The 109,863-nt window shown below is 64.5% G+C and carries 113 protein-coding genes, 1 tRNA gene and 4 pseudogenes (2 of these 118 only partly in view); 41 read left to right on the forward strand and 77 right to left on the reverse strand.

Annotation, left to right across the window (positions count from 1 at the left end; translation table 11 throughout):
- Positions 1–848 carry the 3' portion of an MBL fold metallo-hydrolase gene (locus ABLE71_RS00535; protein ID WP_348781435.1) on the forward strand. It extends 52 nt beyond the left edge of the window, so only the last 848 of its 900 coding nucleotides appear in the window; the start codon falls outside the window, past its left edge; it ends in the stop codon at positions 846–848.
- Here the strand turns inward: ABLE71_RS00535 and ABLE71_RS00540 are convergent.
- Positions 819–1,709, reverse strand: a complete 891-nt coding sequence (locus tag ABLE71_RS00540; protein WP_348781436.1) for a DUF1499 domain-containing protein — start codon at positions 1,707–1,709, stop codon at positions 819–821. The two genes, ABLE71_RS00535 and ABLE71_RS00540, sit on opposite strands and share 30 nt — an antisense overlap.
- 215 nt (positions 1,710–1,924) lie before the next feature.
- On the opposite strand from ABLE71_RS00540, the gene ABLE71_RS00545 reads away from it, so the two are divergent.
- Together ABLE71_RS00545 and ABLE71_RS00550 are read left to right on the forward strand one after the other, a co-directional pair.
- Positions 1,925–2,308: a hypothetical protein gene (locus ABLE71_RS00545; protein WP_348781437.1), complete on the forward strand. Its 384-nt coding sequence runs from the start codon at positions 1,925–1,927 to the stop codon at positions 2,306–2,308.
- A gap of 76 nt (positions 2,309–2,384) precedes the next feature.
- Complete coding sequence (locus ABLE71_RS00550; RefSeq protein WP_348781438.1) at positions 2,385–2,798, forward strand: DUF427 domain-containing protein; 414 nt, start codon at positions 2,385–2,387, stop codon at positions 2,796–2,798.
- 27 nt (positions 2,799–2,825) lie between these two features.
- On the opposite strand, the gene ppdK is transcribed toward ABLE71_RS00550, so the two are convergent.
- Entirely contained in the window at positions 2,826–5,507 is a 2,682-nt protein-coding gene (gene ppdK / locus ABLE71_RS00555) for a pyruvate, phosphate dikinase (protein ID WP_348781439.1), read from the reverse strand.
- 280 nt (positions 5,508–5,787) lie between these two features.
- Between ppdK and ABLE71_RS00560 the strand changes: the two genes are divergently transcribed.
- Together ABLE71_RS00560 and ABLE71_RS00565 are read left to right on the forward strand one after the other, a co-directional pair.
- Complete coding sequence (locus ABLE71_RS00560) at positions 5,788–6,132, forward strand: VOC family protein (RefSeq protein ID WP_348781440.1); 345 nt, start codon at positions 5,788–5,790, stop codon at positions 6,130–6,132.
- Positions 6,133–6,243: 111 nt separating this feature from the next.
- Positions 6,244–6,318 (forward strand) — tRNA-Gln (locus tag ABLE71_RS00565).
- A 274-nt stretch (positions 6,319–6,592) separates the two neighbouring features.
- On the opposite strand, the gene ABLE71_RS00570 is transcribed toward ABLE71_RS00565, so the two are convergent.
- The 10 genes from ABLE71_RS00570 to ABLE71_RS00615 all read right to left on the reverse strand — a co-directional run bounded on the left by ABLE71_RS00570 (position 6,593) and on the right by ABLE71_RS00615 (position 15,393).
- Positions 6,593–7,531, reverse strand: coding sequence for a 3-keto-5-aminohexanoate cleavage protein (locus ABLE71_RS00570; RefSeq protein ID WP_348781441.1), 939 nt, complete (start codon positions 7,529–7,531; stop codon positions 6,593–6,595).
- Positions 7,532–7,545: 14 nt separating this feature from the next.
- The gene (locus ABLE71_RS00575; RefSeq protein WP_348781442.1) at positions 7,546–8,556 is read right to left on the reverse strand and encodes a branched-chain amino acid ABC transporter permease; all 1,011 of its coding nucleotides are present in this window, start codon (positions 8,554–8,556) and stop codon (positions 7,546–7,548) included.
- On the reverse strand, positions 8,556–9,419 hold the full coding sequence (locus tag ABLE71_RS00580) for a branched-chain amino acid ABC transporter permease (RefSeq protein WP_348781443.1): 864 nt from the start codon (positions 9,417–9,419) through the stop codon (positions 8,556–8,558). Before ABLE71_RS00580 ends, ABLE71_RS00575 begins: the two co-directional genes overlap by 1 nt.
- The gene (locus tag ABLE71_RS00585; protein WP_348781444.1) at positions 9,419–10,144 is read right to left on the reverse strand and encodes an ABC transporter ATP-binding protein; all 726 of its coding nucleotides are present in this window, start codon (positions 10,142–10,144) and stop codon (positions 9,419–9,421) included. The genes ABLE71_RS00580 and ABLE71_RS00585 overlap by 1 nt, the downstream gene beginning before the upstream one ends.
- Positions 10,137–10,871, reverse strand: coding sequence for an ABC transporter ATP-binding protein (locus ABLE71_RS00590; RefSeq protein ID WP_348781445.1), 735 nt, complete (start codon positions 10,869–10,871; stop codon positions 10,137–10,139). The genes ABLE71_RS00585 and ABLE71_RS00590 overlap by 8 nt, the downstream gene beginning before the upstream one ends.
- Before the next feature lie 59 nt (positions 10,872–10,930).
- The gene (locus ABLE71_RS00595) at positions 10,931–12,220 is read right to left on the reverse strand and encodes an ABC transporter substrate-binding protein (RefSeq protein ID WP_348781446.1); all 1,290 of its coding nucleotides are present in this window, start codon (positions 12,218–12,220) and stop codon (positions 10,931–10,933) included.
- 248 nt (positions 12,221–12,468) lie between these two features.
- On the reverse strand, positions 12,469–13,413 hold the full coding sequence (locus ABLE71_RS00600) for a 3-hydroxyacyl-CoA dehydrogenase family protein (protein ID WP_348781447.1): 945 nt from the start codon (positions 13,411–13,413) through the stop codon (positions 12,469–12,471).
- A gap of 2 nt (positions 13,414–13,415) precedes the next feature.
- Positions 13,416–14,207 (reverse strand): SDR family oxidoreductase, encoded by a 792-nt coding sequence (locus ABLE71_RS00605; RefSeq protein WP_348781448.1) that lies wholly within the window; start codon positions 14,205–14,207, stop codon positions 13,416–13,418.
- Positions 14,204–14,554, reverse strand: a complete 351-nt coding sequence (locus tag ABLE71_RS00610) for a cupin domain-containing protein (protein ID WP_348781449.1) — start codon at positions 14,552–14,554, stop codon at positions 14,204–14,206. The genes ABLE71_RS00605 and ABLE71_RS00610 overlap by 4 nt, the downstream gene beginning before the upstream one ends.
- The gene (locus tag ABLE71_RS00615) at positions 14,554–15,393 is read right to left on the reverse strand and encodes a cyclase family protein (RefSeq protein WP_348781450.1); all 840 of its coding nucleotides are present in this window, start codon (positions 15,391–15,393) and stop codon (positions 14,554–14,556) included. The genes ABLE71_RS00610 and ABLE71_RS00615 overlap by 1 nt, the downstream gene beginning before the upstream one ends.
- A 451-nt stretch (positions 15,394–15,844) precedes the next feature.
- Here ABLE71_RS00615 and ABLE71_RS00620 point away from each other — a divergent pair, with 451 nt between their 5' ends.
- The 5 genes from ABLE71_RS00620 to ABLE71_RS00640 all read left to right on the forward strand — a co-directional run bounded on the left by ABLE71_RS00620 (position 15,845) and on the right by ABLE71_RS00640 (position 19,336).
- Positions 15,845–16,606, forward strand: a complete 762-nt coding sequence (locus tag ABLE71_RS00620; protein WP_348781451.1) for an IclR family transcriptional regulator — start codon at positions 15,845–15,847, stop codon at positions 16,604–16,606.
- Between the two features lie 909 nt (positions 16,607–17,515).
- Positions 17,516–18,034, forward strand: a complete 519-nt coding sequence (locus ABLE71_RS00625) for a Spy/CpxP family protein refolding chaperone (protein WP_348781452.1) — start codon at positions 17,516–17,518, stop codon at positions 18,032–18,034.
- Between the two features lie 48 nt (positions 18,035–18,082).
- Positions 18,083–18,469, forward strand: a complete 387-nt coding sequence (locus ABLE71_RS00630) for a DUF302 domain-containing protein (RefSeq protein WP_348781453.1) — start codon at positions 18,083–18,085, stop codon at positions 18,467–18,469.
- Positions 18,470–18,555: 86 nt separating this feature from the next.
- Positions 18,556–18,960, forward strand: coding sequence for an OsmC family protein (locus ABLE71_RS00635; protein WP_348781454.1), 405 nt, complete (start codon positions 18,556–18,558; stop codon positions 18,958–18,960).
- Positions 18,961–19,075: 115 nt separating this feature from the next.
- On the forward strand, positions 19,076–19,336 hold the full coding sequence (locus ABLE71_RS00640) for a glycine zipper domain-containing protein (RefSeq protein ID WP_348781455.1): 261 nt from the start codon (positions 19,076–19,078) through the stop codon (positions 19,334–19,336).
- A 52-nt stretch (positions 19,337–19,388) separates the two neighbouring features.
- Here the strand turns inward: ABLE71_RS00640 and ABLE71_RS00645 are convergent, their stop codons facing one another.
- The 3 genes from ABLE71_RS00645 to ABLE71_RS00655 form a co-directional block, all read right to left on the reverse strand.
- Positions 19,389–22,847 carry a chromosome segregation SMC family protein gene (locus tag ABLE71_RS00645; RefSeq protein ID WP_348781456.1) on the reverse strand — a complete coding sequence of 1,153 codons (3,459 nt, stop codon included), beginning with the start codon at positions 22,845–22,847 and terminating at the stop codon, positions 19,389–19,391.
- Between the two features lie 54 nt (positions 22,848–22,901).
- Complete coding sequence (locus ABLE71_RS00650) at positions 22,902–23,651, reverse strand: DsbA family protein (RefSeq protein ID WP_348781457.1); 750 nt, start codon at positions 23,649–23,651, stop codon at positions 22,902–22,904.
- Positions 23,652–23,787: 136 nt separating this feature from the next.
- Complete coding sequence (locus ABLE71_RS00655) at positions 23,788–24,294, reverse strand: DUF721 domain-containing protein (RefSeq protein WP_348781458.1); 507 nt, start codon at positions 24,292–24,294, stop codon at positions 23,788–23,790.
- A 146-nt stretch (positions 24,295–24,440) separates the two neighbouring features.
- Here ABLE71_RS00655 and mutY point away from each other — a divergent pair, with 146 nt between their 5' ends.
- A complete protein-coding gene (gene mutY / locus ABLE71_RS00660; RefSeq protein WP_348781459.1) occupies positions 24,441–25,553 on the forward strand; it encodes an A/G-specific adenine glycosylase in 1,113 nt (370 codons plus the stop codon).
- 10 nt (positions 25,554–25,563) lie between these two features.
- On the forward strand, positions 25,564–26,175 hold the full coding sequence (locus tag ABLE71_RS00665) for an HAD family phosphatase (protein WP_348781460.1): 612 nt from the start codon (positions 25,564–25,566) through the stop codon (positions 26,173–26,175).
- Here the strand turns inward: ABLE71_RS00665 and ABLE71_RS00670 are convergent.
- Positions 26,172–27,305: a site-specific DNA-methyltransferase gene (locus tag ABLE71_RS00670; protein WP_348781461.1), complete on the reverse strand. Its 1,134-nt coding sequence runs from the start codon at positions 27,303–27,305 to the stop codon at positions 26,172–26,174. The genes ABLE71_RS00665 and ABLE71_RS00670 overlap by 4 nt on opposite strands.
- Before the next feature lie 158 nt (positions 27,306–27,463).
- Here ABLE71_RS00670 and ABLE71_RS00675 point away from each other — a divergent pair, with 158 nt between their 5' ends.
- Positions 27,464–28,150 carry an HAD family phosphatase gene (locus ABLE71_RS00675; RefSeq protein ID WP_348781462.1) on the forward strand — a complete coding sequence of 229 codons (687 nt, stop codon included), beginning with the start codon at positions 27,464–27,466 and terminating at the stop codon, positions 28,148–28,150.
- Between the two features lie 6 nt (positions 28,151–28,156).
- Here the strand turns inward: ABLE71_RS00675 and ABLE71_RS00680 are convergent, their stop codons facing one another.
- Complete coding sequence (locus ABLE71_RS00680; protein ID WP_348781463.1) at positions 28,157–28,741, reverse strand: hypothetical protein; 585 nt, start codon at positions 28,739–28,741, stop codon at positions 28,157–28,159.
- Between the two features lie 138 nt (positions 28,742–28,879).
- On the opposite strand from ABLE71_RS00680, the gene thrC reads away from it, so the two are divergent.
- From thrC to ABLE71_RS00700, 4 genes are read left to right on the forward strand one after another with little or no spacing between them, the layout of a single operon-like run.
- Complete coding sequence (thrC, locus tag ABLE71_RS00685; RefSeq protein ID WP_348781464.1) at positions 28,880–30,283, forward strand: threonine synthase; 1,404 nt, start codon at positions 28,880–28,882, stop codon at positions 30,281–30,283.
- A gap of 6 nt (positions 30,284–30,289) precedes the next feature.
- Positions 30,290–31,582 (forward strand): pitrilysin family protein, encoded by a 1,293-nt coding sequence (locus ABLE71_RS00690; protein WP_348781465.1) that lies wholly within the window; start codon positions 30,290–30,292, stop codon positions 31,580–31,582.
- A gap of 15 nt (positions 31,583–31,597) precedes the next feature.
- Positions 31,598–32,194 carry a GNAT family protein gene (locus ABLE71_RS00695; protein WP_348781466.1) on the forward strand — a complete coding sequence of 199 codons (597 nt, stop codon included), beginning with the start codon at positions 31,598–31,600 and terminating at the stop codon, positions 32,192–32,194.
- A gap of 2 nt (positions 32,195–32,196) precedes the next feature.
- Entirely contained in the window at positions 32,197–35,085 is a 2,889-nt protein-coding gene (locus tag ABLE71_RS00700) for an EAL domain-containing protein (RefSeq protein ID WP_348781467.1), read from the forward strand.
- A 41-nt stretch (positions 35,086–35,126) separates the two neighbouring features.
- On the opposite strand, the gene ABLE71_RS00705 is transcribed toward ABLE71_RS00700, so the two are convergent.
- Positions 35,127–35,732: a YqgE/AlgH family protein gene (locus ABLE71_RS00705; RefSeq protein ID WP_348781468.1), complete on the reverse strand. Its 606-nt coding sequence runs from the start codon at positions 35,730–35,732 to the stop codon at positions 35,127–35,129.
- 138 nt (positions 35,733–35,870) lie between these two features.
- Between ABLE71_RS00705 and ABLE71_RS00710 the strand changes: the two genes are divergently transcribed.
- Entirely contained in the window at positions 35,871–36,665 is a 795-nt protein-coding gene (locus ABLE71_RS00710) for a protein-disulfide reductase DsbD domain-containing protein (protein WP_348781469.1), read from the forward strand.
- Positions 36,666–36,757: 92 nt separating this feature from the next.
- Positions 36,758–37,240 (forward strand): peroxiredoxin, encoded by a 483-nt coding sequence (locus tag ABLE71_RS00715; protein WP_348781470.1) that lies wholly within the window; start codon positions 36,758–36,760, stop codon positions 37,238–37,240.
- A 230-nt stretch (positions 37,241–37,470) separates the two neighbouring features.
- On the opposite strand, the pseudogene rnhA reads toward ABLE71_RS00715, so the two are convergent.
- The 4 genes and pseudogenes from rnhA to ABLE71_RS00735 form a co-directional block, all read right to left on the reverse strand.
- Positions 37,471–37,902 (reverse strand): annotated as a pseudogene (gene rnhA / locus ABLE71_RS00720) (ribonuclease HI); the annotation flags it as partial.
- Between the two features lie 14 nt (positions 37,903–37,916).
- Positions 37,917–38,876 carry a homoserine kinase gene (locus ABLE71_RS00725; RefSeq protein WP_348781471.1) on the reverse strand — a complete coding sequence of 320 codons (960 nt, stop codon included), beginning with the start codon at positions 38,874–38,876 and terminating at the stop codon, positions 37,917–37,919.
- A 4-nt stretch (positions 38,877–38,880) separates the two neighbouring features.
- Positions 38,881–39,885, reverse strand: a complete 1,005-nt coding sequence (ispH, locus tag ABLE71_RS00730) for a 4-hydroxy-3-methylbut-2-enyl diphosphate reductase (RefSeq protein WP_348783614.1) — start codon at positions 39,883–39,885, stop codon at positions 38,881–38,883.
- Between the two features lie 932 nt (positions 39,886–40,817).
- Positions 40,818–41,216: a VOC family protein gene (locus tag ABLE71_RS00735; protein ID WP_348781472.1), complete on the reverse strand. Its 399-nt coding sequence runs from the start codon at positions 41,214–41,216 to the stop codon at positions 40,818–40,820.
- A gap of 104 nt (positions 41,217–41,320) precedes the next feature.
- Here ABLE71_RS00735 and ABLE71_RS00740 point away from each other — a divergent pair.
- A pseudogene (locus tag ABLE71_RS00740) lies at positions 41,321–41,401 on the forward strand (HTH domain-containing protein); the annotation flags it as partial.
- Positions 41,402–41,414: 13 nt separating this feature from the next.
- Here ABLE71_RS00740 and ABLE71_RS00745 read toward each other — a convergent pair.
- The 8 genes from ABLE71_RS00745 to coxB all read right to left on the reverse strand — a co-directional run bounded on the left by ABLE71_RS00745 (position 41,415) and on the right by coxB (position 47,949).
- Positions 41,415–42,179: an SURF1 family protein gene (locus ABLE71_RS00745; protein WP_348781473.1), complete on the reverse strand. Its 765-nt coding sequence runs from the start codon at positions 42,177–42,179 to the stop codon at positions 41,415–41,417.
- On the reverse strand, positions 42,176–42,553 hold the full coding sequence (locus tag ABLE71_RS00750; RefSeq protein WP_348783615.1) for a DUF983 domain-containing protein: 378 nt from the start codon (positions 42,551–42,553) through the stop codon (positions 42,176–42,178). Before ABLE71_RS00750 ends, ABLE71_RS00745 begins: the two co-directional genes overlap by 4 nt.
- Positions 42,554–42,674: 121 nt before the next feature.
- Positions 42,675–43,565 carry a cytochrome c oxidase subunit 3 gene (locus ABLE71_RS00755; protein ID WP_348781474.1) on the reverse strand — a complete coding sequence of 297 codons (891 nt, stop codon included), beginning with the start codon at positions 43,563–43,565 and terminating at the stop codon, positions 42,675–42,677.
- 1 nt (position 43,566) lies between these two features.
- A complete protein-coding gene (locus tag ABLE71_RS00760) occupies positions 43,567–44,193 on the reverse strand; it encodes a cytochrome c oxidase assembly protein (RefSeq protein ID WP_348781475.1) in 627 nt (208 codons plus the stop codon).
- Positions 44,194–44,199: 6 nt separating this feature from the next.
- Positions 44,200–44,355 (reverse strand): hypothetical protein, encoded by a 156-nt coding sequence (locus ABLE71_RS00765; protein WP_348781476.1) that lies wholly within the window; start codon positions 44,353–44,355, stop codon positions 44,200–44,202.
- Positions 44,356–44,359: 4 nt separating this feature from the next.
- Entirely contained in the window at positions 44,360–45,298 is a 939-nt protein-coding gene (locus ABLE71_RS00770; protein WP_348781477.1) for a heme o synthase, read from the reverse strand.
- Positions 45,299–45,392: 94 nt separating this feature from the next.
- Positions 45,393–47,051, reverse strand: a complete 1,659-nt coding sequence (ctaD, locus tag ABLE71_RS00775; RefSeq protein ID WP_348781478.1) for a cytochrome c oxidase subunit I — start codon at positions 47,049–47,051, stop codon at positions 45,393–45,395.
- Positions 47,052–47,082: 31 nt separating this feature from the next.
- Positions 47,083–47,949, reverse strand: a complete 867-nt coding sequence (gene coxB / locus ABLE71_RS00780) for a cytochrome c oxidase subunit II (RefSeq protein WP_348781479.1) — start codon at positions 47,947–47,949, stop codon at positions 47,083–47,085.
- Positions 47,950–48,316: 367 nt separating this feature from the next.
- Here coxB and ABLE71_RS00785 point away from each other — a divergent pair, with 367 nt between their 5' ends.
- The 3 genes from ABLE71_RS00785 (at position 48,317) to ABLE71_RS00795 (ending at position 51,651) form a co-directional block, all read left to right on the forward strand.
- Positions 48,317–48,844, forward strand: coding sequence for an invasion associated locus B family protein (locus ABLE71_RS00785; protein ID WP_348781480.1), 528 nt, complete (start codon positions 48,317–48,319; stop codon positions 48,842–48,844).
- A gap of 267 nt (positions 48,845–49,111) precedes the next feature.
- Entirely contained in the window at positions 49,112–50,527 is a 1,416-nt protein-coding gene (gene tldD, locus ABLE71_RS00790) for a metalloprotease TldD (RefSeq protein WP_348781481.1), read from the forward strand.
- Between the two features lie 125 nt (positions 50,528–50,652).
- Positions 50,653–51,651, forward strand: a complete 999-nt coding sequence (locus ABLE71_RS00795; protein WP_348781482.1) for a GSU2403 family nucleotidyltransferase fold protein — start codon at positions 50,653–50,655, stop codon at positions 51,649–51,651.
- 28 nt (positions 51,652–51,679) lie between these two features.
- Here the strand turns inward: ABLE71_RS00795 and ABLE71_RS00800 are convergent, their stop codons facing one another.
- The 13 genes from ABLE71_RS00800 to aroC form a co-directional block, all read right to left on the reverse strand.
- The gene (locus ABLE71_RS00800; RefSeq protein WP_348781483.1) at positions 51,680–52,921 is read right to left on the reverse strand and encodes a class I SAM-dependent RNA methyltransferase; all 1,242 of its coding nucleotides are present in this window, start codon (positions 52,919–52,921) and stop codon (positions 51,680–51,682) included.
- Positions 52,918–53,679 (reverse strand): TlyA family RNA methyltransferase, encoded by a 762-nt coding sequence (locus ABLE71_RS00805; protein ID WP_348781484.1) that lies wholly within the window; start codon positions 53,677–53,679, stop codon positions 52,918–52,920. The genes ABLE71_RS00800 and ABLE71_RS00805 overlap by 4 nt, the downstream gene beginning before the upstream one ends.
- A gap of 50 nt (positions 53,680–53,729) precedes the next feature.
- Positions 53,730–54,011: a hypothetical protein gene (locus ABLE71_RS00810; RefSeq protein ID WP_348781485.1), complete on the reverse strand. Its 282-nt coding sequence runs from the start codon at positions 54,009–54,011 to the stop codon at positions 53,730–53,732.
- 233 nt (positions 54,012–54,244) lie between these two features.
- Positions 54,245–56,161 (reverse strand): 1-deoxy-D-xylulose-5-phosphate synthase, encoded by a 1,917-nt coding sequence (gene dxs / locus ABLE71_RS00815; protein WP_348781486.1) that lies wholly within the window; start codon positions 56,159–56,161, stop codon positions 54,245–54,247.
- 108 nt (positions 56,162–56,269) lie between these two features.
- Positions 56,270–57,190, reverse strand: coding sequence for a pirin family protein (locus ABLE71_RS00820; RefSeq protein WP_348781487.1), 921 nt, complete (start codon positions 57,188–57,190; stop codon positions 56,270–56,272).
- Between the two features lie 15 nt (positions 57,191–57,205).
- Positions 57,206–57,598, reverse strand: coding sequence for a type II toxin-antitoxin system VapC family toxin (locus ABLE71_RS00825; RefSeq protein WP_348781488.1), 393 nt, complete (start codon positions 57,596–57,598; stop codon positions 57,206–57,208).
- Positions 57,595–57,849 (reverse strand): type II toxin-antitoxin system prevent-host-death family antitoxin, encoded by a 255-nt coding sequence (locus ABLE71_RS00830; protein WP_348781489.1) that lies wholly within the window; start codon positions 57,847–57,849, stop codon positions 57,595–57,597. Before ABLE71_RS00830 ends, ABLE71_RS00825 begins: the two co-directional genes overlap by 4 nt.
- Before the next feature lie 52 nt (positions 57,850–57,901).
- Positions 57,902–58,168 carry a DUF2277 domain-containing protein gene (locus tag ABLE71_RS00835; protein WP_348781490.1) on the reverse strand — a complete coding sequence of 89 codons (267 nt, stop codon included), beginning with the start codon at positions 58,166–58,168 and terminating at the stop codon, positions 57,902–57,904.
- Positions 58,169–58,198: 30 nt separating this feature from the next.
- Positions 58,199–58,450: an exodeoxyribonuclease VII small subunit gene (locus tag ABLE71_RS00840; protein WP_348781491.1), complete on the reverse strand. Its 252-nt coding sequence runs from the start codon at positions 58,448–58,450 to the stop codon at positions 58,199–58,201.
- 3 nt (positions 58,451–58,453) lie between these two features.
- A complete protein-coding gene (locus tag ABLE71_RS00845) occupies positions 58,454–59,380 on the reverse strand; it encodes a histone deacetylase family protein (RefSeq protein ID WP_348781492.1) in 927 nt (308 codons plus the stop codon).
- A gap of 61 nt (positions 59,381–59,441) precedes the next feature.
- Positions 59,442–60,440 carry a hypothetical protein gene (locus ABLE71_RS00850; protein ID WP_348781493.1) on the reverse strand — a complete coding sequence of 333 codons (999 nt, stop codon included), beginning with the start codon at positions 60,438–60,440 and terminating at the stop codon, positions 59,442–59,444.
- A 110-nt stretch (positions 60,441–60,550) separates the two neighbouring features.
- A complete protein-coding gene (gene ribB / locus ABLE71_RS00855) occupies positions 60,551–61,645 on the reverse strand; it encodes a 3,4-dihydroxy-2-butanone-4-phosphate synthase (RefSeq protein ID WP_348781494.1) in 1,095 nt (364 codons plus the stop codon).
- Between the two features lie 110 nt (positions 61,646–61,755).
- Positions 61,756–62,847 (reverse strand): chorismate synthase, encoded by a 1,092-nt coding sequence (aroC, locus tag ABLE71_RS00860; protein WP_348781495.1) that lies wholly within the window; start codon positions 62,845–62,847, stop codon positions 61,756–61,758.
- Between the two features lie 300 nt (positions 62,848–63,147).
- On the opposite strand from aroC, the gene ABLE71_RS00865 reads away from it, so the two are divergent.
- Positions 63,148–63,408, forward strand: a complete 261-nt coding sequence (locus tag ABLE71_RS00865; RefSeq protein WP_348781496.1) for a DUF1344 domain-containing protein — start codon at positions 63,148–63,150, stop codon at positions 63,406–63,408.
- 12 nt (positions 63,409–63,420) lie between these two features.
- Here ABLE71_RS00865 and ABLE71_RS00870 read toward each other — a convergent pair whose 3' ends face one another.
- The 4 genes from ABLE71_RS00870 to ABLE71_RS00885 form a co-directional block, all read right to left on the reverse strand.
- Positions 63,421–64,008, reverse strand: coding sequence for a histidine phosphatase family protein (locus ABLE71_RS00870; protein WP_348781497.1), 588 nt, complete (start codon positions 64,006–64,008; stop codon positions 63,421–63,423).
- Between the two features lie 32 nt (positions 64,009–64,040).
- On the reverse strand, positions 64,041–64,859 hold the full coding sequence (gene fabI / locus ABLE71_RS00875) for an enoyl-ACP reductase FabI (protein ID WP_348781498.1): 819 nt from the start codon (positions 64,857–64,859) through the stop codon (positions 64,041–64,043).
- A 124-nt stretch (positions 64,860–64,983) separates the two neighbouring features.
- On the reverse strand, positions 64,984–65,904 hold the full coding sequence (locus ABLE71_RS00880; RefSeq protein ID WP_348781499.1) for a DnaJ C-terminal domain-containing protein: 921 nt from the start codon (positions 65,902–65,904) through the stop codon (positions 64,984–64,986).
- Positions 65,905–66,020: 116 nt separating this feature from the next.
- Entirely contained in the window at positions 66,021–66,485 is a 465-nt protein-coding gene (locus ABLE71_RS00885; protein ID WP_348781500.1) for an RT0821/Lpp0805 family surface protein, read from the reverse strand.
- Positions 66,486–66,526: 41 nt separating this feature from the next.
- Between ABLE71_RS00885 and pdxH the strand changes: the two genes are divergently transcribed.
- The gene (gene pdxH, locus ABLE71_RS00890; protein ID WP_348781501.1) at positions 66,527–67,144 is read left to right on the forward strand and encodes a pyridoxamine 5'-phosphate oxidase; all 618 of its coding nucleotides are present in this window, start codon (positions 66,527–66,529) and stop codon (positions 67,142–67,144) included.
- A gap of 1 nt (position 67,145) precedes the next feature.
- On the opposite strand, the gene ABLE71_RS00895 is transcribed toward pdxH, so the two are convergent.
- Genes ABLE71_RS00895 through ABLE71_RS00905 form a run of 3 tightly spaced genes read right to left on the reverse strand, consistent with a single transcriptional unit; the run spans position 67,146 to position 70,045 of the window.
- Positions 67,146–67,433, reverse strand: coding sequence for a hypothetical protein (locus tag ABLE71_RS00895; RefSeq protein ID WP_348781502.1), 288 nt, complete (start codon positions 67,431–67,433; stop codon positions 67,146–67,148).
- Positions 67,434–67,493: 60 nt separating this feature from the next.
- Complete coding sequence (locus tag ABLE71_RS00900; protein ID WP_348781503.1) at positions 67,494–68,246, reverse strand: crotonase/enoyl-CoA hydratase family protein; 753 nt, start codon at positions 68,244–68,246, stop codon at positions 67,494–67,496.
- A gap of 20 nt (positions 68,247–68,266) precedes the next feature.
- The gene (locus tag ABLE71_RS00905; protein ID WP_348781504.1) at positions 68,267–70,045 is read right to left on the reverse strand and encodes an acyl-CoA dehydrogenase family protein; all 1,779 of its coding nucleotides are present in this window, start codon (positions 70,043–70,045) and stop codon (positions 68,267–68,269) included.
- Positions 70,046–70,211: 166 nt separating this feature from the next.
- On the opposite strand from ABLE71_RS00905, the gene ABLE71_RS00910 reads away from it, so the two are divergent.
- Positions 70,212–70,454: a hypothetical protein gene (locus ABLE71_RS00910; RefSeq protein WP_348781505.1), complete on the forward strand. Its 243-nt coding sequence runs from the start codon at positions 70,212–70,214 to the stop codon at positions 70,452–70,454.
- A 128-nt stretch (positions 70,455–70,582) separates the two neighbouring features.
- A pseudogene (locus ABLE71_RS00915) lies at positions 70,583–71,476 on the forward strand (GH25 family lysozyme); the annotation flags it as partial.
- Between the two features lie 513 nt (positions 71,477–71,989).
- On the opposite strand, the gene purD reads toward ABLE71_RS00915, so the two are convergent.
- Positions 71,990–73,264, reverse strand: coding sequence for a phosphoribosylamine--glycine ligase (purD, locus tag ABLE71_RS00920; RefSeq protein WP_348781506.1), 1,275 nt, complete (start codon positions 73,262–73,264; stop codon positions 71,990–71,992).
- A 133-nt stretch (positions 73,265–73,397) separates the two neighbouring features.
- On the opposite strand from purD, the gene ubiA reads away from it, so the two are divergent.
- Positions 73,398–74,381: a 4-hydroxybenzoate octaprenyltransferase gene (ubiA, locus tag ABLE71_RS00925; RefSeq protein ID WP_348783616.1), complete on the forward strand. Its 984-nt coding sequence runs from the start codon at positions 73,398–73,400 to the stop codon at positions 74,379–74,381.
- 12 nt (positions 74,382–74,393) lie between these two features.
- Here ubiA and ABLE71_RS00930 read toward each other — a convergent pair whose 3' ends face one another.
- The 3 genes from ABLE71_RS00930 to ABLE71_RS00940 form a co-directional block, all read right to left on the reverse strand.
- Positions 74,394–74,960, reverse strand: coding sequence for a DUF6101 family protein (locus ABLE71_RS00930; protein ID WP_348781507.1), 567 nt, complete (start codon positions 74,958–74,960; stop codon positions 74,394–74,396).
- Positions 74,961–75,225: 265 nt separating this feature from the next.
- Positions 75,226–76,659 (reverse strand): FAD-binding oxidoreductase, encoded by a 1,434-nt coding sequence (locus tag ABLE71_RS00935; RefSeq protein ID WP_348781508.1) that lies wholly within the window; start codon positions 76,657–76,659, stop codon positions 75,226–75,228.
- On the reverse strand, positions 76,656–77,696 hold the full coding sequence (locus ABLE71_RS00940; protein WP_348781509.1) for an L-threonylcarbamoyladenylate synthase: 1,041 nt from the start codon (positions 77,694–77,696) through the stop codon (positions 76,656–76,658). The genes ABLE71_RS00935 and ABLE71_RS00940 overlap by 4 nt, the downstream gene beginning before the upstream one ends.
- A 641-nt stretch (positions 77,697–78,337) precedes the next feature.
- Here ABLE71_RS00940 and ABLE71_RS00945 point away from each other — a divergent pair.
- Positions 78,338–78,853, forward strand: a complete 516-nt coding sequence (locus tag ABLE71_RS00945; RefSeq protein WP_348781510.1) for a hypothetical protein — start codon at positions 78,338–78,340, stop codon at positions 78,851–78,853.
- A gap of 7 nt (positions 78,854–78,860) precedes the next feature.
- Here ABLE71_RS00945 and ABLE71_RS00950 read toward each other — a convergent pair whose 3' ends face one another.
- Positions 78,861–81,458 (reverse strand): glycine--tRNA ligase subunit beta, encoded by a 2,598-nt coding sequence (locus tag ABLE71_RS00950; protein ID WP_348781511.1) that lies wholly within the window; start codon positions 81,456–81,458, stop codon positions 78,861–78,863.
- A 132-nt stretch (positions 81,459–81,590) separates the two neighbouring features.
- On the opposite strand from ABLE71_RS00950, the gene ABLE71_RS00955 reads away from it, so the two are divergent.
- Positions 81,591–81,764 carry a hypothetical protein gene (locus tag ABLE71_RS00955; protein WP_348781512.1) on the forward strand — a complete coding sequence of 58 codons (174 nt, stop codon included), beginning with the start codon at positions 81,591–81,593 and terminating at the stop codon, positions 81,762–81,764.
- A 294-nt stretch (positions 81,765–82,058) separates the two neighbouring features.
- Positions 82,059–82,919 (forward strand): pentapeptide repeat-containing protein, encoded by an 861-nt coding sequence (locus tag ABLE71_RS00960; protein WP_348781513.1) that lies wholly within the window; start codon positions 82,059–82,061, stop codon positions 82,917–82,919.
- On the opposite strand, the gene ABLE71_RS00965 is transcribed toward ABLE71_RS00960, so the two are convergent.
- The 4 genes from ABLE71_RS00965 to ABLE71_RS00980 form a co-directional block, all read right to left on the reverse strand.
- Positions 82,920–83,870 carry a glycine--tRNA ligase subunit alpha gene (locus ABLE71_RS00965; RefSeq protein WP_348781514.1) on the reverse strand — a complete coding sequence of 317 codons (951 nt, stop codon included), beginning with the start codon at positions 83,868–83,870 and terminating at the stop codon, positions 82,920–82,922.
- Positions 83,871–83,972: 102 nt separating this feature from the next.
- Positions 83,973–84,905 (reverse strand): tartrate-resistant acid phosphatase type 5 family protein, encoded by a 933-nt coding sequence (locus tag ABLE71_RS00970; RefSeq protein ID WP_348781515.1) that lies wholly within the window; start codon positions 84,903–84,905, stop codon positions 83,973–83,975.
- A gap of 63 nt (positions 84,906–84,968) precedes the next feature.
- Entirely contained in the window at positions 84,969–86,999 is a 2,031-nt protein-coding gene (locus ABLE71_RS00975; protein WP_348781516.1) for a tetratricopeptide repeat protein, read from the reverse strand.
- A gap of 194 nt (positions 87,000–87,193) precedes the next feature.
- Positions 87,194–88,210, reverse strand: coding sequence for a polyprenyl synthetase family protein (locus ABLE71_RS00980; RefSeq protein ID WP_348781517.1), 1,017 nt, complete (start codon positions 88,208–88,210; stop codon positions 87,194–87,196).
- Between the two features lie 168 nt (positions 88,211–88,378).
- Here ABLE71_RS00980 and ABLE71_RS00985 point away from each other — a divergent pair, with 168 nt between their 5' ends.
- From ABLE71_RS00985 to moaB, 6 genes are all read left to right on the forward strand, one after another.
- Positions 88,379–88,597: a DUF2007 domain-containing protein gene (locus ABLE71_RS00985; RefSeq protein WP_348781518.1), complete on the forward strand. Its 219-nt coding sequence runs from the start codon at positions 88,379–88,381 to the stop codon at positions 88,595–88,597.
- A 12-nt stretch (positions 88,598–88,609) separates the two neighbouring features.
- Positions 88,610–89,389 (forward strand): methyltransferase, encoded by a 780-nt coding sequence (locus ABLE71_RS00990; RefSeq protein WP_348781519.1) that lies wholly within the window; start codon positions 88,610–88,612, stop codon positions 89,387–89,389.
- 76 nt (positions 89,390–89,465) lie between these two features.
- Complete coding sequence (locus ABLE71_RS00995) at positions 89,466–90,326, forward strand: S49 family peptidase (RefSeq protein WP_348781520.1); 861 nt, start codon at positions 89,466–89,468, stop codon at positions 90,324–90,326.
- Between the two features lie 113 nt (positions 90,327–90,439).
- Positions 90,440–90,625 (forward strand): hypothetical protein, encoded by a 186-nt coding sequence (locus ABLE71_RS01000; protein WP_348781521.1) that lies wholly within the window; start codon positions 90,440–90,442, stop codon positions 90,623–90,625.
- Between the two features lie 44 nt (positions 90,626–90,669).
- Complete coding sequence (locus ABLE71_RS01005) at positions 90,670–91,572, forward strand: 4-(cytidine 5'-diphospho)-2-C-methyl-D-erythritol kinase (RefSeq protein WP_348781522.1); 903 nt, start codon at positions 90,670–90,672, stop codon at positions 91,570–91,572.
- Entirely contained in the window at positions 91,569–92,117 is a 549-nt protein-coding gene (gene moaB, locus ABLE71_RS01010; RefSeq protein ID WP_348781523.1) for a molybdenum cofactor biosynthesis protein B, read from the forward strand. Before ABLE71_RS01005 ends, moaB begins: the two co-directional genes overlap by 4 nt.
- An 8-nt stretch (positions 92,118–92,125) precedes the next feature.
- Here the strand turns inward: moaB and ABLE71_RS01015 are convergent, their stop codons facing one another.
- The 4 genes and pseudogenes from ABLE71_RS01015 to ABLE71_RS01030 form a co-directional block, all read right to left on the reverse strand.
- A complete protein-coding gene (locus ABLE71_RS01015) occupies positions 92,126–92,524 on the reverse strand; it encodes a cytochrome c (RefSeq protein ID WP_348783617.1) in 399 nt (132 codons plus the stop codon).
- 131 nt (positions 92,525–92,655) lie between these two features.
- Entirely contained in the window at positions 92,656–93,471 is an 816-nt protein-coding gene (locus ABLE71_RS01020) for a transglutaminase family protein (protein WP_348781524.1), read from the reverse strand.
- Between the two features lie 13 nt (positions 93,472–93,484).
- Positions 93,485–93,583: pseudogene (locus ABLE71_RS01025) on the reverse strand (DUF1488 domain-containing protein); the annotation flags it as partial.
- Entirely contained in the window at positions 93,584–94,096 is a 513-nt protein-coding gene (locus tag ABLE71_RS01030) for a glycosyltransferase (protein WP_348781525.1), read from the reverse strand. It abuts the pseudogene before it with no gap.
- 150 nt (positions 94,097–94,246) lie between these two features.
- Here ABLE71_RS01030 and ABLE71_RS01035 point away from each other — a divergent pair, with 150 nt between their 5' ends.
- Together ABLE71_RS01035 and ABLE71_RS01040 are read left to right on the forward strand one after the other, a co-directional pair.
- A complete protein-coding gene (locus tag ABLE71_RS01035) occupies positions 94,247–95,401 on the forward strand; it encodes a PA0069 family radical SAM protein (protein WP_348783618.1) in 1,155 nt (384 codons plus the stop codon).
- Positions 95,402–95,551: 150 nt separating this feature from the next.
- Complete coding sequence (locus ABLE71_RS01040; RefSeq protein ID WP_348781526.1) at positions 95,552–96,277, forward strand: ribonuclease HII; 726 nt, start codon at positions 95,552–95,554, stop codon at positions 96,275–96,277.
- A gap of 36 nt (positions 96,278–96,313) precedes the next feature.
- On the opposite strand, the gene ABLE71_RS01045 is transcribed toward ABLE71_RS01040, so the two are convergent.
- The 8 genes from ABLE71_RS01045 to ABLE71_RS01080 form a co-directional block, all read right to left on the reverse strand.
- Positions 96,314–96,805 carry a F0F1 ATP synthase subunit B gene (locus ABLE71_RS01045; protein WP_348781527.1) on the reverse strand — a complete coding sequence of 164 codons (492 nt, stop codon included), beginning with the start codon at positions 96,803–96,805 and terminating at the stop codon, positions 96,314–96,316.
- 4 nt (positions 96,806–96,809) lie between these two features.
- Positions 96,810–97,424, reverse strand: a complete 615-nt coding sequence (locus ABLE71_RS01050; RefSeq protein ID WP_348781528.1) for a F0F1 ATP synthase subunit B — start codon at positions 97,422–97,424, stop codon at positions 96,810–96,812.
- 61 nt (positions 97,425–97,485) lie between these two features.
- Positions 97,486–97,710, reverse strand: a complete 225-nt coding sequence (locus tag ABLE71_RS01055; RefSeq protein WP_121583194.1) for a F0F1 ATP synthase subunit C — start codon at positions 97,708–97,710, stop codon at positions 97,486–97,488.
- Positions 97,711–97,780: 70 nt separating this feature from the next.
- Complete coding sequence (locus ABLE71_RS01060) at positions 97,781–98,542, reverse strand: F0F1 ATP synthase subunit A (protein WP_348781529.1); 762 nt, start codon at positions 98,540–98,542, stop codon at positions 97,781–97,783.
- A gap of 64 nt (positions 98,543–98,606) precedes the next feature.
- On the reverse strand, positions 98,607–99,002 hold the full coding sequence (locus ABLE71_RS01065; protein WP_348781530.1) for an AtpZ/AtpI family protein: 396 nt from the start codon (positions 99,000–99,002) through the stop codon (positions 98,607–98,609).
- 240 nt (positions 99,003–99,242) lie between these two features.
- Positions 99,243–100,418: a cell wall hydrolase gene (locus ABLE71_RS01070; protein WP_348781531.1), complete on the reverse strand. Its 1,176-nt coding sequence runs from the start codon at positions 100,416–100,418 to the stop codon at positions 99,243–99,245.
- 221 nt (positions 100,419–100,639) lie between these two features.
- Complete coding sequence (gene der / locus ABLE71_RS01075; protein ID WP_348781532.1) at positions 100,640–102,067, reverse strand: ribosome biogenesis GTPase Der; 1,428 nt, start codon at positions 102,065–102,067, stop codon at positions 100,640–100,642.
- Between the two features lie 3 nt (positions 102,068–102,070).
- Complete coding sequence (locus tag ABLE71_RS01080; protein WP_348783619.1) at positions 102,071–102,736, reverse strand: tetratricopeptide repeat protein; 666 nt, start codon at positions 102,734–102,736, stop codon at positions 102,071–102,073.
- A 182-nt stretch (positions 102,737–102,918) separates the two neighbouring features.
- Between ABLE71_RS01080 and ABLE71_RS01085 the strand changes: the two genes are divergently transcribed.
- On the forward strand, positions 102,919–103,983 hold the full coding sequence (locus ABLE71_RS01085) for a polysaccharide deacetylase (protein ID WP_348781533.1): 1,065 nt from the start codon (positions 102,919–102,921) through the stop codon (positions 103,981–103,983).
- Between the two features lie 21 nt (positions 103,984–104,004).
- On the opposite strand, the gene sbmA is transcribed toward ABLE71_RS01085, so the two are convergent.
- From sbmA to ABLE71_RS01100, 3 genes are all read right to left on the reverse strand, one after another.
- Positions 104,005–105,279, reverse strand: a complete 1,275-nt coding sequence (gene sbmA / locus ABLE71_RS01090) for a peptide antibiotic transporter SbmA (RefSeq protein WP_348781534.1) — start codon at positions 105,277–105,279, stop codon at positions 104,005–104,007.
- 137 nt (positions 105,280–105,416) lie between these two features.
- The gene (locus tag ABLE71_RS01095) at positions 105,417–106,547 is read right to left on the reverse strand and encodes a YbfB/YjiJ family MFS transporter (protein WP_348783620.1); all 1,131 of its coding nucleotides are present in this window, start codon (positions 106,545–106,547) and stop codon (positions 105,417–105,419) included.
- A 142-nt stretch (positions 106,548–106,689) separates the two neighbouring features.
- The gene (locus ABLE71_RS01100; protein ID WP_348781535.1) at positions 106,690–106,896 is read right to left on the reverse strand and encodes a hypothetical protein; all 207 of its coding nucleotides are present in this window, start codon (positions 106,894–106,896) and stop codon (positions 106,690–106,692) included.
- 111 nt (positions 106,897–107,007) lie between these two features.
- Between ABLE71_RS01100 and ABLE71_RS01105 the strand changes: the two genes are divergently transcribed.
- Positions 107,008–107,913 carry a LysR substrate-binding domain-containing protein gene (locus tag ABLE71_RS01105; protein WP_348781536.1) on the forward strand — a complete coding sequence of 302 codons (906 nt, stop codon included), beginning with the start codon at positions 107,008–107,010 and terminating at the stop codon, positions 107,911–107,913.
- A gap of 29 nt (positions 107,914–107,942) precedes the next feature.
- Here ABLE71_RS01105 and ABLE71_RS01110 read toward each other — a convergent pair whose 3' ends face one another.
- The 3 genes in view from ABLE71_RS01110 to mtnK are tightly spaced (at most 49 nt apart) and all read right to left on the reverse strand, a layout consistent with a single transcriptional unit that may run on beyond the window.
- Positions 107,943–108,299 carry an arsenate reductase gene (locus tag ABLE71_RS01110; protein ID WP_348781537.1) on the reverse strand — a complete coding sequence of 119 codons (357 nt, stop codon included), beginning with the start codon at positions 108,297–108,299 and terminating at the stop codon, positions 107,943–107,945.
- Positions 108,300–108,348: 49 nt separating this feature from the next.
- Entirely contained in the window at positions 108,349–109,455 is a 1,107-nt protein-coding gene (gene mtnA, locus ABLE71_RS01115) for an S-methyl-5-thioribose-1-phosphate isomerase (RefSeq protein ID WP_348781538.1), read from the reverse strand.
- A protein-coding gene (mtnK, locus tag ABLE71_RS01120) for an S-methyl-5-thioribose kinase (RefSeq protein ID WP_348781539.1) crosses the window boundary here: on the reverse strand, positions 109,452–109,863 show its final stretch. It continues 863 nt past the right edge of the window; only the last 412 of its 1,275 coding nucleotides appear in the window; its start codon lies off the right edge, out of view; the stop codon is at positions 109,452–109,454. Before mtnK ends, mtnA begins: the two co-directional genes overlap by 4 nt.

The raw sequence follows: 109,863 nt of genomic DNA on the forward strand, positions 1-109,863 counted from the left end.
AAGTGTTTCCGGGCGTTTCCCGGCTGACCGCACGAAATCCTGGCCCTTTCACGTTCCACGGCACCAACAGCTATCTCGTCGGCGAGAACGAACTGGCGGTGATCGATCCCGGACCGGAAAACGACGAACATCTCGATGCGCTGATCCGCGCGATCGGCGGCCGACCCGTCAACCATATCCTCGTCAGCCACACGCACCGCGACCACTCACCGCTCGCCGCGCGGCTGAGCAGTGTCACCGGCGCGCGGACATATGCCCAGGGGCCGCACCGCGCCGCCAGAAACCCGCCGACCGGTACGCCTCTCGACAACGGTTCGGATACCGCTTTCATGCCGGATGTAACCTTGGCAGACGGCGACCTTCTCGCTGGCGAGGGGTGGGCGCTTCGCACGGTCCTGACGCCCGGCCATGCCGCCAATCATGCCGCGTTCGCCCTCGAAGGCGCCGGGCTTCTTTTTTCGGCCGATCACGTCATGGCCTGGTCAACCACGATTGTCGCGCCGCCGGACGGCTCGATGTCCGACTATATGGCTTCGCTCGACAGACTGATCGAGCGCAATGACGAGCAACTGCTTCCGGGTCACGGCGGCCCGGTGAGAAATCCGCGCGACTATCTGCGCGGCCTGAAAGAGCATCGACTGGCGCGCGAGCGGGCTATCGTCGCGCGGCTGCGCCAGGGAGACTGGTCGATCGATCAGCTGGTCAAGGCCATATATCGCGACACCGACCCCAGGATGCATGGGGCCGCAGGGCTTTCGGTGCTCGCGCACCTTGAGGACCTGGTGGACCGCAAACTCGTCGAAACGGATGGCGCGCCATCAATCGGGGGGATCTTCCGACCGGTCTAGCGGCTCGGCGGGTTCCAACGGTTCTGCCGGCGGCGCTTCCGGCTCGACGGGCTTCGGCGCCGGCTCGGCGGGCTCGACTGGCGCAATGACGGTTAGATAGGCAATCTCGATGTCGAGCTCCGCCAGGAAAGACGCGATGCGCGCCGCGTTGTCGCCGAAATCGTGTCGCCCGTACCGCGAGACCGAACGCATATCCACATAGGTCGAGGTGTCCTCGTCGATCAGGCGTATGGCAATGTCGGCCGGAAACCCCAGCAGGAACGAACTCGCCTGCGCTTCGATGGTGATTTCGGTAGCATCGGGCGGAAGCTCGGTGGAACTGACGATCAGCCAGCCGCGATTGTCGAGCACGTCCTGCACCACTTCGGCGACTTGCGTCATCGGCGCCTCGTAGCGCCGTCCGGTCGCAGCGGGATAGCTGTCCTGCTGCAGCTTGCGCCGTTCGGGCGTGAACGGCTCGACGCGGTTCATGTCGGGAGTGCGCCGCTCCGCCGCGATGGAAAGCTCTGGCGGATCGTCCGTATCGGTCGAAACATCGTTGAGGATCGGCAGCGTAACTCCACGATACGCCGTGATGCCGAACGGCGTCAGCACCAGCAACGCCACCAGAATCGCAAAAAGCAGGCTGCCGCCGCCCTTGCCCCCATAGTGCCAGAACAAAAACAGGGCCCGGACCGCAAACAGAAGCGCCAAAAGCGCCACCGCTGCCACGACACCCAGGACAGGAATGAAGTCCGGGGTGCTCAGGAAACCGATGCGATGCCCTGTTCCGGCGGTCAGGAACAGCACAGCGGCAAAGACAGCCAGCCGGCGCGACCACACGGTGGCGTTCGAAACACGCCGTTCCAGATATTCGTCCATGCCGTGGTTGCCGCCCGTTACCGTCCGCGGCGAGCTACTTAGAGCCTTTTCCCCTCGGGTTGAAGGGGAAACGCCAAAGCAATCGACGTCCGCCGTCCACAGGCATGTGGCCCGCTCTCCTTGCGGCAGCCGTCTTCGCCACATTGCGGCCATCGTGACTGTAGACTCTCGGCCGTGGCGGGGTTGCGTATTGCGAAGAACCAAAGAGGTTGCGCATGGACACCCAGAATCCAGTGGATCGCCATCCGGAACCGGTCGCGCAGGCTCCGATATTGCTTGCCGCGCCCAATACCGAGCTTTTGGCCCCCTCCGCGGCGCGCGAGGTTTCCGACGATGATTTCGAGGAGGTCGTTCGCGGCGCGCTGGAAGCGGTCGGCGGCACGCTTCTGTTCAAGATGAAGGTCGGCGCCGACAGCGACGCCCATCACGCCGCCGCTGCGGCTGTCGGCCTCGGCGAAGGCCGCCAGTTCCTGCTGCTCACGCTGCCGACCCATGGCGGCCAGCTCAAGGTCGAGACGACGTCGCACAGCAGCAGCCCATTGGCGCGGATCGCGGAATCATATGCCGGGCTCATGGACGTGCTGAAAGCGGCTGCCTGAACTGGCCGGTTGGCGTTGACAGTTGACGGAACCCGATCGGCCGCCTCACCTTGTGGCCGATCAAGGGAGTACGGCCATGAACATAGCGGCGAACCTCGCCCCCGGATTTCAGCGAAACCCTTCCCGCCGGATAACCGTGGAGCCGTTCGATGGCGCGGTGACGGTCGCTTTTTCGGACGCCATCCTGGCGTCGACGAACGAGGCGCTCGTTCTTCGCGAAGCGGATTACCCGCCGGTGTTCTACATCCCGTTCAAGGACATCTATTTCGAGTTCCTGACGAGCAGCGACACCTCCACCCACTGTCCCTACAAGGGCAATGCCTCATACTGGAACGCCAGCGCGGTCGGCGAAGCTGTCAACGACGTGATGTGGGCCTATGAACGTCCCTATGACGAAATGATGCAGATCAGGGGCCACGGCGCCTTCTATCCGGACAAGGTCAGGATAGAAGCAAACATCAGGTCCGCAGCGCTCGCCGCCGACCTGTAGTCCCCTGCAATGGGGCCGGTTGCTGCGTCAGCCGGCCTCTGCGGTTTCGGCCTGCGCCACCGCCGCCTGCGCGGCGGCCAGACGAGCGATCGGCACCCGATAGGGCGAGCACGAAACGTAATCGAGCCCGACTTCCTCGCAGAAACGTATCGAAGCGGGATCGCCGCCGTGCTCGCCGCATATGCCGAGCTTGATGTCGGGCCTCGTCCCCCTGCCCTTCTCGGCGGCCATCTTCACCAGTTCGCCGACGCCTTCGATGTCGAGCGTGACGAAAGGATCGCGCTCGACGATTCCCTTCTGGCGATAGGTTTCCAGGAATGTCGCGGCATCGTCGCGCGAGATGCCGAATGCCGTCTGGGTGAGGTCGTTGGTGCCGAAGGAGAAGAACTCGGCGGTCTCGGCGATGACATGCGCGCGGACGGCGGCGCGCGGCAGCTCGATCATCGTACCGGTCAGGTAGTCGATGCCGACGCCGCTTTCCTCCATCACGCTCCTGGCCACCGCGTCGATGCGCGCCTTGACGAAGTCGAATTCCTTCTTCAACCCGACCAGCGGCACCATGATCTCCGGCACCACCGGCCGGCCCGTCTTCCGCCCGGCCTCGACGGCCGCTTCGAAGATCGCGCGCGCCTGCATCTCCGCGATCTCGGGATAGGAGATGGCAAGACGGCAGCCCCGATGCCCGAGCATGGGATTGAACTCGTGCAGCGCCTCGGTCCGCTGGCGCAGCCTGTCGGCACTGACATTCATGACCGCCGCGACCTCGTCGATCTCCTTGTCGGATTTAGGCAGGAATTCGTGCAGCGGCGGGTCGAGAAGCCGGATGGTGACCGGCAGGCCGGCCATGATCTCGAACAGTTCGATGAAATCCGAGCGCTGCATCGGCAAGAGCTTGCCCAACGCCGCCCGCCGGTCCTGTTCCGTATCCGCCAGGATCATCTCGCGCATGGCGACGATGCGGTCGCCTTCGAAGAACATGTGCTCGGTGCGGCAAAGCCCGATGCCCTCCGCGCCGAAGGAGCGCGCCATGCGCGCATCGGCCGGCGTTTCGGCATTGGTGCGCACCTTCATGCGGCGGATGCTGTCCGCCCACTCCATCACCGCTGCGAAATCGCCCGACAATTCCGGCTGCAGCATCGGCACGGCGCCCTTCAAGACTTGGCCGTTGCCGCCGTCGATCGTGATAATGTCTCCCTTGCGGAAGGTTACGCCCATCGCCATCAGCGTGCCTGCCCGATAATCGACGCGCAGCGAGCCGGCCCCCGAGACGCAGGGCTTGCCCATGCCGCGGGCAACGACGGCCGCATGGCTCGTCATGCCGCCGCGCGTGGTCAGGATGCCCTCGGCCGCATGCATGCCGTGGATGTCCTCCGGGCTTGTCTCGACACGGACAAGGATCACCTTCTTGCCGATCGCCTTCATCTCCTCGGCGTCATGCGAGGAGAACACGATCTCGCCGGTAGCCGCTCCCGGCGACGCCGGCAGCCCGATGGCGAAAACGTCACGCGCGGCCTTGGGATCGATGGTGGGGTGCAGCAACTGGTCGAGTGAAGCCGGATCGACGCGGGCGACGGCCTCCTTGCGCGCGATCAGCCCTTCTTCGGCCATGTCGACGGCGATCCTCAGCGCGGCTTTGGCGGTGCGCTTGCCCGAACGCGTCTGCAGCATCCACAGCTTGCCGCGCTCGATGGTGAATTCGAGGTCCTGCATGTCGCGGTAGTGTTTCTCGAGCTTGTCCGAGATCGCGACGAAGGACGCAAAGGCGTCCGGCATGATCTTCTGCAGCGACGGCTTGTCGGAGCCAGCCTCGATACGCGCCGTCTCGGTGATGTTCTGCGGCGTGCGGATGCCGGCGACCACGTCCTCGCCCTGGGCATTCACCAGGAACTCGCCATACAGCGCCTTCTCGCCCGTCGACGGATTGCGCGTGAAGGCGACGCCGGTGGCCGACGTCTCGCCCATGTTGCCGAACACCATGGCTTGCACGTTAACGGCCGTGCCCCAGCTTTCCGGGATGTCGTGCAGCCGGCGGTAGGTGACGGCGCGCGGGTTCATCCAGCTCGAAAACACCGCGCCAATGGCGCCCCAAAGCTGTTCCTCGGGATCCTGCGGGAACGGCTTGCCGAGTTCCTCCTCGACCTTTGCCTTGTACAGCCCGATCACCGCGCGCCAGTCGTCGGCGGAAAGCGCGGTGTCGAGATCGTGCCCGCGTTGGGCCTTTTCGTCTTCGAGGATTTCCTCGAAAACCTCGTGATCCAGCCCCAGAACCACGTCGGAATACATCTGGATGAAACGCCGGTAGCTGTCATAGGCGAAGCGGGCATCACCGGAATCGGCAGCTAGGGCCTCGACCGTCTGGTCGTTGAGGCCGAGGTTGAGCACGGTGTCCATCATGCCCGGCATCGACGCGCGCGCACCGGACCGGACGGAAACGAGAAGCAGTTTTTGCGGGTCGCCGAGCCGCCGGCCGGTCAAACCGGCAACATGGTCGAGCGCCGCCGTGACCTGCTCCTTGAGCCGCTCGGGATATGTGCGGCCGTTGGCGTAGTGCCAGTTGCAGAACTCGGTGGTGATGGTGAAGCCGGGCGGGACGGGCAGCCCAAGGCGGCACATCTCCGCCAGGTTTGCGCCCTTGCCGCCGAGCATGTTGCGGTCGCCGGCATGGCCCTCGGCCGCTCCGTCGCCGAAAGTGTAGACCCACTTTGTCATGCTCGTCCCTCGTGTCGTGATTTCGGCGTTCGCTTGACCTCGATGTGGCGCTCCCGGCGACGTCGAAATCGAAACGACACTGAAACTCAAAGAGCCAGCGCCAAAGCCGGCAAACCCGTTCCTCGGGCGAGCGATAGAATGCTGCACTGCGAAAAGCAATTATGCTCAAGAATACAATCGATTAGGCCGGCGGCAAACAGCATCAAAAATTTCCAACGGTCAGAAGGCTTGCGTGATCTTGCCATATCTTCTAGAACATACAGTGAACGAAGGCGATGCGATGAAGCAGACAGGCAAACTCGACTATCTCGAAATGCCGGCGACCGGCGGGACGCTCGACAGCGTCAAGGCTTTCTACAGCGCCGCCTTCGGCTGGACCTTCACCGACTACGGGCCGACCTATTCGGCCTTCGACGAAGGGCTTGAAGGCGGCTTCCAGTCGGATGCGTCGGAAAGCGCGCCCAAGCCCCTGCCCGTCCTCTATTCGGAGGATATCGAAGCGACGCTGGCGGAGGTGGAGTCGGCCGGCGGCAGGATCGTCAAGCCGATCTTCTCCTTTCCAGGCGGCAGGCGATTCCATTTCCTCGATCCCGCTGGCAACGAGCTGGCGGTCTGGGGCACGTGACACCACAGGACTGTTCGGACGCGCGGGCTGTTCGAAACTGGGCAATGCCCCGTCCAGCGCGATTGTGCTTTTCGGGGACGCTGTTATAAGGCCGCCCAGCTTGCACTGCATTGGGGCGTAGCCAAGTGGTAAGGCAGCGGTTTTTGGTACCGCCATTCCCTGGTTCGAATCCAGGCGCCCCAGCCACCAAAACAATAACACGCTGTTTTTCAACGATTTTTTCGTTGTCATTCAGCGTATTCTGGGCCGTTGCTACAATGGCTGCTACAAACGTCCGTTGGGAGACCGCTGATGTCCGCGCGTCTCCACAACGTCATACGCCGCGGCGGGACCTTCCATTTTCGTCGAATCGTTCCCGTGGCGTTGCGTCCTAAGATTGGCCAATCAACGAACGCGAGGCGCTCGCCACATCGGATCACGGCCATTACACGGCCTGCCGCGTATCCGCCTGCCCGGTAGATCAGAACCCGACCATGTCGCCGCCTTTCAGCCCCAGCATTTGCCGCGCCTCGGCGGGGGTTGCGATCTCGTGCCCGAGTTCAGTGAGGATGGTTCTGATCTTGCGCACCTGTTCGGCATTGGACGAGGCCAGCCTGCCGCGGCCAATATGGAGCGAGTCCTCCAGACCCACGCGCACCGACCCGCCGAGCATGGCGGCCTGCGTGGCGAAAGGCATCTGAAAACGACCGGCCGCCAGCACCGACCAGCGGTAGTCGGAGCCGAACAGCTTGTCTGCCTTCTGCTTCATGAAGGTCAGGTTCTCCATATCCGGCCCAATTCCACCGAGGATGCCGAAGATCATCTGGACGAAGAAGGGCGGCTTGACGAGGCCCCGGTCCACGAAATGGGCGAGGTTGTAGAGGTGACCGACATCGTAGCATTCGTGCTCAAAACGTGTGCCGTGCACCTCGCCGAGGAGCATCAGGATGCGCTCGATGTCGCGGAACGTGTTGCGGAAGATGAAGTCGTCGGTGCCACGTAAATAGGGCTCCTCCCATTCGTGCTTCCACGAAGAGTAACGGTCGGCGAGCGGATAGATGCCGAAGTTCATCGAGCCCATATTGAGCGAGCACATCTCGGGCTTCGCGATGAGAGGCGCGGCGAGCCGTTGTTCGACTGTCATGTTTAGACCGCCACCGGTGGTCACGTTGATGACGGCGTCGGTCGCCTGCTTGATGCGTGGCAGGAACTGCATGAATACGGCCGGGTCGGGCGTCGGCCGCCCGTCCTTCGGGTCGCGTGCGTGAAGGTGCAGGATCGAAGCGCCAGCCTCGGCGGCCTCTATCGACTGGCGGGCGATCTCGTCGGGCGTGATCGGCAGCGCATCGGACATGGTCGGCGTATGGATGCCGCCGGTGACGGCGCAGGTGATGATGACTTTCTTGGACAGGTCGGCCATTTCTCTCTCGATTTTCATTCGGGGAAGACGACACGCCGGCGCACGGGCACCAGGGTGATGCCGGTACGCTCAGCGAAATAGCCCCACAGGCCCTTCGGCGCCCGCAGCATGACGAGGATGGCCACGGCGCCCAACACGATCAGATAGGTCGTGCCGAGATCGGCGAGCGTCTCGCGCAGCAGGAAAAACAGGACGGTGCCTATGATCGGACCTTCGATGGTGCCGATGCCGCCGATGACCGCGATGAAAATGACGTAGGCGGTCCAGTCGTTGACGCTGAACGCGGCGTCCGGCGAAATGCGCAGCTTCTGCAGGAAGATGAACGCGCCGGTCATCGACGTGAAGCCGGCGACGGCGACGTAGACGACGAGCTTGGTGCGCCAGATGTCGATGCCGAGGCTTTCGGATGCAACCTCGCTGTCGCGCAGCGCGGTCAGTGCCAGACCCATGCGCGACCGGAGCAGCAGGACGACGAAGGCGATCGAGGCGACGGCAATGGTCAGCGCAGTCCAATAGATCGCCGCCTCGCGCAATGCGCGGTCGGAGGCGATGCCGACGACGATCGCCGCGGGCAGGCTGGTGCCCGAGCCTCCGCCGAGCGAAGAAACCTGCGCGAAGGACAAACGGAAGACCTCCGCCAGAACCCAGGTGCCAATGGCGAAGTAGGCGCCCTGCAGCCGAAACAGCAGCGGCGCGATGGGCAGGGCAATAATGGCGCCTGCAACGCCGGCAATCGCGATGGCCGCGAGGGGATGGACCCCGAGGAACATGGCGAGTGCGAACAACATGTAGCCGCCGAAGCCGACATAGGCCTGCTGGCCGACGGAGACGAGGCCGGCATAGCCGGCCATCAGGTTCCACAGTGTCGCCAGCGCGACGAAGGAATAGACCTCGCCCAGCAGCCTCACGTTGGCGCGGCCGGCCCACCACGGCGCGGCAATGAGCCCGGCCAGCAGCAGGAGCGCGACGATCGCGGTGACGCGGCTCAGTCGGGTCGAGCGCTGGATCGCGAAGGATACGGCCATCAGTCCATCCTCGGAAACAGGCCGCGCGGCCGCACGGCCAAGACCAGGAAGAAGACGAGATGGCCGGCGAGGATCTGCCAGCCGGGAGAAATCTGAGCCCCGATGGCCTGCGCCACGCCGAGCACGATCCCGCCGGCCAGCGTGCCCCACAGATTGCCCAGCCCGCCGATGATGACCGCTTCGAAGCCGAAGATCAGACGTGCAGGTCCGGCAGACGGGTCGAAATTGGTTCGTATGGCAAGGAAAATGCCGGCGATGGCGACGATTGCCGCCGAGAGCGCCATCGCCATGCCGAAAACGTGGTTGCGGTCGAGCTTCATCAACTGCGCGATCTCGGGGTCGTCCGACGTGGCCCGGAAAGCGCGCCCCAGGGAGGTGCGATAGAAGATGAGTTCCAGCCCGAAGATGATCAGCACCGAGGCTGCGAACATGACGAGCGGCAGCACGCCCAGCGCCAAGCCGGGTGCGACCTGGATGTTGGCCGTCTCGATGCTGCCCGCCGCCAGCCGGTGGCTGTCGGCGGTGAAGGCAACGAGCAGTCCGTTCTGCAGGATGACCGAAATGCCGAAGGTGACCAGCAGCGGCGACAGCAGGTCCTTGCCGATCGTGGGATTGAGGAGCAGCCGCTGCATGGCATAGCCGAGCGCGGCCATCAACGGCACGACGATGAATGCCGAGGCGAGCGGATGCAGGCCCGTTGCCTGAACGACGACGAGCGCGACGTAGGCTGCGGCGACGATCATGTCGCCATGCGCGATGTTGACCAGCCGCATGACGCCGAAGATCAGCGACAGTCCGGCGGCGAACAGCGCGTACAGCCCACCGATCAGAATGCCCTGCACGATGGCGTTGACCCACTCCATCAGTGCGCACCCGGTTTCACATCGGTGCCGAAATAGGCCGCGGTGATCGCCGCGCGATCGTGCTCGCCCGGTTTGCCGGCGAGAGAGACGCGGCCTTCCTGGATGCAGGCGAAGCGTTGGGCGACCGATAGCGCACGCGTCACGTCCTGCTCGACGAGAACGACCGACACACCGGTCGCCAAGATAGGGGGTAGCGCAGCGTAGATGTCGCGAATGACGACAGGTGCGAGCCCGAGCGAGATCTCGTCGAACAGGATCAGTCTTGGATTGGCCATCAGGGCCCGGCCGATCGCCACCATCTGCTGCTGACCGCCGGAAAGGGCCATGCCCGGATTCCTTCGCTTCTCGCGCAGGATCGGAAACAGGCTGTAGACCCGTTCCAGCGACCACGGACCGGCGAGTGCACGCTCGCCGCCGATTACGAGGTTTTCCTCGACGCTGAGCGATCGGAACAGGCGGCGGCCTTCGGGCACGAGACCTATGCCCAGCGCTGCGATCCGGTCCGGCCGCATACCGCCGATCGCACGGCCGTCGAAGCACACCATTTCCGGCCTGCATGGAACCAGCCCGGTGACCGTGCGCAGCAAGGTCGACTTGCCGGCGCCGTTTGCTCCGATCAGGGCCAGCGTCTCACCCGCCGGAACATCGAGGTCGATGCCAAACAACGCCTGGAAGTCGCCATAGCCGGCCTTGAGGCCGCGGATGGACAGCAGAGGTTCAGACATGGGCCGCGTCGCCGTCGATGCCCATGTAGATCTCGGCGACCTGAGGGCTGGCCATCACTGAACGTGGCTCGCCCTCGGCGATCTTCCGGCCGAAATCGACAACGGCGATGCGGTCCACCACCGCAAGCAGCGCATGCACCACATGTTCGATCCAGATGATGGAGACGCCGGACGCGCGGACGCCATTGATGGTGGCGACCAGATCGACGCATTCGGGTTCCGTCAGTCCGCCGGCAATCTCGTCGAGCAGCAACAGGCTCGGATCGCTCGCCAGAGCCCGCGCCATTTCCAGCCGCTTGCGCTCGAGCAGGGTCAGGTCGCCGGCCAGCGTGTTGGCCTTGCGCTTCAGGCCGGCTAACTCCAGCACCTCCACGGCGCGGGCCTCGCTTGCTCGTTCGGAAGCGCCGCGCCCGAATGCCGCTCCAACGAGCACGTTCTCGTAGGTTGTCATGCCCGTGAACGGGTGCGGAATCTGGAACGATCGCGCGATGCCGCGATGGCAGCGCGCCCGCGCCGACATGCCTGTGACGTCCGTGCCATCGAAGCGGATGCTGCCTGCGTCGGTCTTCACCGTGCCGGCAATCAAGTTGAACAGCGTCGTCTTGCCGGCGCCGTTCGGGCCGATGATCCCCAGAGCGTCGCCACGCGCGAGCGACAGCGATACCGTGTCGATCACCTGCAACGCGCCGTAGCGCTTGCTTAAACCTTCAGTAGCGAGAATCGACAATGACGAATGTCCTTTTGGCTGATGGTGGGGCGCAGGCCGTGCCCGCGCCTCGTCCCTTGTCAGGATAACAGTTGCAGCTCACCGCCGACCGGAATCTGCGGCGCATTGGCGTTGGTCGTGACCACGAGGTCAACCTTGTCGCCCTGCTTCTGCCACTGGCCGGCAACGAGCGGGGTCTTGGTGACGTTCTTCACCGGACCCTTCGACCAGTCGACCGACCCGACGATCGTGTCGACCGACGTGGCGCGAATGGCTTCGACTAGAGCTTCTGAATCCTCGAGATCTGCCGCGCGCTTCACGACATCGGCGACGACTTCGAACAGCGCATGCTTGAAACCGATCGGCTGTGTCCACGGCCGCCCGGTCGCCGAGGAATAGCCTTCCGCAAGCTGGCGCGCGCTCTCGCCCGTCAGGCTCGACTTGAAGGGATGGTTCGGCGTCCACCATATCTCCGAGGTCAGGCCGACGCCCCGGTCGCCGAGCGAGGCGATGACCGACGGGAACAGCAGCGCCTTGCCGATGGTGACGATCTTCGGTTTGAACCCTTGCTGACCGGCCTGGCTCCAGAAATTGGCAAAATCCGGCGGGATCATGTTGCCGGTCACGATCTCCGCGCCTGCTGCCTTGAAGGCGGAAATCTGGGCGGTGAAGTTGTCGCTGAGCGGCTGGTAGCGACCGGGATCGGTGAGCACAAAGCCGGCCTGCGCCAGCGGCTTGGGGAAGCCACGCTCGGCGTCGCCCCAGGCATTGCCGTCGGCGTCGTTGGGAAACAGACCGCCGACGCTCTTCGCCACGCCATCGTGGTTCCACAGCGCCAGGAAGGAGGCGATGACGTCCTCCAACCCCCAGAAGAAGTGGTAGGTCGATTCAAAACCCTTGTCCGGCACGCCGTTGCGCCCGAAGAAGTAGGGCTGCCATGGGCAATCCGTGGTGATGCAGGGCGTGCCGTTCACCTCGGCCTGATCCGAGACCGGGTTAACCGTGTCCGGCGTCGATGCGGCGACGATGATGTCGACCTCGTCGTTGAGGATGAGTTCGGATGCCACTTCCGCGGCGCGGTTCGGATTGGACTGACTGTCTTTGGAAACAATCTCGATCGTCCACGCCTTGCCGTTGTTCTCGATGCCACCGCCGAACGCCTTCGCGATACCGGAGAGGATATGCTCGTCGGCCTCGGCAAAGCCAGCGAGCGGACCGGTGCGCGGGCTGACATGTCCGATCTTGAGGGTCGGCGCCTGCGCATAGGCACGTGTGCCCCGCAGGATAGCCGGCGTCGCCAGCGCTGCGCCGGTCAGCAGCACGAAGCTGCGCCGGCTGATGGTGCTGTCTGCTCTGCTACGATCCGTCATGGTCTCCTCCCAGAGATTGTTTTGCATATGCTCAGAACGAAGTGTCGCCCGAAATCTGGCGGTGGAGGATGGGCAGGAACTCGGCGAGGTAGCCCATTCCTCGGTGGCGTGCTGGTGGAGTCTGCGCAAGCTTTGGCGCGACGCGTTGCTCGCGCAGTTCGGCTACCCTCTACGACGAGAAGGATGCTGACCCGCAGCACGGCAGGCGCGGCGAGCGCGGCGGCGCCAGGAATAGGCGCCGCGAGATTCTAGGCGTTATTCTCTTCAAGGTGTGCATGCGATCCTCCCTGACACGATGCTGATTGCTTCAGATGCGCAAACACGTTTGCGCGTAGAGCGGCCGCCTCGTCCGGCGTCCATTTTCGGAAACCCTCGCCACTTTTCATGCCGAGCCTTCCGTCCTCGACTAGTTGCTCGAGATAGGCCGACGGTTCCGGCGAGCGGTTCAGATGGCGAAGCACGACTTTGTGGATGTCGAGAGTCAGGTCGGTCCCGACCAGATCGGCGTTCTCGATGGGGCCGAGCACGGCCAGGCGGCGGCCAAAGCTGGCCTTCACCACGGTGTCGACCGTCTCGGCATCCGCAATGCCCTCCGCAACGATCGCGATCGCCTCGCGCCACAGCGCATGCTGCAATCGGTTGCCGACAAAGCCCGGGACGTCCTTCCTGACATGCACCGGCTGCTTGCCGACCGACTTGAGCAGTTCGATCATGCGATCGACGGCGCTGTCGGTGGTCCGATCAGTTCCGACGACTTCGACCAGCGGCACGAGGAAGGGCGGGTTCCACCAGTGCGTGCCGAGGATGCGGTGCGCCGTGTCCAGCCCGTCTGCGATCTGGCCGATGGGGATGACGGATGTATTCGACGCGAGCAGCGCTTCGGGTTTCGACAGCGCCACGAGCGACCTGAAGATCGTGCGCTTCAGGTCCAGGCGTTCCGGCGCGGCTTCGATCACCACATCCGCGTCGGCCACCGCCTGAGCGAGGTCTGCATGACCGGTGACCAGTCCTTCCGCACCCGGCGGCAGATCGAGCTGGAGCAGATTGGCTCGGATGCGGCTGCGCAGGCTGTCCAGCGCCGCCTGCTGCGCGTCGTAGACCCGAACCCGACGGCCGGCGAGCGCGAAGACCTGCGCGATGCCGTGGCCCATGAGGCCGGCGCCCACGATCGCTATGGTTTCGCGCGCTGTCATCGTCACCCAGCCGTATAGCCGCCGTCGGCGTAGAGGATGTGGCCGGTGTAGAAGTCCGAGGCCTTCGACACGAGGAACAGCAGCGGGCCTGCGAGGTCTTCGGGTTCACCCAGCCGACCCTTTGGCAGGCGGGCCATAAACCCCTTGCGGGTGGCCTGCGCGTTCTCGTTGTCCTCGAACATCCACGACGTCAGCGGCGAGCGGAAGACGGTCGGGGCGATCGCGTTGACGGTAATGCCGGTCGGCCCGAGTTCGCAGCCCAACGCCCTGGTGATTCCGTCGATGGCGGCCTTTGAGGCGCAGTAGGCGGTGTAGCCGGCAGGATGTCCGAGCAGTCCGCGCGCAGAGGACATCAGCACGATCTTGCCGCCGTCGCCCTGCGCCAGCATCTGTCTGGTCGCGGCGCGCGCCATCAGCCACGACTGCGTGACATTGACATCCATGACGTCGGAGAAGCGGGCCGGCGCCATATCGTTGATTTTCGCCACGTCATTCTTGCCCGATGCCACGACCAGAATGTCCACGCGCCCGAAGCGCTCGACGGTGTCTGCAACGATCTTCTCGCAGGCAGCCTCATCCGAGGGGCGGGTGTTGATCGACAGGATATCGGCGCTGCCGCAGGCATCCGCCGTTTCGGCAAGGGCCTTTGCATTGCCGGCAACCAGCGCCAGCCGCGCACCCGCGCCGGCCAGCACCTGAGCTGCGACCGCCCCGAAGGCACCTGACGAACCGGTGACGATCGCCACCTTTCCGGCAATGTCGAACAGCGACAGCGGGTTTGCGAGCGCGCTCATGCGGCTGCTCCTGGCGGATAGGGAATCACCACAAGCATCGTGCAGGAATGGTTCGACCGATTGATGATCTCGCGCACTTCGCCAGGCGCGATGGTGCAGGAATCGTAGCGCCCGAGCACGGTCTCCACGCCATCCACGAGCACGGTCATCTCGCCGTCGAGAACGACATAGACCTTCTCGAAGGGCGTGGAGTCCGGCCCGGCGCCGCCGCCGGGGAGGAACTGCGACAGGCCAACCCACTGGTTCGTCGGACCACCATCCTCGAAACCCTGCAGCCGCAGCCCGACGACGCCGCGGTGGTTGGGCGCCTCGTAGGGCTTTGCGTCGGAGAAGCGCCGGGCGAGCATCAGAACGCCTCGCCATTCTCGATGCGATACTGCTGACCCCGGTCGATCATCGCGACGAGGCGGATGATGCAGCCGTCGCCGCGATCCCAGTTGATCGGGAAGAAGGCGAAGGTGCAACGCTTGCCCGTGATGGCGTCGATGTCGCCGCCGACGTTTTCGATGCCGAGTATGCCTGCCTTGAAGATCTTCTGGTGGACAGGCTCCCATTCGGGGAATGCGTCCTTCCAGTCCACTCCGCCGGACCACTCCTTGTACTCTTCCGCAAGATGCGGCAGCAGCGGGCCGTTGCGTTGCGGGCCGATGGCGGTGGCGAGCGGATGGTCGTTGGCCTGCGTGTCGTGGCCGACCACCTTGACGCCCTTTTCGATCATCCAGTCGGCCGCCGATGGCACCAGACCGGGGCAATAGGCGAAGTAGTCGCCGTCCTCGTAGACCTTGTGCCAGCCGGTGTTGATGATCAGCACGTCGCCCTGGCGGATCGCCTTGCCACAGGCCTTTTCGAGATCGTCGCCGGTGATCGGCTCCCACTTTTTCTTGGGGATCGATACGACGATGCCGGTTCCGAAGAAATGCGGCAAGGGCACCTCGTCGATGAACGGCGTGCCCTGCACGACATGCGCCGGCGCATCGATGTGCGTCGTCACATGCATGGTCGTCGTGATGGTCTGCGACAGCACGCCCGACTTGGCCATGTAGTGCATGCGCTCAATGCGGACGTCGCGGAAATAGGGCCAGTTCGGGCACTGGTAGCCGAAGCGATGGGACAGATTGTAGAACTCGATACCCATCGGGTTGTCGAGGTTTGCTTCAAACTCGATGCCGCGCACGGTGACAGTCATACAGATACTCCTCGGCGCCGGGTGGAGCGCCGCCAGTTGATCTTCGGTGGTGTTGGGGCTCCTCCCAGAGCCTGCAATGTCAATACGGTAGGGATGAATTGCATTGCGGTCAATGTGTACCGCATTGTGGGCAGCTCTTCGGCGCAACCTGGCTGGTCTGCACTCCATTGCAACTGCGCCGCGCCGGCAGCGCGAATGGAGCTGGAGCCCTGGAAAGCGTGCGTGTTGCCCGTTGCTGAATGTGGAGCCGAAGTCGAACCCGGCGCACGGCACATGGCTGTTCACAGGCGGGCACTGATCGACGGCCAGTAGCGCGCCCCGCTTCAGGGGTTGCGGCATCACTGTGAAACTCCTCCCCAAGGTGTCTTGCAAATCTGCACGGCTGAATTGTATTACGGTCAATGAGTACCGCATCGTGGGCTATCCGTGGGCATTCGAGGGACAGCAAGACATGGCTAAGGCGACAGGTTCCGGCTTGAAGGTTTCGGATCAAGGCGACCGAACCGGGGTTCAGGTGATTGCACGTGCGGCGGCGGTACTTCGTGCCCTCAAGGGCTCATCGGGCATGAGCCTTGGACAGATCGCGTCGCGCGTCGATCTGCCCCGCTCGACGGTCCAGCGCATCGTCGGCGCCCTGCAGGCGGAACGCCTGGTCATCGCGACAAGTGGCGGCGCAGGCATTCGGCTCGGGCCGGAGCTTCATGCTCTGTCGGAGGCGGCGCGCTTCAACGTCGTCGATCTCATGCGGCCGATGCTGCAGCGTCTGTCGGCGCAGACCGAGGAGACCGTCGACCTGTCGGTGCTGCGCGACGGCAGGATGGTGTTCATCGACCAGGTTCCGGGCTCCCACCGCCTGCGCGCCATTTCCGCCGTCGGTGAGGTCTTTCCGCTGGCCATCACGGCCAATGGACGGGCCTGCCTGGCGTTGCTCGACGACACTGAGGCGAAGCGGTTGCTGGCGGCCGAGGGACTGGATCCCACCGATGACGTCATGACCAAGCTCGCCAATGTGCGGCGCCTGGGATTGGCATTCGACGAAGACGAACACACGCCCGGCATATCCGCCGTAGGCCTCGGGTTCATCGACCCGCGCGGCGACCGCTATGCCGTGTCGGTGCCAATCCCGACGAGCCGCTTCGCGCAACAGCGCGACAGGGTATCCGCCGCGCTAAGGCTGCTCCGGGAACCGATCAACGAGATCATTGGAAGGTGACCGCGAGGTCCTAGCTGCCTGACGCCGGACATCGTCGCGCTTGATCGCCCTGCCGAAGGCCTCGGTCATTCCATTTGAGAACGTTTTTCTTATGCGGTGAAATACAACCTGAGCATCCAGGCGCCCCAGCCAGCATGCCAAAAAAGATAAAGCTGCCAGCATGCGGAGAACGCTGGAAACGGGGATAGAAATATTCCTCGCTTCCCGATTCCAACATCCTGCGCGTCCATCTAAGCCGTTGAATTCTCTAGATCTCTTGCGAGACAAGAAATGAGTCGCCGAGCCGCTCGCAAAAAAGATGACGCCGACTTTCTTCACTCGGATTCGCCATGAGCGATACTCGTCCCATCGCCCTCGCGGGAACCTGGTGCGCACCGGGTATCAGGGAGGGCGGCGGCGCCGGATCGGTCGCGCTAACGGTGGCGCGGCTGGGTGATGAGCCCTGAGGTCCGGGCCCTGACCGAGGTCGCGCGGTGAAAGAATTCGCTGCGTCCCCTCCAGGTGGGGCAAGCACGCCGGCGGGGCGCGGGAGACCGCGCCACGTAACTATAATTGAGAGGCTCGGCCCCGTGCCCCGCTTCCCGACTACTGCTCCCGTGGCGAGCAGCGTTCTTTGAAATGGCCAGACGCTTCGGCGGGCGTGGCAAGGGTGAACTGTACCCTCCGGCCGATGGCCGAGCCCGCGACCGCGGGCCGCCGGGCTCCTGAGCTTGTCGAAGGGCGGCGCTCCCGAGCTTGTCGAAGGGCGCGCAGCCTAAGGCGACGGTACGGCCCGTGAGTGAAAGGAAACCTGGGACACCGCTCGCAGGCGATTTCCCTGCCCGATTGATTGAGATCAACGCGCCGGCGGGAGATGGGCAGACTATGGCCAAAGGCGATCTTGCTTCAACATCGGGAAAGGATAGGTCTATGACCCGGTTTTTGATCTACGCCGCTTTGGCTGTCGCCATGAGCGCGAGTGCAATTTCATCCTCCTCGGCCCAGGGCGGACCAGGCGGGATGATGGGAATGATGGGCGGCGGCTGCGCGACGATGGGAATGATGGGCCGCGGCGGCTGGGGCGAAGGCCCCCAGGGCCACGGCATGATGCGGCGGCAGCCCAGGATGGGCGCCATGGTCGATGGCCGCTTGGCCTACCTGAAGGGTGAACTCGAAATCACCGATGCCCAGGCCGCCGCCTGGGAGGGCTACGCCTCCGCCGTCAAGGCGCGCGTCGACCTCATGAAGGGCATGCACGAGAGCATGTTCGAGATCATGCAGAAGGGCACGGCGACCGAGCGGATGGACGCTCGCATTGCCGGAATGGAGGCCATGCTGGAGGCCATGAAGGCCATGAAGCCCGCGACCGAAGCGCTCTATGCGGTGCTGAGCGACGAGCAGAAGAAGGTTGCCGACGACTTGATCGGAGCCGACTGCGGCGCGATGTGACGCGGCTGCGGCAGACGGGGCTCGGATCCAATACAGGAGGCATTTTCCGTGAGCTACTATTTCAGCAAGACCATTCACATGGGCATGGATGCCGCGATTGCCCATGTGACGGACGCCTTGGCGCAAAAGGGCTTCGGCGTACTGACGACCATCGATGTCCGCGCGACGTTGAAGAAGAAGCTGGACGTCGATTTTCGTCCCTACACCATCCTTGGCGCGTGCAACCCGACATTCGCGCACAAGGCGCTGCTGAGCGAGGACAAGATCGGCACGATGTTGCCCTGCAACGTCATCGTGCAGGAAATAGGTGAAGGCCGGGTGGAGGTCTCGGCGGTCGACCCCGCCGCCTCGATGCAGGCGGTAGACAACCCGCATCTGGCGTCGATTGCCGGAGACGTCCGCGAGATGTTGAAACAGATGGTTGCCGGTCTCTGATACGCCATTGGCGGCCGCATCTGGCGTTCCGGATCAACCTTCTGGTGAGCGGCTGATCGTTTTCTTGGCCAACGCAGGGAGCCGCGATGCTGGAATATGCCATTGAAGCCCGGCGGGCCGATCGGTCCGGCAGCAAGGCCACGGCCAAGGACGCCGAGCTCGTTCTTGACACGTCGTTGGCAGGACGGCGGGATGCGTTCAATCCAGCCGAACTCCTGCTTGCCGCCGTGGCCGCCTGCATGATCAAGAGCATCGAGCGTGTTACCCCTATGCTGAACTTCGATCTGCGAGGTGTTGAGATCAGTCTCCACGCGACCAGGCAGGATAGCCCGCCAAAGATCATCGAGATCGACTACGTTTTGACCGTCGATACGGACGAGAGCGACCAACGGCTCGACCTGCTGCACCGAAACGTACGCAAATATGGAACGATCTCCAATACGGTCGCATCTGCGACGCGGCTGGACGGCTCTGTCAGGCGGAAATCATGAGCGGACTTCCTGCCTAGCGGTCCCGGGCGCCCGCGTTTGTGGGGCGGCGGGCTGGGCGCCCGGAACATTTGCCGGCCTGCGGTGTTGTCGTGCATCGCAATTGCTGGAGGACGGAATGAAAAACCTGATCATTGCCCTGGTTGCAACGCTGGCGATCGCCGGCTGCAGCCGGACCGAACAGGGCGCCGTCGTCGGTGGAGCCACCGGCGCGGTCATAGGCGGCGTCGCCTCGGGCGATGCAGGCGGTGCAATCGTCGGCGGCGCGGTTGGCGCGGTCGCGGGCGCGCTTATCGGGCGGGCGACGGAACCCGGCCGCTGCTATTATCGCGGGCGGGACGGTCGCCGCTACGTGGCGAACTGCCCTGAAGGCTACTGAACTTGACGGGTGTTGATTCAGACCTGTTCCGAACGTGCGGGGCGGGCTGACCTCAGCTCGCCTCGCGCATCTGTTCAGCCGTTTCGAGATTAACGGAAACGAGCTGGCTCACCCCCTGCTCCGCCATCGTCACGCCGAACAGCCTGTTCATGCGGGCCATGGTGATCGGATTGTGGGTGATGATCACGAACCGCGTCTCCGTCGACTTCGCCATCTCGTCCATGAGATTGCAGAACCGCTCGACATTGTGGTCGTCGAGTGGCGCGTCGACCTCGTCGAGGACGCAGATCGGCGCCGGATTGGTCAGGAACACGGCGAAAATCAAGGCCATTGCGGTCAAAGCCTGCTCGCCGCCTGACAGCAGCGTCATGGTCTGCGGCTTCTTGCCGGGCGGACGCGCCAGGATCTCAAGCCCCGCCTCCAGCGGGTCTTCCGATTCGATCAGCTGAAGCTCGGCGGTGCCGCCGCCGAAGAGATGAGTGAACAGCCGCTGGAAGTGGCCGTTCACCACGTCGAAGGCGGCAAGCAGGCGCTCGCGCCCTTCCCGGTTGAGGCTCTGGATCGCCAGACGCAGCTTGCGGATCGCCTCGACCACGTCCTCGCGCTCGGAAACCAGCGTATCCAGACGCTCGGAAAGCTCGCGCTGCTCTTCCTCGGCGCGCAGATTGACCGCGCCAAGACGCTCGCGTTCGACCTTCAGCCGGTCGAGCCGCTTCTCGACTTCTGCCATGTCGGGCAGCGGCGCGTCGGCGTCGAGCTCGGCCTGGCGGATCGCCAGGTGCGGCGGGGTGTTCAGCACCTCCTGGATGCGCGCTTCCGCCTCGCGGCGGCGCTCGTCGGCGGCGTTCAGCCTTTCCTCCGCGCGAGCGCGGCCCTCGCGGGCCTCCGACAATGCGGTGATCGCGGCGGTGGCAGCTTTGTCCAGCGCTGCCTGCCTGGTCTCGGCCTCCTGCAGGCGATCGGCGGCGGCCTTGCGCAGCGTTTCGGCCTCGGAAAGCTGGGAGAGCAGCGCGCGGCGCTTTGCATCTATCTCTTCGGGCGCATCGGCGAGCGACTGAAGCTCGGTCGCAGTCTCGGCGCGGCGCTCTCCGAGCGAAGCGATCTGCGTCTCGGCATTGGCGGCGCGCTGAACCCAGGTCCCGCGGTCGGCGGCGATGGCGGCGAGGCGGCGCATACGCGCCTCCGCTTCGCGCTTCAGCCCCTCGTGCAGTGCGCGCGCGTCGGCCAGCACGCCGCGGTCGCGCGTGACGTCGGCGGCAAGCGTCTCGAGCCGGTCTCGCAGATCGCCAAGATCGGGAGCTTCGGCGAGACGGGCCTCGGCTTCGGCGAAGGCTGCCGACGCTTCGGCAAGATCGTCGCCGATCCGCGAGCGCGACTCCGTCAGCGCCTCGCGCCGGCCTGACAGTTCGCCCGCTGCCTTCTCCGCCCGCGCCAACGACTCGCGCGCATCGCCGAGCGCTCGCTGGCCGTCGCGCCAGGCCTGGCGCGCGGCGCTCTCGCCGGCAACGCGCTCGCGCACCATGTTTTCCGCGGCGGCAAGGGCGGCTTCGGCGGTGCGCACCTTCAACGTCGCAGCCGCCATTTCGGCATCGAGTTCGGCAAGCCGGTTCTTCTGGGCAAGACGCTGGGCCGCTGCAGTCGGAGCATCCGCGCTCGCGGTGAAGCCATCCCAGCGCCAGAGGGCGCCTTCCCTGCTGACAAGGCGCTGGCCGGTTTTCAGCAACAATTGCAGCCGGTGTCCGTTCGCGGCATCGACAATGCCGATCTGGGCGAGGCGCCGCGAGAGTTGACGCGGACCGCGCACCACGCTTGCCAGGCTCGGCACGCCCTCCGGCAGCGTAGGGTCCGCGCCGTCGACAGCGATCTCGGCCCAATGGGCGGGAGCGCCCGGATCGAGCGCGGCGTCGAGATCGTCGCCAAGGGCGGCACCCAGTGCCGCCTCATAGCCGCGGTCGACCGTGATCTGCTCCAGCACCGCCGGAAACAGGTCGCCGGTCACGGCATTGAGAATCTTGGCGAGGGTGCGCGCCTCGGTCTCGATGCGGGCGAGTTCGCCGCGCGCTTCCTGCAAGGGCGGACGCGCAGCGCTTTCGGCAGCGCGCGCCTCGGCAACCGCCTTTTCCGCGACGTTCGCGGCAGCCTCTGCGGCTTCCAGCCCCGCCTGCGCCTCTTCGGCAAGCAGCTTCTTCTCAGCCGGATCGGCAAGCCCGGCGATCCGCTCGGCGATCTCGGCTGCCTCGCGATCGATCGTAGCAAGCTGGCGTTCGAGCCGCTCGCGCCGTTCGCCGGTCTCGCGCAGCGAGCGCTCGATCTGGTTGCGCGCCGCGGCAGCCTCGGCCCGCTCGGCGGTCAGCTTCGCCAGCGCCGCCTCGCTCAAGGTGAGGGCGGACGACGCAGCCTCGAACGTCGCGCGGGTTGATGTCTCCCGTTCCAGCGAGGAGGCGTTCTCCCCGTTCAACGTAGTTTCTTCGGCATCGAGACGCTGCAGCACGTCGGCATTGTCGCGGATCATCTGCTGTTCGCGCGCAATGTCGGCGTCAAGCTGCTCAAGGCGGCGGCCGAGTTCGGCGCGGCGGCGTTCGACGCGCGCCGCCTCTTCCTCGATCTGCGCCCTGGCGATGGACAGCCGTTGGTAGGCCGCCGCCGCCGCAGCCTCCGCGTCTCGCAATTCCGGAAGATGATGGGCGCCGATCGCCTGTTCCTTCGCTGCCTCCATTTGAGCGCCGGCGCGTTCGCCGACGACGGACGTTGCCGACGAAAGCGCGGATTGCGCCTCCGCCTCCTGCGCCTTGGCAAGCGTCCAGCGCACATGCAGCAGCGTCGCCTCGGCCTTGCGGATATCGGCCGACAGGTTCTTGAAACGGGAAGCCTGACGGGCTTGACGTTTGAGATTCTCGATCTGGCCTTCGAGTTCGCCGACCACATCGTCAAGGCGCTCGAGGTTCTGCTCGGCGGCGCGCAGGCGTAGCTCCGCCTCGTGCCGCCTCGTGTGAAGTCCGGAGATTCCGGCCGCTTCTTCGAGCAGTGCGCGGCGCGCCTGGGGCTTGGCCTGGATCAGCTCGCCGATGCGGCCCTGCCCAACCATCGAGGGCGAGCGTGCGCCGGTGGACTGGTCGGCGAAGAGGAGCTGCACGTCCTTGGCGCGCGCCTCCTTGCCGTTGATGCGGTAGATCGAGCCTGCCTCGCGCTCGATGCGGCGCGACACCTGCAACTCATCGGCGTCGTTGAAGGCGGCGGGCGCGGTGCGGTCGGCATTGTCGAGGAAAAGCGTGACTTCCGCGGTGTTTCTGGCCGGCCGCGTGCCGGAGCCCGAGAAGATCACGTCGTCCATGCCGGACGCGCGCATGTTCTTGTACGAGCTTTCGCCCATCACCCAGCGCAGCGCCTCGACAAGGTTAGACTTGCCGCATCCGTTCGGACCGACGATGCCGGTCAGACCGCGCTCGATGACGAACTCGCCAGGCTCGACGAAGGATTTGAATCCGAGAAGACGCAGCCGCGAAAACTTCATGCGCGCCTGCCCAAGGGCGCGCGGAAGCCTGCCCGCCCGCTCGCAAAGCGAGCGTCAGAGCATGCCGTCGATGATCGCCGACATTTCCGCAATCGTCAGGGCCCCTTTGTAGGTATTCCCGTTGATGAAGAAGGTCGGGGTAGAGTCCACCTTGAACTCGTCCGAGCCCCGTTTCTGCACCGCTCTCACATCGTCCAGAAGCTTCTGGTCCGTCAAGCAGGCCTCGAAGGACTCCTGTGAAAAACCGGCAAGTTTGGAAATCTGCAGCAGCGCATCCTTGGCGTTTTCGACGGACGCCCAGTTCTGCTGCTGTTTGAACAGCACGTCGACCATCGGGAAATAGTTGTCGTTCGAGCAGCGGGCAAGCATGAAACCCGCTTCAGCGCGCGGATCGAAGGGAAATTCACGGAAAATCAGGCGAGCCTTGCCGGTGTCGATGTATTTTGTCTTCAGCTCCGGCAAAGTCGTCGCGTGGAATTGGGCACAATGGGGACAGGTCATCGAGGCATATTCGACGATGGTCACCGGAGCGTCGTCGTTGCCGAGCACCTTGTCCGGCAGCGCGCCGGGCTCGAGCAGCTTGGCCATATCGACGCTGCCCTGGGATTCAGGCGCCGCAACGGCGGCAGCAGGTGGCGTTGCCCCGGCGGAGGGCGGTGCTTCAGCCGCCGCCGGCGGCTTGGCTGGATCGGCCGGCGCCTCGGCCTTGGGCGCCTCGCCTGAATCGCTGCAGGCGGCAACGAGCGCCGCCGCGGAGACGGCAAGCAGTGAAAGGACGGTTCTGCGAGGCAGAGAACGGATCATGCGAATCACCTGACAATGGACGTATCTTGCAATGCCGGAGCACCAGAAAGCGAGAGTTGGCGCGAATTAGGGCATCCGGGTCCCCAATCCAATCGGCAAATTTGTCGCCGCGATCACGTTAGCGAGAGACTCGGAGTCAGGCTTTCGGCTTGCGCATGCCGACGATGTTGGCTCCCAGCCGCTCCAGCGACGCTCGTAGGTCATCGTCCTCGATATTGCCGACCGTGCTGGCAAGCCGGGCCTTTTCCCCTTGCGACAGCGCGCGCGGGACCGGTTTCGGCTTGGCCGGTTCGGGCGCCACCGGCTTCTGAACGATCCTGATTCTCCCAACAGCGGAAAATCCAAGAAACGCGTTCACGCGGCCGATGATCTCGCCGGTTTCATGCTGCAGGTGGAGCGCAGCCGCGCCCTCGCAGGCAACCACCAGCACCGCCGGCTCGAACGGATCGTCGTCGTGCATGCGCCGCGGCCATTGGATCTTTTCTGGCCGGGAGCTGCGCGCCAGCCGAGGCCCGACGATTTCCTCCCACGACTGCACGAGCCCGATCGAGATGCCCGCCCGCTTGCGCAGCAAGGGATCGAGTATTGCAGTCGCCAGGTCGCTGACGGCGACGGGATTGCGATTCGGCCCTTTTCCTGCCATGCGCGTCCAGCACCTATACCATTTCAACGCTTCGGTAGAATTGATGAAATGATCTAATTCCTTGTTTGTCGCAATTCCGAACGGAAAACCGGTTCCCACTTTTCCTGGAATTGCTTAGTTCGCCAATCTTGGCAGTTCCAGAAGCAATGGCACTCACCGGCAAAGCCCGCAAGGGAGCGTTTCACAAGGCGGACGGTCTGGCCGGCAGGCTGCTCGCCTGGTACGACGCCCATCATCGCGACCTGCCGTGGCGGGTTCCACCGTCCGCGCTTGCCAAAGGCGTCCGGCCCGACCCCTATCACGTCTGGCTATCGGAGATTATGCTGCAGCAGACGACTGTCGAGGCGGTGAAGCCGTATTTCCGGAAATTCCTCGATAAATGGCCCGAAGTGACGGACCTAGCCGCCGCCGAACCCGAGGACGTCATGAAGGCCTGGGCCGGTCTCGGCTACTATTCCCGCGCCCGCAATCTGAAGAAGTGCGCCGATCTCGTTGCGGCGCTGCCCGGCAGCCGATTTCCCAACGACGAAACCGGGTTGCGCGAACTTCCTGGTATCGGCGCCTATACGGCAGCCGCGATCGCGGCAATCGCCTTCGGGCGCAAGGCCGTCGTGATCGACGGCAATGTCGAGCGCGTCATGTCCCGGCTCTTCGAGATCCGCACGCCGCTGCCGGATTCCAAACCGGAAATACGCGCGCTGCTGGGGGAGTTGGTGCCCGACGAGCGGTCGGGAGATTTCGCGCAGGCGATGATGGATCTCGGTGCGACGGTCTGCACGCCGAAGCGTCCGCGCTGCATGCTTTGCCCAGTGCGGGAGGACTGCCGCGCCGTCCTCGCCGGCGACCCCGAGCTGCTTCCCGTACGCGGCGAAAAAGCGGACAAGCCGCGCAGGCGCGGCGCGGCATACGTCGCCGTCAGAAGCGATGGGGCGATCCTGCTGCGGACAAGACCCGAGAAAGGACTTCTCGGCGGCATGAGCGAGGTGCCGACGACGGGCTGGACCGCCCGCATCGACGGCGAAACGAGCGTGAAAAGTGCGCCCTTCCCGGCCGACTGGCGGCGCGCCGGCAGCATCAGCCATGTCTTCACGCATTTTGAGCTGGAGCTCGACGTCTACCGCGCGGAAGTGAAGGGCGCCACGGCACTTGCAGGGCATTGGTGGTCGCCGATCGCCGCAATCCATGACGAAGCGTTGCCGACCGTCATGAAAAAGGTCATCGAATCCGCCATTCCGGGCGCAACCAAACGCAGGCACTGAAGGGACCAGCATGACTGAAATACGCCACATCGTCTTCGACATCGGCAAGGTGCTGGTGCACTATGATCCCGACCTGCCTTTCAGCCGACTGATCCCCGATGAGGTCGAGCGGAAGTGGTTCTTCGACAATGTCTGCACCTCGGCCTGGAATATCGAACAGGACCGCGGCCGCACATGGGAAGAGGCAGAGGCGGAGCTGCTTGCCATCCATCCCGACCACGCGGAAAACATCCGGAACTTCCGCCGCCACTGGCACGAGATGGTGCCCCACGCCTATGACGACAGCGTCGCGCTGATGGAGCAGTTGATCGACGCCGGCAACGACGTAACGCTGCTCACCAACTGGGCGGCGGACACGTTTACCGAAGCGCGCGCCAGATTCCGCTTCCTCGAAAAGCCCAGGGGCATCACTGTTTCCGGCGAAATCGGGGTTATCAAGCCCGAGCGCGCGATCTTCGACCACCATGCGAGAGCGTTCGACCTGGAGCCGGCGGCAACCATCTTCATCGACGACAGCCAGAAGAACGTCGACGGCGCCAAGGCCGTGGGCTGGCAGGCGGTGCTGTTCACTGGCGCGGATCCGCTCGAAGCCGACCTTCGCCGGCTGGGAGTGGCCTTTTAGGCCCCTGCCCGCTCCATGCCGAGGCGGGCAATGCGGCGAAGCTCGTCGATCTGGGTGAGGCCGCCATTGCGCTCGTAGTGCCAGAAGGTCCAGCCATTGCAGGCGTCGAGACCCTGGACTACCGCACCGACCCGATGGATCGAGCCGGCTACGTCGCCGACGGCGAGCGTTCCGTCGGCGCGGACTTTCGCTGCCCAGCGCTTCTTGGAATCGTAGAGCGTGGCGCCTGGCTTCATGACGCCGGCGTCGATGAGGCTGACGAAGGCCACACGCGGCTCGGCCCGCTTGCTCGCTATCGTCGCAAGGTCTTCGACCGCCATCGGCTGAACGGCGGCGATGCGTTCGTTGGCGGCGTCGATATAGACCTGCTCGCGATCGACGCCGACGAAATTGCGGCCGAGGCGCTTGGCCACCGCGCCGGTGGTGCCGGAACCGAAGAAGGGGTCGAGCACCACGTCGCCGGGCTTGGTTGAGGCCAGCATGATGCGCGCGAGCAACGCTTCCGGCTTCTGCGTGGGATGCAACTTCTCGCCCTTGTCGTCCTTCAGCCGCTCAGCTCCCGTGCAGATCGGAAACAGCCAGTCGGAGCGCATCTGGACGTCGTCGTTGGCGGCCTTCATGGAGTCGTAGTTGAACGTATAGCCCTTTGCCTTGTGGTCGCGCGACGCCCAGATCAGCGTCTCGTGGGCGTTCTGGAAGCGGCGGCCGCGGAAGTTCGGCATCGGGTTGGTCTTGCGCCAGACGACGTCGTTCAGGATCCAGAAGCCGAGATCCTGCAGGGTCGCGCCGACGCGGAAGATGTTGTGGTAGGAGCCGATCACCCAGATCGTGCCGTTCGGCTTCAGCACCCGGCGGGCAGCGAGCAGCCAGGCGCGCGTGAAGGCGTCATAGGCGGCGAAGCTTTCGAACTGGTCCCAGTGATCGTCGACCGCGTCGACCTTGGACTGGTCCGGACGGTGCAGGTCGCCGTCGAGCTGGAGGTTGTAGGGCGGGTCGGCAAAGACCAGGTCGACCGACTTCTCCGGCAGCCGTTCGAGCGCGGCGACACAGTCGCCCTTGAGGATGGTGTTCAGCCATTCGGGCTCAGGGGAAGCCGAAAAAGAGCCGTCGAGAAGCGCCGCTGCGGACATGGTGATACTCGGTACACGCGTTACTGTTCACTCTCCGTTATGGTTACCGTTCTCGGTAAAGATTTAATGAAGCGTCGGCCCCGAATTTGCGATGCACACCGGCTTGGTGTAAGGCGCGCCGCTTGAACGGCCTCCCCAAAACGGTGCTTTCCGAAATCATGTCCCAGACAGACCTCGTCATTTTCGATTTCGACGGCACGCTCGTCGACAGCGAGATCATCGCCGCCCGCGTCGAGGCGGAGCTGATCACGCAGGCCGGTTACGAGATCACGGCCGAGGAGATCTTCGAACTCTATGCCGGGCTCACCTTCAAGGATATCCTGCTCAGGATCGAGGATGTCGCCGCAATCCCGTTCAAGGCCTCGCTGATCGACCAGGCGGAGGAACTGGTCGATCAGCGCCTGAAAAGCGAGGCGCGCATCATCGAAGGAGCGCGCGAAGCCGTGGCTTCCGTGACAGCCAACCGCTGTATTTGCTCCAACTCCCGCATGGAACGGATCGGCTTCATGCTGGACAAGACCGGGCTAGCGCCGTTCTTTGCCGACCGCGTCTTCTCGTCCCTGGAAACACCGTCAGGCAAGCCGAAGCCGGCGCCAGACGTGTTCCTGCATGCCGCCGCGACCCTCGGCGCAAATCCGGCCGGCACCTTCGTCGTCGAGGATTCCGTCCACGGCGTTGCCGGCGCCAGGCTGGCTGGCATGCGCGTCATCGGCTTTACGGGTGCGGCCCACAGCTATCCCGGCCACGCCGACGTGCTGACCGAGGCCGGAGCCGAGACGGTGATCCGCCGGTGGGCCGATTTCCGTGGCGTGATCGCGGCGCTGTCCGAGTGGTCCGACGCTTAAGCCGCCTTATTCGTCTGCCGCGTCACCGGCTTTCTTCTTCGGCGGGCCTGCGTCGAAACCCGCGAACACCTGAAGCCCTTGGTCGGTCGGGTTGGGCACGGTGACGGCGGGATCGTTGAAGACGAATTGCTGGGCCTGCCCGCCGTCCTGCGCGACCTGATGGTTGTGCAGTTGCGAATACTGAACCTCCTCACCGTGCAGCACGACCACCCTGATCGGCAGGGTCACGGCGCCGGAAACCCCAGCCGGGCCGGGAACGACGCGGCCCGCGACAGCGACATTTATCGTCAGCATCCCATTGGCGCGACTGCAGCTTCGCGTCACCGCGGAGATCGAAGCCTGGTAGCTTAGTTTGGCGGGATCTTCCTCGCCGCCCTTCACGTATTTGTTGATGTAGCCGGTGTCTTCCTTCAACCTCACCTTGGGGCAATAGGCCAGCAGCTCGCTCGCCAGGATCTTGCCTTCTTCCGGCTGCGTCTCCTTCTTGCCGCCGCCAAGTCCCAGCACGCCGCCGGCGTCGCCCGACTGACAGCCTGCGGCGGCCAGGATCAAGCCTGCAAGCGCAAAACCCGCCAGAAAACGACCGTTCATCAATCGAAACGCCATAAACTGCACTTCCCTCTCGCAAAGCGGCTGCTCTATAGCAACCGCGAGGCAAAAATGCGACTGACAACGCGCGAAAATTAACGATCAGCCGGTAACACCGGCAGCCGGAATGGACGGAACCGCATGAAATATGTGAGCACGCGGGGGGAAGCCCCGGTCCTCGGTTTTTCGGACGCCGTGCTCGCGGGCCTTGCGCGCGACGGCGGGCTTTACGTGCCGCAAGACTGGCCTCAGTTCAGCGCGGCAGATATCCGCGCCATGCGCGGTCTTGCCTATCCCGACCTCGCGGTGCGGCTGCTGACCCCGTTCCTTGGCGGCGAGATCGCGCCTGTTGTCTTCGAGCGTCTGGCTCGCGAGGCTTACGCCACCTTCAGGCACGAAGCCGTCTGCCCGATCGTGCAATTTGGCCCCAATGCCTTCGTGCTCGAGCTCTTCCACGGCCCGACCCTGGCATTCAAGGACGTGGCGATGCAGTTGCTGGCGCGCCTGATGGACCACGTGCTTGCCGAGCGCGGCCAGCGCGCCACGATCGCCGGAGCCACATCCGGCGACACGGGCGGGGCTGCCATCGAAGCCTTCGCCGGACGCGACCGCACCGACATCTTCATCCTCTTCCCGCATGGGCGCGTGTCGCCCGTGCAGCAGCGTCAGATGACCACCTCGACCGCGCCGAATGTCCATGCGCTCGCCATCGAGGGGAATTTCGACGACTGCCAGGGCCTGGTGAAGGACATGTTCAACGACCACGGCTTTCGGGACCGGGTTTCGCTGTCGGGCGTAAACTCGATCAACTGGGCGCGCATCATGGCTCAGATCGTCTATTACTTCTCGTCGGCGATCTCGCTCGGCAGCCCCGACCGTCCGGTTTCCTTTACCGTGCCGACCGGCAATTTCGGCGACATCTTCGCCGGCTACGCGGCAAAGCGCATGGGTCTGCCGATCGAGCGGCTGGTCATTGCGACCAACGACAACGACATCCTGGCGCGTACGCTCGCGTCCGGCGAGTACCGGACCAAGGGTGTCATTGCGACGACTTCGCCTTCCATGGACATACAGGTCTCATCCAACTTCGAGCGGCTTCTGTTCGAGGCTGGCGACCGGGACGCCCCGGCTGTCCGCCGCAGCATGGACGGGTTGAAGCAATCCGGCGCCTTCACGGTCGAGCCGGCGACGCTTTCCCGCATACGCGCCGAATTCGACGCCGGACGCGCCACCGTCGCGGAAGCGGCGGAGGCTATCCGCTCGATGCTCAAGACGAATGGATACCTGCTCGACCCGCATACCGCGACCGGCGTGCATGTCGCCCGGCAGAAGGCGTCGCCGGAAACACCGATGATCGTGCTGGCAACCGCCCATCCGGCAAAATTCCCAGATGCGGTCGAGGCCGCCAGCGGCGTGCGGCCCGTCCTGCCTGAATGGCTTGCCGGAATGATGGACGCAACGGAAAGATATACGGTACTTCCATCCGATCTAAAAATGGTGGAAGATCATATAAACCGTCGTGCACGAGCGGCGTCAGGGAGTTAAGTCTATATGGGTGTTGAGGTAAGCCGTCTGTCGAACGGCCTGACAGTCGCAACCGAAACCCTTCCAAGCATCGAATCCGTTGCACTAGGCGTCTGGGTCAAGTCGGGCGCGCGAAACGAACGCGACGACGAGCATGGAATGGCGCATCTGCTGGAGCACATGGCGTTCAAGGGAACGTCGCGGCGCAGCGCCTTCGAGATTGCTTCGGAAATCGAGAACGTCGGCGGCGAGATCAACGCTGCGACCAGCGTCGAGACGACCTCCTACTATGCCCGTGTGCTTACCGACGATGTGCCGCTGGCAGTTGATATCCTGGCCGACATCCTGACCGACTCGAATTTCGATGCCGCCGAACTCGAGCGCGAGCAGCACGTGATCCTGCAGGAGATCGGGGCCGCGCACGATACGCCCGACGACATCGTCTTCGACAAGTTCACCGAAACCGCCTACCGGCATCAGACGATCGGCCGCTCGATCCTCGGCACGCCGGAAACGGTGCAGTCCTTCACCTCCGCGCAGATCCACGACTTCATCAACCGGCAGTATGGCGCCGAGCGCATGGTGGTGGTGGCGGCGGGCGACATCAAGCACGACGCCTTCGTGCGCGAGGTCGAGAAGCGCCTCGGTTCCTTCCGCAGCAAGTCCGACGGCCTGGTGCCGAACTACGCCCAGTATATCGGCGGCGACTTTCGCGAGAACCGGGATCTGATGGATGCTCAGATCATCCTCGGCTTCGAGGGCCGCGCCTATCACGTGCGCGACTTCTACGCTTCCCAGGTGCTGTCGATGATCCTGGGCGGTGGCATGTCGTCGAGACTTTTCCAGGAGGTTCGCGAGAAACGCGGCCTTTGCTATTCGGTCTATGCCTTCCATTGGGGCTTTTCGGACACCGGCATATTCGGCGTCCATTCGGCGACCGGGCAAAGCGACATTTCAAAGCTGATACCGGTCATCGTGGATGAGCTCCAGAAAGCCGGCGAAGGCATCTCCCAGGACGAACTCAACAGGGCCCGCGCGCAGTATCGTGCGGGCCTTATCATGTCGGGCGAAAGCGCATCGAGCCGCGCATCGCAGATCGCCCGCCAGCTTCTCCTTTTTGGGCGGCCGATCGCCAAGGAGGAGCTCATGGAGCGGCTCTCGGCCCTCACCGTGGAGCGGCTCAGGGACCTGTCCTCGCGGCTCTTCTCCACCACGCCGACCATCGCCGCGGTTGGTCCCATCGGCAAACTCGCCCCCTATGAGGCGATTCGCGACGCTCTTCCCGGACAAGAGACGAGCCTGCGCCGACGCGCGGTCTGATCCCGGTTCCATAGAATGTTCCCGCTACCGTTCTTCCGGCGCGCTCCTCCGGCGCTGAAAGGCAAACGCGTCACGCTCAGAATGCCGGTCTCCAGCGATTTTCGCGAATGGGCGAAGCTCAGGGGCGAGAGCCGCGCCTTCCTCGAGCCCTGGGAACCAAGCTGGGCGCCGGATGAACTGGAAAAATCGGCCTGGCGCTATCGGCTGAGGCGCTATCGCGAGGACTACGCCCGCGGCACCGCAATCGCATTCTTCATCTTTGAAACCGACACCGGAAAGCTGCTCGGCGGCGTGACGTTGGGGAACATCCGACACGGCGTTTCCCGCTCCGGCCACATCGGCTATTGGATCGGCGAAAAATACGCCGGTCGGGGCTACATGGCGGACGCGCTCGAACTGCTTGCGCAACATGCCTTCCACACGATGCGGTTGCACCGGATCGAGGCTGCCTGTATTCCCGGAAACAAGCGGTCCATCCGTGTGCTTGAAAAAGCCGGATTCACGCGCGAAGGGCTGTTGCGATCCTACCTGAAGATCAACGGAGGCTGGCAGGATCATTATCTTTACGCGCTGATCGCCGACGATCAGCGCGGCGCCGGGGCAAAGGACTGATTTTGGCGATCGACTTCCTCAAAGCGCGGCTTGCCGCATTTGCCCTGGCGGCCGTCGCCGTGCTTTGCCTGGCCACGAGCGCGCTTGCCATCGAGCCGATCAAGATTTCGCGCGACAACGTCGCTCTCGACCTGTCGCGCGCGGTCCAGATCTACCAGAACCAGGGCGAGAATTTCCAGGTCTCCACCGCTCCCGGCCCGGACGGCATCGTCCGCCGCATCGAGGTCGAAGCCAATGACGAACGGTCGACCGGCGACTGGGCGGTCTTTGCGCTCGCCAACACGACCGACGAACAACTCGACCGGCTGATCGTGGCGCCGCATTTCCGCCTCGTGAATTCGGGGCTGTTCTGGCCCGACCTCGGTTCGAACCGCATCGCTGCGATCACGCCCAGCGAGGGCTTTGCGCTCGATCGCCAGGCGAGCCCCAACGCGGACGTGTTCCTGGTTACGCTCAATCCCGGCGCGGTCGTCACCTTCATCGCGGAACTCGCCTCCCCGAACCTGCCGCAGGTCTATCTCTGGGATCCCGAGCCCTACAAGGATTCGGTGAACTCCTACACGCTCTACCGCGGCATCGTGATCGGCATCGCCGGTCTGCTCGCGCTGTTCCTGACCATTCTCTTCGTGGTCAAGGGGACGTCTATGTTCCCTGCGACTGCCGCGCTCTCCTGGGCGGTGCTGGCCTATATCAGCGTCGATTTCGGCTTCCTCAACAAGATCATCGAGATATCGCCCGGCAACGAGCAGATATGGCGCGCAGGAACCGAGGTTGGCCTCGCCGCCACCTTCGTCGTTTTCCTGTTCGCCTATCTCAACCTCAACCGATGGCACGGGCATTTCAGTTACGGCGCCTTCGTCTGGATTTGCGGCCTGGTGCTGATCGCCGGCGTCGCGATCATCGATCCAGCGGTCGCGGCCGGCATTGCGCGGCTCTCGTTCGCCGCGACGGCGATCACCGGCATCGGCCTCATCATCTTCCTCGGCATCCGCGGCTACGACCGCGCGATCATGCTGATCCCGAGCTGGGTCATGGTGCTGATCTGGCTCACCGGCTCGTGGATGGCGATCACCGGCATGATCGACAACGACGTGGTGCAGCCGGCGCTCGGCGGCGGCCTCATCCTCATCATCCTGCTGATCGGTTTTACGATCATGCAGCACGCCTTCGCCGGCGGCGCCCTGCATCAGGGCCTGTTCAGCGACATGGAACGGCAGGCGCTGGCCGTGGTCGGGTCGGGCGACATCGTGTTCGACTGGGACGTGCTGCGCGACCGCGTCGTGACGAAGCCCGACATCAGCCTGCAACTCGGCCTGCCGCCGAACAGCCTGGGCGGCCCTGCCCGTACCTGGCTGCCGGCGCTGCATTCGGACGACCGCGACACGTTCCGCACAACCCTCGATGTCGTCCTGGAGCATCGGCGCGGCAGGGTCGCGCAGAGCTTCCGGCTGCGCGGCGCCGACGGGCACTATCACTGGTTCTCGCTGAGAGCCCGCCCGGTTGTCGGGTCCGACGGCGAAGTCATCCGCTGCGTCGGCACGATGGTCGAGGTCACCGAGCAGAAGAAGGCCGAGGAACGGCTGCTGCACGACGCCGTGCACGACAATCTGACCGGCCTGCCCAACCGTGAGCTTTTCATGAACCGGCTGGAGGCGATCATTTCGGTCTCCAAGTCCGAAGACAAGATCCAGCCGACCGTCTTCGTCATCGACATCGACCGGTTCAAGCAGGTCAATGACGGGCTCGGCATCTCTGCCGGCGACACGATCCTGCTTACCATCGCGCGGCGCCTGCATCGGTTGCTCAAGCCGAAGGATTCGCTGTCGCGCTTCGCCGGCGACCAGTTCGCGCTGATGCTGCTGTCCGAGCAGGACCCTGCCCGCATCGCCGGCGTCGCCGACGCCATCAAGCAGGCGATCCGCGCGCCGATCAATTTCGCCAAGCGCGAGATCGTGCTGACGGCCTCGATCGGGCTGATCACCTGGACGAACTCGCAGAACACGGCCGAGGACATGGTCAAGGACGCCGAACTTGCCATGCATCAGGCAAAACGCTTCGGCGGCGACCGCATCGAGCCGTTCCGTCCAGCCTTCCGCTCGGTCGGCACCGACAGGCTGCAGCTCGAATCCGACCTGCGCCGCGCCGCCGAGCGCAAGGAATTCACCCTAGCCTACCAGCCGATCGTGCGGCTGGAGGACGGCACGGTGGCCGGTTTCGAGGCGCTGCTGCGCTGGGACCACCCCCGCCGCGGCTCCATTCCGCCGTCGGATTTCATCCCCGTCGCCGAGAATTGCGGCTTGATCGTCCAACTCGGCCTCTTCGCCATGCAGCGCGCCGCCGAGGACCTCGCGATGTGGCAGAAGCAGATCGGCGATACGCCGCTTTCCGTTTCGGTGAACCTATCCAGCCGGCAGCTGATCCGGCGCGACCTCGTCAGCGACGTGCGCTCGGTGATCGCCCGGGCGAATCTCAAGCCGCGCTGCTTCCGGCTGGAGCTCACCGAGTCGCTGGTGATGGACAATCCCGAGCAGACCAACCATGTGCTCACCAAGCTTAAGCAGCTCGGCATTGGCCTTTCGCTCGACGATTTCGGCACCGGCTATTCCTCCTTGTCCTACCTGACGCGTTTCCCCTTCGACACGATCAAGATCGACAAGAGCTTCGTCGACGACAACACGCCGAAGCGGGCGGTGCTGCTCAAATCCATGGTCAACATGGCTCATGAGCTCGGCCTGTCGGTCGTCGCCGAGGGCGTTGCGGACGAAAACGATGCGCTGGAACTGAGACAGATGGGCTGCGAATATGTGCAGAGCTACATGTTCGGCGCGCCTATTCCCGGCGACCAGGTGCTCAAGATGCTGAAGGAACAGTATCCGCTCGCCCAAGCGTAAGGGTGGGCAGCCTGGTGCGTTCTTTGAGGCTCGGCTACCCCTCAGGCGTGGCCGGCCGTATTGCTGAGATGGGCGAGGTCGATGCCGATCGAGGCCAGGATGCGGTCGTATTTGCGGTCGATGTCGGCGTCGAACAGCAGATCCGGCGTCGCCGGGCAGGTCAGCCAGCCATTCTCGGCGATCTCGTTTTCCAGTTGCCCGGCGCCCCAGCCCGAATAGCCGAGCGCCATCAGCGCGCGGCGTGGGCCGCGGCCCGAGGAGATGGCGCGCAGGATATCGACGGTCGCGGTCAGGCAGATGTCGTCCGATACGGGCAATGAGGATTCGACTGTATAATCGCCCGAATGCAGGACAAAACCGCGGCTGCGGTCGACCGGGCCGCCGTTGCGGACGACGAAGTCGCGCGCCTTCTGCGGCAGGCGGATCACTTCCTGTTCGTTCATGATGCCGAGTTGGACCAGAAGATCGGGAAACTGCATCTGCTGAGCCTGGTTGATGATCAGGCCCATGGCGCCCTCGTCGCTGTGAGCGCAGACATAGATCACCGCGCGAGCGAAGCGGTCGTCCTTCATGCCCGGCATGGCGATGAGGAACTGGTCGTCGAGAAACCCGCGAACTGCGGATTTTTTCTGCCGCAATAGGTCCATGGCATCAAAATAACGCGTTTCATCCGCGCTTGAAAGACGGCTTTCGCCTTCCGTCGCAGGCAAACTCACGCAAAAATGATGCTTTTCGTCCCTGGGTTCGTTGCGGAGCGCTGCCGCAAGGTTCAAAAGTCACCCGCAATGAAAGCCCTGTCCGCATCCGCCATCCTGTTCGCGCTGCTGATCGCTGCGCCGGCTCGCGCGGCGTCGAGCGACTGGTTCGAGATGGAAGGGGCGCGCGTGAGGCTCGTCACGGCCGGAAAGCCCGACGCCCTGGGCCGGCTCAGAGGCGCCCTCGACATCGAGCTCAAGCCCGGCTGGAAGACCTATTGGCGCGATCCGGGCGACGCGGGGGTGCCGCCGACGATCGATGCGTCCGCAAATCCCAATATCGACACGGTCGCGTTCGATTTTCCGGCGCCGCAGCGGCACGACGAAAGCGACTTCAAATGGGCCGGCTACGACTATCCGGTCGCGCTGCCGGTCACCTTCAAGTTCAAGGATCCGGCAGGGTCCGCGACAATCGACGCCAATGTATTTCTCGGCGTGTGCGAGACGATCTGCGTTCCGGTTCAGGCCAAGCTCGCCGTCGACCCCGGCGCCGACGATCCCGAGGACGTGGCTGCGGTTTCGGCGGCGTTTGCCGACATCCCGCCGCCTGCTCGTCCCGACTTCGGCCTGAAGGTTGCGAGCAAGCCCGGCGACGCGAAAGCGCTTCTGGAAGTCACATCCCCCGGCGATGCCGGGACAGCCGAACTTTTCCTCGCCGGAGAGGACGGCTATGTCTTATCCACGCCCGACAGGGAAATACGTGACGGCACGACCTTCTTCGTCGTCGAAGTGACCCGGCCGGACGAAGCGCCGACAGGACCGGGCCTGCATTATACGCTCGTCACCGAGCACGGCGCGGTCAGCGGTTTCCTGCCCTATCTCTGAGCTGGACCATCCGATGCCTGCGGAGCGGCGGTTGTCCGCGAGGCCATAAGCCGCTACCTGACTGTCCGGCCATATCCCAAGGATCTTTTTTCATGACCATTGCCGCTGGCGAAAAACTGCCTGATGCCAAGTTCAAGACCATGACCGCCGACGGCCCGAGGGATCTCACTACCGCCGACATATTCGCCGGCAAGACGGTCGTGCTGTTCGGCGTGCCGGGCGCGTTCACTCCGACCTGCAGCAACAACCACCTGCCGGGCTATATCGAAAATCATGACGCCATCCTGGCGCGCGGCGTCGACACGATCGCCGTCGTGGCGACCAACGACGTCCATGTGATGGGCGCCTGGGCACGATTCAGCGGCGGCGAAGGCAAAATCCTGTACCTGGCCGACGGAAGCGGTGACTTCGCCCGCGCCGCCGGGCTTGAGGTCGACCTCAGCCAAGCCGGCATGGGGCTGCGCAACAAGCGCTTCTCGATGATCGTCGACGACGGATTGGTCAGGGCGATCAATGTCGAGACTAAACCCGGCGTCAACGAATCCGGCGCGGCGCAGATCCTCGAGCAGCTCTGAACCCTCTTCTTTGCCGCAATTCCGGACGGAAAACCGGTTCCCACTTTTCCTGGAATTGCCTAGTAGCTCTGCGTGGAGCGGCGCGGCTTTGGCTTCGCCGCTCTTACATTGCCGGAAGGCGCGGCGGGTCCAGCCGATGAAGGTTTGGTAGGCCGCGCGCCGCTTTTCCCACTCCCCTCTGTCGGCTTTGCCGACCGCTCCCCGCCAGGCGGACCGGACGGGCGCTTCGTCTTGAACGGGGCCATGCCCATGCGGGCGAGCTCGTCGGCGCGTTCGTTCTCGGCATGGCCGGCATGGCCCTTGACCCAGTGCCACTTGACCTTGTGACGCCGGTTGGCCTCGTCGAGCGCCTGCCAGAGTTCGGCGTTCTTCACGGGCTTCCTGTCGGCGGTCTTCCAGCCGTTGCGCTTCCACCCGTGGATCCAGCCGGAAATACCGTCCATCACGTACTTGCTGTCGGTGTGAAGCAGCACCTCGCAAGGCTCCTTCAGCGCGTTGAGCGCCGAGATCGCCGCCAGCAGTTCCATGCGGTTATTGGTGGTGACCGCCTCGCCGCCGGACAGTTCCTTCGTCGTGCCGTTGAAACGCAGCACCGCGCCCCAGCCGCCCGGGCCGGGATTGCCCGAGCACGCGCCGTCAGTGAATATCTCTACCGTCTTCATGCCGGGCGTATTCATCACAGTCCGTACTCGGTGGGTGACCTGACCGCGCGGTGAAAGCGCAGCCGGCGAATGTATTCGACGGGGTCGCGCTTCTGCACCAGCGCACCGTCGGGGATCGTCAGCCAGTCGTAGAGGCGCGTCAACATGAAGCGTAGCGCCGACCCGCGCGCCAGGAGCGGCAGCGCCTGCTTTTCTGCTTCGCTGAGCGGCCGTACCGCCTGATAGGCGGAAAGCAGCGCCCTGCCCTTGGTCAGATTGAAGGAAAAGTCCTTCTCGAAGCACCATGCATTGAGGCAGGTGGCGACGTCATAGGCGTAAAAATCGTTGCAGGCGAAATAGAAGTCGATCACGCCGGAGAGCTTGTCGCCGAGAAAGAAGACGTTGTCGGGGAAAAGGTCGGCATGGATGACGCCCGACGGCAAGTCCGTCGGCCAGTCCCTGTCGAACAAAGCGAAATCGGCATCGACCTCGGCGGCAAGGCCCGGCTCCACCTCGTCGGCGCGCTCGTGCGAGCCAGCCCAGAGCTTGCGCCAGCCGTCTATAGCCAGCGCGTTCGGTCGCGACAGCGGGAAATCCATGCCGGCGACGTGCATTTCGGCGAGCGCACGGCCGACTTCGCGGCAATGGGCGGCGGTCGGGCGTCGCATCCACATGCCTTCGAGGAAGGTGATGAGCGCCGCCGGACGGCCGGCGAGCGTGCCGAACAGCTTGCCGTCATGGCGCTCCACCGGCAGCGGACAGGAGATTCCCTTGCCGGCAAGGTGATGCATCAGGCCGAGGAAGAACGGCAGGTCGTCTACATCGACCCGCTTTTCGTAAAGGGTGAGGATGAAGGAACCCTCGGAGGTGTGAAGCAAAAAATTCGAGTTCTCCGAGCCCTCGGCGATGCCCTTGTAGGAGAGAAGCCTTCCGGCGGGATATTCCCGCAGGAAAGTCTCGAGTTCGCTTTCGGAAACGTCGGTGTAGACGGCCATGCGTTCAGCCGTTGACGAAGGCCATGTCGGCCCTGGTGAGTTCGACGTCGCGCAGAGCGCGCATGACAGGGAAGTTCTCCGTCTCGGTGGCGGTCACCGCGAGGTCTACAGTCACGTCGAAGCGCGAGCGGAAAGCGTCGATGATTTCGTCGACGATGATCTCGGGCGCCGAGGCGCCTGCCGAAAGGCCTAGCGTCCCGATCGCGCCGATGCGGTCCCAGGGAATCTCAGAGGCGCGCTGGACGAGCAGCGACATTTTTGCGCCGGCACGTTCGGCGACCTCGACAAGCCGCATCGAGTTCGACGAATTGGGCGCACCGACGACAAGGAACAGGTCGGCTCCGGCGGCGGTCTCCTTGACCGCATCCTGGCGGTTGGTGGTGGCGTAGCAGATCGACTCGGCGGCGGCGGCGTGGAGCTCAGGGAATTTTTCCTGCAGCGCTTGGATAACGCCGGCCGTGTCCTCGACCGAGAGCGTGGTCTGGGTGACGAAACCGAGCGCCGCTGGGTCGGCCGGCTCGAAGCGCGCAACATCGGCTTCGTTTTCGATCAGCGTGACAGCGCCTTCCGGCAGTTGTCCCATCGTGCCGATCACCTCGGGGTGCCCGGCATGGCCGATGAGCAGCACATGGCGACCGAGGCGCTGGTGGCGCATCGCCTGCTTGTGGACCTTGGAGACCAGCGGGCAGGTCGCGTCGAGATAGAAGAGGTTACGCGCCTGAGCATCGGCGGGGACGGATTTCGGCACGCCGTGGGCCGAGAAGACGACCGGGCTCGCCTGATGCTCCGGCGGGATTTCGCTGAGTTCCTCGATGAAGACGGCGCCGAGTTTCTGCAGCCCTTCGACCACATAGCGGTTGTGCACGATCTCGTGGCGGACATAGACCGGCGCGCCGTATTTCTTCAGCGCCAGCACAACGATCTGGATCGCGCGGTCGACGCCCGCGCAGAAGCCGCGCGGCTGGCAGAGCCGGATGGTCAGCGGCGGTTTGGTGTGTCGGGCGAGCATGGTGCCGAAATGGCGTCGGGGGATGCGGTGTGTCAAGGGGAAGGCCTGCCTTTCCGCGCGTTTCGCCGTCGCCACGCCCCGTTGCCGGTCTGGCCATTACTTGGAAGGTAGTCGGGAAGCGGGGCGCGATGGCCGAGCCTCTCAGACTAATTCAATGGCGCAGCTTGCCGCGCCCCGCCGGCGTTTTTTGGCCCTCCCATTCCCCAACTCAACACACACCGGCTATGACCTGTCCGAAAATACGAACGCCTCGGAAGATCATGTGCAGCCGGCAGTTTCAAAGTACGGCCAGCGCCAGGGACATACCCACGCCTGGTCCCCGTCGCTTGCGCGCGGGGAGTCTTGGGAACTCCGGGAGACCCTCGACCTCCACGGCCACGTTAGCCGCTTCACCCGAGCGCCGGTCCCTCCCCGCAAACCACCGTCATGATCGGCGTTCCCGCAGGAGAAACTGCGCACAGGATAAACGAGGCGGGAGCGGTGGGGAAAAAGGAGCTTTGAAAAAATCCCATCTCTCGCGATTTCCGACACTTAACCTCGTGAAGAACTCGGCTAAGCTGTTGAAATCGCTTTCTTCCCCGCATCGGGTGAGATCATGGCCGCGCCATGGCTACCAAAAAATCTATCAACGTCTCGGTGTTCTATGAGAAAATGCCGCCCGGTATCTCGCTTCGCGCGAGTATCAACGTCGTCCTAGGCCCTGGGGTTACCCGACAGCGCGCAAGGAAGACCTGCAACGGTCGAGTTTCGAAACCAGGGACGAAGAAGGGCGTGACGTACACGCTAATCGCCGCGAAGCGGCTGCTATGGACCTATGTCGCAAGCGACCCAAAGGGAAACCGCTCAAGCTAGCAGTAGCGCGACCAGCTACGCGCCAGCGGCCGTCATATGCGGACCTCCCTCACCGAGGGATAACCTGGCAGGCCAGCCCATCACCGACCGCTAAAGCGTTGTCTCGCCGCCTCGGTAACGGGCGTATAGAGGGCGACGCGGGTGCCCTCAGGATCGGAGAACTGGACGGTGCGGTTTCCCCAAGGCAAATCCTTGGGCTCATGCACCACTTCGACCTGGTCTTTGAGCCGTGCGAATTCCGCATCGACGTCCGATACCATGAACTCGAGAATGGCGGTCTTGTTGGCGCGGGGCTCCGCGCTGCCCTCCTTGAACAGAGCCACCGTCTCCGCGCTCCCGATTGCCAAAGCCGCGCCCGGCGTGACGATCTCGGCGAACACGGGAGCAAGCCAGTCCGCGCGGTAGCCCGTCACCAGTTCGTAGAAGGCCACCATGCTTTTGATGTCCGCGGCGACGAGACGGGTGGATGCAAATTTCATCACTTTTCCTTCGGTCGTAACGATCCGTTTCCGCGGTTTTCGTGACACAGTCGTACTGACAGCATTGTGGCAGCAGGAGTCGGCAGCGGGACGGCTTTTTTCAGATTATCCAGATGCTTCGAAGGTCGAGCCGCCCGGTCACCTCGGCGCAGCTTGCGTATGAACTCGAGGTCGCGCGACGAACCGGCTGCTTGCGCCTCAATGTGAGAAGGGAGGGTTGGCGCGCTTCCTCGATCGCCACCACGCGACGCCCATAACGGCGACCAGCGCGGCGGCGAGGCCGTACCAGGTGACGGCATATTGCAGGTGGCTGTTGGGCAGGTCGATCAGGGTGACGCCGCCGACCGGATAGCCGCCTGGATTGGGTGTATCGCCGGCATCGATGAACACCTGCACGACCTCGGCCCCGGCGCGCAAATTGGCGCTCCTCGCCATCGCGTCGCGATCCTTCCAGTAGAACACGTTCCTGGCGGGGTCGTTGTCGGGCACCAGCGAGGAAGGCTTTGCCTGCAGGGGGTTGCGCGCCAGGCCGTTGACGGTCACCTCGCCCTCGACCTGGCCGGACGGGCGTTTCGACGGGTCCTTCAGGCCGTAGGGGACGAATCCCCGGTTGATGAAGACGAAGCGGCCGTCTTCGAGTTCCAGCGGCGTATAGACGAAGAAGCCTGACTGCCCTTTCCAGGTCGCCAGGAAGTGGCGCTCGCCGCCGTGACGGAAGATGCCCGTCACCGTTGCCGGCATGTAGTCGACGTCGCCGATCGACCTGTGGAGCGCCTCGATCTCGGCGAGCGGCAGAGGTGCGGCGGTCCTGCGCGCCTCGATCGTGGCAAGCAGGCCCTCCTTCCACTGCAGGCGCTGAACCTGCCAGGTGCCGAGCGCGAGCAATGTGACGAAGGCGAAGAGGCCGAGCACGGCGAAGAGCCAGGGGAAGCGGCCTGGCGCGGCTGCGGCGGCACCGCTCATTGATCGACCCGGCCCTCGGCAGCCTTGTTGGCGTATTGCAACGTGACGAGAACTCCCTTGACCAGGCGCAACGCGCCCAGGCTGAGCACCACCGTCAGCGGAATCCACATCGTGAAGTGCACCCAGAGCGGCGGATTGACGTTGACCTCCATCCAGAGCGCCAGGCCAACGACGATGAAGCCGATGATCAGGATGACGAACACGGCAGGCCCGTCGCCTGCATCGGCGAATGAATAGTCGAGGCCGCACTTGTCGCAGCTCGGCGCGACGGTCAGGAGGCCCGAGAAGAGCTTGCCCTTGCCGCAGCGCGGACAGCAGCCTTTCAGGCCGGCCGCGATGGGCTCGATCGGAGGGAAGCCGCTGTTGTCGTTCAATTCCGTCACTTGGGTTATCGCCGCCCGCGTTCAAGCGTCGACTATGCGGCGCAATCCTGCCAGAAAAAAGTCGGCCGCGTCGCCGCGACCGACTGTCTAAATAACACAGCTTCGGCGAACGTCAGTGCCCGGCTGCGATGGTCGCGCCAGCCGAGGCCCAGACGTAGACCGAGGCGAAGAGGAACAGCCAGACCACGTCGACGAAATGCCAGTACCAGGCGGCGGCCTCGAAGCCGAAATGCGCCTTGGGCGTGAAGTCGCCGCCGATTGCGCGGATGAGGCAGACGATCAGGAAGATCGTGCCGATCAGCACGTGGAACCCGTGGAAGCCGGTCGCCATGAAGAAGGTCGCGCCGTAGATGGAATCGTGGAAGCCGAACGGCGCGTGCACGTATTCGTAGGCCTGCACGATCGAGAAGAGGATGCCGAGACCGACGGTGACGGCCAAGCCGTTGACCAGGCCCTTGCGGTCGCCGTGGAGCAGCGCGTGGTGTGCCCAGGTGACGGTGGTGCCCGACAAGAGCAGTATGATCGTGTTGTAGAGCGGCAGGTGGAAGGGATCGAGCACCTCGATGCCCTTGGGCGGCCAGACGCCGCCGGTGAAGGCGGCGCGGGCGTATTGCGCGGCCTCGCCAGGAAAGAGGCTGGCGTCGAAGAAGGCCCAGAACCAGGCGACGAAGAACATCACCTCTGAAGCGATGAACATGATCATGCCGTAGCGCATGTGCAGCGACACGACCTTGGTGTGGTGACCTTCGTGGCCTTCCTTGATGGTGTCCGACCACCAGGAGAACATGGTGTAGAGCACGATCGCGAGACCGATGAAGAACAGCCACGGCGTGGCAATGTTCAGGCCGAAGAGATGGAACTCGTTGCCCTTCATGTACTGCATCCAGGCGACGCCGCCGATCGCCATGACCAATGCGCCGACCGAGCCGATAAACGGCCACGGGCTCGGGTCGATGATGTGGTAGTCGTGTTGCGGTTTTGCGTGAGCGTTTGCGTCCGCCATGTCAGCCCCCGAGATTGCCGTCGGTGTTGGTGGGTATTGCCTCGGCCTGCGGCGCGGCGGCCACGGGCTTGTCTTCCGCGATCGGGAAGAAGGTGTAGGAAAGCGTGATCGTGTTGATGTTCTTCATTTCAGGCAAGTCCGCGATATCGGGGGCGACATAGAACACGACTGGCATATCGAGCGTTTCGCCCGGCTTCAAGGTCGTGTCGGTGAAGCAGAAACACTCGACCTTGTTGAAGTAGGAGCCCGCAATCTCCGGCGTCACGTTGAAGGTGGCGCGGCCGGCGGTCGGCGTGGCGAACAGATTGGACGCGGTATAGTGCGCCTGCGCCGTCTCGCCGATCTTGATCGTCACATCGCGGGCGACGGGCTTAAAGTCCCATGGCAGGCCGCCCGAGACATTCGCATCGAAGCGGACGGTGATCTTGCGGTCCAGCACGCGGTCGGAATACTGCTCGACGCGCTGCGTCGTGCCGCCATAGCCGGTGATCTGGCAGAACATGGCGTAGAGCGGCACGGAGGCGTAGGCCATGCCGACCATGCCGCCGAAGAAGGCGAGACAGAGGCCGGCGACGAGCCGGTTCGAGCCCTGCCTTTTCAGATCGGCTAGTGTCCTGTCCTCAGCCATCGCCGCTCACATGGGCCTGTCGAGAATGCCGGGGCCGAACTTCACGATCGTGGCGATGTAGAAGATGACGACCAGCGCGAAGAGGCCGATGGCGATCGCGACCGAGCGGCTGCGGCGCGCCTTCTTCTGGCTCTCGGTGAGCGTGACGAACTCCTGGTCCATGGCCCTAGACGCCTCCCGCCGCGAGGATGCGCCCGGCGAGCGCGTCGGCGAGATAGGCTGCGAAGATGCCGAAGAGGTAGAGGATCGAGAAACCGAAAAGCGCCTTCTCGGCTTTCATGGTGGGGTCGTCGAGCGGGGCAGCAAGGACGCTTGCAGCGTAGATCACGAAACCCGTCCCGAGGATGGTGGCCGCCGCGCCGTAGATTTCGCCGGTGTAGCCGAGCACGAAGGGAACGACGCCGACCAGCGCAACAATGAGCGCGTAAGTGAAGATCTGCCGCCTCGTCGAGGCAGGACCCACGACATTCGGCATCATCGGGATGCCGGCGCGCGCATATTCGCCGGACTTGTAGAGCGCCAGCGCCCAGAAATGCGGCGGCGTCCACAGGAAGATGATGAGGAAGAGGATAACGCTCTCGAGGCTGACCGTGCCGGTGGCGGCGGCCCAACCGATGACAGGCGGGAAGGACCCGGCGGCGCCGCCGATGACGATGTTCTGCGGCGTCCAGCGCTTCAGCCACATCGTGTAGACGACGGCGTAGAAGAAGATGGTGAAGGCGAGCAGGCCGGCGGAAAGCCAGTTCACCAGCACGCCGAGCGTCAAGACGGACAGCGCCGACAGCACGAGGCCGAAAACCAGCGCTTCGCGCGGCGCGATCCTGCCTTTCGGAATGGGCCTTGCCTTGGTGCGCGACATCAAGGCGTCGATGTCGGCGTCGTACCACATGTTGAGCGCGCCGGACGCGCCGGCGCCGATGGCGATCGACAGGATGGCGACGACGGCGATGAAGGGGTTCAGCGTGACCGGAGCCGCGACCATGCCGACGAAGGCCGTAAAGACGACAAGCGACATCACCCGGGGCTTCAACAGCTCCAGATAATCGCCGGCCGTCGCCTCGGAGAGGCCGGCATCGTCGAGAACGGTCTTGTCCAAAAGGGTCATGCTACTCGGCAGTCACTCTTCAGTTCCTATCGCGTAAAAAACTTCCGTTTTGACCGGACGCCGCCGGTTTCCGGCGGCGTCGATCCTGTTCAGCCTACTTGATCTTGGGCAGTTGCTCCCACTGGTGGAAGGGTGGCGGCGAAGGCAGCTGCCATTCGAGCGTCGTCGCCCCCTCGCCCCAGGGATTGGCGCCTGCGATGCGCTTCTTCGAGAAGGCCTCGAAGAGGCCGAACAGGAAGACGAGCATGCCGAAGCCCGAAAGGTACGAGCCGTAGGACGAGACCATGTTCCAGCCGGCAAAGGCGTCCGGATAGTCGATGTAGCGGCGCGGCATGCCGGCAAGGCCGAGGAAGTGCTGCGGGAAGAACACCAGGTTGACGCCGACGAAGGTGACCCAGAAATGGGTCCGGGCGATGAACGGCGAATACATGTAGCCGGTCATCTTCGGGAACCAGTAGTACCAGGCCGCGAAGATGGCGAAGACGGCGCCGAGCGACAGCACGTAGTGGAAGTGCGCCACCACGTAGTAGGTATCGTGCAGCGAGCGATCGAGGCCGGCGTTCGCCAGCTGGACGCCGGTGACGCCGCCGACGGTGAACAGGAAGATGAAGCCGATCGCCCACAGCATCGGGGTGCGCATGGAGATCGAACCGCCCCACATGGTGGCGATCCAGGAGAAGATCTTCACGCCGGTCGGCACCGCGATCACCATGGTGGCGAACACGAAGTAGCGCTGCGTGTCGAGCGACAGGCCGGTCGTGTACATGTGGTGCGCCCAGACGACGAAGCCGATCGCGCCGATCGCGACCATCGCATAGGCCATGCCGAGATAGCCGAACACGGGCTTCTTCGAGAAGGTCGAGACGATGTGGCTGACGATACCGAAGCCCGGCAGGATCAGGATGTAGACTTCCGGGTGGCCGAAGAACCAGAACAGATGCTGGAACAGGATCGGGTCGCCGCCGCCCTCCGGAGCGAAGAAGGTGGTGCCGAAATTGCGGTCGGTGAGCAGCATGGTGATGCCGCCCGCCAGAACGGGGAGCGACAGCAGCAGAAGGAAGGCGGTGATCAGCACCGACCAGGCAAAGAGCGGCATCTTGTGCAGCGTCATGCCGGGCGCGCGCATGTTGAAGATGGTGGTGATGAAGTTGATGGCGCCGAGGATCGACGAGGCGCCGGCGAGATGAAGCGACAGGATCGCGAGGTCCATCGCAGGTCCCGGCTGGCCTGAGGTCGACAGCGGCGGGTAGATCGTCCAGCCGCCGCCCACGCCGTATGCTCCCGGCGCGCTCGGCACGAAGGCCGAGAGGATCAGAAGCAGGAAGGCCGGCGGCAGCAGCCAGAAGGAGATGTTGTTCATGCGCGGGAACGCCATGTCCGGCGCGCCGATCATGATCGGCACCATCCAGTTGGCGAAGCCGCCGATCAGCGCCGGCATGACCATGAAGAAGATCATGATCAGCGCGTGCGCGGTGGTGAAGGCGTTGTACATCGACTTGCCGCCGTCGATCGCGGCGTCGCCGTCCAGACCGTAGACCATGGAGGCCAGGCCGGTGAAAATCTGGATGCCGGGTTCCTGCAGCTCCATGCGCATGACGATCGAGAGCAACGCGCCGATGATGCCGGCGCAAATCGCGAAGATCAGGTAGAGGGTGCCGATGTCCTTGTGGTTGGTGGAATACACCCAGCGAGCCCAGCCTTTGGGCCGGTGATCGTGGTGGTCTTCGTGATGGTGGGTTGTCGCGCCTGCCATGGTCCGTTCCCTGATTTCTGCCCGCCTGACGTCAGTTGCCGGCGACTGTGACCGACCCGCCACCGTCGACCGCCGCCATCAGCGCCTTGTTCGCGCCGTCGAGGTCGGTTTTGGCCGCCGCCAGCCAGGTTGTGTATTGCGCGTCGTTCACCACGCGAATGGCGATCGGCATGAAGGCATGGTCCTTGCCGCAAAGTTCGGAGCACTGCCCGTAATAAAGGCCTTCCTTGTTGGCCCTGAACCAGATCTCGTTGATGCGGCCCGGCACCGCGTCGGTCTTGATGCCGAAGGCCGGCATCGCGAAAGCGTGGATCACGTCGGCCGCCGTGACGAGCACGCGCACCATCGTGTTGACCGGAACCACCATTTCATTGTCGACCGCCAGGAGGCGCGGATAAATGGCGCGGTCTTCCTTTCCGGCGGCAGCGCGGTCGGCGTCAGGCATCATCGCCGAATTGAAGGAAAGCGGCTCCTCGACCTGATACTCGTAGTCCCAATTCCACTGGTTGCCGGTCGCCTTGACCGTCAGCTTGGCTTCTTCCCCGGGAGTGTACTGCGCGGTCAGGAGTTGGAACGACGGCACAGCCAGGAACAGAAGCACGACGACCGGGCCGACCGTCCAGATGACCTCGATCAACGTGTTGTGGCTGATGCGCGACGGCGTCGAATTGACGCTGGCGCGGTATTTCAGGATGCACCACGCAAGCAGGAACAGGACCAGGAGCGTGATCGGGATGATGAACCAGAGCGTGTATTTCTCGAACCATTCGGTCTGCGCCATGATGTCGGTCGCAGCCGGCTGGAAACGCGTCTGCCAGGGCGTAGGCTGTGCAGCGTAGGCACCGGCGCTGGCAAGAAAGGCGGCGATGGCGCCAGCCGATGAAAGAAGTCTTCTCATAGACCTGTCCGTCTCCCAATCGCGTGCCGGCAAACGGCAAACCCGCACCAGATCCCGACCGGCCCCCGCGGGAATCCCATCGGATGCCTTGGCTGGTTCAAACCATACTCTCTTTCCTATCGCAAGGAAGGAGCGGAGCAAACCGTGCGGCATTTTTGCGCGATGTTCCGGCGCGCACCCGGCGCCAGGCAAAACGACGGTTGCCTTGACAACATGCGCGGCCGAACCGTCGCCCGCCGTCGCAATTAGGGCAAATTTCCACGTGAAAAGCAGCGAAACCGACGCTTTCCGGAGACAGGAAGCGGCGCAATCCTACTAATCGCGGATGTCCCGGCATATCATGCCCGTGATTCGCAATGGAGCCGCCATGAAATCGGGGCCTGGAAAAACCTTCATCAAGGTTGCCTTTGCCGCAATAGCGGCTCTGGCCCTGCCCGGCCTCGTGCAGTCCAGCTGGGCGCAGCAGAACGGCTCCGTTCGGTCCACGCACGGTTCGTGGTCGATCATCTGCGACACGCCGGCGGGCGCCAGTTCCGAGCAATGCATCATGATGCAGAACGTTGTCGCCGAAGACCGCGCGGACCTTGGCCTGTCCGTCGTTATCCTGAAGACCGCCGACCGCAAGGCCGAGATCATGCGCGTGCTGGCTCCGCTCGGCGTGCTGCTGCCGACCGGCCTCGGACTCTACATCGACAAGAAGGACAACGGCCGCGCCTATTTCAAGCAGTGCTTCGCGGACGGCTGCTACGCGGAGGTCATCCTCGAACAGCAATTGCTCGACACGCTGAGGACCGGCAAGGAAGCCACCTTCATCGTGTTCGCGACGCCTGAAGAAGGCATCGGCATCCCCGTCGACCTTGCCGGCTTCGGCGATGCTTTCGACGCGCTGCCTTAGGGTCCGCCGATATTCAGGTGAGGCCGGCCTGCAACCGGCGGTTTCTGCGCTTCCGGTGCTCACGTACCCAAATGTACGCTCCGCTCCGGTTCTCGAAACCCCCCATTTTCGACTCCGCCTGACCTGAATCTCGACAGACCCGACCGAGGCCGCCGTTTTCTCTTTTCGCGCTTTGGTTTCATCGCTCAGAGTGCATAGCATCCGCTGCACTGGATTGGGCGAGCGCAAAATCCTAGATAGGGAGCAATCCCTATCAAAGGCCGCGCCATGACAAAATCCCTGACCTCCCTGTTCGACTGCTCCGAGGAGCGCCTGAAGGAACTGGTATCGGAAACGATCGCCGGCGCCGACGACGGCGAGCTTTATCTCGAAAGCAGCGAGAGCGAGTCGCTGATGTTCGACAACGGCCGGCTGAAAACCGCGAACTACAGCACCGACCAGGGTTTCGGCCTGCGCGCGGTGGCCGGCGAAGCGGCAGGCTACGCGCATTCGAGCGACCTTTCGGAAGCGGCGCTCAGGCGCGCCTCGGATGCCGTTTCCGCGGTGAAGAGCGGCTACTCCGGCACGTTGGCCGACGCGCCGACGCGCACCAACCGCCATCTCTACAGTGACGAGAACCCGATCGGCTCGCCGTCGTTCGAGGAAAAGGCGAAGCTGCTGCAGGAGATAGATGCGCATCTGAGGAACGCCGACCCGCGCGTGCGCCAGGTGACGGCTTCGCTTGCCGCATCCTGGCAGCATGTCGAGATCGTGCGCGGCGATGGCCAGATCGTGCGCGACATCCGCCCTCTGGTGCGCCTCAACGTCTCTGTGGTTGTCGGCGACGGCGACCGGCAGGAAAGCGGTTCGTTCGGCACCGGCGGCCGCAAGGGTTTCGCCGAGTTCCTTGCCGAGGACAGTTGGAAGCACGCCGCCAGCGAAGCGCTGCGTCAAGCGCTGGTGAACTTGAGGGCCGTGCCGGCGCCGGCAGGCACCTTCGACATCGTGCTTTCATCGGGGTGGCCGGGCGTCATGCTGCACGAGGCGGTAGGTCATGGGCTGGAAGGCGACTTCAACCGCAAGAAGACCTCGGCCTTTGCCGGACTGATGGGTCAGCAGGTCGCCGCCAAGGGCGTGACCGTGGTCGACGACGGCACGATAACCGAGCGGCGCGGCTCGCTGACCGTCGACGACGAAGGCACGCCGACCAACCGCAACGTGCTGATCGAGGACGGCAAGCTGGTCGGCTACATGCAGGACCGGCAGAACGCGAGACTTATGGGCGTGAAGCCAACCGGCAATGGGCGGCGCGAAAGCTATGCGCACCAGCCGATGCCGCGCATGACCAACACCTACATGACATCGGGCGACATGGACCCCCAGGAGATCATCGCCTCGGTGAAGAACGGCGTCTACGCCGTCTCCTTCGGCGGCGGACAGGTCGACATCACATCAGGCAAATTCGTGTTCGGCTGCACCGAGGCCTACATGATCGAGGACGGCAAGGTGACCCAGCCGATCAAGGGCGCGATGCTGATCGGCAACGGGCCGGACGCCATGCACCGCGTCTCCATGGTCGGCAACGACATGAAGCTCGACAATGGTATCGGCATGTGCGGCAAGGCCGGACAGGGTGTGCCGGTCGGCGTCGGCCAGCCACATCTGCGCATGGACCAGATGACGCTGGGCGGGACAAGGGTCTGATCGGCCCGAGAGCGCAGGTAAGCGCATCCAAGCCCAGGATTGCCGTTTCAAGTTACAGACAGAATTCGCTTTGTGTCTGTAACTTCGCATGTTACAGACACAAGGCTTGAATTTGTCTGTAGACCATGAAAACGCTCGATCCAACCGTTCAAACTCTCTACCAAGATCTCGTCCAGCAGGTCCATGTACCTCGGGAGCAGTTCGGCTCTGTCTATGTGCGCAGGGTCAAGGGCACCGAGTATGCCTACCTCAAGAACCCGGTCGGGACAGTGCGGCGTGACATTTTTCTGGGCAGGACAGACGATGATGCAACACAGCGAAGGGTCAACGCAATTCAACTCGAATCAAGGCGGGCAAGATCGCGCCGCTGGATTGTTCGAGCCTTGAAAAGTGCCGGTATCCCCTCGCCATCCGACGCCCTTGGAGCAGTGCTGGACGCATGTGCCGATGCGGGCTTGCATCGACACGCCGTTTTGGTCGGAACCGCAGCTTACCAGTGCTACTCGGCCATTATAGGTGTTACCCTGCCCGGTTCCTCGATGATGACGAAGGATGCCGATCTGGCAACGGCATCCCTGGCCATTTCCGGCATTGAGGCGAGCGACACGATGGAAATAATTCTGCGTCGCGCCGATCCGACGTTTGCAGCTGTTCCCGGTCTCGATCCGCAGAGTCTTCCTTCGCATTTTCGATCCGACAACGGTTTCGTGGTCGACCTGCTTACGCCGCAGCTACGACGGACCGATCCGAATCCACTTCCGCTAAAGAACCTGCAAGCCGGAGCGACCCCGCTGCAGCACCTGCGCTGGCTCATAGACACTCCAATCCCTGCGGTGGCCCTTTTCGGTTCGGGTGTCCCGGTTGCAGTCCCGGCACCCGCACGCTTTGCTATCCACAAGCTGATCGTTGCCCAGAAGCGCACGCACGACCGGCCGAAGCGGGGCAAGGATCTACGACAGGCGCACGCGTTGATCGAAGCGTTGCAGACAGCCGATCCTTGGGCTTTGGTTGACGCGTATGAAAGCGCGTGCGCAGAGGGAGCGCAGGGTTGGAAAACCCCCATAACCAGATCGCTGCGGGAACTCCAGATCGACCCGGCCCGTCTGGCTTTGCCACCGAGTTGACACGAGCCCGGCCCTCCTACCAAGCAAACTAGCGCCGGCTTCTCGGCTTCTCCAGCAAGGCCACCGCCTCGACATGGGGCGACCAGAGGAACTGATCGATCGGGGTGACGCTCTTCACCCGGTAGCCGCCCGCGACGAGGATCGCGAGGTCGCGCGCCAGCGTTCCCGGATTGCATGAGACAGCCGCGACTAACGGCACGTCGGAGCGGGCGATCTGCTTCGACTGGTCTTCCGCGCCGGCGCGCGGCGGATCGAAGACAAGCCCATCGAAGGCGTTGAGTTCCTTGAAAGTCAGCGGACGGCGGAAGAGATCGCGGCGTTCATGGGTGACGCGCCTGAGGCCGGACGTCTGCCGGAAGCCGCGGTCGAGCGCGGCAAGCGCGGCGGCGTCGCCCTCCACCGCATGAACCTCGGCCTGTTTTGCGAGCCGCAGCGCAAAGCTGCCGCAGCCGGCGAAGAGGTCCGCGACCTTCTTTGCGCGGGAGAAATGGGCAACGACCAATTCCGCCATTGCCTGCTCGGCGAAGGCGGTCGCCTGCAGGAAGGCTCCCGGCGGGATGGGAACGGCTGCGTCGCCGAAGAGGACCGCGGGCTTTCTCGGCTCGACGACGATCTCGCCGTCGACGGAGAGCCGCGCGAAGCCTTGCCTGACGACGAATTCGGAGACGATGCGGCGCTTGCCCTCGCCGAGCTTGCCAGTGCCCTCGGCGGCGATGTCGAGGCCGGAGTCCGTCGCCGTGACGGTCATGTGGAAAGGCTGCGGCGTCGCCGAAATCATGCCCGCCATAACGCGCAGGCGATCGAGCGCCGAGACGATTTCGGGAACCGAAATCGGGCATTCGGCGATGTCGACGATCTCGTTCGACAACGCCTTGTTGAATCCGAGCATTGCGCCATGCTCGCTCCTGCGGGCGGAAAAGGTGACGCGCCGGCGTGTTCCGGGCGCGCAAGGCACGATGTCGGTGACCTCGGCGTCTATCCTACCGGCGTGCAGAGCCTGCACGACCTTCTGGCGCTTCCAGCCGAGATAGGCCGGTTCAGCAAGATGCTGGATCCCGCAACCGCCGCAGACGCCGAAATGCCGGCAAGGCGGTTCGACACGCTGGGGCGAGGCAGAGCGGATGGCGATGAGGTCGGCGCGGTCCTTCACGCGTGCGGCGGTGATGATCTCGCCTGGCAGCGTGTACGGGATGAAGACGGGGCCGGTCTCGGTATCGGCGATGCCGTGCCCTTGCGCGCCCAGGCGCGCGATCTCGAAGGGGGCGCTCACCGGTCTTTTATCCCGGCCAGCAGGAATTCGCGGTTGCCGTCGCCACCCGCGACCGGCGACGGGCAGGTGCCGAGCGCGCGCCAGCCAGGCTGAGCGTCGAGCCAAGCCCGAAGGTTCTCGGCGATGCGCGGGCCTTCCGCGGGGTCTTTCAGCATGCCTCCCTTGCCGATCGCGTCGCGGCCAGCCTCGAACTGAGGCTTCACCAGGAATACGCCCGTCGCACCTGGTGCGGCGAGCGCCAGGGCGGGCGGGAGCGCCAGCTTCAGCGAGATGAAGCTGACATCGCAGACGAGAACATCCGGGACGCTACCGAGATCGGCGGCGGCAAGGTCGCGCGCGTTGAGCCCCTCGATGACGGTGACGCGCGGATCGTCCCGAAGGCTCCCGTCGAGCTGACCGTGGCCAACGTCGATCGCCGTCACGTGCGCGGCGCCGCGCTCGAGCAGAACCTGCGTAAAGCCGCCGGTGGAGGCGCCTATGTCGAGCGCCTGGCTGCCGGCCGGATCGAAACCGAAATGGTCGAGGCCGGTGATGAGCTTCAACGCCCCGCGCGAAACGTAGCGGGCCGCGGGATCGTCGACGCCGATCTCGCTCGATGCCGGGACGGCGTGGCCGGGTTTGGCGACAACCGCGCCATCGACGGTGACCGCGCCGCGTTCGATGGCGTCACGGGCGCGCGAGCGGGTCGCATAAAGGCCGCGGCCGACGAGAAGTTCGTCGAGCCGGACGCGGTGTTCGGATTTCTGGGCTGCGGCCATGGCCTTCATTGGAGAAGGACCGGCGCGAAGGCAAGCAATTCGGTGACAGTTCAGAAAGTGGCAGGCGCCGCAATCCAGCGGTCGGTTGCCCGCGCCATGCCTTCGGGCGGCTTGTCCGTCGCGGCGTTCATGTCGGTCGTGCCCATCACGACATCGTCCTGCACGACAACCATCATCGGCTTGGAGTCGAAGTCAAAGCCGCCGCGTATGTCGCCGATCTTGGCGGCGACGATGGCGATCACCGCCTCCTCCAGCTTACGGTCGTAGCGGGACTCGGCCGTCGCCGGCCCCACCAACGCAATCGCCGATGCTGCGCAAACCAGCGCTTTCATCCCGCCAAATTCTCCCTGCCCACTGCATCCGCCCGAAAACCGGAGCCGGTTTTCGGTAAGCACGATGCAGCCGCTTCAACGCGCCAGCGCGTCCTTCGTGCGTCCGAAGACGCACGGCGCGCTAGAGAGAACCGCTATCAGGTCAGCGCTAAGAAACGGCCAAGAGACAGGGTAAGCAATCTGCCAAAGGGCAGCGTAAACAGAGAGTTAGCGAAGCGACCCTGCGTTAACCATCAAGCGGTGGCGGCTTGATCGGCGACGCGGCCAAGCGTGGCAAAGACGGTCCTGACGATTCCTGTCGAGTCCAGGCCGGCATCGACATACATCTTCTCGGGTTTGGCGTGGTCGGTGAAGGCGTCGGGCAGCACAAGCGGGCGCACCTTGAGACCGGTTTCCAGCAGGCCCTGATGGGCAAGGAAATGCAGCACCTGGGCGGCGAAGCCGCCGATTGCGCCCTCCTCCACCGTGATCAGCACCTCATGTCCGCGGGCAAGACGTCGGACAAGATCCTCGTCCAGCGGCTTGGCGAAACGCGCATCGGCAACCGTGGTCGAAAGGCCGGCGGCGGAAAGCTCTTCCGCCGCGAGCAGGCAATCCTGCAGCCGCGTGCCGAAGGAGAGCAGCGCAACCTTGCTGCCTTCGCGAAGCACGCGACCCCTGCCGATTTCGAGCACCGAGCCGCGCTCGGGCATGTCGACGCCGACGCCGTTGCCGCGCGGATAGCGGAAGGCGATCGGACCTTCGTCATACTCGGCGGCCGTTCGCACCATGTGGCGCAGCTCCGCCTCGTCGCCCGCCGCCATCACCACCATGCCGGGCAGGGAAGCCAGGAAGGTGGTGTCGAAGGCGCCGCAATGGGTCGGGCCGTCGGCGCCGACGAAGCCGGCGCGGTCGATGGGGAAACGCACCGGCAGCCTCTGGATCGCAACGTCGTGAACGATCTGGTCGTAGCCGCGCTGCAGGAAGGTCGAATAGATGGCCGCGAAGGGCTTCAGCCCCTCGGACGCGAGGCCGGCGGCGAAGGTGACGGCGTGCTGCTCGGCAATGCCGACATCGAAGGTGCGCGACGGGAAAATCTCGCCGAACAGATCGAGCCCGGTGCCGGACGGCATGGCGGCGGTAATCGCAACGATCCTGTCGTCACGCGCGGCCTCGTCGATCAGGCTGTCGGCAAAGATTTTCGTGTAGGCGGGCGCGTTGGCCGGCGGCTTGGCCTGCGCGCCGGTGATGACGTCGAACTTGTTTACGCCGTGATATTTGTCGCTCGCCGCCTCCGCCGGAGCATAACCCTTGCCCTTCTGGGTGACGACGTGGATGAGCACCGGCCCGTCGATCGTATCGCGAACGTTCTTCAACACAGGCAGCAGGTGTTCGAGATTGTGGCCGTCGATCGGGCCGACATAATAGAAGCCGAGTTCCTCGAACAGCGTGCCGCCGGTCCAGAAGCCGCGCGCAAATTCCTCGGAACGGCGTGCCTTCTCCTGCCAGAATTTCGGCAGCTTCCTGGCCAGCTGCTTGGCCGTCTCACGCATCGACCGGTAGGCGCGGCCGGAGACGAGCCGGGCAAGGTAGGCGCTCATCGCGCCGGCCGGCGGGGCGATCGACATGTCGTTGTCGTTGAGGATGACGATCAGCCGCGCGTCGAGCGCGCCGGCATTGTTCATCGCCTCGTAGGCCATTCCGGCCGACATCGCGCCATCCCCGATGACGGCGATGACATTGTTATTGCCGTGCTTGAGATCGCGTGCGACCGCCATGCCGAGGCCGGCGGAGATCGAGGTCGACGAATGTGCGGCGCCGAACGGGTCGTATTCGCTTTCGGCCCGCTTGGTGAAGCCCGAGAGCCCATCCTCGGCGCGCAGCGTGCGGATGCGGTCGCGGCGGCCGGTGAGTATCTTGTGCGGATAGGCCTGGTGGCCGACGTCCCAGATCAGCCGGTCATCAGGCGTATCGAAAACATGGTGCAGCGCGACCGTGAGCTCTACGACGCCGAGCCCGGCGCCGAGATGGCCGCCGGTCAGCGACACGGCGTCGATCAGCTCGGCGCGCAGCTCGTCGGCAAGCTGGGGCAGGTCGCTTTCGGGCAGGAGGCGGAGGTCCGCGGGAACCTTCACCTTGTCGAGCAGCGGGGTTTGCGGTCTGGAGTTCACTCGGTCGGGCAACCTTTTTCGATGACAATCCTGGCGCTGATAGCCTTGCGGCGCATTTCCGACCGAATAGGGGCGCAGCGGCCGAAAGTAAATGCGCCCAAGGCCTGCTCAGCCCTCGGGGAGAGGAATGAACTCCTTGTCGTCGCCGGGGACGATGTCGAAACGGCCGGTCTTCCATTCCTCCTTGGCCTGCTCGATGCGTTCCTTCGAGGAGGAGACGAAATTCCACCAGATGTAGCGTTGCGAGCCGAGCGATGCGCCGCCGAAGAGCATGAAATGCGCGCCCGCCTCCGACGAAACGACGATCTCGTCGCCGGGCCTGAAGACCAGCAGGCGGTTATCCGGAAAGCTGTCGCCGGAGATGGTGACGGTGCCTTCCAGCGTGTAGATGGCTCGCTCCTCGGCATTGGCGGGGATCCTGATGCTTGCGCCAGGCTTCAGCCTGATGTCGGCATAGAGCGTGTCGGAAGCAGCGCGGACCGGCGATTTCAGTCCATCGAATGCGCCGATGACGACGCGGCCGGATGCGCCGCCGTCGTCGAATTCGGGCAGTTCATCGCGCGCGGTGTTTTCGAACAGCGGCGCGACCTCCTCCTTGCCGTCGGGCAGCGCCAGCCAGGTCTGCAGGCCGGAGACCGACATCGGCGCCCCGCGCAATTCCTGCGGCGTACGCTCGGAGTGGACGATGCCGCGGCCGGCGGTCATCAGGTTCACGTCGCCCGGCGCAATGACCATCTCGGTGCCTAGCGAATCGCGGTGCCTGATCTTGCCGTCGAACAGATAGGTCACGGTGGCGAGCCCGATGTGCGGATGCGGGCGCACGTCGAGCGCCTGCCCTGCCCTCAGGATCGCCGGCCCCATGCGGTCAAAAAAGATGAAGGGGCCAACCAGCCGGCGCTTGGCGGTGGGCAGCGCGCGGCGCACCTCGAAGCCGCCAATGTCCTTGGCGCTCGGGATGACCATCAGTTCGATGGCGTCGCAGGCGAACTTGTCGCCGATTTCGGGGTCGGTTCCGGGGAAGAAGCTCATGGTGGCCTCGCTGCGCTACGACCAAGTCAGAAGCGCGACATCGTAGCGCGACAAATGCCGGTCGTAAGTCACGAATTGCATGTTCTCCATGATTGCCTGTGCCAGCATCAGCCGATCGAACGGATCGGAATGGATTAGCGGAAGGCGCTCCACGAAGGCGGCATGGGCTGCGGTGACGGGAAGCAAGCTGAAATTGGCCGCTTCAAATTCGGCGATCGCCTGATGTCCCGACAAGGGCGGAGCGTCCGGTCGACCGAGTTGATGCTTGATGGCGATTTCCCATATCGCGACGACGGAGACAAAGACGTGCGGATAGGCGATCTTGATGTCGGAAAGCAGCTCTCGGGGAATCCGCTCAGGCGTGTTCGTCATCCAGACCGCAACATGCGTGTCCAGCAGGAGTTTCACTTCTCCTTGCCGAGGAACATTTTCTCGACCTCAGCGTCCAGGGCCTGAAATGCCTCATAGTTGAGCGGCGGATATTTGCCTCGCGCCAGACCCAGCCGCAGTTTCTTCTTCGGCGCCGCACCTAGCGGCACAAGCTTGGCCGCCGGCTTGCCGTTGCGGGCGATGATGATTTCGCTTTCCGCCCCGCTCTCCACTGCTTCCACGAGTTTCGACAGGGAAGTCTTGGCTTCCAGCATGTTGACCGTAGTCATTTCAGGCATCCTTAGCTAAGTCTGGCTAAGATAGATCAGGGCAGCCGGAAATTCAAGCAAAACGGATCAGCGTGCGGGCGCGCGCCTTGGCGGCTTCCTCTTCGCGGTTCTTCGGCGGCTGCGTGGTTTCCATGGAATCGATCAGTTCGCGGACGTTAGCTGCGATGGCATCGACGGCACGATGGAAAGCAGCTTCGTTACGCTGAGACGGCTTGGTGGAGCCGCTGATCTTGCGCACGAACTGAAGGGCAGCGTTGCGCACCTCGTCATCCGTGGCGGGCGGCTCGAAATTGAAAAGCTGTCTGATGTTGCGGCACATAGTGGCCTCCCAGATCAGTATAGATTGCCCTCACTCAGCGTCGAGCGGCTCGGCGCCGACGGGCTTGCCGTCGCGCGACAGGCGGATCTTCTCGACCTTGTCCTCGGCCGACTTGAGCAGGCGGTCGCAATGGGCCTTCAGCGCCTCGCCGCGCTCGTAGATGCGGATCGACTGGTCGAGCGGCACGTCGCCGCGTTCGAGGTCGTCGACGATGCGCTCCAGCGCCTCAAGCGCCTGCTCGAAACTCATCGCCTTGATGTCTTCGTTCGGCTCGTCGGCCATGCTTCATCCCTTCATCATGCGGCCGACATGGGCCGCGACCGAAAATGCCAGTCCCTGCAGATCGTAGCCGCCTTCGAGCAGGCTGACGACCCTGCCTCTGGCATGACGGTCCGCGCTTTCCATGAGCTGTCCGGTCGCCCAGTCGAAATCGTCCTCGGTGAGGTTGATCTCGGCCAGCGGATCGCGGTGATGGGCGTCGAAGCCTGCCGAGATGATGATCAGGTCGGGAGCGAAATCATCTAGGGCCGGCAGCACGCGCGACAGGAAGGCGTCGCGGAAGACGTCGCTGCCGCTGCGGGGCGCAAGCGGCGCATTGACGATGTTGCCGGCGCCGGTCTCGCTCAAGGCGCCGGTGCCGGGATAGAGCGGCATTTGGTGGGTCGAGCAGTAGAGCACGCTGGGGTCGTCCCAGAAAATGTCCTGCGTGCCGTTGCCGTGGTGGACGTCCCAGTCGACGATGGCGACCCGTTCGGCGCCATGAGCCTTCTGGGCGTGGCGGGCGGCGATCGCCGCGTTGTTGAACAGGCAGAAGCCCATCGCAGTGGTCTTCTCAGCATGGTGGCCGGGCGGACGCGACGCGACGAAGACGTTGTCTGCGCGGCCGGAGAAAACGTCGTCCACGGCGGCGTTGGCGGCGCCGATGGCGGTGAGAGCGGCCTGCCAGCTTTTTGGGCTGACGGAGGTGTCGGCATCGACGCTCCTGATGCCTTCTTCGGGAATCGCGCTCCTGACCTTGTCGACGAAGGATTTCGGGTGGGCGTAGAGGATCGTCGCGGGATCGCCTTCAGGCGCCTTGACGCGGTCGAGGGCAGCGAATTTCTCGTCCTCGAGCACGCGCTCTATGGCGCGAAGCCGGTCCGGGCGCTCCGGATGGCCCGGTGGCGTCAGGTGCTCCAGATAGATCGGATGGGAATAGAGCCTTGTGACCATGACCCGATATAGGCTCCAAGCGACGTGTTTTCCACGCCCGGCTCATGCAGGGCGCAGATGTTCACAGGCTTTGGGAGCTTTGCCTGCTGCCGGGAGCGCCGCCCCAGCGCGAACCGCCGACCGACGCCAGCGCGCGGTCCTTGAGCTCGCGGAAATGCTTGGAGGTCTCGGCGAGCCGCATGTCCCAGGCGGGGTCAGGCACCTGGCCTTCGATCTTCTTGAAATAGACCTGCATGAGCGCCGCGACGACGAAAGGCTCGATGAAAGCCGAGATGAAGGCCCAGGCGAAGACGATGGCGAACACGAAAGCCCAGCCGGCGAGCTCGCCCGGCATGGCGTAGAGGATGGCGCCGGCGGGCGCCAGCGTGAGGAAGAAGACGACGATTCCGAGCACCCAGGTCATGACGGTGAGCCAGATCGCGTTCTTGAGCATGGTCTTCGCATTCTGCGCGTAGAGCACCACGCCCTGGCGTCCAGTCTCGAAGGGGGCAGTGCTCCGCACGCGAATGTTGTAAGCCAGGATGATCTCGTCGACATAGGTGAGCGACATGCGGATGACCGCGTCGACGAATTTCGCCAGCCCCTGAAGGCCCGGGATCGGCAGGAATGCGGCGACGCCGCCGATCAAGCCGGTGATGACGCGCACGACGCCCTTGATGAGCTGGTCGAGCACGAAAAGCACGTTAGCCTCGGCGAAACGCTCGCGCACGACGCCTTGCGCGTAGGCGATCTGGCCTTGCCCGCCGGGCACGTCCACTCCGTCGATCAGATGGACCATGACGGCGATGTGGCCAGCCTTGACGAGGTAGAGGATGTATTCGCGCAGCCAGTAGAACAGCATCGAGACGAGGCCGAAGCCGAAGATACCGCCCCACATGGCGAAGGTGAAAGGCCCGTCATCGCCAGCGATATGGCCGACGCCGTAGCCGATGCCGGCGCCCGCGCCGGTCGAGACGATATAGGCGACGGTGATGCTGAAATAGACGGCGATGCGCAAGATGACGAAAGGCCAGGTGCGGATGACGATGCCGAGCGTCCTGCCGATCTCGAAGTCCCACATGCCGAATCGCCCCCGATTGCGCAAAGTTCCGGCAGTATAACCCAAGCCGCCCGGCTTGTTGCGTCCGGGCGGATGATCAGGCGGACTTGTCCTTCAGCAGCCCATCTGCGTCAGATGATCTCGGTGGCGGCTATCAGGATGCCGAACCCCTCGAGGCCGACATAATGGCGTTCGCGCGTGGTGAGAAGGCGGATCGATGAGATGCCAAGATCCTTCAGTATCTGGGCTCCGAGGCCGATCTCGCGCCATTCGCTCTCGCGCCGCCGCGCCTCGTCGTGACCCTCGCCCTGCGCCGGGCGATTGCGGTCGCGATGGCCGACGCCGACGGAGCCTTCGCGCAGATAGACGATGACGCCGCGCCGGTTCTCGCCCATCGTCTTCATGATGTCGTCAAGGCGATGGCCGGTGCCGAAAACATCGCGCACCACTTCTTCCGGATGCAGGCGGACCGGCACGTCCTCGCCATCGCGGATGTCGCCGAAGACGACGGCGAGATGCTGCATGGGATCCCAGGGCAGCGTGTAGGCATAGGCCTTTGCCTTGCCGCCGGGCGTATCGAGATCGAAGCATTCGACGCGTTCGATCAGCGTCTCCTGGCGCTGGCGATAGGCGATGAGGTCGGCAACCGACACGCGCTTCAGTCCGTTCTTTTCGGCGAAAGCGGTAACCTGCGGGCCGCGCATGACGCTGCCGTCGTCGTTGACCAGTTCGCAGATGACGCCGACCTGCGGCAGGCCGGCGAGCTTGCAGAGGTCGACCGCGGCTTCGGTATGGCCGGAGCGCATCAGCACGCCGCCCTCGCGCGCGATCAGCGGGAAGATGTGGCCGGGCCGCGTGAAATCGGCAGCGCCGACGTTGCCGTTGGCGAGGTTGCGCACGGTCAGCGTGCGATCGTCGGCCGAAATGCCTGTCGTGGTGCCGTGCTTGAAATCGACGCTGACGGTGAAAGCCGTGGTGTGGGCGGAATCGTTGTCGGCGACCATCGGGGCAAGGTTCAGCCGCTTGGCATCGGCGCGGGTCATCGGCGCGCAGACGATGCCGGAGGTGTGGCGCACGATGAAGGCCATCTTCTCGGGCGTGCAGTGGACGGCGGCGACGATCAGATCGCCCTCGTTCTCGCGGCCGTCATCGTCCATGACGACGACGATTTCGCCACGCTCGAACGCGCGCAGGGCTTCGACGACTTTCTTCTGATCGTAAGGCATGATGCTCGCTTTGCTCACTTTTGAGTGAGTAGGGAATAGGGAGTAGTGAATAGTGAAAAAGCCTCGATTTTCCGGCCTTCCCTACTCACTGTTCACTACTCACTATTCACTTATTTCCCCGTCTGTCCTCGATGCCGCAGATAATGGTCGGCGATGGCGCAGGCAACCATCGCCTCGCCGATCGGCACGGCGCGGATACCGACGCAGGGGTCGTGGCGGCCCTTGGTCATGACGTCAACGTCGTTGCCGTCCTGGTCGATCGAGCGGCGCGGGGCCAGGATCGACGAGGTCGGCTTGACGGCGAAGCGCGCGACCACGTCCTGGCCGGTCGAGATGCCACCCAGAATGCCGCCGGCATTGTTGGACAGAAACACCGGCTTGCCGTCATTGCCCATGCGCATCTCGTCGGCATTCTTCTCGCCGGTGATTTTTGCCGCCTCGAAGCCGTTGCCGATCTCGACGCCCTTGACCGCGTTGATCGACATCAGGCCGGCGGCGATATCCTGGTCGAGCTTGGCGTAGATCGGCGCGCCCAGCCCCGCCGGCACGCCCTCGGCGACGATCTCGATGACCGCGCCGACCGAGGAGCCGGCCTTGCGAATGGCGTCGAGATATTCGGCGAAGACCGGCACAGAAGCCGGATCCGGCGTGAAGAAGGGGTTTTCCGGATCGCCGACGAAATTCCAGTTCCAGTTGGCGCGGTCGATGGCTTTCTCGCCCATCGACACCAGCGCGCCGCGCACGATCAGGCCGGGAACGACCTTTCGCGCCAGGGCGCCAGCAGCGACACGCGCCGCAGTCTCGCGCGCCGAAGAACGGCCGCCGCCGCGATGGTCGCGGATGCCGTACTTCATCTCGTAGGTGTAGTCGGCATGGCCGGGGCGGTACTGCCTGGCGATCTCGCCATAGTCCTTGGAGCGCTGGTCGACATTCTCGATCAGCATCGAGATCGGCGTGCCGGTGGTGACCAATGCGTCGCCGTCTTCGAGCACGCCGGAGAGAATCTTCACCTCGTCGGGCTCGCGCCGCTGGGTGACGAAACGCGACTGGCCGGGCCGGCGCTTGTCGAGCTCGCGCTGGATTTCGGCTTGCGTGAAGCGGATGCCGGGCGGGCAGCCATCGACCACGCAGCCGAGCGCCGGCCCGTGGCTTTCGCCCCAGGTGGTGACCCGGAAAAGGTGCCCGAATGTGTTGTGAGACATTGGAAGCGGTCCCGGCCGGCTTGGCATGCCGGCAACGGCAGCCTTCTATTGGCCTTTTCCGCGGCGGTCAAACCACGCCAGCCTTTGTCGCCACCCATATTGGTTACGCGGGGCCCGATCGACCACGACGCGCCGTCACCGAACTGATACCAGCGGCGGCTAAGCGTCTTAAAAGCGGCGCAGATGCAGAAGGTCGTGCAAAACGGGGTTTTAGTTTTGACACATTCGGGATGTTTCTGCTCTGCTTCGCGCCGGACAATGCCCGCCGCGCAAAAAGCAGGACAAGATAAGAGGTTCATCATGCGTAGCCTGACAGGCGCCCTCGCCGCCGCCCTGATGTTTTCCACGACATTTTCCGGCGCCGCCTTCGCGGCCGAGGCAGAGGGCAAGATCAAGGCCGTCGACAGGGACAATCTGACCATCACGCTCGAAAACGGCAATTCCTACAAGCTTCCCGGCGAATTCGATGTCGACGCCATCCAGGAAGGCATGGACGTGCTGCTCGCCTACGACAAGGTCGGCGACCAGAACATGATCACCGACATGGAATTGTCGGAGTAGAGGGCAGCGCCCCTACAGCCATTCCAGCCTGGAATCCTTCAGCCTCAGCACACGGTCCTGCGCGACATCCATAGCGGCGACTTCGCTGACGGGCATCTCCTCGACCAGCCTGAACAGGGTCCGGATCACCCCGCCATGGGTGACGCATATGGTCGGCCGCTCGATCGCCTCGAACCAGGGTTTCACCCGGTCGAGCAGCATCTGGTAGCTCTCCCCGCCCGGGCCGGGCGCGACGAAGCCCCATTTGTTCTGGAAGCGCGCGGCGGTAGAGCCGGGCTGCCTCGCCTCCAGCTCGGGGTAGGTGAAGCCCTGCCAGTCGCCGAAATGCACCTCCATCAGCCGCGGGTCGGTGCGGTAGCCTTGCGGCGGCAGGCCCATCTCGGCGCGGATCAGTTCCATCGTCTCGCGAGTACGCTTCAAAGGGCTCGCGACGAAATCAAAATCTCCCGGGGACGCGATCTGCCCGGCGAGCCGGCGTCCGTTGCGGACGGCCTGGCTGCGGCCGAGGTCGGTCATGTCGGTGTCGGCCTGGCCCTGAAGCCTCAGTTCGGCGTTCCAGCCGGTCTGGCCGTGCCTGACGAAGTAGCAGAGCGGGGGCATGCCGCGGTCCGTCCCGGCCGACTGGGGATGCTTCAGTCCTTGACCGTCGAGATATCGGGAGCGTCCACCGCCTTCATACCGATGACATGATAGCCGGAATCGACGTGATGCACTTCGCCGGTCACGCCGCGCGAAAGATGCGACAGGAGGTAGAGGCCGGCGTCGCCGACCTCCTCGATCGACACCGTGCGGCGGAGCGGTGCGTTGTATTCGTTCCATTTCAGGATGTAGCGGAAATCGCCGATGCCCGAGGCGGCCAGCGTCTTGATCGGTCCGGCTGAGATCGCGTTGACGCGGATGTTCCTGGGGCCGAGGTCGACGGCGAGATATTTCACACTCGCCTCGAGCGCGGCCTTGGCGACGCCCATGACGTTGTAGTTCGGCATCACTTTCTCGGCGCCATAATAGGTCATGGTGAGCATCGAGCCGCCGTCCGTCATCAGCTTTTCGGCACGCTGGGCGACGGCGGTGAAAGAATAGACCGAGATGTCCATCGTGCGCAGGAAGTTGCCGTGGCTGGTGTCGACGTAGCGGCCCGTCAACTCGTCCTTGTCCGAAAAGCCGATGGCGTGGACCACGAAATCCAGCCTCCCCCATGCCTTTTCGATCGTGGCGAAGCAGGCGTCTATGGTCGCCGCATCGGTGACATCGCAGTGGCCGGCGACCAGCGCGCCGATCTCCGCGGCGAGCGGTTCGACGCGCTTCCTGAGCGCATCACCCTGGTAGGTGAATGCCAGCTCGGCGCCCTGGTCGGCGCAAGCCTTGGCGATCCCCCAGGCGATCGAACGGTTGTTGGCCACGCCAAGGATCAGGCCTTTTTTGCCGGCCATCAGGCCCTGACCAACCGCCATGAAACAACTCCGAATAGAGGTAGAGACGGCCCGCCGTATCGCACAGGCAGTCGGCACTACGCAACAGGCAGCAGGTTAAGCAACCGGACCGCTTTGAGATCGGCAGTGTTCGACTGCTGATTGCCTACTGCCTCCTCATCAGCGCTTCCAGCTCCGGATCGCCGCCTTCGGGCAGCATCAGACGGACATGAACGTAGAGATCACCGTGGCCGCCGGTCTTTTCCGGCAGTCCACGGCCCTTGAGGCGCAGCACCTTGTCCGAACTCGACCAGGCCGGGACGTTGACGGCCAGTCGTCCGGTCGGCGTCTCGACGGCGAGCTTTGCGCCCAGCACCGCGTCCTTCAGCGGAACCGGCAGATCGGCATGCAGGTCGCGGCCCTCGACGCGATAGCGCGGATGCCTGCGGAACCGGATCTTGACCAGCGCATCGCCAGCCCCGCCCGGCCCCTGCTCGCCCTGGCCCTTGAGCCTGATCGTCTGGCCATCCTCGACATAGGTCGGCAGCTTGACCGACATCTTGCGTCCGTCCGGGAACATCGCGGCGACCTTAGGGGCGGTGGCCGCTTCCTCGATGGTGACGTCGAGCGTGACGTTGACATCGCGGCCGGGAGGCGCGCGGCGCGCGCCGGCCCCGCCACCCTGCGCAAAGCCTTGGCCAAAAAGCTCGCTGAAGATGTCGCCAGCCCCGCCGGCGAACGGATCGGCGCCGCCGCTGCGGAACTCGAAGCGCGTGCCGCCCGGACCACCGCCCGGACCCGCCTGCTGGCGCCTGAAACCGGCGAAAGGATCGCCGCCGGCGCCCTCGAAACCCTGGAAGCGCGGCTTACCCTCGGCGTCGATCTCGCCGCGGTCGAAGGCTGCGCGGTTCTTCTCGTCGCCGAGTATCTCATAGGCCTGGTTGGCCGCAGCGAAGCGATCCTTGGCCTTGGAATCATCGGGATTCTGGTCAGGATGGTGCTTCTTGGCGAGCTTCCGGTAGGCCGCCTTTATGTCCTTGGCCGAGGCGTTCTTGGCAACGCCCAGCACCTCATAGGGATCGCGCATTGTATCTGCCTGCGATTTTCGAGTCTCTAGCTGTGACTATAGGGGGTTCACTCGCGTTGATATATGCGTTCGGCTAGGAAGAAATTCCAGTGCCGGAAAGGCAGAATCGATGGGCGTCAAAGCGACTCGAAGCTCTGCATACGCCATGCGCCGGAGGCGACCATGCAGGCCTCGCCCTTGAACATGCCGATGCCGTCGAAGCTTTCGCGGGTCGCGCTGAAGGCGCGGCAGAGCGTGCCCTTGCCCCTGGTTTCGACAATGCCTGATATCTGGCCGCGTGCGCCGGTCTCGGCATTCGCCCAGGGCAGGGCAGCGCCGGCCATGGTCTCGATGTCGGCCGAGGTCACGGCGTTGCGGATCGTCGCCTCGTCGGACAGGCGGTCGACCTCGACGGAAGTCCGTGGAGCCGAAACGTTGCTGGTGTAGAAGCTGCGGTCGACCTCTGCCTTTTCGAGGCTGAAGCCGCCCGAACCGCAGGCCGAAAGCAGGGCGCATGTGCAGACAAGGGACGCCACAATGAGCGTACGCAGGCCAGGACCACCGAAAATCGACGGCTGATCAGCTTGCGCGGCGCGCGACAATCGGCATTCTCCCCGCAAACAGATGGGCCAATAGTTAAATTATGACTGACATAGAGTTAAAAAGTGGTGACTTCACCGAGGCTGCGGAGCCGTTCCGACTGTTCGCCGCGTGGCTGGACGATGCCACGACGAGCGAGATCAACGACCCGAACGGGCTTGCGCTGGCGACCGTCGATGAGGACGGTATGCCCGACGTGCGCATGGTGCTGCTCAAGGGTTTCGACGAGCAGGGTTTCGTCTTCTACACCAATTTCGAGAGCGCCAAGGGCCGCGAGATCCTGTCCTCAATGAAGGCCGCGATGTGCTTTCACTGGAAGAGCCTGCGCCGGCAGGTGCGCGTGCGCGGCCCGGTCGAGATCGTCAGCGACGCGGAGGCCGACGCCTATTATGCCACGCGCCCGCGCGGAAGCCGCATCGGCGCCTGGGCCTCGAAACAGTCGCGGCCGCTGGAAAGCCGCTTCGCGCTCGAGAAGGCGGTGGCGGAATATACGGCGAAGTATGCGATCGGGGAGATTCCGCGGCCGAAACACTGGTCGGGCTTCCGGCTGGTGCCGCAGCAGATCGAGTTCTGGCACGACCGGCCGTTTCGGTTGCACGACCGGGTGGTGTTCAAGAGGACGAGCTACGGCGGATGGGGGAAGACGCGGCTGTATCCGTAGATCAGGCCGGGTTGCCGAACAGGGCCAAGACTACAAACAATAGGGTGAAACACGAAAAGGAGGTGATCGAACCATATTTGATTGCCTTTCGCTCCTTGCGGAATTGCGGGGAATGCTGGTGCGCATAAACTCGAGCGTTTCGCCGCCCCCACCGTTCACTCCATGGCAAGTTCTGCTCATCAATTGAGCCGAAAAAATCGGTTCTTAGCAATATGCGCAGGCCTGCGGTGAAAATGACCGCAAAACTTGCAATGAGAACGACAGCACAGACGGCAATCGGCACAATCAAATGCTGATTTCCTGCCCATTCATATCGCAATGTCCGCACTCCCCGCGCGATAGCTGACGGCTACCCCTTCTTCCTCATCATGAAGGCGATCAGCGCCGCGCGCGCCTCATCTGATTTCAGGCGCTGCTGGAAGAGATCGCGCTCCTCGCACATGCGCGCCAGCAGAGGTTCGCGAGGACCAAGCATGAGGTCGCGGGAAAGCTTGAGCGCTTCCGGCGGCTTTGCGGCGATGAGGTTCGCCGCTTCCATCACTGCCGGCTCGAGCTTGTCTTCCTCGACGACGGCGTAGATCAGGCCGGCTTCCTTGGCGCGCTCGGCGGAAAAGCCCTCGCCGAGACCGAGCAGCGCGAAGGCTTGCTGGCGGCCGAGGAAGGCCGGCAAGAGCAGGCTGGAGCCGGCCTCCGGAACAAGTCCGAGATCGACGAACGGCGTGCGGAAGACGGTGCGCGGCGTGGCGAAGGTGAGATCGCAATGCAGGTTGAGCGTGGTGCCTATGCCGACGGCGATGCCGTCGACGCCCGAGACAACAGGCTTCTGCGATCCGGCGAGCGCCAGCAGGAAATTCCACACCTCCAGACCGCCCTCGCCGCCGGTCGCGACCGCCATGAAATCGTTGAGGTCGTTGCCGGCGGAAAAAGCGCCTGATACCCCGAGGAAGACATGCACGCGGATGGCGGCATCGGCGTCGCCCTCAACGAGCGCCGCGGCCATCGCCTGATACATGGCGCGGGTAAGCGCATTCTTCTTGTCCGGCCGGTTCATTCGAATCACCTGGACAGGCCCGCTACGCTCGACGACGATAAGCTCCGACATCCCCTCCCCCTTCCGCCCAGCTAGGCCGTGACCAGGCTCTTGCCCGCAGCGAGCAGCGCCTCGCTGCCGCCGACGACCTGGTCGCGCAGCGGACTGGTTTCGCCAGCCATATTCTCGGCGAAGAAGCGGCAGAGCGCGATACGCCCGGTCGCCTTGTCCGCGAGTGCGGCGCGCGCCAGATAGGCGCCGCCCGCGGCGAGCGCGAAAAGCCTGAGATAGGGCGTGGCGCCGGCCAGCGCCCTGTCCGCCTCTCCGGCCGAAAGCATGGCCTGAAGATGCCGCGTGGCCACGGCTAGATCGTCGATCGCCGCTTCCAGACGCTCGGCGGTCCGGCCGAAGCCGTCCAGATTCGACTGGCGCAGCGCCGCGACGGTTTCCGCCAGTTCGGCTATGTAGCCGTGGACGTGCTCGCCGTCCGATTGCGGCAGCTTGCGCGTGACGAGGTCGATCGCCTGGATGCCGTTGGTGCCTTCATAGATCGAGGCGATGCGCGCGTCGCGGTAGAGTGCTGCGGCACCCGTCTCCTCGATGAAGCCCATGCCGCCATGCACCTGGATGCCGAGCGAGGCCACCTCGCTGCCGATGTCGGTGGAGAAGGCTTTCGCCACGGGTGTCAGAAGATTGGCGCGCTCCTGCCAATGGGTCTTTTCCCCGCCATCCGACACCCGCGCCATGTCGAGCGCGTGGGCGCAGGAATAGCTGATCGAGCGGGCGACACGGGTCAGCGCCTGCATGGTGAGCAGCATGCGCTGCACATCTGGATGGCGGATGATCGGCGCCATGCCGTCGCCGGAATAGCTCGCTGCCTTGCCCTGCCGGCGTTCGTTGGCGAAGGCCAGCGCCTTCTGGAAGGCGGCCTCGGCGACGCCGACGCCTTCGAGGCCAATGGCGAGGCGGGCGTTGTTCATCATGGTGAACATGCAGGCGAGGCCCTTATTCTCCTCGCCGATCAGCCAGCCGACCGCGCCCTTCTCCTCGCCCGGGACAAAACCGTCGCCATAGATCATGGTGCAGGTCGGCGAGCCGTGGATGCCGAGCTTGTGCTCGAGCGAAGCGCAGAAAAGGTCGTTGCGGCGGCCGAGCGAGCCGTCTCCGTTCACCAGGAATTTCGGCACCAGGAAGAGCGAGATGCCGCGCGTGCCCTGGGGCGCGTCGGGCAGCCGCGCCAGCACCAGATGGACGATGTTGCCGGTGAAATCCTGCTCGCCGTAGGTGATGAAAATCTTTTGGCCCGATATCCGGTAGGTGCCGTCGGGAGCGCGTTCGGCGCGGGCGCGCAAAGCATTCAGGTCCGAGCCTGCCTGCGGCTCGGTGAGGTTCATCGTGCCGGTCCATTCGCCCGAGACGAGCTTTGCGAGATAGGTCTGTTTCAGCTCGTCGGACGCGTGCTTGTGAAGCGCCTCGACAGCGCCCATCGTCAGCGTCGGGCAGAGGGCGAAGGCCAACGAGGCCGAGTTCCACATTTCCAGCGTGGCGACGGAGAGCATGGTGGGCAGGCCCTGGCCGCCGAACGCCTCCGGGCCGGTCAGGGAATTCCAGCCACCCTCCGTCCAACGGCGATAAAGCTCCTTCCAGCCGGGCGGCGTGGTGACCGCAGCGTCTTTCAGCACGGCGCCTTGCTCGTCGCCGGCCTTGTAGAGCGGTGCAATTTCCTCGGTGGCGAAACGGCCGGCCTCGGCAAGGATCGCGTCGGCCAAATCGGTCGAGAGATCGCCGAATTTGCCGGCTTCCACAGCCGTTCGCAGCCCCGCAATCGCTTTCAGCGTAAACGCGATTTCCTCGACAGGCGCGCGGTACATATTCGCATTCTCCTCCGATTCAGCCGCCATTTCACAGCCGGGCGAAACTAGCGTTGTTCCGGAAAGGCCGCTACCCGCCTTTTTACGTAAGCGTCAAGTTTTACGTTCAAGGTTGAACTGTCGAGCCTGGGAAGATACCCTTCGAGATCCAGGGAATCGGCAAAGCATGCTGGCAAGACCGGAAACCCGCCGCTGCATCGAATGCGGTCTGCCCTTCGGGGCGGTCGGATTCTGGTGCCACCATGGCGATGTCGACAACGGCCCCGCCTATTGGTCGGACCGCGGCATATTGTGCTCGCCGAGATGCTCGCTTTCGCATTTCCGCCGGCGCGAGGCCGAAGGCTCTCTGCCGGCCGCGCCCGCCCCCGATCCTTTTATGCTTGATCAAACCCCGCGCGGCAGGCGATAACTTGCCGGCCGGCGGGGAAATCGGGAGCAAGCGAAAACCATCTTCGGGAAGAATGATCGAGGACGGCTAGCAAGCAAGGGAATGCCGGAACGTTGCAAAATTCGGTCTATCGCATTGCCCGCACAGCCATTGTCGTAGTCTGGGCCGTCCTTTTTGGCGCAGCCGGCGCTGCCGCGTCCGATTTTTCGGAACCGTGGAAGCGCGCCGACAGGGCGCTCGTCATCGATGCCTACGAATACAACCCGATCGACTGGCAGAAGCTGGCGGGCGACAGGCGCATCGTCGGCTTCATCAACAAGGCGTCGGACGGCGTGCCGCCTCCTTATCGGTGCCAAGGGGACGAAACCGAGACAAGGCTGTGCAAGGCGCTGTGGAAGCGCCACGCCATTGCGCGCGAGCTTTTCCACACGAGGAGGACGGTGGCCAAGGCGCTCGGCCTGAAATGGGGCGCCTATCATCTTGCCCGGCCGGGCAATCCGATCGAGCAGGCCAACAACTTCATCGATTTCGCCGAACCGGCTCCCGACGACCTGATCGCGCTCGACATCGAGGAGAACGATTCGCAGAAATGGATGTCGCTGGACGACGCCGAGGCGTTCGTGCGCCATATCCATACGCGACTCGGACGCTGGCCGGTGCTCTACACCAATGGCAGCACGGCGCTGCACATAGCCGAAAACCGCGACCGCTACAGCGTGCTCGCGCGACTGCCGCTGTGGTACGCGCGCTACAAGCCGGTGATCGGCCTGCATTTCCCCAAGGGCAACTGGCAGACCTACACGCTTTGGCAGTTCTCGGCGGGCGCCAATTGCGATTCCCGATCCTGCCCCTACCGGGTGCCGGGAACGCCGCTCGACATCGATGTGAACGTCGCCTCGATGAGCGCGCAGGAACTGCGCGCCGAATGGCCCTTCGGCGAACTGGTCGACAAGATCGCCGACACTGTCGCGACCGTGCCGGTGCCGGTTTCGCGGCGGACGGCGATCGCGGGCGGCGACGTGACGATCCAATATGCCGCGGTCGAAGAGGGCGACATGCCGGCGCCCACCGAAGTTCAGCCTGAGGTTCCAGCGGTCGCGGGCCAACTGGACAGCGGGCAGCCGGTGCCTGAACTTGCGGAGCTGACGATCGAGAGCGGAGAGACCGTGCCGCTGCCGATCTCGCGCAGCATCGCGCTCGACGGCGGCGACGTGACGCTCGCCTTCGCCAAGGTCGAAAGGGTCGTGACGGCGGCCGCGCTGACCGCCGGCTTCCCGTCCATGCTGCCGGGTGCGCGGCGCGCGTTGCCCTTCCAGATCCTGCTTGGAAAGCAGCCCGAAACCTTGGCTCCGGTCGAACTCGCCAGCTACAGCCAGGCGATCGAGAAGGTGCGGCGGCTGGACCTGCCGACGGCAGCGGACCGGCCCGGGACGATATCGGCGGCCGCACTCGACGATCCGGGTCCGGTCCTCTCGGCAACCCGTTTCTCGCGCAAGGACCTGCCGGTTTTCCTGCTGAAGAAGCTCGACGGAAACGACGAACCGTCGCCCTGAGCGTCAGGCCTTCTCCCGCTTGACTGCCTGCCATCCGATGTCGCGGCGGCAAAAACCTTCCGGCCAGTCGATGCGATCGACTGCTTCGTAGGCGAGGCGCTGCGCCTCGGTAACCGTCGCAGCGACCGCTGTCACGTTGAGTACGCGCCCGCCATTGGCGATGATCACGCCGTCGCGCTCGGCCGTGCCTGCGTGAAAGATCTCGACGCCGCGTGAGGCCGCGTTGTCGAGGCCGCGAATCACCGAACCCTTTTCCGGCGCGGCGGGATAGCCCTTCGCCGCCATGACGACGGTCAGCGCCGCGTCGTCGCGCCAGCGCGCCGACATATGCGCAAGCTGGCCGTCGGCGGCGGCTTGGAGTAGGACGAGCAGATCGTCCTTCAGCCGCATCATCAGAACCTGGCATTCGGGATCGCCGAAGCGGGTATTGTATTCGATGAGTTTCGGGCCGGACGATGTGATCATCAGCCCGGCGAACAGCACGCCCGAAAAGGGCGTGCCGAGCTCGGCCATGCCGCGCATTGTTGGCTCGATGATCTCCTTCATCGTGCGCTCGACAATCTCGGGCGTCATCACCGGCGCTGGCGAGTAGGCGCCCATGCCGCCGGTGTTCGGTCCGGTATCGCCGTCGCCGACGCGCTTGTGGTCCTGCGCGGTGCCGAAGGGCAAGGCGGCCGTACCGTCGCAGAGACAGAAGAAGCTCGCCTCCTCGCCATCAAGGAATTCCTCCACGACCACTTCCGCGCCGGCGCTGCCGAAGGCGCCGCTGAAACAGTCGTCGATCGCGGCGAGCGCCTCCGCCTCCGTCATCGCCACGGTGACGCCCTTGCCGGCGGCCAGCCCGTCGGCCTTGACGACGATCGGCGCGCCCCGGTCGCGGACATAGGCTTTCGCAGCCTCCGCGGCGGTGAAACGGCCAAAGGCGGCGGTCGGAATATTATGGCGGGCACACAGATCCTTGGTGAAACCCTTCGATCCCTCAAGCTGGGCGGCGGCCTTCGAAGGCCCAAAGACTTTTATGCCGGCGGTGCGCAGGTCGTCAGCGATGCCGGCGACGAGCGGCGCTTCCGGCCCGACCACGACGAGGTCGATCTTCTTCTCCAGGCAGAATGATGCGACGGCAGCGTGGTCGGCGATATCAAGCGCGACCAGCTCGGCTTCGCGAGCGATGCCGGGATTGCCAGGCGCGGCGTAGAGTTTTGTCAGCATCGGCGAGGCTGCCAGCTTCCAGGCCAGCGCATGCTCGCGGCCACCGGAGCCAATGAGAAGAACGTTCATGTCGCCAGAACTCGCCGTGAAAGCACTTGGCTTCCGGTATGGCCGCATGGCCGGCTGGTCAAGCATTGCTTTGATCTACCCACGGCAATCCGGACGCCTTGACGCCCGCCGGCCCGGCTGCCACTCCACGCTGATGGAACAGGTTCAGTCGAAAGCGGCGCAGGGCCGCGTCGCCGACGCGCCGAGCGGGCATTGGGTCTATCGCGCCCTGCCCCGCCGGCTGTGGCCCTACGCACAGCTTGCCCGTTGGGACCGGCCGATCGGCTGGCAGTTGCTGCTATGGCCCTGCTGGTGGTCGGCCGCCCTTGCCGCGAGCGCCTATGCGCGGCCGGGCGACAGTTTTTTGTCGCTGATTCCCTCACCCTGGCATCTCGTGCTCTTCCTGATCGGCGCGGTCGCCATGCGCGGCGCCGGCTGCACCTACAACGACATCGTCGACGCCGGCATCGACGAACAGGTAGAGCGCACCCGCTCGCGGCCGCTGCCCTCGGGCAAGGTGAGCAAGCGGCAGGCCTGGGTCTTCCTCGTGCTGCAGGCGCTGTCCGGGCTTGCCGTACTCGTCCAGTTCAACAGCTTTGCGATCGGGCTCGGCATCGCCTCGCTGATCGTGGTCGCGATCTACCCGTTCATGAAGCGCTTCACCAACTGGCCGCAACTGGTGCTCGGTCTCGCCTTCTCCTGGGGCGCGCTGATGGGCTGGGCGGCGGAATATGCCGACCTCGCGCGGCCGGCGGTGCTGCTCTATCTCGGCTCGGTCTTCTGGGTGATCGGCTACGACACGATCTACGCGCACCAGGACAAGGAGGACGACGCGCTGGTCGGCGTGAGGTCGACGGCACGGCTGTTCGGCGACAGTACCAAATCCTGGCTGATCGGTCTCTACGGCGGCGCGCTGATCCTGATGGCGAGCGCGTTTTCGGCGGCCGGGATTCCCGTGCCGGCGATGGCCGGTCTGGTTGCCGCCGGCGCTCACATGGCGCGCCAGATCGCGGTGCTCGATATCGACGATCCGGACCAGTGCCTGCGGCTCTTCAAGTCGAACAATGTCGTCGGCTGGCTGATTTTCCTGGGACTGATCGGCGGCGGCGTATGGGCGGCGCTGAAGCCGCTGGTTTAAGTCAACGCCCGCTCATTCGGGAGCGATGATCTCGTCGCCGTTGACGACAAGGCGCAGGCCGAGATTGCCGGGCTTGCGGCGCATCAGGAAGCGCGGACGGCGCTGGGGCGTCACGCGGCGCTTGCGGCGATCCTGGGCAGGCAGCGCCTTGATGGCGGCGCCGAGCGATTCCTCGAGCGTGCGGGCGATGCCGTCGGCTTCGATCAGCATCATCGGAAGGCGGTAGGCGTCGGCCCAGGCGCGCCAGTCGGCGGCGACGTCTTCCAGATTGTCGGCAACGAGCAGCGGCACCGACAGCATCGGATCGTTGTGAAGAAGTTCCAGCGTCACGGTGACGTTGCCCTCCGGGTCTTCCATGGCGCGCGCGGCCACGCCGCGAAAGGCGTTAGCCGGGAGCACGACGGTGGCCGGCAGCCCGCTCATCTGCAGGATGCGCTTCACGATCGCGCCACGCTGATCGATCGTGAACGTCACGTCGCCAAAATCGTCGCGCGTCGCGTAGCTCACGACCTGGGGCAAACGGAACGGGTCGAGCCGCATGTTGCGGCCCGCCCAGACTGGCTTCAGTCCGGTGCTCATATTGATGCCTTCCTGTCTCTCCTGAGAGCCGGTTTTCCCGGTTCCCCCGGACCGGTTTGCCCGGTCTCGCTTGTGGGATGGACAGTAGCGGGCGACCCTTAGCCGCCGGCTTAAAAAAGTCGGTTAAATTTTGCTGATCTCCGGGATGGTTATCGAATCCCACCGCCTGCAAGGAGTTGGTAGGCTTCGTTTACAGCGGCTTTCTAGACCGTTCTTTGCCGCAATTCCGGACGGAAAACCGGTTCCCACGCTTCCTGGAATTGCTCTACAGCACCTTTCCGGGGTTCATGATGCCGGCGGGATCGAACGCCGCCTTGATGCGGCGCATGAGCTCGATGCCGACCGCAGGCGCGGTGGCAAGCAGCTCTTCCCGCTTCAACTGGCCGATGCCGTGCTCGGCCGAGATCGAGCCGCCGAGATCACGCACGATGTCATGCACCGCCTTGTTCATCGGCCGATAGAGCGAGAGGAACGCCTGCGGGTCGGCGCCGACCGGCTGGCTGACATTGTAGTGCAGGTTGCCGTCGCCCATGTGGCCGAAGCAGACAACGCGCGCACCCGGGCAGACGCGCTCCACTTCCAGCGCGGCGCGGGCGATGAACTCCGGGATGGCGGCGACCGGCACGGAGATGTCGTGCTTGATCGACGCGCCTTCCGGCTTCTGCGCGTCCGAAATGTTCTCGCGCAGCGCCCAGAAGGCTCTCTCTTGCGCGACGCTGGTTGCGACAACCGCATCAAACGTAGCCATGGCGTCACCGAATAGCGCGCTGTCGAATAGCTCTTCTGAGAGTTGTTCGGCATCCTCCTGCGAGCGGCCCGACGAGACTTCCACCAATAGGTGCCAAGGCCAATCTGACAGCGGACGTACCGTCCCCGGAATGTGCCGAACAACGAACTCTACCGCTATATCAGCTACAAGCTCGAAAGCCGTCAGATTGGCCCCAGCCACATTCAACGCGAGTGATAGTAGTTCCAGCGCGGCGCTTGGGGAAAGCACGCTTACCCAAACAACCTTGCGCCCCTTCGGCTTCGGAAAAATCTTCAGCACGGCAGCGGTGATGATGCCGAGCGTGCCTTCCGCGCCAACAAACAGGTTCTTCAGATCGTAGCCGGTGTTGTCCTTCTTCAGTTTGCGGAGATCGTCGAACACCGCGCCTGTCGGCAGCACGACCTCCACGCCGAGGCATAGCTCGCGCGTGTTGCCGTAGGCGAGCACCGCCGTACCGCCGGCATTGGACGACAGGTTGCCGCCTATCTGGCAGGAGCCCTGCGACGCCAGCGACAGCGGGTAGAGGCGATCGGCGGCGTCGACAGCCCGGTGCAGCGCTTCCAGCACGACGCCGGCCTCGGCGGTGACGGTGTTCGATTGCGGGTCGATCTCGCGGATGCGATTGAGCCGCGACAGCGACACGACGATCTCGTTACCGGTCGCATGCGGCATCTGGCCGCCGACGAGGCCGGTGTTGCCGCCCTGGGGCACGATGGGCGTACGCGTCTCGGTGGCCAGCGCAAGGATGCGGCTGACCTCCTCGACGCTGCCGGGCCTCAGCACCAGCGGCGAGCGGCCGCTCCACAGGCCGCGCGGCTCGCGCAGATAGGGACCGATGTCGGCCTCCGCGCGCAGGGCGTGTGCATCACCGACGATGGCCGCGAAGCGGTCGAGCAGGGCTTGATCGAGGACGACCGCTTCGGAGGTCATTTCCGGCCTTCCCTTATGTCTCGCGGCGCGGCGGCGCGCCGGAGCCGGTCGTTGATGGCCTCGCCGAGACCGGCGTCGGGAATCGGCTCGACGGCGATGGTTTTCGCGCCGGAGCGGTCGAGCGCCTGCATGTGGGAGAAGAGATTGGCCGCCGCCTCGCGCAGGTCTCCCGAGGGCGACAGGTTCAGCATGGCGGCCGCCTCCGCGGCGCCTGCGGCGCGGTTCGGGCCGAAAGCCAGCAGCGCCTCGCCGGGCCGGACGCTGGCGGCACCGACGCGGACGGCGGCATTCGGCGCATAGTGCGAGGCGAGCATGCCGGGCGCCTCGACGCGCTCGCCGGTATTGGCCCCGGTATTGGCGGCTTGCCGCAGCAGCGGCAGGCCAGTCACGGCCTCGATAACTTCCGCCGCGATGCCGCCCGGACGCAGCAGCCGTACCGTCGCACCCTCGACCTTGACGATGGACGATTCAAGCCCGACCTCGGTCGGACCGCCGTCGACGATCAGCGGAATCTTCCCGCCAAGATCGGCCTCGACGGCCTCGGCGGTGGTGGCCGTGATCCGGCCGGACGAATTGGCGCTGGGGGCAGCGAGCGGGCGGCCGAGGCGCGCGATCAACTGGGAGCCGAAACCCTGCGGCATGCGCAGTGCGATCGTGTCGAGGCCGGCCGTCACCAGCGGATGGATGGCCGCTCCCTTAGCCAGCGGGAGCACCAGGGTCAGCGGACCCGGCCAAAAGGCCTGGGCGAGTTTCTCCGAAAGGGTGTCGAAAACGGCGACCTCATGCGCCATGACGAGGCCGGAGACATGGGCGATCAGCGGGTTGAAGCGCGGCCGGCCTTTCGCCTCGAAGATGCGCGCGACCGCCTCGCCATTGGTGGCGTCGCCGGCAAGCCCGTAGACGGTTTCGGTCGGGATCGCCACGACCTGGCCGGCTTCGAGCAGCGCCAGAGCGCGCTCCATCCCCTCGCCGGTCTTCAGGATTTCCGCCACAGACGCCCGTCCGATTTTCTTCTCGGCGTTGCTATAGCCCGCCATCGCCGCAGGCAACAACCCGCCACATCAAGCCAAACCGGGTCTTGGGCCTTTGCTCCGGGCAATATGCTGTTCCTCCTTTCTTGCGGCCGCGCGAAAACGTCCCGCGCTTCCTGCGAAGCCGGGGGTGGGAAGCGGGGCACGGGACCGTCGCCTCTCAATTGTTATACGTGGCGCGGTCTTCCGTGCCCCGCCGGCGTTCTTGCCCTACCTGGAGGGGACGCAGCGAATTCTTTCACCGCGCGACCTCGGTCAGGGCCCGGACCTCAGGGCTCATCACCCAGCCGCGCCACCTCCGCGCGACCGATCCGGCGCCGCCGCCCTCCCTGATACCCGGTGCGCACCAGGTTCCCGCGAGAGCGGTGGGGCAAGTATCGCCTGAGTGGAGGCGGCGTGGAGAAACAGGGCCGGATTATTTCCCGGTCTGAACGAAATCAGCGGGTTGGCGGCGATGTATATCCACGAAACGTGGCGTCTTTTACCGGTAACGGACGCGGCTGGAGGCAGACCCGGACCACCGGCCGCAGGCGCGGAGAACTGCCGCGTCACCGATTTGTTAATCGATAAAATGTTACGTTTCCCGGAAAGCCGCCGTTAAGCACAGGGCGGCAGGATAGGCTCAGGCTTTCTCGGGGCTGCCGGTCATGCGTGTCGTTGGCATAGTCTTTTTCCTCGCGGCGTTCGGCGCCGCGCACACTCATGCATCCTCGATCGTGACGCTCGATCCGTCCGAGGGCGACGATCCCTCGATCATCACGCTCGGCGACCAGGTGGAGATCGATCCTTCCATCGTCGCGGCGGTTTCCGAAACCGGACCGTCGCCGTCGATCATTGCGCTCGCCGACACGCCAACGACCCCCTCCATCATCACGCTGGGCGGACCCGCCGGCGAAGAGGACGCAAGCGCTACGCCATCCCAGCGCATGTCCATACCGATGATCATTCGCGGCGGCGAGGTCGGCGCGGCGGCCGCCCGCCCCGCGCCGGCCCAGGCTGCCACGCAGCCCGGCGTCCCGCTGCTCGATCCCAATGACCGCGGCACGCCGTCCAAACGCAAGGCGCTGAAGCGTCAGGCGGCGCGGCTGGCCGAAGAGGCCGCGGCGGCGGCCCAGAATCCACAGCCGGATCCATCGACCGAGCCTGTGCCCTTCGGGCAGTAGGGCTAGCTCAACCCGCTATCTTCGAGAAATCCGCGACCTGTCCGGTCGCCGCGCGGATGCGGGCGAGCAGGGCAAGGCGGTTGGCGCGCACGGCCACGTCTTCATCATTCACGAGAACGCGTTCAAAGAATGAATCAACTGGTTCACGCAACGCGCTAAGCGCGCCGAGAGCGGCGGAAAAGTCTTCGTTCTGAATCGCTTCGCCGGCTTTCCTCTCGGCCTGATTCACCGCGGCCGCGAGTTTTTTCTCCTCGTCGGTGCGGAAAAGGGCGGGATCGACGGTCGGCGCGACGGCCGTTTTCTTCTTCTCCTCGGCAGCCAGGATATTGGCCGCGCGCTTGGTTCCGGCGAGCAGGTTCTTGCCGTCGTCGGTGGAGAGGAAGGTGCCGAGGGCTTCGACGCGACGGACGATGGTGAGCAGGTCGTCGTTCGATGAGGTCGTGATCTCCCCCCTTGAGGGGGAGATGCCCGGCAGGGCAGAGGGGGGTGTTTCGCGCCGCGCCTGTCCACCCCTCTCTGTCGGCTTCGGCGACATCTCCCCCTCAAGGGGGGAGATTACCGGCGCGCTTCCGCCAGCCGCCAACACCGCGTCGATCAGATCGTGCCGAGCGCCCTGCTCGCGGAGATAGACTTTTAGGCGGTCGTGGAAGAAGGAGAGGAGGTCGGCTGCTATAGGCTGGGTCTTTTCGATCGCAGCTACCTTGGCAATCTCAAGTTGCTCAAACTGTTTTTGAAGTTCGCTCTCTTGCTGCTCTGGAGGAAGCTTGTCGATATATTCAATACGATATGCTGAGTTCGGCTTAACGTTCTCAACAAATTGCAGATACCGGTCGACCTCCGTAAAGATGCCCCTAACTTGAATAATCGCGAGGCTCGCTGTCGCTCGCAATTGAATTGATAAAGCATTCTCCACCACAATCCTGATCACACCCAGCGCCGCCCTCCTCAGCGCGTAGGGGTCCTTGCTGCCCGTAGGCTTCTCGTCGATAGCCCAGAAGCCGACCAGCGTGTCGAGCTTGTCGGCCAGCGCGACGGCAACCGAGACCGGATCGGTCGGCACGCGGTCGGACGGGCCCTGCGGCTTGTAGTGTTCCTCGATCGCGGCGGCGACGGAGGAATGCTCGCCCTGCAGGGCCGCGTATTTGCGACCCATCGCGCCCTGGAGCTCCGGGAACTCGCCGACCACCTCTGTCTGCAGATCGGCCTTGGCGAGCACGGCCGCACGGCGTGCGTCCTTCGGGTCGGTGCCGACGATCGGCGCAAGCTCCTCGGCCAGCCGCGCGATGCGCTCGACGCGCTCGCCTTGCGCGCCGAGCTTGGCGTGGAAGGTGACGCCGAGCTTGTCGAGGCGGGCCATGCGCTGGTCGAGCGGCTTCCTGAGGTCGAGCCCGAATTTTTCCGCCGACGGCTTCAACTGGCCGAGGTCGGGCAGATCGGCCTGGTCGGTCTTCCAAAAATAGAACGCGTCGGAAAGGCGCGCGCGCACCACCTTGCCGTTGCCGTGCGCGATCTCCTTGCCGTGGTCCTTCGCCTCGATGTTGGCGGTGAGGATGAAACGGTTGGAGAGGCGCACAGTATCCCCCTCCCCCTTGAGGGGAGGGGTTAGGGGTGGGGGTATGCTGCCGTCGAGCGCGTCGTCGATACCCCCACCCGCGCCTTCGGCGCGACCTCCCCTCAAGGGGGAGGTTGGCGAGCAGACGAAACACTTCTGGTTGGCGCGGATGGTCAGCCGGATGACCTCCGCCGGGATCGACAGAAAATCCTCCTCGAAGGTTCCGAGCAGCACGACCGGCCATTCGACCAGCCCCGAAACCTCTTCCAGAAGACCCTCGTCCTCGACAAGATCGAGCCCGCTGGCGAAGGCGAGGTTCCTGGCGTCGGAAAGGATGATCTGCTTGCGGCGGTCGGCGTCGATGACGACCTTGGCCGCCTCCAGCTTGGCGGCATAATCCTCGAAGCGCCTGACCGCGATCGGACCCGGCGCGTGGAAGCGGTGGCCGAAGGTGACGTTGCCCGAACGGATGCCGTCGATCTCGAAATCGACCACGACCGGCTCCTCGGTCTCTGGACCGAAGGTGCACAGGATCGACTGCAGCGGGCGCACCCATCTCAGCGCCTCACCGCCGCGCCCTTCGGTCGCGCCGTAGCGCATCCCCTTCGGGCCGGAGGCCGGGCCCCAGCGCATCGATTTCGGCCAGGGGAAGGCGCGGATGACTGAAGGCACCAGCTCGGCGATGATTTCTTCGGCCGCCCTGCCCGGCTTCGAAATGTGCGCGACGTAGAAGTCGCCCTTCTTGGGGTCGGAATGAATATGCGCCTGGCTCGCGTCAGACAGGCCGGCCTTGCGCAAAAAACCCTCGATCGCCTGCGGCGGCGCTTTCGTCGAGGGACCCTTGATCTCCTCGCGCACGTCCTTCGAGCGGGCGGTGACGCCGCGCAGATCGAGCGTCAGGCGGCGCGGCGTCCAGTATTCGCGGGCCGCCTCGTAGGTCAGACCGGCCTCGACCAGACCGTCGGCGACCATCTTTTTCAGGTCGCCGGCCGCCTTGCGCTGCATGCGGGCGGGGATCTCTTCCGAGCGGAGTTCTAGCAGGAGGTCGGGCATTGGGGGTCTCGTCGGCGAAAGCTGGCGCGGGAATAGCAAGTCATCCCGTACCTGTCACCCGTCACTGGGCATTCCGTGAACCAAAACGGCGGCCGGTGCGACTAAGCGATATCGAAAGGAAGGCTTACGGCCATGAAATCGCTTACGACCTATATCCAGATCGCGGCTCTCGCCGCCTGCTTTGCCGCGCAGTTCCACCCGGCCTCGAGTACCGGCATGCCGGGCACCCGCAAGGCGCTCCAGACGCTGGAAGTGTTCACCAGCGAGCGCGCCGTCGAGACGGTCGCCTGGTCTGACCAGCGTTAACAGGCGCTCAAATCCTTTAAGGCGGCGATCTTCGAATCGTCGCCTCGGTCCTCTTCCCCCCTGCCGAAAACGTGCCTGCTTGGCTTGCAGGACGGCTTGCCGTAGGTCGCAATTTGGCGAAATCGGGGCTGGCGAGACAATGCGAGAGCTTCCCAATCGGATATACGTTCAAAATGGTATTTCGCACGGCGAGCCGCTTTTATGATCCTAGACTTCACTTCGAGATCGCCTGTTTTCGACGCTCTGTTGTCGATCAACCCATGGGCCAAAGATCATTGGTCGGACAGGCTGCAAATGATTGCAGCCGGCACCTGGAACATCAATCACGTAAGCCAAGCAGGCAATCAACCCACTCAGAAATGGTTGGATCGATTCTCAACTGTGCGCATCGCGGAAACGCGAAAGCGGCTCCTTGACAAAGCTGAAGTCGATCGTGCCTGGAGTCGTGCAATCGTCGATATCGTGTTACCGATCATTACCGATCCAACACTTGCGCGGGTGCAGCCAGGTACACCAATGGTGCCGCTTGGTGGTGGTAGTAGCATCGTTAGTCGTTCCGATCATGTGCCGGATTACTCTCCGGGACAATTCCTTGCCGACGTCCTGCTTCTCTCTCAACCCAGTTTGAGAGAGGCGACTTTGCACGGACCGCTTGATATCTCTGGCCGGGTTTTCCTTGTTGGCCCAGATTTTGCCGGCACCCGATTTGAGCAGAATATTTCCGCCCACGGCACAAAGTTCGGCTACTTCGCCGACATGGCTCAGGCTACCTTCTCAAACGCTTCGTTCGAGGAGTCTCAGTTTTACGGCGTTTCCGGCTGGACGTTGGCAAACTTCGAAAAACCCGTCAGCTTTGCGCGCACCTATTTTCACGACGCCGCCAGTTTTAATGCTGCGATCTTCGAAGGTTTTGCGAACTTTTCAGGAGCACGTTTCGACGAAAGTGCACACTTCGCCGGAACTGTGTTTAAGGATGTATGTTGCCTGGACGGCGCTCACTTCGCTGACTACGCAACCTTTGAGCATTGCCAATTCGCCAAGGCACCAAGCCTAAAAGCGACGGTTTTCAAAGGCCCGACAAGCACCAGAGGTGTGAAAGCTTCAGCACGTGAAGCAATTGCTGCTGTCAGCAGGCCTGGCCCACCTATCTTTTGATCAGGCCGCGTATCCGCCCGCTTCCGTCTGCAAAAAGGCCTCGCCACATGCCTTGGCGAGGTTGCGCACGCGCTGGATGTAGCTGGCGCGTTCGGTCACCGAAATGACGCCGCGGGCGTCGAGCAGATTGAAGACATGGGATGCCTTGATGGCCTGGTCGTAAGCGGGCAGCACCATCTTGTGCGCCCCACCCTCGCCGGCCCGGGCGGAGGTAGGCGCGCCGGCGTCGAGCAGCGCCTGGCATTCTTTCTCGGCGTCGTCGAAATGGCGAAGCAGCATCGCCGTATCAGCATACTCGAAATTGTGGCGCGAATACTCCTGCTCGGCCTGCAGGAAAACCTCGCCGTAGGTGACCTTGTCGGCGCCTTCGAGCCCGTTGAAATTGAGGTCGTAGACGTTGTCGACGCCCTGCACATACATGGCGAGGCGTTCGAGACCGTAGGTCAGCTCGCCGGAAACCGGCGCGCATTCGATGCCGCAGACCTGCTGGAAATAGGTGAACTGGCTGACTTCCATGCCGTCGCACCAGCATTCCCAGCCGAGCCCCCATGCGCCGAGCGTCGGACTTTCCCAATCGTCCTCGACGAAGCGGATGTCGTGCAGCAGCGGGTCTATGCCGATCGCCTCCAGCGAGCCGAGATAAAGCTCCTGCAGATTCGCAGGATTGGGCTTCAGGATCACCTGGTACTGGTAATAATGCTGCAGCCGGTTGGGGTTCTCGCCATAGCGGCCGTCCTTCGGTCTGCGCGAGGGCTGCACATAGGCGGCGTTCCAGCGGCGCGGGCCGAGCGCGCGCAGCGTGGTGGCCGGATGGAACGTGCCGGCGCCGACCTCCATGTCGTAGGGCTGCAGGATGACGCAGCCCTTGTCGGCCCAGTAGTCGTGCAGCGTCAGGATCAGCCCCTGGAAAGAGCGTTCGGGGCGCATATGGGCGGGACGTTCAGCGGACAAGGGGATGCCTCGGGCGGTGGGCGGAAAGTGGCCCGTCCTAACGCAAGGAGCGCGAAATCAAAACTGAATTTTTCTGGCGCGCAGCGCCTGAAAGGGGGGCCGTCAAGCTGCGTTCGGAATCATCGCCTTGTACATGGGTTGACCGTCTGTGCCGACGAAAGAGAAGTGAAATGCCGTTTTCGTCACGGTCGCGGCCAGGAAGCCCAGCTCCGAACGCGCAAACAGGGAGCCGCTGACGGCCTTGACGTCGCGAGGCTTGGCGCCGCCGCCGCAGGTTATGTAGCTGACGCCATCGACAACTATATGCTGAAGGTCGTGGTCGTGCCCGTTCAGGTAGACTTGCACGCCATGCCTGTCCATCAGCGGTTTCAGGTCGCGCACCAGACCCTCCGTCGGGCCGTGGTCGCCGCCGGAGAAGACCGGGTGGTGGCCAACGACGATCTTCCATTCGGCGGCGCTCGCCGAAAGGCCCGCTTCCAGCCAAGCCATCTGCTCGGCCACGAAACCGCCGAACGGCGTTAAATTCCAAACGCTCGTCTCGTCCTTCATAGGCGTGGTATCGATGAAGAAGAAATCGGCCCTGCCGCCGGCCGGCAACGGTTCGGTTCGCGAAAAGTAGCGCGCCGGCATGCGCCAACGGGCGCTCCCGGCCGAATAGGCGATCTCGGCGGCGACGTTGCCGCGGTGGTCGTGGTTGCCGAGAACGGGGTACCAGGGGCATTGCAGGCCCCGCGCCGTGAACACATCCTCGAAATCGGCGCGCCACAATACGTCATCCGTACTCGCAACGCCCGACGGGTAGAAATTGTCGCCCGTCGAAATCACGCAACGCGGCTGCGTCCCGTCCGCCCACTTCCCCATGGCGGCGGCAACCGGGGCGGCGCGCTTTGTCCCCCAATCGCCGATCGCCAGGAAATCGAGCGCGCCCTCCCGCGCGCTGGCGGATCCCGCGATCGCCGACGCGAACATCGTGGCCAGCGAACCCAAGAGCAGGCCGCGACGCGAGATGGACGTTGCAACGCATGGCGACGGCATAAAAGTACTCGCTCCTGTTTGAATGCGGCGCGCCTTGCCGCGAATGACGTGTGCTGCGCCGCCTCAGTTGCCGGCGGGCAGAGTGAGTTCCTGGCCCGGCATGATGCGGCCCGGATCCCCCTGGAGCTGTGGATTGAGGTTCAGGATTTCGATGTAGCGGCTGCCGCTGCCAAGCTCGTCGGCGGCGATCGACCACAGGGATTGACCGCGCATCACCCTGTAGGCGGCGGGCTTCGCCGCTGTGGACGCAGGCCCGGCATCGGTGCGCTGGTCGGCCGGCGCGGGCGCGGCAGGCGCTACGACGGGCGGAGGCGAAGCCTTGGGTTCCTCGGCGACCGCCCTGTTCTGGACCGGCGGCAGGCCTTCCTTGAGCTTCTTCTCGACAACCGCCAGCACGGCCGGGTCTGGCTTCATGTCGCGGGCATGGCTCCACTGGAAGGTGGCCTCCAGACGCCGGCCGACGCGCCAGTAGGCGTCGCCGAGATGGTCGTTGAGCACCGCATCGTCCGGTTTCAGCGAGACGGCGCGCTCGAGCTCGCGCACGGCCTCCTCGTATTCGCCGAGGCGGTAATGCGCCCAGCCGAGCGAATCGACGATGTAGCCGTCGCTCGGCCTGAGCTCCACCGCCTGGCGGATCATCTCCATGCCCTCTTCGAGGTTCATGTTCATGTCGATCCACGAGTAGCCGAGGTAGTTCAGAACCTGCGGCTGGTTCGGGAAAAGCTCCAGCGCCTTGCGGAAACTGGGTTCGGCCTTCGGCCACTGCTTCAGCCGCTCATAGGCGATGCCGCGCTGGTAGTAGATATTCCAGTTGGCCACGGTCTTCGGATCCCCGGGCATCGAGAACTTCTTCGCCTCGATGCGCTCGACGGCCCGGTCATAGACCTTGGCCGCGCCGGCATAGTCCTCCTTCGAGGCATAGACGCCGCCGAGCGCCAGATAACCGCGCATGTCGTCCGGGTTCTCGTCGACCAGCGTCTGCAACTGGCGGATCGCCTCGTCGCGGCGGTCGAGATCGGCAAGGTTCAGGCCAAGCTGGAGCTGCGACACGCGCCTCAGCGGCGAGGAGGCAGGGATGCGGCGGTAAAGCTCGATCGCGCCCTCGGCGTCCTCCTGCTGCTCCGACACGCCGGCGAGTTGGACCAGCACCACGTCGCTGTCGGGCTTCAGCGCCAGCGCGTATTGCAGATAGAGGCGCACGAAAGATTCGCCGCCGCCGCGGTTGAGCGCGCTGCCGAGCCCCAGCAATATCTCGCTGGCGCCGTCGGCGGGGGTGGAGACGATGCTGGCGACCGGCTCGCCCTTGCCGATCCTGTCGCGCAGGTCGAGCAGCGGGAGCCGACCGGACGCGAATTCATCGGCCTTTTCGAGGACGGCGAGCGCGGCATCCTTCTTGCCCTGGCGGGAGAGGAAGCCCGCGTAGGCCTCGGCCGCGCGAAGCCAGGCGTCGGGGGCGGCTCCGCCCGCGGCCATATCGCCGATAGCCGACTGGTAGGCGGCATCCGCCTCGTCCCGCAGCCCGGCCTGCTCGGCGATCAGCCCCTTGCTGTAGGAGACGAAGAGCCCGTACCAATCCGGCCCGGCCAGCTCGTCGAGCGTGGCCATAGCGCCGTCCTTGTCGCCGGCGCCGAGCTTTGCCCAGGCGATCATGATCTTGGCGATCAGCCCATCGAGGTCGGAGTCCTCGGAGAAGACCAGCTCGGTTTCAGCGGCGCGGTAATCCTTCTTGCGGAACGCGTCGATGGCCAGCGCCAGCCGCGACAGGCGCTCGATCTCCGGGGCGTTCTTCAGCTTTTCGGCATAGGGAAGCGCTTCGTCGAAGCGGCCTTCGGAGATCAGCGCCAGCATGAGGCTCTGCTGCAGCGGCTGGTTCTCGGGATCGAAGGAGAGCGCCTTTTCGTAGAAGACGATGGCGCCTTCCAGGTCGTTGTCGACCTCGGCGACCCGAGCCGCGAGATAGGCCCCCGAAAAGGAACTGATCTCGAGAGGGGCGGACGACTGCGATGCAAGTACGGCCTGGGCAGATACCGAAACCATGAGCCCGGTCGCCGCAGCCAGCCCGACCAGCCAGCGTCCACCTTTTAGCCGCATCATCTTCCTTCCTGCCGCCGCGCCCCACCTGCCATCAAATCGACCATGGCAAATTGGCCTTGGCAAAAATTGACCTTGGCAAATCGAATCCGGCGGCGAATTCCATCTGGCGATTGTCAGCAAAGCATGGCCTTTTTGGGGTCGGCGTTCAATCCGCCCCCGTTCACAATACGGTAAACCGTCGCCGCCAAGGTCAATCAGGCGACCCGGCTGATGCAAAAATCGATCACATCGAGCAGAGCGGCTTTCTGCGGCGTCGCGTCGAGCGGCGCCAGCGCATCTCTGGCTATGCCGCCGAAATGGCCGGCGCGGCCGATCGTGTCGGCGATGGCGCCGTGCTTGGTCATCAGGCCGATCGCCTTTTCCAGCGCCGCGTCGCCGGTTTGATTTTCCTCGATCGCGGCCTTCCAGAACTTCCGCTCCGCCGGGGTTCCGCGACGGTAGGCCAGGATGACCGGGAGCGTCACCTTGCCCTCGCGGAAATCGTCGCCGACATTCTTGCCGAGTTCCTTGCTCGTGCCGCCGTAGTCGAGCGCATCGTCGATGAGCTGGAAGGCGAGGCCGAGGTTCATGCCGTAGGAGCGCAGAGCCGCCCGGTCCGTGCGCGAGGCGCCGGCGACCACCGGTCCGACCTCGGCGGCTGCCGAGAAAAGCGCCGCGGTCTTGGCCTTGATGACGGCAAAGTGTTCGTCCTCGGTGGTTTCCAGGTTCTTCGCCGCCGCCAACTGCATCACCTCGCCTTCGGCGATGATCGATGCCGCGGTCGACAATATGTCGAGCGCGTCGAGGGAACCTACGTCGACCATCAGGCGGAACGCCTGGCCGAGCAGGAAGTCGCCGACCAGCACGCTCGCCTGGTTGCCCCAGATCATGCGCGCCGTCTTCCTGCCGCGCCTGAGATCGCTCTCGTCGACCACGTCGTCATGCAGCAGCGTCGCGGTGTGCATGAACTCCACCGATGTCGCGAGCTTGACATGGCTCTCGCCGGAATAACCGAACATCTGCGCGGCCGCGAGCGTCACCATGGGCCGGAGGCGCTTGCCGCCCGAAGAGATCAGGTGGTTGGCGATCTCCGGGATCATCTCGACGTCCGAGCCCGCTTTCGACAGGATCAGCTCGTTGACGCGGCCCATGTCCGCCGAAGTCAGCGCGATCAATTCGGCGATCGACGCCGCTCCGCGCTTGCCATTTTCCAGGTTGAGGACAACGCCCACCAGATTCTCCATCCCAGCGCCCGCAACAATGCGGGAAATCTTTACCGAATCTAGGGCGGCAAGGCCATAAGCGGCAAGTGGCGATTTGGCGCGGTGTTCTGCCCGCCGAAACCAGCGTTTACATCGCCAGCGTTTACATCGACAGGGCGACCTGCGAGGTTCAAGCGCATGAAGGAACTCATCCGCACCAACGACGCCGTCGTCATCTCCTTCGTCGAATCGCTGCTGAAGGACGCCGGCATCGGTTGCCTGGTGGCCGACCAGAACATGAGCGTTCTAGACGGCTCGATCGGGATATTGCCGCGCCGTGTCATGGTGCTGGAGGACGATATGGACGCCGCCCGGCGCATCCTGGTGGACGCCGGCATCGCCAACGAGATTCGCTAGACCGCCCCGCCTATGGCGCAAGAACAACCAGCCTCCACACTCGACGCCTTTCACCGCGGCGATTTCTGGCTGGTGCAGCCCAAGGGCAGCGGCCATCGCGCCGGCGTGGATGCGATGATGCTCGCGGCCGCCGTGCCGTCGTCCTTTGCCGGCCGGCTCGCGGATTTCGGATCCGGGGCCGGCGCCGCCGGACTTGCCGTTGCGTCACGCTGCCCCGGCGCAACCGTTACGCTCGTCGAAAATTCCGCCGAAATGGCGCATTTCGCCGCGCAGACGCTGGAACACGAGCGCAACGCGCATCTTCGCGGACGCGCCTCCGTCCTCCTCGCGGACGTGACAACGACTGGCCGCTCACGCGAAAAGGCCGGGCTGGCGGATGGTTCCTTCGACTTCGCCATCATGAACCCCCCCTTCAACGCGGCGAAGGATCGCCCCACCCCGGATTCGCTTAAGCAGAAGGCTCATGTGATGGAGGACGGGCTGTTCGAGGCCTGGATCCGCAGCGCCGCGGCAGTCGTGAAGCCACGGGGCTTTGTCGCGATCATCGCGCGGCCGGTCTCGCTGGCCCCGGTTCTGGCAGCGTTCGCCGGCCGCTTCGGCTCGGCCGAGATCGTGCCTGTCCATCCCCGGGTGGACGCGCCGGCGATCCGCATCGTGGTGCGGGCGCGGCGGGCGTCGCGCGGCGCGCTGGCGCTCATGCCGCCGCTCGTCCTGCATGACGGCCCGGGCGAGGGTTTTTCGGCCCGCGCCGACGCGATCAATAACGGCAAGGGCTCGCTTTTCGGCGATTGATGACATCCGCGGCATTGCACGCCAGACGCGAATGCCTACATGCTTTTCCACGCCACCACTCCGGAGAACCCTTTCGGTGAGACGATTTTTGAACCGCCTGCTGCCGAAATCGATGCGTTCGGAGGCGGTGACGATCCCCGTCATACGCCTGCACGGCACCATCATGGCGGGCGGCGGCCAGTTCCGGCCGAGCCTGTCGCTGGCCACAACCGCCAGCCTGATCGAAAAGGCGTTCGCCTATGCGGATGCGCCGGCCGTGGCGATCTCCATCAATTCGCCGGGCGGCTCGCCGGTGCAGTCGCGCCTGATCTACAAGCGCATCCGCGACCTGGCCGCTGAGAAGGACAAGAAGGTGCTGGTCTTCGTCGAGGACGTGGCGGCCTCCGGCGGCTACATGATCGCGGTGGCCGGCGACGAGATCATCGCCGACCCCTCCTCCATCGTCGGCTCCATCGGCGTGGTCTCGGCCTCCTTCGGCTTCACCGACCTGCTCAAGAAAGTCGGCGTCGAGCGCCGCGTCTACACGGCCGGCAAGAACAAGGCCGTGCTCGACCCGTTCAAGCCGGAGAAGAAGGAGGACGTCGACCGCCTGAAGGCGCTGCAGCTCGAGGTCCACGAAACCTTCATCGATATGGTCAAGGAGCGGCGCGGGTCTAAGCTCAAAGACGACCCGGACTTGTTCACCGGCCTGTTCTGGACCGGCAAGAAGGGTCTCGCGCTCGGCCTGGTCGACGCGCTGGGCGACATGCGCGAGGTTCTGAAGGACCGTTATGGGCCGAAGACACGGCTCAGCCTTGTCTCGTCGCCGCGCGGCTTCTTCGCACGCCGGCTCGGCTTCTTCGGCAGCAGCGCGCCAGCCGATATAGCTGGGCAGGCGGCGAACGGGCTGCTCGATGCCGCGGAGGACCGCGCCTTGTGGGGCCGTTTCGGACTTTGAATGGCCTTCTTTGCATGAACTGTCTTTGAATTTGGCGGCGGGCCCGTTATTATGTCCGCTTGCCCGACCCGGCTGGAGCACAAGCACCGGCCTTCGAGGGAAGGAGTGAACGCATGCCCCAGATCATCTTTTTCGCGCTGGTCGGCGTTGCCGCCTATGTCGGCTACCGCTCCTTCGTGAAGGAGGCCGAGCGCGTGACCGCCAAGGTCCGCCGCGCCGAAAAACAGGCCGCCAACGGCACGATGGGCACGCTGGTCAAGGACCCGAAGACCGGCGAATACCGCTTGGCGAAGGACTGATCCTGAGCCTTTCCGAGCCGATTCCCCGGGCAATAGCCGAAGCAATGCACGAGGCGGCGCCTCTCATCGCGCCCCGCGCGCAGTTTGCGCCGGCGAAGATCAATCTGGCGCTCCATGTCACCGGACGGCGTCCTGACGGCTACCATCTGATCGAGAGCCTGGCCGTGTTCACGCGCTTCGGCGACCGCATCACAATAGAGCCGGCCGATCGGGACGAGTTCAACGTTTCCGGCCGATATGCCGCCGACGTTCCCGGCGACGAAAGCAACCTGATCCTGAAAGCGCGCGATCGCCTGCGCGCCCTTTGCGGGCAGGCCAGGGCTGCGCCGGTCGCGATCGGGCTGGAGAAGAACCTGCCGGTCGCCGCGGGCATCGGCGGCGGATCGAGCGATTGCGCGGCGGTATTGCGGGGGCTTGCCGACCTCTGGGGCGTCGATCCGGGCGACGCGGCGCTTGTCCGCATCGGCAGCGCGCTCGGCGCGGACTTGCCCATGTGCCTGGCGGCGAAACCCCTGGTCGCGCGCGGAACCGGCGACGAATTGTCATTCGTTGCGGATTTCCCGGCGCTCGGGCTGGTGCTGGTCAATCCGGGCGTCGGCGTCGCCACCGCGGCCGTCTTTTCGGCGCTCGAGCGCCGGGACAACGCGAGCCTGCCGCCGCTGCCCCGGCATTTCGACTTCCATTCCGTCCGCAACTGGCTGGACGAGACCCGCAACGATCTCGAGGATGCCGCGCAGACTATCGAACCATCGATCGGCGCGGCGAAAGCGGCGCTGGTAAAGGCCGGCGCCGGCTTTGCCCGCATGTCGGGTTCGGGCGCGACCTGCTTCGGGCTGTTCGAAACCGGCAATGTGGCCAAGCGCGCCGCCGCCGCCATCCGCAGCCGCCATCCCGACTGGTTCGTCGCCGCGACGCGCAGCATGCCGTCGGAGCCCGGCATGTCATGAACAGGATCGACGAGAGCCGAGGCTTCATTCCACTGGGCATCGCGGTGCTCACCGTGTCCGACACGCGCGGCATTGCCGAGGACAGATCCGGCCAGGCGCTGGCCGACCGCATAGAAGAGGCCGGCCATAGGCTGGTCGACCGCACTATCGTCACCGACGACGTGGAACTCATCCGCGACAAGGTGCTTTCCTGGTCGCGCGACGACAGGATCGACGTGGTGATCACCACCGGCGGCACGGGTTTCACCGGCCGCGACGTGACGCCGGACGCGCTGGAGCCGATCTTCGAGAAGCGCATGGACGGCTTTTCAGCCGTCTTCCACCGCATCTCCTACGACAAGATCGGGGTGTCGACGATCCAGTCCAGAGCCACAGGCGGCGTCATCAACGCCACCTTCGTCTTCGTGCTGCCAGGCTCGCCCGGCGCGTGCAAGGACGCCTGGGACGGCATCCTCAAGGCGCAGCTCGACTATCGCCACATGCCCTGCAATTTCGTTGAGATCATGCCGCGGCTGGATGAGCATCTGAAGCGGGGCAGCGGCTGAGGGCGCCCTTACCGCTGCAGCGACTCGATATAGCCCGTCAAATTGTGAATCCGCTCGGTTGTCACGACCTCGCCCCCGCTCGGCCCATAGAGCTTCGCGTCTTCTTCCAGGAACTGGCGGCCCCATACCGGCATCTCGCGGTCACCATGGCTCGACACGTCGAAACGGCCATCGATGACCGCAAAGACGTATTGGTAGGGGAAGCGGCCACCGTTGCGCTGCGCCAGACCGGTGAGGTCGGGCGGGCGTTTCATCAGCGCGTCGGTCAGCGGCCCGCTACCCTCGGCGTCCACGCCGTGGCAAACGGCGCATGAATTGAGGTATTCCGCGGCGCCGTAGCTCATTTCCTGCGCGGCCGCCGCGCCCCAGGCCACGCCTGCAAAGGTTGCCACCGCGAAGAATTTCATGTCGTCCACCGTTTTGCCTGCGTTGCACGGAGCTTACATCCGTAGCGGACGTTCATCTTGATTTCAGTCAATCGCTCTGCGCTCGCGGGCCATCGCGCCCCGCCGCGTGCAATGGGCGCCGCAACGCCCTTTCATTGCGGTATGTTCGTCACCTCGTAGGTCCAGACCCGGAACGTCTTCAAGACATGCGGGCCGAACGAGTTGACGAGCGGGATGTCGGTCGCGTCGCGCCCCCGCGCCACCACGATCCTGCCGATCCGCGGAATGTTGTTGCGCGGATCGAACGTATGCCATTCGCCCTCGAGGAAGACCTCGATCCAGGCGCTGAAATCCATCGGATCCACGACGGGGACGCCAATGTCGCCGAGATGGCCGTTGACGTAGCGGGCCGGAATGTTGAGGCACCGGCAGAAGGTGAGCGCGAGATGCGCGAAGTCCCTGCATACGCCGACGCGCTCGTGGAACGTTTCGTAGGCGGTGCGGGTCGACCGGGCCTGTTGGTAGTCGAAACGGATATGGCCGTGGACGAAATCGCAAATCGATTGCACCCTGGACCAGCCCGGCTTGAGGCTGCCGAACAGGTCCCATGCTACCTGGCTCAGCCGGTCGGTTTCGCAGTAGCGGCTGCCCATCAGATAGACGAGGGTGTCGTCCGGCAAGTCCGGCACCGGGACTTCCCTGGCGCCAGGCAACACAATGTCTGGCTTGCCGTCGTCCTCGATTGTGGCGTCGCCCCAGATCGTCAGATCGCCGGCCGGCGCGACAAGCCGCCGGCACCGATTGCCGAAGAGGTCGCGATAGGTCGACGTCGGCACCTCGGGCGTGGTGAAAATCGTCTCCGGAACCCGGATATCCGCGGCGCGATCCTCATGCACCGACAGCAGACAAACCAAAGCGGTCGGCTGCTGGCAGGTCAGCGTGATCTCGTAGCCATAGCGGATGAGCATTGGGCGGCCTCTGCCGGAAGTCGGCAGCAGTCAGGGTATAGGAGTCGCGGCGGCGTTGGGAATAGGCTATTCGCGCGATATCCTGGATCGAGCCGCGCGAGGCGAAACGCGCCTAAGCCTTTCCCCTGGGGGCGACGACGATCTCGGCTTCGAGTTTCCTCGTCGCAAGACCGCGCGCGATGGCTTCGGCGCTTCCCGCGGCGCGGGAAAGCGCGGTCGCCTGGCGCTTGGTGATGACCAGCCCATCGGCGAGCGCGGTCGGCCGCGAGAAGGCGCGTGACAGGAACGGCGCCCGGCTGGCGCGCGCCCGGGAAAACCGCGCCGGCATCGACATCCTGACGATATGGGCGAGCACCGGCTCGATCCAGCCGTCGACAAGCCGAGCGCCGGGTTCCAGAAGCAGCAGCCACTCGCCCTTTGCCTGCCGGATGCCGACGGCAACGCCACCGGTCGCGATGTAGTGACAGCCGGCATGCTCGGCCACGCGGTGCGTCTGGTCGGTCGAGCCGAGGTCGCAGACGATGACGTCGCGCACCACGCCCTCCACCGCCCCGCCGATCAGCGAAGCCAGCGTCCGGGTCAGGCCCTCCTCGTCGTTCCTGGTCTCTATCAGAACCGTCAACATCGTTAGCCGCATAGCGGAAAGCCCGGCGCCACGCCAGTTCCGCCTGCCGGAACCAAAAAGTTCTTGCTTTGTTCTCATTGGAGAAATAGGAATAGTTTCATGAGAACCGCGATTCGCACCCCCGACGAAAAGCCCTGGGAAAGGGCAAAGATGGAACAGATCGTGCGCGCCGACATTGCAGCTTTCGGAAGCGGGAGAGCCGAGATGGCCAACGCGATGATCGAGCAAAGCGGCATCAGGGTGCGCCCTGAGCGCAACCGCGGCCGATCGGCGGGCATCAATCCCAGCGGCCGATTCGAACCGGTAACCCGCCACGTCTTCGACGACGGCTGGGAGACGCTCGAGGATCTGCCGCCTTTCAAGACCGAGGTGCAGGTGGAGAAGCCGCGCACGATCGTCACGCGCAACGAATCGCCGGACATCTCCTTCGACCGCTCGATCAATCCCTATCGCGGCTGCGAGCATGGCTGCGTCTACTGCTTCGCCCGGCCCACGCACAGCTATATGGGCTTGTCGCCGGGGCTCGACTTCGAATCGAAGCTGTTCGCCAAGCCGGATGCGGCCAAGCTGCTCGACAAGGAACTGTCGAAGGAGGGCTACCAGCCGCGCACGATAGCGATCGGCACCAACACCGACCCCTACCAGCCGATCGAGAAGCAGTGGCGCATCATGCGCGAGATCCTCGAGGTGCTCGAGGCGCGCAACCATCCGGTCGGCATCGTCACCAAGTCGGCGCTGGTGACGCGCGACATCGACATCCTTTCGCGCATGGCCGAGCGCGGCCTCGCCAAGGTGGCGCTGTCGGTGACGACGCTCGACCGCATGCTGGCGTGCACTATGGAACCACGCGCGTCGACGCCGACGAAGCGGCTGGAGGCGATCAGGCAGCTCAGCGACGCCGGAATCCCGGCCTCGGTGATGGTGGCCCCGATCGTGCCCGGCCTGACCGACCAGGAGATCGAGAGGATTCTCGACGCCGCCCGCGCGGCCGGGGCGCAGGACGCCGGCTATGTGCTGCTCAGGCTGCCGCTCGAAGTCAGCCCGATCTTCAAGGACTGGCTCCTGCGCCACTATCCCGATCGCTACCGGCACGTGATGTCGCTGATCCGCTCGATGCGCGACGGCAAGGACTACGATTCGGAATGGGGCAAGCGCATGCGCGGCACCGGCCCCTATGCCTGGCAGATCGGACGCCGCTTCGAGATCGCGGCGCGCCGGCTCGGCTTCAATGCCAAGCGGACGTCGCTCAGGACCGATCTGTTCGTCCATGCCGAGAAGAAGAACGAGCAGCTGATGCTGCTTTGACCCGAACATTGCCCGCTCGCGGTTGATCCGAGCCGGCGAACGAATCCGTCCAGCCCGCCCCCGGCTGCCGACGGAGCCTCCCGGACCGCCGCCCCAGCGGCCCGGGAAGGCCTTGCGGAGAATCGGAACCGATGCGAGCATTGCCGCAACATGGCTCGCGCGCGCTCCGATTCTCCGCCCCTCTTCGATCTGGACCAGAAACCCGACTTCACGTTTGAGAGGAAGGCGATCCGGGACGGGCTTTGGCCGGTTGCGGGTCTCGACGAGGCAGGCCGAGGGCCGCTCGCCGGACCAGTGGTCGCGGCCGCCGTCGTGCTCAATCCGAAACGCATCCCCAAGGGCCTCGACGATTCCAAGCGGCTGACGGCGCTGCAGCGCGAGGCGCTTTTCGAGACAATCCTGAAGACCGCGCTCGGCGTCGGCGTATCCTCGGTTTGCGCCGAGGGCATCGACCGCAGCAACATCCTCAAGGCGAGCCTGGAGGCTATGCGCCGCGCGCTGACGGCTCTGCCGATCACGCCGCTGATGGCGCTGGCCGACGGGCGCGACGTGCCGCCGGGGCTGCCCTGCGAATGCAAGGCGCTGATCAAGGGGGACCAGCGCTCGCAGTCAATCGCGGCCGCCTCGATCGTCGCCAAGGTGATGCGCGACCGCATGATGCAGGGCTGCGGCAGGGCCGACCAGCGCTACGGGCTGGAGATCCACATGGGCTACGCGACCGAGCGGCACCGCGCGGCGATCGAGATCCACGGACCCGCCTCACGTCTCCACCGCATGTCGTTTTCGCCCTTCCGCCTCGTGGAGGTGGAAGAAGAGGTCGTCGAGTTTGATTTGCTGGAACTCGTTCTTCCGGCCGAAAACGAAAAAGCCGCCTGACCGGCGGCTTCCGCTGTCGCATGCTCGCGATGAAACTCAGTTCAGCTTCGACTTCAGCTCCTGCAACGAGGACTTGAACAGTTCCTCGCCCGCCTTGATCTCGGGATTTTCGGCAAAAAGCTTGCGGGCAGCCTCGATGGCGATGTCGACGGCGCTCGACCGCACCTCGTTGACCGCTTCGCGCTCGGCCTGGGCGATCTTCTGCTCGGCGATCGCGGTGCGGCGCGTAACATATTCCTCGGTCTTCTTGTGCGCCTCGCCAAGCAGCATTTCGGCTTCGCGCTTGGCCGCCGTCACGATGTCGGCGGCTTCCTTCTCGGCCTGCTTGCGCTTCTGCTGGAATTCGGCGAGCAACGCCTGCGCCTCTTCGCGCAGGCGACGCGCCTCGTCGAGGTCGGAACGGATCTTCGTGGCGCGGGCATCGATCGCCTTGGCGATCATGCCGGGCACCTTCATATAGACCACGACGCCGAGGAAGATGAACAGCGCAACGGCCGCCCAGAATGTTGCCAGTGACGTTGCATCCATGGCGCTAGCTCCTGACCGACTTCACGGCCGAGGCGACGTCCGCCTTGCCGGCCTTTCCGCCCAAAGCGGAAACGATGGCGGCGGCGGTTTCCTCAGCGATCGAGCCGACGTCCTGCATGGCTGCGTCTTTGATTTTGGCGACGCGTTCTTCCGCCTCGGCCATCTTCTGGTCGAGGCTGGCCGAGATCGACTTGCGGGCCGCCTCGGCTTCCTCCTTGGCGCCGTCGCGGGCCTTCTGGCCTATGGCGTTGGCGTTGCCCCGGGCCTCGGCCAGTTCCTGCTCGTAGGCGGCAACGGCCGCGTCGGCCTCGCCCTTCAGCCTGGTCGCCTGCTCGATATCCTGGGCGATGCGGTTCTCGCGCATTTCCAGGATGCCGGCGAGCCGGGGCATGATCACCCTCTTCAGGAACAGATAGAACAGTCCGAAGGTGATCGCGATCCAGAGAATCTGCGACGGGAAGGTGGAGGCATCGAAGGGCGGGAAACCCGCCTCCCCGTGCCCGCCCTCGGCCGGTACTTCCGTGCCGGCGGCATGACCGGCATCGGCCGGCGCCTCGGCGCCATGCCCGTCTTCCACGGCGGGAGCGGTTTCTTGCCCGTAGGCATCCGTCACGAACATCTCACGTCCTCGAACCGGAGCCGGCCGCGCAAGCGGCACGGCTCAAAGCGGGAGAGCAATATCAGCCGAACAGCGCGAGCAGCGCGATGAGCAGCGAGAAGATGCCCAGAGCTTCGGTCACGGCGAAGCCGAAGATCAGGCGGCCGAACTGGCCGTCAGCCGCCGACGGGTTGCGCAGCGCGCCCGCCAGGTAGTTTCCGAAGATCGAGCCCAGGCCAATACCGGCTCCGCCCATGCCCAGGCACGCAATGCCAGCGCCGATGTACCGTGCTGCTTCAGCTTCCATTTTTCTACTCCTTGGTGGATTTGGGAAGTTTCCGTTGAACCGGCGCCATGCCGGCGTTTCTCTTGTTTCCTCAGTGACCCGGATGGATCGCGTCGTTGAGATACATGCAGGTCAGTACCGCGAAGACATATGCCTGCAGGAAGGCGACCAGGAATTCGAGACCGGTCAACGCCACCGCCATTGCAAGCGGCAGCACCGCGCCGGCGATGCCGACCGTGCCTAACGCGGAAAGCGACACGACGAAGCCCGCGAACACCTTCAGCGTGATGTGGCCGGCCAGCATGTTGGCGAACAGGCGCACCGACAGGCTGATCGGACGCGACAGGAACGAGATCACCTCGATCGCCACCACCAGCGGCAGCAGAATGCCGGGCACGCCGCTCGGGACAAAGAGATGGAAGAAGTGCAGGCCGTGCTTGTAGAGGCCGTAGACGACCACGGTCAGGATCACCAGCATCGCAAGGAAGAAGGTGACGATGATGTGGCTGGTGACGGTGAAGAAATAGGGGAACATGCCGAGCAGGTTGGCGACCAGCACGAACATGAACAGCGAAAACACCAGCGGAAAGAACTGCATACCCTGCTTGCCGGCGGCGTCGCGCAGCATGTTGGCGACGAATTCGTAGGACATCTCGGCGACCGACTGCAGCCGCGACGGGATCAGCGCGCGGCTCGACGTGGCGACATAGAGGAAGGCGCCGGCGACGAGCACGGTAACGACCATGAACAGCGAGGAGTTGGTGAAAGACAGGTCGAGCCCGCCGACGTGGAAGTCGACGATCTTGTTGATGTGGAACTGGTGGATCGGATCGACCTTGTCCGGTGTAGCCACTTGTCATCCCCTGAGGCCGCCTGCCGGCCCCGTTTTGCTTCGCGTCCCGGCAAAGCCGGAACATTTAATCCTTGCGCCTCGGCCCCTGGTTTGACCCGTGGCCGAATTCGGCGACCTTGCCGACCGAGCGCAACACGTTCAACACGCCCGCGACGAAGCCGAGCAGCAGGAAAACAATCAAGCCCCAGGGCGATGTCCCTGCCAGCCTGTCTATCCCCCAACCGAGCCCTGCGCCGACCGCCACTCCGGCGATGAACTCGCTGGACAGCTTCATTGCCTGGCCGTAGCCGGTGGCGCCGCCGGCGCCTTCCTTCCTCTCCTGCCTGTCCGGCTGTCTCGTGGCAAGGGATGCTTCGAGATTTCGACGGCGGCGTTCGAGGTCGTCGTCGCGGTGGTCTCTGCCGCCCTGCCCGCCCGGCCCGGATCTTCCGGTTTCGCCTGGCCCGTTTGAACCGGCCATCGCAACCTCCATGCCCCGGCCAGCGGGCTCAATTCCCGTCCGCTCCAAGTCGCGCGCAACATAGTTAGGGGGCCTTGCTCCGTCAAGCCGGGCAAAGGCTCCCGCAGTCGACAATTTTTTACAATAAAATCAGATAGTTACCGAAGTGCGACATAGTGCGCGGCTGTTTGGCGGAGGGTATTCCCGCGAATCCCCGCGCGAGGCAGGTTCGGAGAAGCTGCCCGCCGCTGCCCGAAAGCTTCAGCTCCAGCCGCCGCCATAGGTGCGGTAGAAGATGTGGAGGCCGATCTTCTTCATCTTCTGCATCGAGCGCGCCCAGCGCGGGCTGACATATTGCGCGTAGTAGTGCGTGGACGACGCGACCTCCGGCAGGAATATCTTTCCGGCCGTCACCGCCATGGCGATGTCCTGGGCGGTCTTGTAGATCGACGGGCTGGTGATGCGGTCCTTCTTGCCGTCGCAGGCGAAGGAGAACTGGCACCGGTTCTTCTGGTTCTCGTTCTGATAGACGACGCCGCAGATCGTACCAGGATAGGTCGGGTTGCGAACGCGGTTGAGCACGACCTGCGCCACCGCGGCCTGGCCGCGCAGGCTCTCGCCGCGCGCCTCGAAGTAGATGGCGTTGGCAAGGCACTTCTGTTCCTTCGCCGAGAAGACGCTCGCCGGCAGCGGCTTGCTCATCCAGCCGTGATCGCCCTTGGAGACCGGCGGGATGAAACGGCCCGTATCGTTGGGGTCCTTCATCAGGCTCTCGAAAGGCGAGGCCTGGGCGTAGTCGGGCTTGGCCGGCGCATAGGCGGTGGCGAGGATGTCGGCCTTGTCGCTGGTGACCAGGCCCGCCAGGACGGCGGGAACGCCGGGATCGCGCTTCTTGTCCTGCTTCATGTAGAAGGCGTTGGCAATCTGGACTTCCTTGCCGCGGATGTCGGGCATGGCGAAGGCCATCCGGACCTCGTCTTTCCTGGGGCCGACGAGCAGGCTGGTGCGCTTGAAGATCGATCCGGCGTCGAAAGTCCTCGGCGGCGAAACGGGCGCTATCTGGACGATGCGGCCCTTCTTGCCGGAGCGGGCGATGCGGTCCTCGTCGGGAATGGGATTGGCCGACTTGGCGCGCAGCGACACCTTGCCGATGCCCGGTGAAGAAATGCCAGATCCCGATATCGATGCGGTCGCGACGTCACCATCTGCAAAGGGCATCTCGGCGGCATGGACGGAGCCGGCCGCGGACTTCTCTACGAAGGCATTCCAGCGCGCGCTCTCGCCCTCGATGCCCGACACCAGGCTGGCCATGTCCTGAAAGGCGGCGACCGTTGGGAAGCCGATCCAGATACCAAGGCCGAGGATGAAGGGAGACAGGAAGGAACGCTTGTCTCGGCTGGTGGCGGCAGCAAGCCGCGTCACTAGTCGTCGATGCACAGAACCACACTCCAGGACGCGACAGACCCACTGGAGGGCACACTGCGGCATTAACCTTGATGGAGCGTTAACGGTGCCGATGCGGCGGGAATGTGTCTGCCTCTGCATCGGCCCGAAAACCGGAACGGTTTTCGGTGAGCACGATGCAGAAAATTCAAGTGCTGGAGCGTCCTTTGTGCGTCCCAAGGACGCACGGCGCTCCAATGCGGCAGCGCGCCGCATTATTTCCTGGTTTTTGCCCTCGAGGCGTAGGGATTGTCGGAAGCGTGGATCGACATGCGCATCGGCACGCCGGGAATGTCGAAAGTTTCACGCAATCCGTTAACCAGATAACGGATGTAGGATTGCGGCACGTCGTCGGGCCGCGTGCAGGACAACATGAAGCCGGGGGGCCTGGTCTTCACCTGGGTGATGTATTTCAGCTTGAGGCGGCGGCCGGCGACGGCAGGCGGCGGATGGTGCGCGACGGTTCCTTCCAGCCAGCGGTTCAGCCGCGCCGTGGAGATGCGGGTGTTCCAGACGCGGTGGGTCTTCAGCACGGCGTCCATGAGCTTGTCGAGGCCGCGGCCGGTCTCGGCCGAGACCGGCACGGCCAACACGCCGCGCACCTGCGGCAACAGCCGTGCCGTCTTCTCGCGCAGGTCCGCGAGCGCCTCCTGCGGGTGGTCGATCAGGTCCCATTTGTTGAAGGCAATGACCAGCGCCCTGCCCTCGCGGATGATCAAATCGGCGAGTTGCAGGTCCTGCTTCTCGAACGGGATGGTCGAATCGAGCACGACAACGACGACTTCCGCGAAACGGATCGCGCGCAGCCCGTCGGCGACCGAGAGCTTCTCCAGCTTCTCCTGCACCCTGGCCTTGCGGCGCATGCCGGCGGTGTCGAAGAGTTTCATTGCGCGGCCGCGCCATTCCCAGTCGACCGAGATGGAATCGCGGGTGATGCCGGCCTCCGGCCCGGTGAGCAGGCGCTCCTCGCCGATCAGCGCATTGATTAGCGTCGATTTGCCGGCATTCGGGCGACCGATGACGGCGATGCGCATCGGCTTGGTGTCGTCATAGGCCGGCTCGGCATCGGGATCGGCGATATCCTCGCCGATCAGCGTTTCGCTGACGGCCGGAAGGTCTTCGTCCTCGTCGTCCTCGAAAGCGCGCTCCTCGCCGAGCGCCTCGATGACGGCGTCGCGCAGCTCGGGCAGGCCCTGGCCGTGCTCGGCCGACACGCCGATCGGTTCGCCGAGCCCGAGTTCCCAACTCTCGAGCAGACCACCTTGAGCGCCCTTCGCCTCGGCCTTGTTGGCGACGAGCACGACCGGCTTGCCCGACTTGCGCACGATTTCGGCGAAGGTGCGGTCGTCGGGGGTCAGGCCGGCCTTGGCGTCGATCATGAAGAAGATCAGATCGGCCTCATCGATCGCAATGTCGGTCTGGGCGCGCATGCGGCCCTGCAGGGTTTCCGGCCCCGCGACCTCGAAGCCGGCCGTATCGACCACGTCGAAATGGAGATCGTAAAGCTTTGCCGGATGGACGCGGCGGTCGCGCGTGACGCCGGGCGTGTCGTCGACGAGCGCCAGCCTGCGGCCGGCAAGGCGATTGAAAAGCGTGGACTTGCCGACGTTAGGCCGGCCGATGATGGCTATCTTGAAACCCATCGATCACGACGCCGTGCCCTGGCCGCGGATCAGCTCCGCAAGCAGGGTGGCGCGCTCACGGTTGTTGCGCGGAGCCTCGTTGTCGGCGGCGATCTGCTCGAACAGCTTCAGCGCGTCGGAGGCGCGGCCTTCCTTCCAGGCGGACAGGCCAAGCGCCTCGCGCGCCGAGTGGCGGAGCGGATTGCTGTCGGCGGTGAGCGCCTCGGCGCGGGCGGCGACGTCGGCGTAGGAGCCGCTGTCGACCAGGATCAGCGCGGCGCGCAAATTCGCCATGTCGCGGATCGACGCCGGTATAGAGGTGTCTGCCGCGACCTCGTCGAAACTCGCGACGGCGCCCGCCGTATCGCCCTTGGCGGCAAGCACGGTGGCGGCGCGCATGCGCGCAAGCAGCGGATAGGCGCCGTAACCCTCGGCCTCGAGCTTTTCCAGCGCGCCGAGCGCCTCGTCGTTCTTGCCCTCGTTGGCGAGGGTAAGCGCCTGCGAGAAGGCGTCGCCCGAGCGGTTGGCGCGGCTTGTCGTCCAGTATTCCCAGGCCACGAACCCGGCTGTGGCGAGCACCACCAGCACGGCAAGCGCCAGCGCATAGGGTCCGTAGCGGTCCCATAGCAGACGCGCCTGATCCTGGCGCATTTCCTCGTTGACTTCGCGGAAGAAGCTGTCGTCCGACATTTTTTCCTGAACCATGCCGGCCTTAGCCAGCCAGCCCCCTTGTGAGCGTGCGTTTTAGCGGAATTTTGCCGGCATGGAAGGGGGACGATGAAAATTGGGACGCGGTGTATCGTCGCCGCTATCGTACCTACGCCACATTTGCCACTTAGCCGCGGAAGTCCACCGTCGAAAACCGGGTACCCATGTCCGTAGCCTGCCGCGTCGCGATCAGCCTCTGCCTGTCCGTGTTCATTGCCAAGGTGGGTCCGGTCCAGGCCGGCGCAATCGCGGTCAAACCGGCAGGCGAGGATACAAGCGGCGCTGTGGCAGTCGGGCCGAAGGCGCACAAACCGCAATACGTCATCGTCTCGTTCGACGGCGCCCACGACATTGCGCAATGGCAGCGGAGCCGCGCGCTGGCGGCGCGGACCGGCGCGCGATTCACCTATTTCCTCTCCTGCGTGTTCCTGCTGTCGAAGGAGATGCGAAACGAATACAAGGCGCCAGGCAAAAAGGCCGGCCGCTCGGAAGTGGGCTTCGCGCAGACGAAAGCCGAGGTGGCCGACAGGCTCGGTCAGATCCGGCTTGCCGCAGCCGAGGGTCACGAGATCACCAGCCACGGCTGCGGGCATTTCGACGGCAAGGGCTGGAGCAAGGCGGACTGGCTGAAGGAATTCGCGTCCTTCAGGCGCATCCTCAGCGAAGCCTATGAGATCAATGGCATCGACGGCGAGCCGGCGGACTGGAAGAGCTTCGCGGACGGCGCGGTGTCCGGTTTCCGCGCGCCGTATCTCAGCAGCAGCGCGGCACTTTACCAGGCGCTGCAGACGGCCGGCTTCGCATACGACGCGAGCGGCATCTCCAAGGGCCCGGTCGAGCCGGAGTTGGCAGGAGGCATCGAACGCTTCGCCCTGCCGCAGATTCCGGAAGGGCCGATGGCGCGGCGGGTTATCGCCATGGACTACAATCTGTTCGTCCGGCACTCCGGCGGCTTCGAGCGCCCGGATGAGGCGGCCGCCTTCCAGGAACGCAGCTACGAGGCGTTCAAGGCCGCGTTCGACGCGCAATATGAGGGCGACCGCGCGCCTCTGCAGCTCGGCTTCCACTTCACGCTGATGAACGACGGCGCCTATTGGCGCGCGCTGGAGCGGTTTGCCGGCGAGGTGTGCGTCATGGCGGATGTCGTCTGCACCAGCTACGCCGACTATCTGGCGCGAAGGCGGCCGGTCACCGGCGGCGAGCCGGCAGCCAACACGGCAGGCGGCTGACCCGCCTGCCTGTTCTCAGGTTTATTCGGCGACCGCCGCGTTTTCGCCCTCGGCTGCTTTCCGTTCAAGGAAATGGCGATCGATCTCCGGCAGCGCTTCGCCTTCCAAGGTGGCCTCGAAGGCGCGAAGGCGCTTGTGGACCGACAGCAGTTCGACGATCGTCGGCCAGGAATTGACCAGGAACTGGAACGAGCTGGTGACCTGCGAGAAGGCGTAGCTGATCTGGTTGAGCAGGCCGAGCGTGATGGTGCCTGCCACGATGGACGGCCCCAGGATCAGCAGCGAGAAGATGTTGTTCGCCTGCAGATAAGTGTAGCGGACGACGTTGAAATAGACGTAGTGGAAATAGAGCCGGAAATAGTTGCGGCGCACATTGTCGAACAGTTCCACAACCGTCGCCGGCTGCGCCCGTTCGGCATCGTCTTCGCCATACACGAGTTCCTTACGGTAGGCCGCCTCGACCCGCTGGTTGCGGAATTGCAGGCCTGGCAGCTTGAAGCCGGCAATGACCAGGCTGATGGTGCCGAACACCGACCAGGCAATCGCGGCTATGACCAGCGGATGCGCAATGGCGCCGACGATCGGCAGTTCGGTTATGTGCGTCGACAGGCCGATCAGCACCGGCATGAAGGCGATAAGCGTCATGATCGAATCGATGAAGGCGGTTCCCAGACCTTCCATGATCTGGGAGAAGCGCATCGTATCCTCCTGGACGCGCTGGGAGGCGCCTTCGATGTGCCGCAGACTGTCCCAGCGGGACATGTAGTATTCGTTCATCGCCATGCGCCAGCGGAAGACCCAATGGCTGACGAGGAAGGCGTTGAGCACCGAGACGTTCATGCCCACAAGCGCCAGTCCGGCGAAGCTCCCCACCTGGCCGTAGAATTCTGGCGTCGTCGACGTGACCGTCTTGGAGAGCACGGCCTGGATGTAGTCCCAGAAAGGGCCGTACCAGTTGTTGACGGCGACGCTGACCTGAACTTGGAAATAGACGATGAACAGGATCAGCGCCGAACCGAGTATCGACCAGTTCTGCCAGGGATGCGGCGCGTACCACGCCCAGAAGGCATAAAAGAGCCCGACGCCGGCCGCGAAATAGAGATAGAACCAGAGGAACGGCTTCGACCAGAATACCGCGACGCCGATGATCGGCGGCGCACCGGCCGCGGCAGGCGGCAGGCCGAACGCCGCGCCGAGCGTTTCTCCGCCGAAGAACCAGACAAACACGAGCACGAGGCTCCAGAGGGCGGCCGAGGCGAAGAACAGCTTCGGCTGCGGAAAGAAGGATACGAACAAAGCGCGGCTCCTTGGATCGGGCGCAAATCAGCGGTTGGCGGGCATCATCCACACTTCCCGGCGAAAGAAAATGCCCGAGGCTTTTGGCTGAGGCGGGGTCGATTTTCCGTCGAGACCGCCAGAAACCACAATCGTGGCTATTTTGGCGATGTTTCGTCACGCGCCGCCTTGGCCGACAGCGCGATGAGGCCTGAAGCCAGCAATGCCGCCGCTGCACCGAGCGAGGGCAGGAAGAAGCTGCCGGTGGCGCTGGCGATGAGGCCGGCGAGCAGCGGGCCGATGATCTGGCCGAGGCCGAAGGAGGCCGTCATCAGCGCGAAGGTGCGGCGGGGAGCGAGCGGCGCGAGTTTGCGGCCGAGTTGCAGGCCGAGTGCGGTGATGGCGATGACCGTGACGCCGAGCAGCACGCCGGCGGCAAGCGGCCCCGCATAACCGCCGGCGGCCACACTGGCGACGACGCCCACGGCTTCCGCGATACAGGCGAGCGCATAGGCGGCGGCGAGGCCGATACGCGCGGCGAGACGGTTCGACAGCCAGACGGAGGGGATCGCCGCAAGGCCGGTCACCAGCCAGACGATCGCCTCGAAGGAAGCACCGCCCTCGCCTTTGCGAACGATGGCGACGAGGAAAGTGGCGGTGACGATATAGCCGAGGCCGAACAAGCCGTAGGCGAGGATGATTTTTGCGAGCGCCGCGCTTTTCGGCAGGCCGGGCTCGGGGCCGGCGGCGCCATTGGCGAGCGGGCCGCGGTCGATGAGGAGCGCGGCGACAAGGAAGCCAGCGGCCGACAGTGCGGCGGAGAGGTACCAGCCGGCGCGCCAGTCGGGCCATGCGGCTATGAGCACGAACATCAGCGCGGAGGAAAGCGCGATGCCCAAGCCGACGCCGGCGAAATACACGGCCTGGAGGTCGTTGCGGCCGGCGGCGGCGAGGTGCGAAAAGACAATGCTAGCCAGGAAGACCATGACGAAGGCGCTGGCGAGGCCGGCGAGGAAGCGGATGGCAAGGAAGAGCACAAGGCTTTCGGTGAAGCCCATGGCCAAAGCAAGGAAGGCCGTGCCGACGAGCCCTGCGAGCATGAGGCCGCGCTCGCGGCCGGACGCCCAGCCGCCTGCCGCCAGCAGCGCGCCGACGAGATAGCCGAGATAGTTGGCCGAGGCGATCAGCCCGGCCTCGGCGGCAGAGAGGCCGAGGCCCTCCATCATGCCGGGCAGGATCAGCGTGTAGACGAACCGGCCGATGCCCATGGCGACCGCCATCGCGATCATGCCGGCGATGGCGAAACGGAACGGGGGCGCGGGCGTGGGAACAAGACGGGGCGGCACGGCCCGCGACCATATTGGGACGCGCCGCCGGTGCAACACGATTTATGTGGTCCAGCTTCGGAGGCTCCGCATCAGGCGCCAGGGCTCAGACGCAGGGCGCGAGGCGGGAGGCAGCGCTGCCCATGGCGACCCTGGCGGGCATGTGGGTGGGCGGCAGATCGGCGCGCTCCCGCTCGGTCATGGCCGAGATGTCGGGGTGCGCATAGGGATCGTCGGCCCAGGCGGCATGGCAGGTGGCGGGCGCGCCTGAACGGTGGACGAACAGGCCGCGCAGCATTGAGGAAATCTTCATGGCTTCGCTCCGTTGAGGGGTTGTATGCCGAATTTTTCTGCCTAAAGTCCTGCTCCGGCAATCCAGATGTGCTTCTGGGGTGCTTTAGAGAAACTGGATGGCAAGTGAGCAGTGGACAGGCTGGGCAAGGTGCATCTCAACGGTCTGCGTGCCATCGAGACGGTGGCCCGCTGCGGCCCGCTTCGCAAAGCGGCCGACCAGCTCGGCGTGTCGCCAAGCGCCGTCAGCCAGCTGGTCAACCGTACCGAGAAGCAGATCGGCCGCGCCGTGTTCGAGCGCACGCCGATGGGCCTTGTGCCGACCGAGTTCGGCCGGCGCTTCAGCGAGCGGCTGACAGCGGCGTTTCGCGAACTGTCGGGCGCGATGGCGCTGGCCGAGGACGCGGCGGACAATCGGCTGGTGGTATCGGTAGCGCCAGCCTTCGCGGCGCGCTGGCTGGTGCCGAGGCTCAGCCGATTCTATGCGACGCATCCGGAGATCACGCTGCGCATCGACGCTTCGACTGATATCGCTGATCTCGACCATTCCGACATCGACATCGGTATCAGGATGGGAGACGGCAACTGGCCGGGCGTCCGTGCGGAACTGCTGTTTGCGCAGTGCATGTTCCCGGTCTGCTCGCCTGTCATCGCGGCACGGCTGAAGCGGGTCGAGGACCTGGCGCATGAATGGGTGATCCGCGAGGAAAGCGGCATGGTCGACTGGAAGCGCTGGTTCGCGCAGGCCGGAGCGACCGACGTGACGCCGCTGCAAGGCGCCAGCTTCACCGACCCGAACCTATGCCTGGAGGCAACGATCGGCGGCCAGGGCGTCATGCTCGCCTCGCAACTGCTCGCGGCCGACGCACTGGCCGACGGCAGGCTCGTCGCCCCGTTCGGCATCACCGCCGACAGCGGGTTCGGCTACTACGTCGCAACATCGGCGGCGAAAAAGCCCAACCGCAAGGTGACGGCGTTCAAGCGCTGGCTGGCGGAGGAGGCAGAGAAAACGCCGCAGTTCGGGGCACATTTCAGGTGAGGCCGGCCTGTCCTGAAATAGCTTCCAGATCAGCCTTTCGCCGAAACCGCCTGCTCGTAGAGCTCGGGCTTGAAGCCGACGGTGATCCTGCCGCCGACATCGAGGACCGGGCGCTTGATCAGCGTCGGATGCGCCTGCATGAGCGACATCGCCTTGGTCTCATCAAGGTCGGCCTTATCGGCTTCGGGCAGTTCCTTGAAGGTCGTGCTCGCCTTGTTGAGCAGCTTCTCCCAGCTCACGGCCTTTTCCCAGGTAGCGAGTTTCTTTGGGTCGAGGCCCTCGGCGCGGTAGTCGACGAAGCGGTGCGCGACGCCCCTGCCCTCAAGCCAGCCGCGCGCTTTCCTCACCGTGTCGCAGGTCTTGATGCCGTAGATGGTGATTGTCATGGGAATCTCCTGTGGTCCGAATACGACGCACGGGAGATTCGGAAAACCCCTAAGCCGCGTTTCGCGCCCGTTCGGGGAACAGCGCCATCAGCCCCTCGGGCGAGGCCTTTGCGATGCCGCGTTCGGTGATCAGGCCGGTGATGAGGCGTGCCGGCGTCACGTCGAAGGCGGGGTTCGCGGCGGGCGTCGTTTCCGGCGAGATGCGGACCTGGGCGATGTCGCCGGACGCGGTCTTGCCCCAGACATAGGAGACCTCGCCGGCGGAACGCTCCTCGATCGGGATTTCCTTCAGCCCGTCATGCACGGTCCAGTCGATGGTCGGCGACGGCAGGCCGACATAGAAGGGCACGCCATTGTCGTGCGCGGCGAGCGCTTTGAGATAGGTGCCGATCTTGTTGCAGACGTCGCCGTTGGCGGTGGTGCGGTCGGTGCCGACGATCACCATGTCGACCTGGCCGCGCTGCATCAGATGGCCGCCTGCATTGTCGACGATCAGCGTATGCGGCACGCCATGGCCGGCCATCTCCCAGGCGGTGAGCTGGGCGCCCTGGTTGCGGGGCCGCGTCTCGTCAACATAGACGTGAACAGGGATGCCGGCCTCGGTCGCCAGATAGATCGGCGCGGTGGCGGTGCCATAGTCGACGGTCGCCAGCCAGCCGGCGTTGCAATGGGTGAGGATGTTGACCGGCTCGCCGGGTTTCTTGCGTGCGGCGATCTGCTTGATGATTTCGAGCCCGTGCCTGCCGATCGAGCGGTTGAGCTCGATATCCTCGTCGGCGATTTCGGCGGCGCGGCGCCAGGCGACCGCGGCGCGATCGGAGGGAAACAGCGGCGTCAGCAGGCGCCTCATCTCGTCGAGCGCCCAGCGCAGGTTGATCGCGGTCGGGCGCGTCTCGTGCAGCGTATGCCAGACCCTGTCGAGCGAAGCGTCGGAGGGGTCGTCGTTCATCTGGATCGCGACGCCGTAGGCAGCCGTCACGCCGATCAGCGGCGCGCCGCGCACCCACATGTCACGGATCGCGGTGGCGATGCCCTCGACCGTGCCGACCGTCTCGATGCGGAAGGCGTGCGGCAGCCAGCGCTGGTCGATGATGTCGACCGAGCGGCCGTGGGCGTTCGGCCAGATGGTGCGGTAGTGACGGTCCCCGACGTTCAAGCGACGTTTCCCTTCTCGATCCTGATGGCGAGCGTGTTGATCTCGTCGAGGCTGAGGAGCCGGTGGCGGTTTACGGCGAGGTGCCGGCCGAACTTCAGGGCCTTGGTCTCACATCTAGCGCGCAAATCCTCTTCGGCGATGGTCTCGAAATCGGCATTGTGGGCGAGACCGAGGATGCGCCGGTGAATCTCGACGCCTGCGAAGCCCAGCATGTCGATCCAGATGTCGTGCAGCACGCGGTCGAGCGCCTGCTCGGCGCCCAGCGGATCGCCGCGGTCCTCGAAGAGGCGGCGGTCGTAGAGCATGCCAGTGCGCTCGTTGCGCCAGAGATGCGAAAACTCGGTGCGGAACACCGACCATGTCTCGACGACGACGCCAAGGAGGTAGCCCCGCATCGCCTCGCGGTCG

Origin of the sequence: Mesorhizobium sp. KR9-304, assembly GCF_040049215.1 — a bacterium.
Taxonomy (GTDB): domain Bacteria; phylum Pseudomonadota; class Alphaproteobacteria; order Rhizobiales; family Rhizobiaceae; genus Mesorhizobium_K.

Excerpts from the sequence above, each read along its gene's own strand:
- ABLE71_RS00540 (WP_348781436.1), bottom strand. The coding sequence starts at position 1,709 with ATGGACGAATATCTGGAACGGCGTGTTTCGAACGCCACCGTGTGGTCG.
- ABLE71_RS00545 (WP_348781437.1), top strand. The coding sequence starts at position 1,925 with ATGGACACCCAGAATCCAGTGGATCGCCATCCGGAACCGGTCGCGCAG.
- ABLE71_RS00550 (WP_348781438.1), top strand. The coding sequence starts at position 2,385 with ATGAACATAGCGGCGAACCTCGCCCCCGGATTTCAGCGAAACCCTTCC.
- ppdK (WP_348781439.1), bottom strand. The coding sequence starts at position 5,507 with ATGACAAAGTGGGTCTACACTTTCGGCGACGGAGCGGCCGAGGGCCAT.
- ABLE71_RS00560 (WP_348781440.1), top strand. The coding sequence starts at position 5,788 with ATGAAGCAGACAGGCAAACTCGACTATCTCGAAATGCCGGCGACCGGC.
- ABLE71_RS00570 (WP_348781441.1), bottom strand. The coding sequence starts at position 7,531 with ATGGCCGACCTGTCCAAGAAAGTCATCATCACCTGCGCCGTCACCGGC.
- ABLE71_RS00575 (WP_348781442.1), bottom strand. The coding sequence starts at position 8,556 with ATGGCCGTATCCTTCGCGATCCAGCGCTCGACCCGACTGAGCCGCGTC.
- ABLE71_RS00580 (WP_348781443.1), bottom strand. The coding sequence starts at position 9,419 with ATGGAGTGGGTCAACGCCATCGTGCAGGGCATTCTGATCGGTGGGCTG.
- ABLE71_RS00585 (WP_348781444.1), bottom strand. The coding sequence starts at position 10,144 with ATGTCTGAACCTCTGCTGTCCATCCGCGGCCTCAAGGCCGGCTATGGC.
- ABLE71_RS00595 (WP_348781446.1), bottom strand. The coding sequence starts at position 12,220 with ATGACGGATCGTAGCAGAGCAGACAGCACCATCAGCCGGCGCAGCTTC.
- ABLE71_RS00600 (WP_348781447.1), bottom strand. The coding sequence starts at position 13,413 with ATGACAGCGCGCGAAACCATAGCGATCGTGGGCGCCGGCCTCATGGGC.
- ABLE71_RS00605 (WP_348781448.1), bottom strand. The coding sequence starts at position 14,207 with ATGAGCGCGCTCGCAAACCCGCTGTCGCTGTTCGACATTGCCGGAAAG.
- ABLE71_RS00610 (WP_348781449.1), bottom strand. The coding sequence starts at position 14,554 with ATGCTCGCCCGGCGCTTCTCCGACGCAAAGCCCTACGAGGCGCCCAAC.
- ABLE71_RS00615 (WP_348781450.1), bottom strand. The coding sequence starts at position 15,393 with ATGACTGTCACCGTGCGCGGCATCGAGTTTGAAGCAAACCTCGACAAC.
- ABLE71_RS00620 (WP_348781451.1), top strand. The coding sequence starts at position 15,845 with ATGGCTAAGGCGACAGGTTCCGGCTTGAAGGTTTCGGATCAAGGCGAC.
- ABLE71_RS00625 (WP_348781452.1), top strand. The coding sequence starts at position 17,516 with ATGACCCGGTTTTTGATCTACGCCGCTTTGGCTGTCGCCATGAGCGCG.
- ABLE71_RS00635 (WP_348781454.1), top strand. The coding sequence starts at position 18,556 with ATGCTGGAATATGCCATTGAAGCCCGGCGGGCCGATCGGTCCGGCAGC.
- ABLE71_RS00640 (WP_348781455.1), top strand. The coding sequence starts at position 19,076 with ATGAAAAACCTGATCATTGCCCTGGTTGCAACGCTGGCGATCGCCGGC.
- ABLE71_RS00645 (WP_348781456.1), bottom strand. The coding sequence starts at position 22,847 with ATGAAGTTTTCGCGGCTGCGTCTTCTCGGATTCAAATCCTTCGTCGAG.
- ABLE71_RS00650 (WP_348781457.1), bottom strand. The coding sequence starts at position 23,651 with ATGATCCGTTCTCTGCCTCGCAGAACCGTCCTTTCACTGCTTGCCGTC.
- ABLE71_RS00655 (WP_348781458.1), bottom strand. The coding sequence starts at position 24,294 with ATGGCAGGAAAAGGGCCGAATCGCAATCCCGTCGCCGTCAGCGACCTG.
- mutY (WP_348781459.1), top strand. The coding sequence starts at position 24,441 with ATGGCACTCACCGGCAAAGCCCGCAAGGGAGCGTTTCACAAGGCGGAC.
- ABLE71_RS00665 (WP_348781460.1), top strand. The coding sequence starts at position 25,564 with ATGACTGAAATACGCCACATCGTCTTCGACATCGGCAAGGTGCTGGTG.
- ABLE71_RS00670 (WP_348781461.1), bottom strand. The coding sequence starts at position 27,305 with ATGTCCGCAGCGGCGCTTCTCGACGGCTCTTTTTCGGCTTCCCCTGAG.
- ABLE71_RS00675 (WP_348781462.1), top strand. The coding sequence starts at position 27,464 with ATGTCCCAGACAGACCTCGTCATTTTCGATTTCGACGGCACGCTCGTC.
- ABLE71_RS00680 (WP_348781463.1), bottom strand. The coding sequence starts at position 28,741 with ATGAACGGTCGTTTTCTGGCGGGTTTTGCGCTTGCAGGCTTGATCCTG.
- thrC (WP_348781464.1), top strand. The coding sequence starts at position 28,880 with ATGAAATATGTGAGCACGCGGGGGGAAGCCCCGGTCCTCGGTTTTTCG.
- ABLE71_RS00690 (WP_348781465.1), top strand. The coding sequence starts at position 30,290 with ATGGGTGTTGAGGTAAGCCGTCTGTCGAACGGCCTGACAGTCGCAACC.
- ABLE71_RS00695 (WP_348781466.1), top strand. The coding sequence starts at position 31,598 with ATGTTCCCGCTACCGTTCTTCCGGCGCGCTCCTCCGGCGCTGAAAGGC.
- ABLE71_RS00705 (WP_348781468.1), bottom strand. The coding sequence starts at position 35,732 with ATGGACCTATTGCGGCAGAAAAAATCCGCAGTTCGCGGGTTTCTCGAC.
- ABLE71_RS00710 (WP_348781469.1), top strand. The coding sequence starts at position 35,871 with ATGAAAGCCCTGTCCGCATCCGCCATCCTGTTCGCGCTGCTGATCGCT.
- ABLE71_RS00715 (WP_348781470.1), top strand. The coding sequence starts at position 36,758 with ATGACCATTGCCGCTGGCGAAAAACTGCCTGATGCCAAGTTCAAGACC.
- ABLE71_RS00725 (WP_348781471.1), bottom strand. The coding sequence starts at position 38,876 with ATGGCCGTCTACACCGACGTTTCCGAAAGCGAACTCGAGACTTTCCTG.
- ispH (WP_348783614.1), bottom strand. The coding sequence starts at position 39,885 with ATGCTCGCCCGACACACCAAACCGCCGCTGACCATCCGGCTCTGCCAG.
- ABLE71_RS00735 (WP_348781472.1), bottom strand. The coding sequence starts at position 41,216 with ATGAAATTTGCATCCACCCGTCTCGTCGCCGCGGACATCAAAAGCATG.
- ABLE71_RS00745 (WP_348781473.1), bottom strand. The coding sequence starts at position 42,179 with ATGAGCGGTGCCGCCGCAGCCGCGCCAGGCCGCTTCCCCTGGCTCTTC.
- ABLE71_RS00755 (WP_348781474.1), bottom strand. The coding sequence starts at position 43,565 with ATGGCGGACGCAAACGCTCACGCAAAACCGCAACACGACTACCACATC.
- ABLE71_RS00760 (WP_348781475.1), bottom strand. The coding sequence starts at position 44,193 with ATGGCTGAGGACAGGACACTAGCCGATCTGAAAAGGCAGGGCTCGAAC.
- ABLE71_RS00765 (WP_348781476.1), bottom strand. The coding sequence starts at position 44,355 with ATGGACCAGGAGTTCGTCACGCTCACCGAGAGCCAGAAGAAGGCGCGC.
- ABLE71_RS00770 (WP_348781477.1), bottom strand. The coding sequence starts at position 45,298 with ATGACCCTTTTGGACAAGACCGTTCTCGACGATGCCGGCCTCTCCGAG.
- ctaD (WP_348781478.1), bottom strand. The coding sequence starts at position 47,051 with ATGGCAGGCGCGACAACCCACCATCACGAAGACCACCACGATCACCGG.
- coxB (WP_348781479.1), bottom strand. The coding sequence starts at position 47,949 with ATGAGAAGACTTCTTTCATCGGCTGGCGCCATCGCCGCCTTTCTTGCC.
- ABLE71_RS00785 (WP_348781480.1), top strand. The coding sequence starts at position 48,317 with ATGAAATCGGGGCCTGGAAAAACCTTCATCAAGGTTGCCTTTGCCGCA.
- tldD (WP_348781481.1), top strand. The coding sequence starts at position 49,112 with ATGACAAAATCCCTGACCTCCCTGTTCGACTGCTCCGAGGAGCGCCTG.
- ABLE71_RS00795 (WP_348781482.1), top strand. The coding sequence starts at position 50,653 with ATGAAAACGCTCGATCCAACCGTTCAAACTCTCTACCAAGATCTCGTC.
- ABLE71_RS00805 (WP_348781484.1), bottom strand. The coding sequence starts at position 53,679 with ATGGCCGCAGCCCAGAAATCCGAACACCGCGTCCGGCTCGACGAACTT.
- ABLE71_RS00810 (WP_348781485.1), bottom strand. The coding sequence starts at position 54,011 with ATGAAAGCGCTGGTTTGCGCAGCATCGGCGATTGCGTTGGTGGGGCCG.
- ABLE71_RS00820 (WP_348781487.1), bottom strand. The coding sequence starts at position 57,190 with ATGAGCTTCTTCCCCGGAACCGACCCCGAAATCGGCGACAAGTTCGCC.
- ABLE71_RS00830 (WP_348781489.1), bottom strand. The coding sequence starts at position 57,849 with ATGACTACGGTCAACATGCTGGAAGCCAAGACTTCCCTGTCGAAACTC.
- ABLE71_RS00835 (WP_348781490.1), bottom strand. The coding sequence starts at position 58,168 with ATGTGCCGCAACATCAGACAGCTTTTCAATTTCGAGCCGCCCGCCACG.
- ABLE71_RS00840 (WP_348781491.1), bottom strand. The coding sequence starts at position 58,450 with ATGGCCGACGAGCCGAACGAAGACATCAAGGCGATGAGTTTCGAGCAG.
- ABLE71_RS00845 (WP_348781492.1), bottom strand. The coding sequence starts at position 59,380 with ATGGTCACAAGGCTCTATTCCCATCCGATCTATCTGGAGCACCTGACG.
- ABLE71_RS00850 (WP_348781493.1), bottom strand. The coding sequence starts at position 60,440 with ATGTGGGACTTCGAGATCGGCAGGACGCTCGGCATCGTCATCCGCACC.
- ribB (WP_348781494.1), bottom strand. The coding sequence starts at position 61,645 with ATGCCTTACGATCAGAAGAAAGTCGTCGAAGCCCTGCGCGCGTTCGAG.
- aroC (WP_348781495.1), bottom strand. The coding sequence starts at position 62,847 with ATGTCTCACAACACATTCGGGCACCTTTTCCGGGTCACCACCTGGGGC.
- ABLE71_RS00865 (WP_348781496.1), top strand. The coding sequence starts at position 63,148 with ATGCGTAGCCTGACAGGCGCCCTCGCCGCCGCCCTGATGTTTTCCACG.
- ABLE71_RS00870 (WP_348781497.1), bottom strand. The coding sequence starts at position 64,008 with ATGCCCCCGCTCTGCTACTTCGTCAGGCACGGCCAGACCGGCTGGAAC.
- fabI (WP_348781498.1), bottom strand. The coding sequence starts at position 64,859 with ATGGCGGTTGGTCAGGGCCTGATGGCCGGCAAAAAAGGCCTGATCCTT.
- ABLE71_RS00880 (WP_348781499.1), bottom strand. The coding sequence starts at position 65,904 with ATGCGCGATCCCTATGAGGTGCTGGGCGTTGCCAAGAACGCCTCGGCC.
- pdxH (WP_348781501.1), top strand. The coding sequence starts at position 66,527 with ATGACTGACATAGAGTTAAAAAGTGGTGACTTCACCGAGGCTGCGGAG.
- ABLE71_RS00900 (WP_348781503.1), bottom strand. The coding sequence starts at position 68,246 with ATGTCGGAGCTTATCGTCGTCGAGCGTAGCGGGCCTGTCCAGGTGATT.
- ABLE71_RS00905 (WP_348781504.1), bottom strand. The coding sequence starts at position 70,045 with ATGTACCGCGCGCCTGTCGAGGAAATCGCGTTTACGCTGAAAGCGATT.
- ABLE71_RS00910 (WP_348781505.1), top strand. The coding sequence starts at position 70,212 with ATGCTGGCAAGACCGGAAACCCGCCGCTGCATCGAATGCGGTCTGCCC.
- purD (WP_348781506.1), bottom strand. The coding sequence starts at position 73,264 with ATGAACGTTCTTCTCATTGGCTCCGGTGGCCGCGAGCATGCGCTGGCC.
- ubiA (WP_348783616.1), top strand. The coding sequence starts at position 73,398 with ATGGAACAGGTTCAGTCGAAAGCGGCGCAGGGCCGCGTCGCCGACGCG.
- ABLE71_RS00930 (WP_348781507.1), bottom strand. The coding sequence starts at position 74,960 with ATGAGCACCGGACTGAAGCCAGTCTGGGCGGGCCGCAACATGCGGCTC.
- ABLE71_RS00935 (WP_348781508.1), bottom strand. The coding sequence starts at position 76,659 with ATGACCTCCGAAGCGGTCGTCCTCGATCAAGCCCTGCTCGACCGCTTC.
- ABLE71_RS00940 (WP_348781509.1), bottom strand. The coding sequence starts at position 77,696 with ATGGCGGGCTATAGCAACGCCGAGAAGAAAATCGGACGGGCGTCTGTG.
- ABLE71_RS00945 (WP_348781510.1), top strand. The coding sequence starts at position 78,338 with ATGCGTGTCGTTGGCATAGTCTTTTTCCTCGCGGCGTTCGGCGCCGCG.
- ABLE71_RS00950 (WP_348781511.1), bottom strand. The coding sequence starts at position 81,458 with ATGCCCGACCTCCTGCTAGAACTCCGCTCGGAAGAGATCCCCGCCCGC.
- ABLE71_RS00955 (WP_348781512.1), top strand. The coding sequence starts at position 81,591 with ATGAAATCGCTTACGACCTATATCCAGATCGCGGCTCTCGCCGCCTGC.
- ABLE71_RS00960 (WP_348781513.1), top strand. The coding sequence starts at position 82,059 with ATGATTGCAGCCGGCACCTGGAACATCAATCACGTAAGCCAAGCAGGC.
- ABLE71_RS00970 (WP_348781515.1), bottom strand. The coding sequence starts at position 84,905 with ATGCCGTCGCCATGCGTTGCAACGTCCATCTCGCGTCGCGGCCTGCTC.
- ABLE71_RS00975 (WP_348781516.1), bottom strand. The coding sequence starts at position 86,999 with ATGATGCGGCTAAAAGGTGGACGCTGGCTGGTCGGGCTGGCTGCGGCG.
- ABLE71_RS00985 (WP_348781518.1), top strand. The coding sequence starts at position 88,379 with ATGAAGGAACTCATCCGCACCAACGACGCCGTCGTCATCTCCTTCGTC.
- ABLE71_RS00990 (WP_348781519.1), top strand. The coding sequence starts at position 88,610 with ATGGCGCAAGAACAACCAGCCTCCACACTCGACGCCTTTCACCGCGGC.
- ABLE71_RS01000 (WP_348781521.1), top strand. The coding sequence starts at position 90,440 with ATGCCCCAGATCATCTTTTTCGCGCTGGTCGGCGTTGCCGCCTATGTC.
- ABLE71_RS01005 (WP_348781522.1), top strand. The coding sequence starts at position 90,670 with ATGCACGAGGCGGCGCCTCTCATCGCGCCCCGCGCGCAGTTTGCGCCG.
- moaB (WP_348781523.1), top strand. The coding sequence starts at position 91,569 with ATGAACAGGATCGACGAGAGCCGAGGCTTCATTCCACTGGGCATCGCG.
- ABLE71_RS01015 (WP_348783617.1), bottom strand. The coding sequence starts at position 92,524 with ATGAAATTCTTCGCGGTGGCAACCTTTGCAGGCGTGGCCTGGGGCGCG.
- ABLE71_RS01020 (WP_348781524.1), bottom strand. The coding sequence starts at position 93,471 with ATGCTCATCCGCTATGGCTACGAGATCACGCTGACCTGCCAGCAGCCG.
- ABLE71_RS01030 (WP_348781525.1), bottom strand. The coding sequence starts at position 94,096 with ATGTTGACGGTTCTGATAGAGACCAGGAACGACGAGGAGGGCCTGACC.
- ABLE71_RS01035 (WP_348783618.1), top strand. The coding sequence starts at position 94,247 with ATGGAACAGATCGTGCGCGCCGACATTGCAGCTTTCGGAAGCGGGAGA.
- ABLE71_RS01040 (WP_348781526.1), top strand. The coding sequence starts at position 95,552 with ATGGCTCGCGCGCGCTCCGATTCTCCGCCCCTCTTCGATCTGGACCAG.
- ABLE71_RS01045 (WP_348781527.1), bottom strand. The coding sequence starts at position 96,805 with ATGGATGCAACGTCACTGGCAACATTCTGGGCGGCCGTTGCGCTGTTC.
- ABLE71_RS01050 (WP_348781528.1), bottom strand. The coding sequence starts at position 97,424 with ATGTTCGTGACGGATGCCTACGGGCAAGAAACCGCTCCCGCCGTGGAA.
- ABLE71_RS01055 (WP_121583194.1), bottom strand. The coding sequence starts at position 97,710 with ATGGAAGCTGAAGCAGCACGGTACATCGGCGCTGGCATTGCGTGCCTG.
- ABLE71_RS01065 (WP_348781530.1), bottom strand. The coding sequence starts at position 99,002 with ATGGCCGGTTCAAACGGGCCAGGCGAAACCGGAAGATCCGGGCCGGGC.
- der (WP_348781532.1), bottom strand. The coding sequence starts at position 102,067 with ATGGGTTTCAAGATAGCCATCATCGGCCGGCCTAACGTCGGCAAGTCC.
- ABLE71_RS01080 (WP_348783619.1), bottom strand. The coding sequence starts at position 102,736 with ATGTCGGACGACAGCTTCTTCCGCGAAGTCAACGAGGAAATGCGCCAG.
- ABLE71_RS01085 (WP_348781533.1), top strand. The coding sequence starts at position 102,919 with ATGTCCGTAGCCTGCCGCGTCGCGATCAGCCTCTGCCTGTCCGTGTTC.
- ABLE71_RS01095 (WP_348783620.1), bottom strand. The coding sequence starts at position 106,547 with ATGATCGCGATGGCGGTCGCCATGGGCATCGGCCGGTTCGTCTACACG.
- ABLE71_RS01100 (WP_348781535.1), bottom strand. The coding sequence starts at position 106,896 with ATGAAGATTTCCTCAATGCTGCGCGGCCTGTTCGTCCACCGTTCAGGC.
- ABLE71_RS01110 (WP_348781537.1), bottom strand. The coding sequence starts at position 108,299 with ATGACAATCACCATCTACGGCATCAAGACCTGCGACACGGTGAGGAAA.